This is a genomic window from Paenarthrobacter sp. YJN-5 (genome assembly GCF_015040095.1).
In the GTDB taxonomy this organism is placed as follows: domain Bacteria; phylum Actinomycetota; class Actinomycetes; order Actinomycetales; family Micrococcaceae; genus Arthrobacter; species Arthrobacter ureafaciens.
This window is the reverse complement of sequence record NZ_CP053544.1, coordinates 851,352-963,235: the sequence shown is the minus strand read 5'-3', so window position 1 is coordinate 963,235 and position 111,884 is coordinate 851,352. Positions and strand designations below refer to the sequence as shown.

Genomic DNA, 111,884 nt, shown 5'->3' with positions numbered 1-111,884 from the left:
CGGAGAAATCTACAACGACCCCGGCGCCGACCACTACACCCGCATCAACCCGACCAAAGCCAAGAACCGCGCCATAAAACAACTCAACAACCTCGGCTACGACGTCACCATCACCCCGGTCACCGCCGCCTAACCCACCACTACTTTCGTATTAGTTGGGGCTGGGGACGCGAAAGCGCCCCGGGCGAATCTTTACGATTCACCCGGGGCGCTGAGGGGTTGCGCTGAGGGATGCGGTGGAGCTAGGCCCCGATCGCGGACTTCATCTCATCCGAAGCCTTCTTGCCGGCTTCCTCGGTGGAGAGCCTGTTGAACAGGACCTCTGAGGTGTAGCGCTTGATGATCTCCTGAATGGCACCGGCGCCCTTCGGCGGAGCGGCGGGAGCTTCACCAAGCTCCGGCTGGATCTCGCTGATGAAGTCCACCACCTTGGTGTCCGCGGGAGCCAGCTTGGTCTTGATCGCCTCGCGGACATCCGAGTTCGGGTACACACCGCGGTCAGCCAGGAGGATCTCGCCGGCCTTGACGTTGTTGGTCAGGAAGTCGATGAACTTGGCGGCCTCTTCGGGGTGCTTGGTCCGCGATGAGGCAGACCAGAACTGTGAAGCCTTGTACCAGAGCCCAACATCCTCCGCCTTGCCGGTCTTGGACGGGAAGCGGAGGATCTCCAGCTCGCCGCCGGATGCCTTCTCCAAGGCAGGCAGCTGGTTGGACCACCAGAAGGCCATGCCGTTCTTGCCGGTTGCCAGTCCGCTCTGGTCCAGCGGTGCGGCTTCAGCTTCGATGATTTCCGACGCCGACGGTACAGCCTTCTTCTCGCTCAACTTCTTCAGGTTGTCCCAGTAGCCGGCGATGTCGGACGGCTCGAAGCCGAGCTTGCCGTCTTCGGTGTAGAGGGACTTGCCGTTTTGGCGCAGCCACACGCCGAGCGACGCTTCGTCAGTGCCGTAGGCTGCTGCACCGTAGGTGCCCTTGGGGGACTTCTCGGTAACCTCGGCGGCGATGCGCTCGAAGTCATCCCAGGTCCAGGTCTTGTCATCCGGGAGCTCCACGCCGGCGGCCTTGAAGACGGCCGGGTTGGCGAGGATGGTTGCGGCGTTGATGCCGGCGGCAATGCCGGTGAGGCCCTTGGGACCCTTGCCCGCATTCAGGGCCGCTTCATCGAGCTTGGAAGTATCGATCTGGTACTTGGAAAGGTCAAGCAACGCACCGCGGCTGGAGTATTCGGTGATGTACTTTTCGTCCATCTGGATGATGTCCGGGGCGTCGTTGGCCGCCACCTGGGTGGCGAGCTTGTCCCAGTAGCCGGACCAGTCGCCGTATTCGGCCTTGATGGTGATATTCGGGTTCTCCGCTTCGAAGGCCTTGATGGCTTCCTGGGTCAGCTGTGCGCGCTTGTCCCCTCCCCACCAGGAGAAGCGAAGCTCCACCTTGCCATCGGCACTCTTGGCCTCCGACCCTCCACCACAGGCGCTGAGGGCCAGGACGGCTGCCGCCGTGGCTGCGATAATGGCGGAGGCGCGAAGTTTGCGCCCGGACTTCCTGGCCTTGGGCTCCTGCGCAGGCGTCTCCGGCGATGCTGCGCGGGCGACTGCTCCACCCTTTGGAAATAACGGCACTGTAGTCTCCGATCCTCTTTGATCCACTGTGGTGAGAAAGCGTTTTCTCATTGAATTTATGATACAAGTCACAATCTTGTGTGACAAGTATTTCTCGCTGGCTGGATTGCATGGGAGGGGCCGGCACATACCGGCCCCTCCCCGCAGGCGGGGCGCCTGATGGTCTACTTGATGCCCGTGGTGGCGATGCCCTTGATCAGGAACCGCTGGCCGAACAGGAACACCAGGAAAACGGGAAGCAAGGACACGATGGACATCGCGAACAGCGATCCCCAGCTGGTGGCGGACTGCGAGTCCACGAACGCGCGGAGGGCAACAGGAACCGTGAACATGTCCGGATCCGTCAGGTAGATCAGCGCGCTGAAGAAGTCGTTCCACGTCCAGATGAACGTGAAGATGGTGGTGGTGGCCAGGGCCGGGACCATCAAGGGAAGGATGACGCGGAGGAAGATCCTCGGGTGACCGGCGCCGTCGATCCTGGCAGCCTCGTCAAGCTCCTTCGGAATACCGCGGATGAACTGGACCATCAGGAAGACGAAGAACGCGTCCGTTGCCAGCAGCTTGGGAACGATGAGCGGCCAGAACGTGTTCACCCATCCGATCTGGGAGAACAGGATGTACTGCGGAACGATCACCACATGGAACGGCAGCATGATGGTCAACAGCATGATGCCGAAGAACAGTTTCTTGCCCGTGAACTGAAGCCTTGCGAACGCGTACGCGGCCATGGAGCACGAAATCAGGTTGCCGATGATCGAGCCCAGCACCACGATCGCCGAGTTGACCATGTAGTGGCCGAACGGGTGAGTCAGCGCAGACCAACCGTCCGTGTAGTTGCTCATCTCCAGGTTCTGCAGCCAGAGGCCGGGCTCGCGGAAGATGAGGTCGTTGGGCCGCAGGGAGGAGACCACCATCCACAGCAGCGGGTAGATCATGATGCCACCCACCAGGATCAGGATGGCGTGCTTGATGAGTCCTTTGACGCGTGCGCTCCGGCTGAAGGCAAGGCCTCCGGGTGATTCACGGCGGCGCGGGGTCTTGCCGGGCTTGTCGGCGGAAGAACCGGATGCGGGAGGCAGGGTCTGAGTTTTAGTCATCGTAGAACACCCAATACTTTGAAGCGATGAAGTTGATGGCCGTGAAGGCACCGATGATGACCAGCAGGAACCAGGCCATCGCTGAGGCGTAGCCCATGTCGAACTGGCCAAAGCCCTTCTGGTACAGGTACAGCGTGAAGAACATGGTGGAGTCCGACGGACCGCCGTTGCCACCGGAGACGATGAACGCCTGCGTGAACGACTGGAAGGATCCGATGATCTGGAGCACGAGGTTGAAGAAGATGATCGGGCTCAGCATGGGAATGGTGATCCGCCAGAACTTCTGCATGGTGGTGGCACCGTCAACTTCGGCAGCCTCGTAGTACATGTTCGGAATCTGCCGAAGGCCGGCCAGGAAGATGATCATGGGGCTGCCGAAGGTCCACACGTGCAGCAGGATGATCGAGCCCAGGGCGGTGTTGGGGTCAGAGATCCAGCCCGGGCCTTCGATGCCGATCATGGCAAGGACCTGGTTGACCAGGCCGGTGGTGCCGAAGATCTGCTTCCACAGGATGGCAACGGCCACCGAGCCACCCAGGAGCGAGGGCAAGTAGAAGATGGAACGGTAGAACGGGAGACCACGCAACCCCTTGTCCAGGACCAGTGCAATCAGCAGCGCCACGGCCAGCTGCAGGGGAACACCCACCAGGACGTAAGTGAAGGTGACCCGCAGGGAGTTATGGAGCCGCGCATCGCCGAACATGCGGGCGAAGTTGTCCAGGCCAACCCAGGCCGGCGGCTGCAAGAGGTTGTAGTCCGTGAAGGACAGGTAGAGCGACATCAACATGGGGCCAACAGTGATGACCGCCAGGCCAAGCAACCAGGGCAGAAGGAAGATGTAGGCGGCCTTGTTGTCGCGGCCGTTCGCCCTCTTCTCTTCCTTTGTCATGGGACCCTTGCGTCGGGTCATCGATGAGAGTTCACCAATCGCGCTCATTGCGTCCTCCCTGCGAGACCCTGAACGCCCGACGGCGCCTCAGGGTGATGCTTTTCGGCCATGTGGTCTCCTTTGGTCATCGTGGCCTGCCACGGAATTCGTGCTGGGACTTGCTGCCTTCCGGGACCGCCGGAGAAAACCGGCGCTGCCCTCTGATTTTCCGGGATTTCGATCCCGGCGTTTAGCGGCTCCGTACCAAAGTAAACGTTTTCTTGACCCATGTACAGCCTTTTGCTAATTTTTGAGAAAGCGTTTTCTTAGTACGCCAATGCAAGGTTTTCCCCACGCTGAAGAAGCTCGGCGTGCGGTTTCGCACACCCTCCGCCCAGCGAAGCAGGACTCCCATTGTTTCCTATCAACCCAGTTCCCCAGGGCCGTCACCATGCCGGTGACTGAAACGGCGGAACGCCCCGGCGCAATCGCCGGGTACGAAGATTGGCCGGACTACGCCGCGCGCAACACCGGTCCGGGTACAGGCTTCGAGGGAAGTTCGCCGGCGGCCCGGCAGCTTGCCCTGACGTTGGGCGTCCCCGCCGTCAGCGGGAACCTCGATTACACGGTGCACCGGGAAGTGGAACACGACGGCGTGGTCACCTCGCTCCTTGGCTGGCAGACCGGTTTTGGACCCCGGACCGCCGCGTGGTTCGTGCGCCCCGCCGAAGCTTCGGGCCCCCTGCCCGGGGTCGTTGCCCTGCACTGCCACGGCGGCATCAAATCCCACGGCGCCGAACGGCTGGTGGCAATGCCCGACGGCGGAACCTCCTCCGCGCATCAGCCCGGTCCCGTGCCAGCGGGCTTGCGGACGACATTGTATGGGGGACGTCCGCTGGCAACCTGGCTCGCGCAGCAGGGCTTCGCGGTCCTGGCCCACGATGCCTTCATGTGGGGCAGCCGCGGCTTCACCCTTGACCCGCTCCCCCACCGCACGGCGCACGCCGTTGCCGGACAGGAGGCACTGTGGCGGGAGGCCGGCGTCGTACCTTCACCGGCGGAACGGTATAACGCGGCGGCCGCGGCGCACGAGGAAACGGTAGCCAAAGCCGCTGCCCTCGTAGGTACCACCGTGGCCGGGACCGTGGCCCACGACGACCTTTCCGCGCTCCATGTGCTGGCCGGGCTTCCCGGAGTGGATCCGGAGCGGCTGGGGTGCATCGGGTTCTCCGGCGGAGGCGGCCGGGCCTTGATCCTCGCCGGCCTCAGCCCGCTGGTGCGCAGCTACGTCGTCACATGCATGATGACAACCTTTGCCTCGCTCCTGCCCGCCTACCTGGACGCCCACTCCTGGCTGCTGCACTCCCCCGGGTTGGCGGAGCTCGGAGAGTGGCCGGACATCGCGCTCCGGTCCCGGGCCGAGTCCTTATTGGTGCAGTACGCGCTTCGGGACGGCCTTTTTCCCGAGCAAGGGATGCGGGACGCGCACTCGCACCTCTCCCACCATTTGCCCGGCAGGTACACCGGCACCTTGTGGGACGAACCCCATGTGTTTACCCCTGCCATGCAGGACGAGGCTGCAGCTTTCCTCGCGTCCGGGCTGCGTGCAAAACGACCCCATGCCACCCCACCTTCAACTGATCCCGCTAGGACGGCCCCATGACCCTGCCCGCAACCCTGCCAGAACCATCGCTGACTCCCGGCCGCCTCCCCCGCATCGCGCTGGTGGGCGTGCACGGCTTCGGCGAACGGCACCTCGACAACATCCTCCGCCTGAGCTCGGCAGGCAAACTGGAACTCGTGGCGGTGGCCGATCCCGTGCCGCCGGCCGATGGCCGGCTCCCCGCAGGAGTGGACGTCTTTGACTCGCTCGAGGCCCTCCTGGCCGCTTACGGCACTGACAGGACACCCGACGTCGTCATCATTTCCACCCCCATCCAAACCCACGCCCCCTTGGCCCTCAAAGCCCTGGCGGCCGGCGCGAATGTCTACCTCGAGAAGCCTCCCGTGGCGTCCATGGCGCATTACGAAGAAGTCCTGGCCGCAGCGCGTGCGGCGGGAAAGCTTGTGCAAGTGGGTTTCCAGAGCCTGGGTTCGCACGCAGTGCCGGCGATCCGGAACCTCGTGGAAACGGGCGCGATCGGTGAGGTCCGGGGCATCAGCGCCACGGGGGAATGGCTGCGCACCAAGGCCTACTTCAAGCGCTCCCGCTGGGCAGGAAAACGCCGCCTGGACGGAATGGACGTGGTGGATGGCGTTGCGACCAACGCACTCGCCCATGCGGTTGCGACGGGGCTGCGCCTCGCCGGAGCGGAGACCGTGACCGATGTCCGGTCCGTGGACACCGACCTCTACCGGGCAAACGACACCGAGAGCGACGACACCACGGTGGTCCGGGTGGCCACCGCCGGGACCGTGCTCACGTGCGCCCTGACCCTCTGCGCGCCCGTGCAGACTGCCCCCGCCGTCACGGTATACGGAACGCTGGGACAACTCACGTTCTCCTACACCGAGGACCGCGTGGAGATCACCACTCCGGAAGGAACACGGATCCAGGACTTCGCCCGGACGGACCTTTTGGAGAACCTCATCACAGCCCGCTCCGAGGAGGACCTGCTCAGTCCCCTCGCCAAGACCGGGGCCTACGTGGCGGTGCTGGAGGCCATCCGGACCGCCAAGGCGCCGCGGCTCATCGACCCGGCCCACATCACCTGGGTGGGTGAAGGCGATGACGCCCACGCTGTCGTCCACGACATCGGGTCCTGGATCCGGCGCGCCGCACTCGGGCAGGCAACCTTTGCCGAGCTCGGTGCCCCGTGGGCGTCCCCCGCAACCCGTCCTGCCGCAAGCATCGATAGGACCACGGTAGCCGTTTTCCAGGACGGCAGCAGCATCCGGCCCACGTCATCGCCGCGGCCTTACCTGCATCCCGTCAGCACCCTGGCGGGCACGGTGGTGACCGATCACGTCCCGGCGGACCACGTCTGGCATCTCGGCGCGGGAGTAGCCGTGCAGGACGTGAACGGCATCAACTTCTGGGGTGGCCGCACGTACACCCGTGACGCCGGCGCCTACGTCTGGCGCAAGGATCATGGCCGGATCGTCACCGAATCGGTTGACCACAGCGATGCCAGGCGGTTGGAACAGTTGGGGTGGATTGGCCCGGACGGCACACGTCTGATCGGCGAGCAGCGCGAGTGGCGCTGGTCCGCCGTCGGGCAGTCCATCTGGCAACTGACGCTGGACTTCACGCTTCAGACGGCCACGGACGGGACGGTGCTGCTGGGCAGTCCGGGTTCGAACGGCCGGCCGCAAGGCGGCTACGGTGGCTTCTTTTGGCGCCTGCCCAAGGTTTCGGACGCCACCATCTGGACTGCTGACGCGCGGGGTGAGGATGCCGTCCATGGCAGCGTTGCGCCGTGGCTGGCCTGGTCAGGAACGTTCGACGCCGGAAGTCCTGCAGGCGTGCATGGCACTGAATCCCTGGGCCACCCGGCAACGCTTGTGTTCCGGGCGTCCCCGCAGGCTCCCGACCCCTGGTTCGTCCGGCACTCAGGCTACCCGGGCGTGGGGCTCTCCCTTGCCTGGGAATCCCCCGTGGCCGTGGAACCCGGCAAGCCCATCCACCGCACCGTCTCGGTCCTGATTGCCGACGGCTTCCTGGCTTCACAAGGCATTGATCAACTCATCGCAACTCTGGGGGAAACGGCATGACCGCTCAAACGCAGACCACCCGCACCATTACCGCGTCCCGCACGGCACCCGGCAACGCCGCCGACCGTGCCATCAAACGCCGCCGCGTCCTGGACATCCTCGACGCCTCCGGCCGGGGCTCCCTGCTGCTGACAAGCAACACCGCCCTGACCTGGTACCTGGATGGCAGCCGGGTGCACATCAGCCTGGCCGGTGACCCCATCGCCGCCCTGCTGGTTGACCGGACCGGCGACCACTTGGTCACGTTCAATAATGAAGCCGGACGGATCGCCGCCGAGGAACTGCCCGCGGACGTGAGCCTGCATACCGTTCCTTGGCACGGACCGCTGCACGCCACAGCCGCCGGCCTGGCCCCGGACGGAAACCCGCTGTTGGAAGGGGACGTCACCGCGGAATTGCGGGCTGCCCGGCAGCAACTCCTCCCTGCGGAGGCAGCCCGCTACGCTGCCTTGTCTGCCGATGCCGCGGCAGCCATGACTGATGTCCTGGGCGAAGCGACCCCTGACACCACGGAGTTTGAACTCGTTTCCCGCCTCGCGGCCCGCGTGGTGGCCGCAGGTGCCGAGCCGTTGGTCCTGCTCTGCAACGGTGCCGGGCGAAGCGATTTCCGGCACCCCCTGGCCACCCATTCCCCCATCGGGCGGCGGGCGATGGCCGTGGTCTGCGCTCGACGTGACGGCTTGGTGGCCAACGTGACCCGGTGGGTGGCCTTCGACGCCGGGAGCCCTGCGGAGTTGGACGCAGAGGCCCGGATCGCCGCAGTCGAGGCAGATATCTTCCGCGCGACCGTCCCCGGGGCGCGGCTGAATGAGGTTTTCACGGAGATTCAGCAGGCCTACGAACGTCACGGCTTCGGACCCGAGCAGTGGACGCTGCACCACCAGGGCGGCCCCGCGGGCTACGCCGGCCGGGATCCACGGGTCACCTCCGCGGTGACGGACACCATCGTGCTGAACCAGCCCTTCACGTGGAACCCCTCGGGCCCCGGGGTGAAGATCGAGGACACGGTGCTGCTCACTGACAGCGGGTTGCAGATCCTCACCGTGGACGAGCGGTGGCCCACAACGGAAGTGGACGGCCGCCGTCGTCCGTTGACGTTGCGTCCGTAGGCACCCAACGCGACAACGCAAAAGTGGCGGGTCACCGGAAAGGTGACCCGCCACTTTTTGTGTTCCCCCGCCCAACTGGGTCGCATTTGTGCGCGTTTTGACGGCTCAAAACGTGTGTGGAGTCTCATGACTTAATAGACAGTTCTGTCTCATGACTTCGTAGACACTCTGTCTCATGACATCGTGGACACTTTGCTGGCGGGTTTGCTGCTGTTCATGAGTAAATCCCAGCCGGATATCAGGATTCGGCATGCTGTCGCGACGTGGCCCGAGGATTCGCCTAGGGGCGCGGTCTCGGCTTTTTGCAGGAAGCACAATGTCTCCCGGGCGTGGTTTTACCGGGTCCGGGCAGCGGCTTCGGAAGTGGGACCAGTGAAGGCGTTGGAGAAAAAGCCCCCGCTTCCGAAGTCCATGCCCACTGTCACGGCTCCGGTCATGATCGAACTGCTGCTCGGTACCCGTGCAGAACTTCAGGAGAGCGGGTTTGATTACGGCCCGCTCTCCGTTATCGCGAAGCTCGCAAGGCAGGGCTTCAAGCCGCCTTCGCGTGCCACCGTGGCCAGGATCTTTGTCAGGGCAGGTGTCGTGGTGCCCGAGCCCAGAAAGAAACCACGAAGCGCGTACAAAAGGTTCGTCTATCCCCAGCCGAACGCCTGTTGGCAGATCGACTCGACCGAATGGCAACTCGCCGGCGGACAGAAGGTAGCGATCTTCCAGCTCGTCGACGATCATTCACGTCTGGCACTGGCGTCCCTGGTCGCAGCCGGGGAAACCAGCGCCGCTGCGATCGCCGTTGTCACGCAAGCGATCGAACGCCACGGGACACCGCAACGATTCCTCTCCGACAACGGTGCGGCACTGAATCCCACACGCCGCGGTCGCACCGGTGCGCTTGTGGAGTTCCTCAAAGCCAAAGGCATCGAACCGATCACAGGCAAACCCTACAAACCGACCACCCAAGGCAAGAACGAACGGTTCCACCGGACCCTGCACCGCTACCTTCACCGGCAGCCACCGGCAACCTCTATGGCCGCCCTCCAGTCACAGGTGGACGCCTTCGATCTCTACTACAACAACGAACGCGAACACCAAGGCCTGCCCAACGCAATGACACCCCGTGAAGCCTGGAACGCCACCCCCAAGACGTCCCCGCCAGCGGCCCCTGAACCGATTGCGCCCCGTCCGGACAGGCGAAGCGCACAACGGACAGTGAACAGAAACGGCTCAGTGACGATCCTGGGCACCCATTTCAAAATGGGCAAGGAACATACCGGCACCACCGTGCACATCCTCTACGACGACACCACCATCATGTTCTTCGGAGCCCAAGGCACCGAGATCATCACACACCCCAGACCACCACAAGGAACCACCTACGTCGGCAACGGCAAACCCTCAGGCGTCGCAGCCGACCCCCGAGGCACACGCGCCAAACGAACCATCTACCCACAGCTCAAAAACCGGAACCCCAAACCATCGAACGAACTGTCCACGAAGCCATGAGACATCAAGTGTCTACGAAGTCATGAGACATGAAGTGTCTACAAGGTCCTGAGACATGACAACGGCTCAAAACGTGCTTAACTGCGACTCAGTTGGGTGCTTTAGCCAAGCTGGAGCACGCCGTCCACCCGGCGCGGGATACCCAGCGGGTTGGACCCGTGCAGGGCGGGGTGCAGGATGCTTTCGGGAGCGTCCTGGTAAGCAACAGGCCGCTGGAACCGGCGCACAGCCGTGGCTCCCACCGAGGTGAAAAGGGAGGTGGTGGCCGGGTAGGGGCCGCCGTGCTGCTGGGCCCAGTTCACCGCGACGCCGGTAGGCCACCCCGCGAACAGCACACGCCCGGCCAGTTCGCTCAGTTGCTCCACCAAAGCGGAGATGTCCTCGCCCGGCTGGGAGTGGATGGTGGCGGTCAGGCTGCCGGGTACCTTGGCGAGGGCCTGCGACAACTCATCCTGGTTGGCGTACTCGATGAGCAGCGTGGTGGGGCCGAAGCACTCCTCCAGCAGCTCCTCCGGCCGCTCCAGCACGTTCGCCGCGGTGGTCGCGAAAACCACGGGGGCGGCGCCGTCGGCAAGCGCATCCTGCTCAGCGGTTCCGCTGACCAGCGTGACGCCGGGCAACTCGGCGACGCCCCGCAGTCCATCCGGGAACGCTTCCGCGATGCGTTCGGTCAGCATCGCTGCTGCGGGCTTGTCCTTGCTGGCTTCAGCCAGGTGCGCGGCGAAGTCGGTGCCGGCGGGGATGAAGACGAGTCCCGGCTTGGTGCAGAACTGGCCGGCGCCCATGGTGAAGGAACTTCCAAGGCCGGCAGCGAGTTCCTCGCCCCGTTCGGCCACTGCCGCTTCCGTGATGACCACGGGGTTCAGGCTGCCCAGTTCCCCGTAGAACGGAATGGGGTCGGGGCGCGAAACAGCGAGGTCGAACAGTGCGCGGCCACCCGGAATGGAACCCGTGAAGCCGACGGCCTTGATGGCGGGATCCTGGACCAAGGCGGTGCCCGCTTCCCGTCCGCTGACCAGCGCGAAGATACCCTCCGGCGCGCCTGCTCCCGCGAGCGCCTCGCTGACGATTTCCGCGGTCCGCTCGGAGAGGCGAAGGTGCCCGGAGTGGGCCTTCACAATCACGGGGCAGCCGACGGCGAGCGCTGAGGCGGTGTCGCCGCCTGCCACGGAGAACGCGAACGGAAAGTTCGACGCCGAGAACACGGCTACGGGGCCAACCGGCCTGAGGATGCGGCGCAGGTCGGGCTTGGGCGGGGTGGCGCCCGGATCGGCATGGTCAATGACCGCTTCGAGGTACGAGCCCTCGGTGATCACCTTGGCGAACAACCGCAGCTGCCCGCTGGTCCGCGCCACTTCCCCCGCCAGGCGGACTGTGCCGAGGCTGGTTTCGGAATCGGCAATGGCCACGAGTTCGTTCACGTTCGCGTCCAGCGCGTCGGCGACGGCGGTCAACCAGGTGGCGCGTTCGGCGTCGGAAGCTGCTGCGGTCACTTTGAAGGCGGCTGCCGCTGCTTGCGTGACCGCCGTCAGGTCAAGAGTTGCTGTACTCAATGTGCATTCCTTTGCTTTCGGAGCTCTCGCTTGCGGGCGTCATGGAACCGAAATCGAAGCCGAGCCCGGGACGCCCCCCGGAACTGAGCCTGCTGTTGCGGATATGGATGGGCGATGATCCGGCCAGGATGCCCAATTGTGCGAACGAAGCATCCTCGACGTCTTCGACCTTGACCGCTTCTGCCATGGTCAGTGCCAGTTGGCCGGACAACTCGGGCAGAAGGTGCGGGGCAACCCTGATGCTGTTGGCCCGGGCAAGTTCGACGATCCTCCGGAACGGGGTAATGCCGCCCACGCGGACAATGTTCGGCTGGATGACGTCCACGGCTTCTGCCTCGATGAAATCCCTGAAGCGATAGATCGTGTGGACGTTCTCCCCCAAAGCAATGGGCACCGGCGAGTGCTTGCGCAGCCTCCGGTAGGCCCAAAGATCGTCTGCACGGATTGGTTCCTCCAGCCATTCCAGGCCGTAACCGGCCAGGGCATCCAAGGCCCTGAAGGTATGGGCCAGGTCCCACCGTTGGTTGGCGTCGATCATGAGCAGGCGGTCCGGGCCGATCACTTCCCTGACAGCAGCCACCCGTTCGGCGTCTTCCCGCAGCTCGGGCTTGCCGACCTTGATCTTGACTGCGTTGTGTCCGGCCGCCACCCACCGTTGGGCCTGCTCCACCAGCTGCTCCAGCGTGTAGTGCAGGTTCACCCCGGAGCCGTAAACCTCCACGGATTCCTGCCTCTGGCCAAGGAACCCGGTGATGGAGGTGCCGGATTGCCGTGCCAGGAGGTCCCACAAGGCGAGGTCCACGCCGGCCATCGCGATGGTGGTCAGCCCTCCCCCGCCGGCTTCGTGAAGCCGTTTCCACAACTGGTCCCACACGATTTCCGGGTTGGCTTCCACACCGGAAATAAAGGGAGCAATGTCGTGGTCCAGGAGGGCCTTTACAGCGTGGGGACCAATGGTAGGTGTCCAGGAGAAACCGTGGCCCGTGCCGCCGTCGTCCGTGGACAGTTCGGTGACAATCACGTGGTTCTCCGGCGCCTCGGTTCCCCAGCTGCGCAGCAGCGGAACGGTGATAAGCCGCGTGGAGAGCCCGGTGATCCTCGCAGTCATCAGCTGCCGGCCAGCTCGTGACCCTTGGCCAGGATCGCCTTTAGCTCCAGCAGCTGCTCTTCGGTGGGATCAACCAGCGGCGGGCGGACGGAACCAACGGGAAGCCCGGCGAGGCGGAGTCCGGCCTTGATGAGGGAGACACCAAAGCCGGGGGTCTGGTCGCGGAGCCGGACCAGGGGTGCGTAGAACCCCTCAAGCAACGCATTGCGGCGGTCTTCGTCGCCGGCGACGTAGGCGTCATAATAGGCCTTGGCAATCTCCGGAGCCATGGCAAACGCAGCCGAGGAGTACAGCGGGATTCCCAGTCCCCGGTAAGCCCCCTGGGTGAGTTCCGCGGTGAGGAGTCCGTTGAACAGTGCGAAGTCCTTGCGGCCGCTGGCGTTGATGGCAGACACGATTTCCTGGGCAAGCCCAACGTCGCCGATCCCGTCCTTGAAGCCCACAACCTTGGGGTTGGCGGTCAGGCGGGTCATGGCTGCCGCGGTGAACTTCGCCGCGCCGCGGTGGTAGACAATGACGGGAAGGCTGCTGGCAGCGGCAACGGCCTCAACGTACGCCACTACCCCGTCCGTCGGTCCGGAGACCAGGTACGGAGGCAACACGAGGAGTGCGTCGGCGCCGGCTTCCTCGGCCACCTTCGCAGCGGCGATGGCGTGGCCCAGCGGGCCTCCCGCACCGGCGACGACCGGAACCGCACCGGCGACGACCTCGACGGCGGCAGTCACCACAGTGCGGATCTCGTCGAGGGAAAGGGCATGGAATTCGCCCGTGCCGCATGCTGGGAACACACCGCCCGGACCGAACGGCAGCCGTGAACCGATATGTTCCTTCAAGAGCTCCACATCAACTGAGCCGTCTTCGGCGAAGGGTGTGACGGGGAAGAAAAGTACGCCGTCGAAATTCATGCTGTCTCCTTGCTGGTTGCGCCCGCAGGCACAAGCCCGCGGTTGTTCTCGTCCTTGAGTACTGCTGTGTCTGCGCCGTCAAAAGGCGGGGTGAGTTCGGTGCGCCAGCTCCGCTTCGGTTCCCAGCCCAACAACGTGCGGGCCTTCTCGATGGAGAACGCGGGACTGGTCCCCGTGAGGTGTTCCGTGAGCGGGCCGCTGCCGGGCAGGAACTGCGGCAGCAGCTCCGAAAGTGGCGCGGCAGCCAAGGCATCCTTGGCCCCCACAAAGAACGTCTGCCCGTTCGGAATGGAATCCATCTTCGCCAGGAGCACATCCAGGAAATCAGCAACATCCCTCGCGTCAACGTAGTTGAACAGCGCGGGAGCGGACAGCGACGGATCCGCCAACCGCTCGCGTACCGTGTGGCCCTGCTGAGTCAACGCGCCCTCCCACTCCTCAGGCGAAATGACGTAGCAGGGGCGGAACGCCGCGTAACGGATCTTGTCCCCCTGGGCGGCGGCAAACATCCGGATTGTTTGCTCGGCGATGAGCTTGGACAGCGCGTACGCGTTCCAGGGTGTTGCCGGCGTGTTTTCGTCCAGCGGGAACGACGGCGGCAGCCAGCCTTCCGGGCAGCCGTAGCCCAAGGCGGTGGGGCTGCTGGCCGTGACGATCCGGCGAACGCCAACTTCTGTTGCTGCGCTGATGACGGCGAACGCGAGCCGCGTGTTGGTGCTGAAGATGACGTCCTCAGGAGCGCTAAAGGGGACAGCGATGGCCGCGAGGTGGATGACAGCGTCCGGCGCCGTCTCGCGAATCAGCCGTTCGGCTTCCCCCGGCGCCAGAAGGTCGGCGGTGTACTGCACTGCGCCGGCGGGCAACTGCTCTGCGGGGATGGCGTCCCGGTCGACCGAAAAAACCTCATGTCCGGCGGCCGCGAGTCCGGCGACGACGCTGCGGCCAAGCCGGCCGGAACCGCCGGTGACGAAAATCCTGCTCATTGATTAGTCCTTGTTGTCAAAGAAGCTTTAGCCCTGGCCGCGGCTGAGGTCGGCCCCGAGGCCAAGCTCGCTGATGCGGACAGGAAGGTCGGTTTCGAGGGACTGGTTGCCGGCAATGCCAACCGAGACGGAGCGGAGCCCATCGATGTAGCCGGACGGTCGGCCCAAGGGGTCCACGCCGGGTCCGTTGAAAAGGTCGGAGAGGAGCAGGTTGTCGCCGCCGCCGTGGCCGCCCTCTCCATTGATGATCGGGACTTCATAGGCGGACTCCCAGTGGCGCTGGACCACCAGGCGCTCCCCATTGCGCCGGACCGCGTCTTCCTCCTCAACCGGGGTGGCGCTCGGGTCCACCACGGTCTTCTTGTCGGTGCTGAATTCGACGGCGGCGCGCTCCACCACTTCGAGCTCGGCGCGGCCCTCGGTTCCGTTGACGCTCACCCGGTAGCCCTCCCACGGGCTGTGGGCATTCAGGGAATAGCTCAGGGTCGGACCGCCCTGGTAGTCCACCACCAGCGCAAGGTTGTCCTCGATGGTGATGCCGTCGGTAAACACGTCCTGGTCACGGCGGTACCCATCGAACTTTTCATTGTCGTAATACAGCGCTTTCAGCCGTTCGTCGTCGCGGAGGTCCAAACGGAAGGGATCGCGTTCCAGGCCGTCCACGGTTCCGCGCTCCGGACGGGCACCGAGGCCGCGCTCACTGGCGTTCTTGTCCCCGTAGAAGCGAAGGCCGCCGGAGGCAAAGACGCGCTCGGGGACGTCGTCGATCCACCAGTTCACGAGGTCGAAGTGGTGGGAGGCCTTGTGGATGAGGAGGCCGCCGGAGTTCTTCTTGTACCGGTGCCAGCGGCGGAAGTAGTCGGCGCCGTGCACGGTGTCCAGCACCCAGCTGAAGTCGATGGACGTCACTTTGCCGATCACGCCGCTCTGGATGATTTCCTTGAGCGCTGAGTTGCGGGGCGAGTAACGGTAGTTGAACGTCACCACCACGTTGCGGCCGGTTTCGGCGACTGCGGTGGTAATGCGGCGGCAGCCTTCAACATCAATGGTGAGCGGCTTTTCAACCACGACGTCGGCACCGGCCTCGAGCGCTTCGACGATGTAGTCCGCATGCGTGTAGTCAGGCGTGGTGACGATGACGCGCTCGATGCCGTTGGCCTGGATGAACTCCGTGAGCCGGGCGGGCTCGAAGGATGCTACCGGAGCCGGCGCGCCGAGCTCCTGGATGAGGTCCTGGTAGAAGTCCACACGGCCCGGGTTGACGTCGGACAACGCCACGAGTTCTGCCACGTCGGAGTGCTGGCCGTAGATGGCCCTGATGTACATTTCGGAGCGGCCACCGGTGCCGATGAGGGCGATCCTGGTCCGGTGGGCGGAGGTGTTCGGGGATGCCGCAGCAGCGGCTTGTTGGGTCTCGGCGGTGTCGACGTTGACCATGGGGAAATGCCCCTTTCCAAAGGCAGGAATGAACCGCTTGACGGCCCGGCTTGATCTGGGAAGAATCATGAGAAAGCGTTTTCTCAGAGCGTTATAAGCTTTGTATCAAGACACTGGCGGTCGCGTCAACCATCGCTCCAAGGACGGAGCAGCACGCGGTCGGCCAACCGGAAGGGGCACCATGGCACGCAGGAATACCAACAGGCGCGTTGGCATTGCCGACGTCGCGGAAAAGGCAGGCGTCTCCCACGCCACCGTGTCGCGCGTCATGAACGGCAACGCAGCAGTGGACCCCGGAATCGCAGAGAGGGTCCGGGCTGCGGCAGCGGAATTGAAGTACCAGCCGAACCCCGTTGGCCGAAGCCTTGCACTGGGAAAGACCGACACCATCGGCATCGTGGTGCCCGACCTTGCCAACCCGACCTTCCAAGCCATCCTGCGCGGACTCAGCATCGCCGCAGCCCAGGACGGTTACAGGGTCCTGATCGCCGATTCATCCGAAGTAACCAGCGAGGAAGCCATCCTGGCCGGAGAAGCACGCCGGCGCTGCGACGGAGTGGTTCTTTGCGCGCCACGCATGGCGGATGCCGAACTCGAAGAGTTGGCTCCCACGCTCCACCCCCTGGTCCTCATCAACCGGACCACCATCACTACCAACACTCCCAGCCTGAGCGTCGACTACGGGGAAGGCATCCAGGAGCTGGCCAAACACCTGGTTTCACTGGGGCACAAGCGCCTGGCCTTCCTTTCCGGTCCCGAACACAGCGCATCGAACCGGCAGCGCCTGGTGGGCCTGGAGAAGTTCCGGAGGGAACACCCGGAAATCGAGCTGCAGATGCTCCACGGCGGTTCAAACTTCGATTCCGGACATGAGTCCACGGACGCCATCATCGCCAGCGGTGCTACCGGGATTCTGGCATTCAACGACCTCGTTGCCATGGGCTTGCTCAGCGGCCTGCACGAACGCGGCATCCGGGTCCCGGAAGACATCTCGGTCACCGGCTTCGACGACATCCCGTTCGCCAAGTACACCACTCCCCCGCTCACAACGGCCGCCGTGCCCATCAACGAACTCGGCAGCCTGGCTTGGCGGCGCATGCGCGAACAGATCCAGCAATCGGCCGAAGCCCTCAGCCAGCCGCAGGATGAGTTCGAGCCCCGGATTGAAATCCGCAAGAGCACCGCGGCACCTGCACTCACGCCCATTCCTGCCCCGCGGGTTGGCAGTTAATGGCAATCCCCGCCGGGTAAAACTGTCACTTCGGTGAGGGCGCCGAGCCCACACCTGCCTCCGCGTAGAAGCCCCTGATGTGCGCGGCCACCAGCTCCGCTGCCCGGCCGCCGTCGTTCGCGTTGACCGCCTCAAGGATGGCGCGATGCTCCGCCCGAAGCCGCGCCGAAGTGGCGTTCCAGTCGGGCAGGTTTCCTGTCAGTTCGCCGGCGTAGTTTTCTATGGCGCCGCGCAGGGACGCCATCATGGCACTGACGACGGCGTTGCCCGCCGCCTCAGCCAGGGCGACGTGGAACCGGGAGTCCAGGGCCAGGAAAGTGTCGACGTCGGGGGCGTTCTCCATTTGCTCGAGCAGCTCCGCGGCGTCGTCGAGTGCCGCTACCCCCGGCCGGGCCCGCTCCGCTGCCCAGGATTCCAGGAGCACCCTCGTTTCCACGATGTCCGGGACCGGCAGGTGCCTGGTGGCCACGTGCAGGCGAAGGGTGGACCCCAACGCCGACCCCGGTTCGGCGATCACAATGGTGCCTGCGTCCTTTCCGGAGCCCACGCCGGCGCGGACCACCCCCATGGCTTCCAGGATCCGCACGGCTTCGCGGACGGACGTGCGGGAGACCTGCAATTGCTCGGCCATGGCCCGCTCGCCGGGGAGCCGGCCGCCGAGTGCCAGTTCTCCGCTGGCGAGTTGATTCTCGATCCATTCCAAGACAAGTTGGTGCGTTCGCATAGTCGAATAGTAGTTGATGTGGTCTGACCACATGGCCTACAGTGTGGTTAGACCACACCACCACCAGGGAGAACCGAAGTGACAAACACCCTCGATCCCAAGCTCACGGCCGCCCCCGCCAATGCCGGCAGCGACCAGAACGTCAGCCGCGCACCCCAGCCGGCCCCCGCCGTCGTACAGCCTCCCGCGCTGAAGCGCCGCGTCCCCAAAGTGGCCGACCTCGCGCCGCTGATGCAGTTCAAGAAGCCCGAATTCAGCAAAGCCGCCCGCCTCAAGCGGGCCAGCACCATCTGGGAACTTCGCGACATTGCCAAGCGGCGGACACCCCAGGCGCCTTTCGATTACACGGACGGTGCGGCTGAAGAGGAAATCACGCTTCGCAGGGCACGCCAGGCGTTCCAGGACATCGAGTTCCGTCCCGGGATCCTGCGCAATGTGTCGAAGATCGACCTGCGCACAGACGTCCTGGGGCAGGAGTCGAAGCTTCCGTTCGGCATTGCCCCCACCGGGTTTACCCGCATGATGCAGTCCGAAGGCGAGTACGCCGGCTCGCAGGCAGCTGAAGCCGCCGGGATCCCGTACACGCTGTCCACCATGGGCACGGCATCGATCGAAGACGTTGCAGCGGCTGCACCGAACGGCCGGAACTGGTTCCAGCTGTACTTGTGGACGGACCGGGACCGCTCGCTCGAACTGATCGAGCGAGCCGCCAAGGCGGGCAATGACACCTTGATGGTCACGGTGGACACGGCCGTGGCCGGCGCCCGGCTCCGCGATGTCCGCAACGGCATGACCATCCCGCCGGCCCTGACCCTGAAGACGGTGCTGGACGCGTCCTACCGGCCGGCCTGGTGGTTCAACTTCCTCACCCACGAACCGCTGACCTTCGCCTCACTGTCCCGCTACACGGGCACGGTGGCCGACCTGATCAACTCGATGTTCGACCCCACACTGACCTACGAGGACCTCGACTGGCTCCGCGAAACGTGGAAGGGCAAGCTCGTGGTCAAGGGCATCCAGACAGTGGAGGACGCCCGGCGTGTTGTGGACCATGGCGCGGACGGGATCGTCCTGTCCAACCACGGTGGGCGCCAACTGGACCGGGCCCCGATTCCGTTCCACTTGCTGCCGGAGGTGACCTCTGCCCTGGAAGCGGACAACAGCGACGCCGCGGTCATCCTGGACACGGGCATCATGAGCGGAGCCGATATCGTGGCAGCACTTGCCCTCGGCGCGGACTTTGCTTTGATCGGCCGCGCCTACCTGTACGGACTCATGGCCGGGGGCCGCGAGGGCGTGGACCGCACCATCCAGATCCTGGAGAAGGACATGACCCGCACCATGGCCCTGCTGGGCGTCAGCAAGCTTTCGGAGCTGAACCCGGAGCACGTGCGGCTGCTCCAGCGCTAACCCAACCAGGTACGCTAACGGATCCAAGTAGCAGTAGAGCGCGTTCTGAGGGTTCAGAACGCGCTCTACTGCTACTCAGTTGGAATTAGATCAGGCCCTGGGCGAGCATCGCGTCGGCAACCTTGACGAAACCGCCGATGTTCGCGCCCACTACGTAGTTGCCGGGCGCGCCGTATTCCTCGGCCGTCTCGGCGCAGCGGTCGTGGATGCCCACCATGATCTCGGTGAGGCGTTGCTCGGTGTGCTCGAACGACCACGAATCACGGCTGGCGTTCTGCTGCATTTCTAGGGCCGAGGTGGCTACGCCACCGGCGTTGGCAGCCTTGCCCGGCCCGAACAGGATCCCGGCCTCCTGGAAGACGGACACGGCCTTCTGGGTGGAAGGCATGTTGGCACCTTCGGCCACGGCGAGCAGGCCATTGCTGACCAGCTTTGCAGCGGCGTTGCCGTCCAGCTCGTTCTGGGTGGCGCAGGGCAGGGCAACAGTACCGTTGACATCCCACACGCTGCCGCCGGCAACGTAGCTGGAGCCGGGGCGCCGGGCTGCGTACTCCGTGAGGCGTGCGCGCTCCACTTCCTTGATCTGGCGCAGGAGTTCGACGTCGATGCCGGAATCGTCCACGATGTAGCCGGCCGAATCGGAGCACGCCACCACAGTTGCGCCAAGCGCCTGGGCCTTGGCGATCGCGTGGATGGCAACATTGCCCGAACCCGAGACCACAACGCGCTGGCCGTCGAAGGAGGTTCCGCGGGTCTTCAGCATTTCCTGCGCGAAGATCACGGTGCCGTAGCCGGTGGCCTCCGGGCGGACCAGCGATCCGCCCCAGGAAATGCCCTTTCCGGTGAGCACACCGGACTCGTACCGGTTGGTGATCCGCTTGTACTGGCCAAAGAGGTAGCCGATTTCGCGGCCGCCCACGCCGATGTCTCCCGCGGGGACGTCGGTGTATTCACCGATGTGCCGGTACAGCTCGGTCATGAACGACTGGCAGAAGCGCATGATTTCCGCATCGCTGCGGCCACGGGGGTCAAAGTCGGATCCGCCCTTGCCGCCACCGATCGGCATGCCGGTCAGGGCGTTCTTGAAGATCTGCTCGAAGCCCAGGAACTTCACGATTCCCAGGTACACGGACGGGTGGAAACGGAGACCGCCCTTGTACGGGCCGAGTGCCGAGTTGAACTCCACCCGGAAGCCACGGTTGACGTGTACACGGCCGGCGTCGTCAGTCCACGGGACGCGGAAGATGATCTGGCGTTCAGGCTCGCAGAGGCGCTCCAGGACCGCACCCTCAAGGAACTCGGGGTGCCTGTCGTGGACCGGGCCGAGGCTTTCGAAAACCTCGTTCACGGCTTGGTGGAACTCCTTCTCACCTGGATTGCGAGCAAGTACGGTGTCCCGGACGGCTTCGAGCCTTGAATCCATTGCGTCTTCCAATCCCTTCAGTGCCACGGGCGGCGGCAAGACAGTAAGTCGCACTCATGGTTTCACCATCAAAGGTAGGATCTCCACCCGGATCGGATGTGACCGAGGAACGCGAGTTAACACAACCGTGGAAAATCCTTGAAATGTAAAGGATCAGAAGGTGAACAAAACCTCACAATGTGAGAAGGATCACGTTAGATTGCGGGCTAGCGCTTCCGCCCGAACTTAGGCAGGGTGGGCAGGTTCGCAAGCAGGTCGGCTGCCTTGGTGGCGGCCCGGCCCACCGTGCGGCCAATCTGCTGCGGCACAGTGTCATCGGTCTGAAGCTCCACCGAGACCGGAGCCTCGCCGGCCTGGACCGTGACGGCCGGACTCAACGCCTGGGGCGCCGCTGCCAGTTCGGCCGCCGCGGGAGTTTCGGCCACCTCGGCAGCCACTGCCGCTTTCTCCCCCGCAGAAGGTACGACGGCGACGGGAGCCGCGGGTCCGACGTCGAACGTTTCCAGCCAGCTGGCCACGCCGGCCAGGGGCTTGGGGTTCAGGGTGTAGTAACGCTTCTGGCCCTGCGCGCGCATGCTGACCAGGTCCGCTTCACGCAAGACTTTCAGGTGCTTGGAGATAGTGGGCTGGCTCGCAGCCAGTTCTTCCACCAGTTCGCCTACAGCCTTATCCCCAGAGCGGAGGGAAACCAGGATCTCGCGCCTGGTTGCCTCAGCTATGACGGCAAATACGTCGTCAGTCACCATGCCTCCCACCCTAGCGACATATACGTCAATTGGCATCCCTGTTTCCTGCGGCGTCACCGGCCCTCCCCGTTGACCGCGCAATGACCCGGTGCTACAACGTTTTCACGGTCCGTCCGGGCTCCCAGGCCCCGACCGCCAACTGCACGGGGTGCATTGCTATGGCTGACTTCTTCCGCCGGCATATCTTCAACATCATCGCTGCGGCGTTCCTGGCGCTGTTTGTCCTGGTGTGGACCACGGTGCTCATCCGGGTGGGCACGTGGGTTCCGACCGGCCAGGCCGAGGCACCCGAACTCAACGGAGCCCTGGTGACGGCCGCCGGAGTCCTGGCGACGTCGCTGAGTTCCCTCACCGCTTCGGCGTTGGGGTTCACCATCTCGGAGGTCAAAAGGGACAACGCCGGGGCGGACGGGAACGGGCCGCTGGTGAACCCCGCACAGGTGGCCACCCGGCTCTCCGGGCGGGTGATCTTCGCGATCATGACCTACATGACCATGGGCATGCTGGTTCTGGTGCTGTGGCTCTTCAAAGGCCAGGCTTCAACGGACCTCATCGGAGCTTTCGCCTTGTCATTGCTCGGCTGGCTGGTGGGGGCTGCAGGGGTGGTGTTCCAGACCGAAAAGTCGGACGCCTAGCAAACGCTCAGTCGAACCAGGGGTCCAGGCCGTACAGCGGAAAGATCTCCTTGCGAGTGGCGATGACGGTCCGGTCCACGGGATCTGCAGGGTCATAGCCCACTTCCCAGGAGCGCCACCAGATATCGACGTCGTCGCCCATGCTTTCCGGCGCGGCCACCCCGTACTTCTCGCTGACATAGGTGCGCCACGATGCGGGCACGGGCTTGGCCAGGGGAACGGGACGCTGCGTCACCATTCCGATCAAGTGGGTCCACGCGCGCGGAACAACGTTCACAACCTCGTACCCGCCTCCCCCGGTGGCTATCCACCGGTTGTCGCAGTACCTTGCCGCGAGGCTTCCGATCGCGCTTGCGGCCTCCCGCTGGGCGTCCACGCTGAGGTTGAGGTGCGTCAACGGATCCAGCCGGTGGGAGTCGCAACCGTGCTGGCTCACAATGACCTCGGGCTGGAAAGCGCCTACGATCTGCGGAACCACTGCGTAGAAGGCCCGAAGCCACGCGGCGTCGCCCGTGAACGCCGGAACGGCCACGTTCACTGCCGTGCCCGGGGCATTCGGGCCGCCGGTCTCATTGGCGAAACCTGTTCCGGGGAACATGGTGAGGCCCGACTCGTGCAAGGAAATGGTCATGACGCGCGGATCGTCCCAAAACAGGCTCTGGGTCCCGTCGCCGTGGTGGGCGTCGACGTCGATGCTCACCACCCGCTGCACGCCGTTGTCGAGCAGCCTCTGGATGGCCATCGCGACGTCGTTATAGATGCAGAAGCCGCTGGCACGTTCGCGGGCGGCATGGTGCATCCCGCCGCTGAAGTTGACGGCCCGCACGGCGGCCCCGGACAGAATCGCGTCCGCCGCCACCAGCGAACCTCCGGCCAGTCGCGCGCTGGCCTCGTGCATTCCGGCGAACGCCGGGTCGTCTTCGGTCCCGAGCCCGCGTTCTTCATCGGGAGTGAAGGGGTCATCGCTGACCTTCCGTACCGCTTCCACATAGGCGGCGCTATGGACCGAGCAAAGTTCGACGTCGGTGGCGATCCTGGGCGGTTCCATCGCCACATGCTTGTGGTCGAACAGGCCCAGCGTTTCAGCAAGTCTTGCTGTCAGCTCAAGCCGCTGCGGTGCCATCGGGTGGGTGGGCCCGAAGTTGTACGCGGTCATGGCAGAGTCCCACACCACCGTCGTTGGCAGTGCGGAGCGGGTGATGCTGGAAGCAGGCGTTCCAAGCGTGTCATTCATCCAGAACAGGCTACCTGAGGGCGTCCCGCCGCTTCGCCCGGTTACGGCGGGCGAATAGTGGTTTACTACTCAGGGAAAGTATGTTCACTTGAGGAAGAGCGCCATGTCTCAAAGCCAGTCGCGGTCAACTACCCCGGCCAACTGGCAACCCGGCCAGCCGGAACGCGAAGGCTTGTGGATTTTCACGCGTGCGCGCGACTTCATCGACAACATCGCCAACACCTCACCGGCCCGTCTGGCGCTGGTGGCCTTCTCCTTGGTCATCCTGCTTTTCACCGGGCTCCTGTCACTTCCGGCGTCTTCCGCCTCCGGGGAGCCCACACCACTCCACCAAGCCATGTTTACCGCCGTTTCCAGCGTCTGCGTTACCGGATTGACGGTTGTTTCCACTGCCACCCACTGGTCTTTCTTCGGGCAGCTCGTCATCCTGATCGGCATCTTCGTGGGCGGCCTCGGTACGCTCACTCTGGCGTCGCTGCTGGCCCTCATGGTGAGCAAACGGCTTGGTGTCCGTGGAAAACTCATCGCGCAGGAAGCCATGAACAACGCCGGCAGGCTCGGCGAAGTGGGTACCCTGCTCCGGATCGTGATCGTGACCTCGGTGGTCATCGAGGGTGCCTTGGCCCTGGCCCTGGTGCCACGGTTCATGCTGCTGGGTGAGCCGTTCTGGCAATCGGTGTGGCACGGTGTCTTCTACTCCATCTCAGCGTTCAACAACGCCGGTTTCACTCCGCACTCGGACGGAATTGTTCCCTACGAGACCGATCTGTGGATCCTCGTACCCCTGATGCTGGGGGTCTTCCTGGGCAGCCTCGGCTTTCCCGTGGTCATGGTGCTGCAGCAGAACGGCTTGAACTGGAAGAAATGGAACCTGCACACCAAGCTCACCATCCAGGTGTCCTTCATCCTGCTGGCCGCGGGAACAGTCCTCTGGGCATTGATGGAGTGGGACAACCTGCGGACCATCGGGCACATGAGCCTCGGGGACAAGATCATCCACTCACTCTTCGCCTCGGTGATGACCCGGTCCGGTGGATTCAACCTGGTGGACCAGAACCACATGGAATCCACCACCATGCTGCTCACGGATGCCCTGATGTTCGCCGGCGGCGGTTCGGCGTCCACCGCGGGCGGAATCAAGGTGACCACCATCGCCGTCATGTTCCTGGCAATCGTTGCCGAAGCGCGCGGTGACGCAGACGTCAAGGTCTACGGCCGAACCATCCCCCAAGGCACCATGCGGGTAGCCATCTCCGTCATCGTGGCGGGAGCAACGCTCGTCTCCGTGGCTGCTTTCCTGCTGTTGTCCATCAGCGGAGCTTCGCTGGACCGGGTGCTGTTTGAAACCATTTCCGCCTTTGCCACCGTTGGACTGAGCACCAACCTCAGTGCCGAACTGCCGCCGTCGGGCGTTTACGTCCTGACAGCACTGATGTTCGCTGGCCGCGTCGGCACCGTTACCCTCGCTGCGGGCCTGGCCCTGCGCCAGCGCAGCCAGCTGTTCCACTACCCGGAAGAGAGGCCAATCATTGGCTAGCATCCAAGGGGCGGCCAATCGCCCCGCCCACAACGCGCCTGTCCTGGTGATCGGACTCGGGCGTTTCGGTTCGGCAACCGCCGAGCAACTGGTGAAACAAGGCCGGGAGGTCCTCGCGATCGAACGTGACCGTGGCTTGGTTCAGAAGTGGGCACCGGTGCTGACCCACGTCGTGGAAGCCGATGCCACCAACATCGACGCCCTCCGCCAGCTCGGTGCGCAGGAATTCAGCTCCGCCGTGGTGGGCGTCGGCACGTCGATCGAATCCTCCGTGTTGATCACGGTGAACCTGGTGGACCTGGGAATCCAGCACTTGTGGGTCAAGGCCATCACGCCCTCGCACGGGAAGATCCTCAGCCGCATCGGCGCCAACCACGTCATCTACCCTGAGGCCGATGCCGGCGTCCGCGCAGCGCACCTCGTGTCCGGGCGCATGTTGGACTTCATTGAGTTCGACGACGACTACGCAATCGTCAAGATGTACCCGCCCAAGGAAACCGTGGGCTTCACGCTGGAGGAGTCCAAGGTCCGCTCAAAGTACGGCGTGACGATCGTTGGCGTGAAGACTCCGGGCGAGGACTTCACGTATGCCCGGCCGGAAACCAAAGTGTCCGGACACGACATGCTGATCGTATCCGGACACGTGGACTTGTTGGAGCGCTTCGCGGCGCGGCCTTAGCGGCCTTGGCGGTGCGGCGCGGGCTTAGCGGTGCGGCGCGGTCTTAGCGGTGCGGCGCGGTCAGCGCGGGCGGTCAGCCAAGCTCCTTGGTGATCTCAGCTGCCCTCGCTGCGGCAGCACGGGCGCCTTCGGCAATGATCTTGGGCAGCCCGCCGTCGTCGAACGCGGCAATGGCGCGCTCGGTGGTGCCGTTCGGGCTGGTGACTGCCTTGCGGAGTGCGCTCGGGTCCGCACCCGGTTCAGCGAGCATGAAGCCGGCCCCGGCTACCGTTTCGCGCGCAAGCATGACGGACAATTCCTCGTCCAGACCGAGCTCAACACCGGCGGCGGCCATGGCCTCGGCCAGGTAGAACGCATAGGCGGGACCTGAGCCGCTGATCGCGGACAGGGCGTCCACCTGCTCCTCAGGAATCTCCACGACCTTGCCGGCTCCTGCGAAGGCAGCCTTGGCTGACTCGAGCTGTTCAGGCGTGCAGTGCGTTCCGGGGGACACTGAGATGACGCCCCGGCCCAACTTGGAGGGAGTGTTCGGCATAGTGCGGATCACCGGCTGGCCGTCCGGGAGGGCCGCCTCAAGCTGGGCAATGGAAACCGCAGCAGCAACGCTGACCACCACCGTATCCTTCGCCAGCGCCGGGCTGATTTCCCGGGCGAGGTCCGTGATGCCCACAGGTTTGACGCCCAGGATAACCATGCTGGAACCCTTGGTGGCCAGTTTGTTGTTGTCCGGTTCCTCTTCGCCTGCAATAGCGGTAACCCGGTGGCGCTCGGCCAGCTCCTCCGCACGCTCGGCCCGCCGCACCGTGGCGACGATATCCGAAGGGGCGGTCCCGGCAGCAAGGATGCCGGTGAGAATTGCCTCGTTCATTGATCCACAGCCAAGGAATGCGATTCGGTTGCTCATTGGTCCATCATGGCAGTTCCCCTGCGGAGGGGTCGAACGGAGTCCGCACTGAGGGATTCACAGCAAGTTCCCAAGATTATTGCAGGCCCCACCCAAGGTTGGTCCGTAAGTTGGTTCTTACCTCATTGAGGGTGCGAGTGATGAGGCGGGCATGGGGATGTCCGCCAGCAGCACCGGTGGCCGGGACGGGTTTTCCCCCATTTCCCGAATCGGCCGCCGGTGCTTTCGCCTTTAAGCGGGTTATAGACCAAAACGCGGGGCAAAGGCTTTCGTTGTAAGCACGGCAAAGCCCGGGCCCGGGTTTTGTGTCCGGGTCCCGGGCCTTGCTGAAGCCGGTGCTAACCCTCCAGGCTGCGGACCGGGGCGGCGAGGTGCTGCCGTGCGAAGCGCAACGTCTCGGCGAGCATCTCCTCACGCTCCCCCGTGACCTTGGCCTTACGGGTGGAAATTTCGGCCACCACCGCGCCTGCGAACCCGTTGGAGGCAAGATGTTGGAGGACATCGGCGCACTGCTGGGTTCCTGTTCCCGGGACCAGGTGTTCGTCCTTGCCTGAGCCTGAACCATCCGTGAGATGGACGTGCCGCAGTTTGCTGCCCAAGGCCTTCACGGCCTCCAAACTGTTGGCCCCGGCAGTGGCCGCATGCGAGAAGTCCCACGTGACGGCGTCGTAATCCCCCTCCATCGGGTCCCAGTGCGGCAGGTAAGCCACCGCTTCACGTCCCCGGACGCGCCACGGGTACATGTTTTCAACGGCGATGTGCACTTGGTACATTGCCGAGATCTCACGGACGCCTTCAACGAAGTTTTCGGCGTAGTTGGACTGCCACCGGAAAGGCGGGTGCACCACCACGGTGTCGCAACCCACCTCCTTGGCCATCTGGCAGGAACGCTCAATCTTGTTCCAGGCGGTGCCCCAAACCTGTTGCGTCAACAACAGCGTGGGTGCGTGGATGGACACGATTTCCTGGTTGTAGCGGTGGCTTAGCTGGATGAGCGCACCGGGGTTTTGGCTCACGGCATTGTTGGTGACCATGACCTCCACGCCGTCATAACCGAGGTCCTGGGCCACGGCGAAGGCGTCGTGGACGCTGAGCGGGTAAACGGATGCGCTGGACAGCGCCACCGGAATCCGGCGATGGTTCTCTGAAGGTTCGACGTCGGTAGTCATCCTAGGAAGCCAACCCCCTTGCCGTCGTGGCCGGTGCCGTGTCGGAGACCGGTGCGCCGAGCTGTACCGGCAGGCCCTCTACCGGGTGCGCGGGACCGTCGGCATCTGCTTGCCCGGCTGTTTCCAAGTGCTTGTCTGTATCCGTGTGCTCTTCGCTTTCCTTGGCCTTCTTCTTCTTTTTGGACTTGTCTTTCTTGCGCTTGCCCACATGCGGGGCCGGCTCGAGGGCTTCCTCGAACACCAACTGGTCCAGCCGGCGGAGGATCAGGCCCTCCCGCAGCGCCCACGGACAGATCTCCATTTTGGGAAACTCGAAAAGCTCCAATGCAGCCTCGGCAACCAGTGCTCCGGCGAGCAGCTGGCGGGCCCGGGCATCGGAAACACCCGGGAGGTACAGGCGATCCGCCACGGTCATCGCGGAGATCCGCTGTGCCCAGAGGCCGAGGTCCGCCGCATGGAGCTCGCGTTTGACGTACGGGCCTGCGGCGCTCGGTGCGGCACCTGCAATACGTGCCAGGGACCGGAAAGTCTTGGACGTCCCCGCCACGAGGTTGGCCCGGCCGAGTTCCTGGAATTCGCGCACCACCGGTTTCAGGGTCGAGCGGATGTACCGGCGCAGTTCCTTGACGCTCTTGGCCGTAGGCGGGTCCTCATGCAGCCAGTCCCGGGTGAGCCGGCTCGCGCCCAAGGGGACGGACGTGGCGAACTCGGGAAGCTCGTCAGTGCCGTAGGCCATTTCGAACGAGCCGCCGCCTATGTCCAGGTCCAGGATGGGCCCGGCCCCCCAGCCGTACCAGCGGCGCACGGCGAAGAACGTCATGGACGCTTCTTCGCTCCCGGTGAGTTCCTGCAGCGTCACGGTGGTTTCGTGCTTGACCCTGGCCAGGACCTCGGCACCGTTGGTGGCCTCGCGTATGGCCGAGGTACAAAAGGCCAACAGATCCTCGGCCTTGTGGCGGGCAGCGAACTCCCACGCCTCAAGGACAAATTCGATCAGCTCGTGCTGGCCCTCATCACTGATGTTTCCGTCGCCGTCCAGGTATTGCACCAGCGACAACGGACGCTTATGGGAGGCGAAAGCCACCGGACGCGCGCCGGGATGGGCATCGACCAGCAGCAAGTGGACGGTGTTTGACCCGATGTCGAGAACGCCAAGACGCATTCTGCCATTATTCACCGAATCGAAGCCCGGGAAGCAACTCGCGGGCACGTTTCGTCCGACTCTGAGGCCCTTTTACTCTGCTGCCTCGCCGACTTCGTCCGCCCGCTTGAAATCACGGCGGATATTGGCGATGCCTTCGGGATCGATCTCGAAGCCGTGTTCACTTCCAGGGTTGATGACCAAGCCCAGTTCGTCGCCGATGTTCGCGAGGATGGCCGAGCCCATGGTGCCCAGCACGTTCGGGGCCGCCTCGAGGAAGCGGGCATCCACACGGCTCGGGTGGCTGAAGACAGCAAGGACCGGCTGGTTGTCCGCGTTGGACAGCACCAAGGGTTCCACGGAGGAATCCGGACCGTCCACGGCTTCGGAGCTGACCAGGTAGACCTCGTTGTTCAGGAAGGCGAGGATGACATCCACCGGATTCGCATCCGGCTGCTCGGCCAAAGCAAGCTTCGCCTCAAGATCATTCAATGGTTGGTTGTCCGGGGCGGCAGTCTGTTCAGTCATGGTTCTACTCGACCATGATGGCGGCCGGGACGCAAAGTGCGATCATCGCCATGCGTCCCGGCGCAGTGCTATTTCTTCGCCGCTGCCTTGCGGGCCGGTGCCTTGCGGGTGGTCCGTTTCACCGGGCCCTTGGCGCGCTTCTCGGCGAGCAGCTCGATGGCCCGTTCCCTGGTGAGCTCTTCCAAGGACGTGGAACGCGGAACCGTGATGTTGGTGAGGCCGTCAGTGATGTAGGGGCCGAAGCGGCCTTCCTTCACCACGATGTTCTTTTCCGACACGGGATCGGGACCGAACTCAGCCAGCGGCGGTACCGCTGCACGGGCGCCACGCTGCTTGGGCTGCGAATAGATCTCCAGCGCCTGCTCCAGGGTGATCGTGAAGATTTCCTCCTCCGAACCAATGGAGCGCGAGTCCGTCCCCTTCTTCAGGTAAGGCCCAAACCGGCCGTTCTGCACGGTGATGGGGTTGCCTTCCGCGTCCTCGCCGAGCACCCGTGGCAGGCTCATCAGCTGCAAAGCTTCATCCAGCGTGACGGTGTCCACGGACATGGACTTGAACAGCGAGCCGGTGCGGGGCTTGACCTTCACAGGCTTCTTGGGCGGCTTCGGCTTGCCGTTCTTGTAATACTCAACCGGCTGGTTGGCGAGCTGTTCTTCCGTCATTTCCGGGATGATCTCGGTGACGTAAGCGCCGTAGCGGCCGTTCTTGGCTACAACTGTGTGCCCGGTGTGCGGATCTGTTCCCAGGACCCGTTCCTCCGGTGCCGCCGTTTCCATGAGCTCGATGGCTTTGGCTGCCGTCAGCTCATCCGGGGCCAGTTCCTCGGGAACATTGGCCCGCGCGGACTCCACGACCTCCCCGGTTTTCTCATCGACCGTGGGGATGGTGCTCTCAAGGTACGGGCCGAACTTACCCACCCGCAGCGTGATGCCGTCTGCGATCGGCACTGAGTTGATCTCGCGGGCGTCGATCTCGCCGAGGTTGTTGACGATGCTCAACAGGCCGGGATCGGCATCTTCTCCGTAGTAGAAGTGCTTCAGCCACGCTGCGCCCACCGCTTGCCCGTTGGCGATCTTGTCCAGGTCGCCTTCCATGTCAGCGGTGAATTCGTAGTCCACATAGTCGGTGAAGTGCTGTTCCAGCAGGCGGATTACGGAGAAGGCGATCCAGCTGGGTACCAGCGCAGAACCCTGTTTCCGGACGTAGCCGCGGTCCTGGATGGTGGAAATGGTCGAAGCGTAGGTAGACGGGCGTCCAATGCCGCGCTTTTCCAGTTCAGCGGTCAGTGACGCTTCGGTGTACCTCGGCGGCGGAGATGTCTCGTGGCCGACCGCAACAATATCCGAGGCGGTAAGGGAATCGTCCTTGGCCACGTTCGGCAGGCGGCGGGCGTCGTCGGAGTCGTCATCGCCGCGGCCCTCGTCCTTGCCTTCCTCATAGGCGGCAAGGAAGCCGGGGAAGGTGATCACGGTACCGGAAGCAGAGAACTCGGCGTCCCGGCCGTCCGCGGCAACTGCGCCAAGGCGGATGGTTGCCGTGGAGCCCTTTGCATCTGCCATCTGGGAAGCCACGGTGCGCTTCCAAATGAGTTCGTACAGCCGGAACTCGTCTCCGCTGAGCTGCTTGGCCACCTGGGCCGGGGTGCGGAAGGAGTCACCGGCCGGGCGGATAGCCTCGTGCGCTTCCTGGGCGTTCGCGGCCTTGTTCGCGTAAATCCGCGGACTCTGCGGCACGAATTCGGGACCGTAGAGCTCAGCGGCCTGGCGACGCGCGGCCGTGACGGCCTCGTCGCTCAACGCCGACGAGTCCGTACGCATATAGGTGATGTAGCCGTTTTCATACAGGCGCTGCGCAACCTGCATGGTGCTCTTGGAGGAGAACCTGAGCTTACGGCCGGCCTCCTGCTGCAACGTGGAAGTGGTGAACGGAGCGGCGGGACGGCGGGTGTACGGCTTGGTGTCCACGGAGCGGACCTTGAAGTCCGCGTTCTCCAGGCCGGCAGCAAGGGAGGTGGCGAGTTCCTCGTTGAGGTGGACCACGTTCGAGGAGACCAGCTGGCCGTCGTCATTGAAATCGCGGCCGGTGGCAACCTTGGAGCCATCGACGGCAGCAAGCTTGGCCTTGAAGGAGCCCGAATCGGCGCCGAATTGGCCCGTCAGGTCCCAGTAGGAAGCGGCCTTGAACGCCATGCGCTCACGTTCGCGGTCAACCACCATCCGGGTCACCACGGACTGCACGCGTCCTGCCGAAAGGCCGCGGGCAACCTTGCGCCACAGCACCGGCGAAATTTCGTAGCCGTACAGCCTGTCCAGGATCCGTCGGGTTTCCTGCGCATCAACGAGGGCAGTGTCCACGTCGCGCAGGTTGTCCATCGCGCGGTGGATGGCTTCCTTGGTGATTTCACCGAAGGTCATGCGGTAGACCGGAACTTTGGGCTTCAGGACCTCAAGGAGGTGCCACGCGATGGCTTCGCCTTCGCGGTCCCCATCGGTTGCGAGGTAGAGCGCGTCGGCGTCTTTCAGTTGGGCCTTGAGTTCGGCGACCTTTTTCTTCTTGTCCGGGGAGACGACGTAGTACGGCTTGAAGTCGTGCTCAACGTCAACAGCGAACTTGCCCAGCGAGGTCTTCTTGAGTTCTGCAGGGAGGTCGGACGGCTGCGGAAGGTCACGGATGTGACCAATGGAAGCCTCGACGATGAAGCCTTCGCCAAGGTACTTGGCGATGGTCTTGCTCTTGGCCGGAGACTCCACGATCACGAGTTTCTTGCCGGTTTTTGCCTTGCTGGGCACGGTGCTCCTACAGAAAAAATGTGTATTTGGGCTGGTGCCCATATTGGCCTAGTTCACCATAGTTTGCAGAATCCTGCGTTTGGGCCGGTCAATCCGCCCTTCCAGGATGCCGGTTGGTGGCTGGCTCCTGAGTCCTAGTTCCCGGGCGCTGACCGATCGTCCGGAATCATCGACCATAACGTAGCAACACGTTCAGCATCTTGCGGAATCCGGGTGGGATCCTCGAGCTCGTACTCCCTGAGAACTTCACGGATCCTGTCCGAAAGTTCCTTCCGCTGCTGGTTGGTCAGATACAGCAGGTTGCTGGACAGGAGCACCGATGCCGGTTCCTCCGCAGTCTCACCGCGTTGCCGCCGTTCACCCCTGGCCTTGGCAAAAGCGGAAGCCCTCCGCCTGAACGCATCGAGTTCCAGATCGACAACCGCAATCTCCGGGCTGGCGACGCTGCCGCCGGAAATGGTGAAGTCCTTCCCTGCCGCCTTCCACCGACGTTCGCGGGCGTCGCCTGCGTTCTCGGCCGGAACAACGATCCCCCATTTCTGGAGTGCGCGGAGGTGGTAGCTCATGGCGCTGGGAGTCAGGCCCGTCCTGGCAGCAAGTTCCGTGGCCGTGTGGCTTACCTGCGTGGCATAGAGTTCCGAGATGACTTCCAACCTCGCCGCGTGCGCCAAGGCGCGGATGGCTTTGGGGTCGGTGATCTCAACTTTTTGCTCGTTGCGTCCACTGCCCGCCGGTTCGCCCGCCACCCCGGTCTCTTGATTCTTCGCAATCACTTCATCAGTGTAATCAGCGTCACGTCCAGGGTGATCAGCGCCACGTGGGGGCACTGATGGAGGGCGGGTGCCGGCACCGGGGAATGACCTCCGTGGATCTGCGTGCGTCATGGAGATGTGCCCGGCTCGTCCGGCACGAGGAATCCGTCCAGCACCAGATTGCCCACCTCATGGAAGAGCGTGGAGGTGAAGGCTTCGGCGTCGAATCCCTCTTCCCCGCCCAGGAGGGCTTCCAGTGCCGTGACGATCTGGTTGACGCTGAGGTCACCGTCGCAGGCAGAGACGAAGCCGGCTAGTTCGCTGCTCAGCAGGTTGGTCCTGCGGAGGCCTGCCCCCTGCCGCAACAGAATCACTCCGGGGTGCTCAGCGCCCGGCCGTTGATGCCTTTCCTCGGTGACGTCCTCGGCCACCAGCAGTTGGGCATCCTTCAACTGGTTGGCCGACAGCCAGTCCGCCCTTGCAATGGCCGCGCCCAGATGGGGGCCTATGGGTTGCTCGATGGGGTAGGTGATTTCCTCGAACCGGCTGATGATGCCCTGGCTTCCCGCCGGCCGACGCAACCAGATCATGCCGAAACCAATTCCCTCCACATTCCGGGAGGCGAAGTCCGCAAGGTAGGCAGCGTAGGCCTCCTTGTAGTGGTTCGGGTCCCGTGACTCGGATGCGTCCTGGAGCCAGGTCTCGGCGTACTGTTCGGGCCCCACCTGCTCGCGTTGGATGAACCAGACGTCCAGTCCGGAACCCTCGAGCCAGAACGCAGGCCGGTCCTTCCACTGCGCACCTGCGGTAATCTCCCAGTTGCCCAGCATTTGGGCGGTTCCGCCTGGCGCGAGGACGCTGCCGAGGGACTTCACCAAGGAAGAGACGATCTGGTCGCCCGGCAAACCACCATCCCTGTAGGTGAACTGGTCTGCTGCGGATTCTCCCTTGGTGCGGGGAGTGATGACGAAGGGCGGGTTGGAGACTACGAGGTCGAATTGTTCGCCTTCCACCGGTTCCAGGAGGGAACCGAGCCTCAGGCTGATGCGGGCTTCGAGGTTGTTTGGATCCACTTCCAAGGCTGCGGCGTTGAGGACGAGATTGAACCTCGTGAAGGCCAGGGCCCTTTCCGAAATGTCTGTTGCCGTGACGTGCTCACAATGGTGGAGCAGGTGGAAGGTCTGGATTCCGCAACCGGTACCCAGGTCCAGGGCACGCCTGGCATGCGGCCTGATGGTGGTCTGCACCAGCGTTGTGGAAGCCTGGCCGATCCCCAGGACATGGTCGTGCCGCAGCACGCCCGGCTGCTGGTGGGCCGCCAGGTCACTCGCCACCCACAGTTCCGCTCCGCCGCTGCCGTCCGGATTAGCGTCCCATCCATAAGGACGGACATCGACGGCGGCGGTAACAAACCCGTCCGCGATGGTGACAAGCCCGAGCTCGGCGAGCCCGTTGGCACCTGGACCAGGCAGGGCGGCATCAACGTCCTCAACAGCCTGCGGAACCGCAAGAAGCCATAGCCGCACCAGGACTGTCAGCCCCCGAAGCCCGGCCTGGTCCGAACCCGACGTCCGTTCCGTGGCCAAAAGGGCCGGAATGATCTGGTCCCTGCCCAGCGCCGCATAGGCTGATGGCCCCAGAAGGTCCGCAACGCCGTCGAGCGTGTAATTCACTGACTTGAACGCGTCTGCAAGGGCAGCCAGGAGCGCCGGTTGGTCACTGCGGGGAGCATCGGGGGTATTGCCTGAGGAAAACACTGATGTGGATGGGTTCACGTTGCCAGTCTATGGTCGGGGTTGCCCTGCCGGTTCACCGTGGATGCGCTATGTGGAAAGTCTCCTGCGGGGAAACCGGTAGCGTGGAACCATGCTCAATTTCTCCTCCACAGTCCGCCGTGCCGGCATGGTTCTCACTGCCGCCGGCTTCCTGCTGGCAGCCACCGCATGCCAGCAGCCGGTGGACATCTCCCGCGCCGATGTGTCCGCCTGGAAGAAGGACGCACTGCCCGCCGCGTCCGGCATTGTGTTGGAGGACTCGGGAAAGATCCTGGACCGGGACCCGATCGTGAAGGATGCTCAGAACGTTGCTGCCGGCCAGTACACCCTCACCATGGCCTGTGACGGCGGAGGGAAAGCTTTCTTCGCGGTATCTACGGGCGGACAGCAGATCGCCGACGCCGGCGCTGCCTGCAACGGCAGCCGTGAAACCGTGAAGATCAAGATCCCGGCCACAGGGGCGGTCATCATCTCCACGAGCAGCGTTGACGCGCCATTGATCTACGCCTACCAACTGGCGCCCGCGACGAGCTGAACTCCGCCTCCATCGAACCAACAACAGGCTCTATGGAGAGCCGGCGCGCAAGCGTAAAGTCAGAACATGGGCGGCAAGGCGGCTGGCTCCGTGGGCCCGCAACGGTTGGCGGGTTCCGCCGTCGTGCTTCTGCTTGGAGTGGTCACGGCGCTGACGGGGTGCGAGTACACCTATGAGGAACCTGGCCGGGCCGAAGCTGATTCCACGACCTCCGCGGGCCGGAACGTAGTGCTTCCTCCGGATCCGGCCTTGGAATCGACAGTGACCGGTGAAGCCCTGAAAGAGTGGGCGCAAGCGGCACTGCCCGAATCCCAGGGACGGTCTTTCTACTCAAGCAGCGGCTACCTGGAGCCGGGAGAATCACGGACGGAACAAACGGTTCAACTGCCCGGCGGCACGTACGCGGTGACCTTGGCCTGCCGCGGCACCCGCAGGGTCTCGTTCAAAGTGGCGCTTGGCGAATCGGATTTGGTGGATCTGACCCTTGGGTGCGCAAATGCCCGCGTGACCGTCGTGCAACTCGAGGCTGATGCGGTCCTGGACATCACTGTGGGAACGAGGTCCGATGCCAACTTCGCGTACCGGGTCAGCCGGCTTTAGCGGGTCAGCCGCCTTGGGCGGGTAGCCGCCTTGGGCGGGTAGCCGCCTTTGGGTTCGGCGCCCGACGGCGGTCAGGCGGCTTCGCAGCCGTCCGGACACCTCAAGGTTGCCGGATCCGAAGCGCAATCCGCGCAGTAAAGCGTCAACGTACGGCAGCTTGGGTTGGAGCAGTTCTCGAACTTGTTGGTGGGCGCCGAGCACCGGACACACGAGCCGATGGTCTTGGCGTCGTCGCTGAACTCCACATGCATGCGCTTGTCGAAGACGTACAGCGAGCCCTCCCAAAGACCGTTGTCCTTGAAGGTCTCTCCATACCGGACGATTCCGCCGTCCAACTGGTAGACCTCCTTGAATCCCCGGTTGACCATCAGGCTGGAGAGAACTTCGCAACGAATCCCGCCGGTGCAGTACGTAACCACAGGCTTATCTTTGAGGGCGTCGTACTTCCCCGAGTCCAGTTCCTTGATGAAGTCGTGCGTCGTCGCGACGTCCGGGACCACCGCATCCTTGAACTTGCCGATCTGAGCCTCGAACGCGTTGCGGCCGTCAAAGAAAACAACGTCCTCGCCGTCGGCCTTCTTGCTGTCCAGCAGGGCGTGCAGCTCCTCGGGCTGCAGGTGCTTGCCGCCACCCACAACGCCGTTCTCGTCCACTTTCAACTCGCCCGGTGCGCCGAAGGAGACAATCTCATCGCGGACCTTGACGCTGAGCCGCGGAAAGTCGTCAGCGCCGCCGTCGGACCATTTGAAGTCGATATCGTGGAAACCCTTGTACTCACGCGTGGTTTTGACGTACTGCTTCATGTTGTTGAGCTCGCCGCCGACGGTTGCGTTGATGCCGTCCTTGGAGATCAGGATGCGGCCGGTAAGGCCCAGTTTCTCGCAGAGGGCGCGCTGCCATAAGCGCACTGCATCCGGGTCGGCGATCGGAGTAAAGCCGTAGAAAAGTACAATTCGGTTCAGAACAGGCTTGTGAAGGAACGTGCAAGTACAGGTCTTGTCTTTCAGGGTCTTTCCGATCTAACTCGTTTTGGATGTTCCACTACATGCAACATGTTTTGGTCTTTTGTCCGCTTGTTTTCGGCCCGTGGTCGTTGTGTCCCGTTTCAGTCCCGTAGACACGTATTCCGTGAGGGCTCCCCTGATTATCTCGCTCAGGTTCTCACCCTGCTCAGCGGCCTTGGCTTGGGCTGCATCCCACAGTGCGTCATCGATGCGCACCGTGCGTACTTTGGTTCCTTTGCTCATAGACCTAGTATTCACTTCCAGTGCGGTCCTCTTTGCATCCATGGCAAGTGCAGTCTGGGTGCACTTTGATGCGACAAGGTTTGCACAGGCGCGGGTTGTTGTCCGGGGTGCGTGGGTGAAACTTGAATGTCATCAGCACCAAGTGGACCGGCTCCTCTGTAGCGTGACAGGACGCGCATTGCAGCGTGTAGAACTTCTTGCCGTCAGCCGACTCCCGAACCGCAACGATGCCGGGAGCCATTCCCGGCATCGTAGGGAGCGGGGCGGTAGCGCGCCCCTCTTCCCAGAGGGGCGCTTGTTCGAACGGACTCACTTCTTTACTTCTTCGATGAAGCCGCCGACGTTCATGACGCGCACCGGGTTTCCGCGCTTGCGGAGCGGCGTGCCACCAGGAAACGAAATCGGCTGCGAGATGCCTTCTTCGACGCAGTAGGCGGTTCCCTTTGCGGAGATGAGCATCGTCATCCCGGACCAGTCCTCAACGGTGTAGTCGGCGCCGGCGATAGTAACTACCTGAAGTTCCTGAACCTTACTCACTTGCCTTGCCCTTTCGTTGTTCCGATGAGACAAAGCTACAGGGTGTATATACATCCTGTCAATACACCCACTAAGCCGATTCCTGCTGAAACAGTTCCAGCACGGACCCGGAGTCGATGGGCAGGCGTGAGGGTTCGATGTAGTGGCGGCGGGTCATCGTGTCGGACTTGTGCCCGAGCTGCTGCGCGGCCTGCGCGGAACCAGCCTGCCCGTCGATCAGGGTAGCTACCGTCTTGCGCAGGGTCTTGGGGGTCATCCATGAGAACTCAGTGCCAGCGAACGCTTTCTGGAACGCTGTGGCGATGTTCCTGGGTGACCGATACCCACCACCGCGCTCGGCGGGAAACACCATGACCGCGTCCGGGTGCTCGGCGCGGCGCTTCCGCAGCATCTCCACCACAAACCCAGGCAAGCGGAGGTCGCGCACGTCCCGTTCCTTGGTGGGGGTCCTCAGCAGGCCCTCACCGGGGACCATGACGATCTGCTTGTGGATCTTCACCCACGGCAGTTCATCGTCCAAGTGCACGTCCTCCCACGCAAGACCGGGGGCCTCGGCGGGCCGGCAACCGGTCCCGATGAGGAAGTCAATGATGTCAAGGGTGGTACGTGACCTGTTCTGCCCTCCCAGACGCCGCACGTCGCCGCCTGCCCGCTCCAAACGCTGCTCAAGGGTGAATGGCGCGAAAACCTCCGACGCGAGCTCACGCATCCGCACGAGCTCGTCCAAGTTGAGCGCCCGGATGGGTTTCTGCTCAAGCTTCGGCGGCTTGGTGAACGCGACCGGGTTTGATGGGACTGCGTCCCACCGGGCGGCCGCGGCGAACATCCCGGACAGGACAGACCGGACCATGAGCGCCGTACCCGGCCCGTTCGACACGGTCACGCCCGAAATGAACTTCGAGATGCGCTGCGGGGACGCTTCCCGTAACCGGAGTTTCCCGAGTTTGGGTTTGATGTGGTTCTCCATGGAGCGCCGGTTGTTGTGGATCGTGTTCGGCGCGAGGTCTTCGGCTTGCTTCTCGGCAAGATATCTGTCGGCGAGTTCCGCAACGGTTGACTCTGATGTGATGTCGTCTTCACCGCCTCGGCGGGCGCGTTCCTTGAACTTTTCCCGGAGTGCGGCGGCTGCTGCGCTTTTGGATGTGCCTACCGCTTTCACGCGGCGCGTCTCGCCGTCCGTGTCGCGGTATCGGGCCATGGCGACGTGTTTGGTTCCGTCGCGGCTGTAGCCGATGGTGCCGTATTCGCCGATGCCTAGTTGTGGTCGTGGCATTAAAACCCCCTCTTATACACCCATTGTCTCATGGCTGTCAAGCGATGCGTGATAAACCATCACGGACAGGGTCACGGTAATCGATGCCGATACAGCTCCGCCCGCACACATTCAGGATGGCTTGCTCCATCGGCGTCAACGCCAGCCACCTCGCATAGATCAGCCCATTGTCAACATTCAGAAACCGGGCCATCTCATCCACCGACCCGCACTGCAAAAACGCGTCCAACAGGTCACGGAAACTGATGAAATACAACGCCGTCATCCGCTCAACGACAATCTCCCTGGATACCCGTTTCGGCATGGCGTCTTCCCCGTGCCTTAGTGTCCGGTGGAACGCTTCGTGAACGATCGTCACGTGCCTTTTGCGCCGCGGTTTCCGCGGGTCCACCCTGATCAATCCATCTTCGTGGTCGTAGTACCCCAGTGCCCCATCACTGAGTTCTTCGTACACAACTCCGCGCACTCGACACGCCCCTAATGCCTCTAACCGCCACCCCCCAGCAGGGCCGCTAGGGAAAATGGAACGATTAATATGCCGGTTTTACAAACCCTCGCGGCGTGTCGAGTTACGTTACTCGTCCGAGTCGTCTAGTGAGCTATCACTTGGTATTTCTGTCCGTGCCGCAAGGTACTGTGGCGCCTTGCGACGCGTGCCCAAAGCGGTAACGGTCCCATGGTTTTGCTTATCAGCAGACTTACTTTCCGGCTTGCCTTCATGGAGAGTCGCATCGATCTTGATGACGCTCGCGTCGGCGACCTCGGCCTTGTCACGGTAGAACAACATCCGGCGCGTCATCTCCGACAGCAGTTCCTCATCCGAGAGTTCCGAGGCGCGCTTCGCGGCCTTGTCCTCGTCCCCCTGGAACACGTCCTGCTCGGTCACGAACCCGTCCGTGAGGATCCTGTGCACGGCCCCCGGTTTCCAGCCGAGGGCTTGTTCAAGGATCGGGTGCGCGGCTTTCTGCGGGGCGTTCCTGCCGGCTGCCCAGTTGTAGAACGACCGGCGTGAGCTCGGCGGGAGATGGTTCTGTGCGAACTCTTCCGCTCCGATGCCTTTACGGGATAGGCCCATGCTGATCCACAAGGCGAGGCCTTGCAGGTTCTTGTCTTCACTCATGCGCTAACTGTCCTTCTTGTACTACCTGCCCGCCAAGGGTTGCAGGTACTTGTCTTTGGGTCGCTCATGTACGTGGGTACTGGGTGGCCCCGCTCATTGGGCTACTTGGTATCGCTCTCTCATGGTGTCGCAGGTTTTCTTGCAACACCAAAAGTTTTTTTGCGATGGGGTTGCACTGTTTTGGTGCAACAAGACCTTGTGACGTGAAAGAAAAAACCGCGTCTGACCTGCGGAAACACTGTTTCTGCATTTTGTTGCACTGCTTCTGTTGACTTTGTTGCATCTTCTTGCATACTCTTGTTTCACGCCCTCCAAATGAGCAGGAGAGGCCAAATGAGCAACCAAGTTAGGAGCACCAATTGAGCAAGAAGACCGCGCCTGTTGCAAAGGTCACCGACATCGACAACGTCCGCATCGGCCTCATCGTCGCCGGTGCCCGCAACCGCCGTTACATGACGGTGGACGACCTCTCCACTTACATCGGCTGCGACCACTCGACCTTGACCGGGTATGAGACGGGGCGCCGGCCTATCCCGGCGAGCCGGATCCCGCGCCTTGCTGAGGCCCTGGACCTTGAGCCGCGCATCCTCGACCGCAACGCCGCATAAGGAACCAGCCATGAAGAAGATCAGCTTCTCCGCACTCACCTCGGACCTTCACAAAGACCCGAGCATCCTCGGGACGATGGAGCTTGAAGCAGCGGCCCGTACGAACTTCGGGAAAGTCACCATCACCGAGCACGGCGCAGTCACCACAGTCACGGCGGTGGCGGCATGAGCAGCACGTTTGAGAAGTGGCAGCGAGCCAAGCAGCGCCGTGACAGCCTCTCTTACCAAATCGCCAAAGCTGTCGCAGCAGGCAGCACCCCACGGCAAACCGACATCGACCGGTTCAAAGAAGCCGAAACCGAAATGCACGAACTCGAAACAAGGTTCTCGGAGGACACATGAAAACCGGCAAATCCTACGACTGGACCGAACCGCGGGACTGGTTCTACTACACCGACCGCGAACACCACGAAGACCAACAACAAACCCGTCACGAAGACGACGCAGACGCAACGAGGAAAGGCGAATCATGAGCAAGCGACTCCGCTTCGAGGACATCTCCGTAAAGCCCCGCATCTACATCGACGGCGACTCATTCCGCGTCGAATACTACGGACCCATCACCAAAGGACACTGCGGCGCCGGGTTCAAGACCCTGGCTGACGCTATCGAGCACGGTAATAAGGTCGCTCGTCGGAACCCGGTTAAGGTCAAGGCCATCAACGATGAGCGTGCGCGGGCCCGCAACCGGCGCATCGCGACCCGCCAAGCTGAGCGTCTCGGATTGCCGGTGGCGGCATGAGCCCGGAACTTGTCCTCATCTACCTTTGCGCGTCCATCGGATTCACCGCCTGCGCATTCGCCCTCGTCTTCCTATTCGCCTACGCCCTTGCCATCTGGGACACCCACAAGGAACGGAACACACAACCATGACTTTCCCGCTTATCCCGTCGAACAACTCCTACCAGCCACAAGCAGTGTTCGAACCCGCACGCCAAGCCATCCTCAACCACGTCCCCCCAGTACCGAACGCGCACCTCGCACGCCGCAGGGTAAAGCGCTTGGCCGGCGACCTCGAAGCCATGATCTTCGGAACCGTCCAATGAGCCCGCAGCGGATCCAGCGGAAGCGCACCAAAGGGTGGCGGATGCCAGAGAACACCGTTTACGTCGGGCGCGGATCCAAATGGGGCAACCCCTTCGCGGTCGGTAGTGACTTCATCATCAGCGAACGTTTCGGATACGGCACAGCGCAGCTATTGACCCTTTCGAGCCTGCACCCCGATGATGCCGTGACGCTATACGGGCTCTGGATCGCTAACCACCACCGCGCAGACGGCCCGCACCCGCACAGAGGGATGGCCCGCGATGAGCTCGCTGGGAAGAACCTGGCGTGCTGGTGCCCGCTCGACCAACCCTGCCACGCTGACGTGCTGCTGGAACTGGCGAACCGATGACCCGCCTCCCGGACCCGCTTGACCCGGACGAAGCATGGGCCACCCCGGACACCTTCGCCCAATGCGGAAACCCGCACTGTGGCTGCCAGCCCACCACGGACCCACTCCCCCGCGAGGACATCGAATGACCACCCAAGAGCAGTACGAGCGCGAGCAGCGCGCCCAAGCCATCCAAGCCACCATCCACTCCCTCAACCTCGAAAGGCACACCCAATGAGCCTCAAATTCAGCCACGAAGGACACCGCTACACCCTCGACGGCAAACGCCCCACCTCAGTGACCACCATCCTCGGCGGCGCCATCCCCAAACCCGCACTCCCCTACTGGGCCGCAAACCAAGCCGCACAATACGCCGTAGACAACCCCGGCGCACCCTACGACACCATCCGCAAAGCCCCATGGGACCTACGCGACAAAGCAGCCGAACGCGGCACCGCCGTCCACGCACTCGCCGAAGCACTCCACAACGGCGAAGAAGTCACCTTCGACCACGAGCTCGCCGGATACATCGACGGGTACCTCGACTTCCTCGACCGCTTCGGCGTCGAACCAGTACTCTCCGAATGCAACGTCGGCATCCGAAACATCTACCCCGGCAAGAACGTCGCCGGCAGGTTCGACCTCCTGGCCCGCATCCCGAAGCTCCACGGGGACAAGGTTGTGATGATCGACCTCAAGACCGCTAAGGGCGTGTACGGGGAGACGAAGTTGCAGACCGCGGCGTACTCGAAGGCTGACTTCTACACGACGGACGCTGACCCGGACACCGAACTTGAGCTACCCCACATTGAGGCGACATATGTGGCGCACGTGACCCCCACGGACCGCGAAGGGGAGAACGCCCGCTACGGTGACGCGCCCCTCGGCACCAACCTCTACCTACTCGCGCCGAACCCCGAAGCGATCGACCGGCACTATGCGATGTTCCGCGCCGCCGCCTACACCTACTACACCACCCGTGAGCGTGACCTGATCCCCGAACCAATGACCGCACCCCTCAGCGCAGCCGCCTAACCAAAGGAACCCACAATGAGCACAGTAGCAATCCGTCAGCAGGGCACCGCCCTTACCATCCAGGATGGACAGACCGAGTTCTCCCCCGGTCAGGTCGCAACCCTCCGCCAGCTCGGCGTGGAAGCAGCAGGCCGGGAAGACCTCGCCATTTTCTTCCACCAGGCAGTACGTACCGGCCTTGACCCGTTCGCCCGGCAGATATACATGATCGGGCGCAACCAGAAGAACCAGCGCACGCAGCAGTGGGAAACGAAGTACACCATTCAGACAGGCATTGACGGCTACCGTCTCATCGCACGCCGTGCCGCTGATCGTGCCCACGAAACGCTCGGGTATGAGGACACCTTGTGGTGCGGCGAAGACGGGCAGTGGCGTGACGTGTGGCTCCCGACCACTCCGCCCGCCGCAGCAAAAGCCACTGTGGTCCGGGCAGGACAGAAGTTCACCGCAACCGCCCTATGGTCCGAATATGTTCAGACCAAGAAGGACGGCGGAGTGTCAACTATGTGGGCCAAGATGTCGTCCACGATGCTTGCCAAGTGCGCCGAGGCGTTGGCTCTCCGCAAGGCCTTCCCACAAGACCTGTCAGGCATCTACACCGCGGAGGAAATGGCGCAAGCTGACAACCAGCACCCCGCCCCGGCGCCAGCGCCCGAACCAGCCCCGGAACCCAAACCGAAGCAAACGCGGTCCCGCCGACCGGTCACGCCCATCGAACCACCGGCTGACCTGCCTGCACCCGCCGACGACGAACCCGCCGAAATCGTGGACGAACCCGGCGTCGAACTCATCACCGAACCCCAATCGAAGATGATGTTCGCCCTGCTCCACCAGAACGGATTCACCGACGATGGCACGTCCGCGCAAAAGGAATACCTCGAATCCATCATCGGCAGGCAACTCGTGTCCCGCCGCGACATCACCAAAGCGGAGGCCACCAGGATCATCGACCTCCTGAATGACGCCGCGCCCGATGCCGCGTAACCGTTGTGCCTGCGGGAAAGTCCAATCCTCAACTCTTGAGGAATCCCGCCTCGTCCACGCCCGAGTCTGGGCCGCGCGAGGCGGGGAACCAGTCCGCTACTACCAATGCCAACACGGCTCATGGCACTGGACTCGTAGGCCACTCCGAACCAAGAAAGCCGTATGACAAAGACAATCACCATCTACACCACCCCGGCAAACCTCGAAAAATACGCAACCACCATCACCCAGGAAGCAGCCTAATGAGCATCCCCACCATCACCGACATCGCCGGAATCATCAACGCCCCCGAGCTTCGCTACACGCAGTCAGGCAAGGCAGTCCTGTCCATGCGGCTCGCGTTCAATGACTCCAAATATGACGACCAGCAACGCAAATGGGTCACCACGAAGAGTTTCTACGTTGACGCCCAAGCATGGGAGCAGACCGCCGAACGCCTCGCCGAAATCCTGACCCAAGGCGAACAGGTGTACGTCGTCGGGCGCCTCGAAACGCAGCAGTGGGAGAAGGACGGCGAGAAGAAGTCCAAGCCTGTCCTGAACCTCCAGACGGTACGCAAGCTGGCGAAGGCCGAGCCCCAGCAGGTACAGCAGCCCCGCTCCCAGCAGGCCCCACAGGACGATCCCTGGGCCGCTCCCGCAGCCAGCACAAGCGGCTGGGGCAACGAACCGTCCTTCTAATCCACCTGCGGGCGCCGGCCACACGTCGGCGCCCGCACCAACCCCGGGAGAGCAAGCCATGAGCAAAAAACCCACCCCCACCCAAATAGCCAAAGCACGCTACGACGAAGCCCGTCACATCCTCGAAGCATGGACCCACCGCCTCGCCGTCGCACAAGCCAACGTCTACAACACCAACAAACACGGCGGCGACATCCTCGCAGCACGACGCAACCTCAACGCCGTCGAAATCCACCGCGAAGACGCCAAAGCAGACGAAGCCATCGCACGCCAACAATGGGTCACCACAGCCAACAAAGAAATCCGGGCCGCAGCATGAAACCCGCGCACCTCATCGAAGAAATCGAATGGCAATTCGCCCAAGGCCAATCAAGCCACACCGCCATGACAGTCGCCGGCTACAAACACGAACAAACACTCGCCCGCTGGCTACGACGCCACAACAGACCAGACCTAGCCATCAGATTCGAGGAAAACAATTGAACCCCAACACCAACTGCCACTGCCCCAGGACACAGCACTACCACGGCACACGCAACAACTACCTCACCCACGCATGCCGCTGCACCCCATGCACCAAAGCAGCCACCCGTGACCGAGACCGACACCGCCGCCTCGAAGCATACGGGCGCCCACGCCCCCACAAAGTAGACGCAGCAGCGGCCCGCAAACACATCCGAAACCTACTCAAACAAGGCATGACAAAAGCCGAAATCGCTCACCACTCAGCCAACGCACACCAAACCATCTCGCGCATCCTCGACGGCCAGAAAACAATCATCAACCGCACCTCCGAATCCATCCTCAGAGTCACATTCGAAGACCGAACCAAACCCGAAGGAAAAACCAACGCAACCGGGACCATCCGACGCGTCCAAGCCCTCGCCGCAATCGGCTACCCACTCGAAGAACAAGCCAAACTTGCCGGCATCCACCCGGACAAGCCAAGACACGCACTCAAGCAAAAGTACATTCGCGCTGAAACGGCCCAAGCAATAGCTGATGTCTTCACCCGGCTCCAAATGACCCCAAACCCGTTACCGTCACGCGCGGCAACCCGCGCCCGGATCGTAGCCCAAACCAACGGATGGCTCCCACCACTCGCCTGGGACGAAGACCTGATAGACGACCCGCAGCACCACGGATACGCAAAGGACATCGCAGCATGAAACGTGACACCCGAAGCGCTTACCGGGCACGTGCCGCGGCGACCGAGCGGAGCATTGACCAAGGCCTAGCCGAGGCGAAAGCGGCACAGGAAGCCGAAACGGCGCGGCAGGCAGAAGAATACGCACAACGGACCAAGCCTGTTCCGTTCACCCCCGAAGAACTCAAAGTGGCACGAGCCGTCCGCACCCACTACGGATGGCACCGCGTAATCCGCGTGAACTCAGCAACAGTTACGGTCAGTGGCGACTTTGGAGACTACCGGGTGCCCTCGAAAACCATCCTTGAGGTAAGGGTATGACCTACGCCTCGGATGCCGAGCGCCGGCAGCAGCGCAAACAAGCGGACACAGCACGCAAACAAACCATGCGCCAACAACGCGAACAACAAGCACAAAGGAGGCGGAGTGGCTGACGACCGGTACTTCATCAAAGTCCACGACGGATTCCCCGAACACCCCAAAACAATCGGCCTCTCAGACAAAGCCTTCCGCGCAGTAGTCGAGTTCTGGTGCTACTCACACCGCCAGGAAACAGACGGGAAAATCCCCCTCGCCCTGTTCAACCGGCTACCCCCAAAGGTCCGCAAAGAACTGCTGGTCGATTACGCGATCATGCACGAAACCCACGTCGAAATGCACGACTACCTGGAGCATCAGCAGTCCGCGCAGGAGATAGCGGAGCTCCGTAAGAAGCGCTCCGAGGCTGGCAGGTTGGGTGGCAAAACCAAAGCAAACCGTCTAGCAAGTGCTAAAGCAAATGCTAAGCAAACCGGTAGCAAACCTGTAGCAGACATAGACATAGACAAAGACTTAGCTACTAACGTAGCTAAATCAAAAGACGCGCGAGCGCGTCCGCGACCGGATGAGTTCTTGGATTGGTACCTCGAATATCCCCGCAAAACGGGCAGGGCAGCAGCCGAGAGAGCCTACGCGAAAGCCAGGGAGCTGGTCAGCGCCGAGACGCTGCTAGCCGGGGTCAGGGCTTACGCCTCAGATCCGAACCGGGTGCCTGAGTTCACAAAGCACCCGGCAACGTGGCTGAACGGCGGTTGCTGGGACGACGACCCGCTCCCAGCCCGCGGCGGCTCGCAACCGGACCATGGGCAGCGAGCTCTCGCCAAGGGCATCGAACTGCTCCACGGCTGGGAAGCCCAGCAACACCCGCACGAACCGATCCTCGAATTGGAGGCCTAGTGGAAACCCCTGACGTGATCAAAATGCTCACCTGGATCAACTCCTTCGATGGCCGGGTGCAGCTCAACGAACCGAACGTGACGACATGGGCTCACGCTCTGGCGCGGACCGAGGCGCAGCATGCGAAGACCGCGATCCTTGAGCACCGCAGGTTGTACGCGACCGCGCCAGCACCCTCCGAAATCGCCACACGGGCACGACAGTTGAAGTCCTCCGAGGCGGCAGCGCAACGGGCACTCACCGCAGCACCAGCGAAGCCCAACGACGAACTCCCGCTCCGCCAACGCGACCCACAACGCTGGGCTCAACTCCTGGAAGCCGGAAAACAACAACGTGAAACAACCCTGAAAGAACGTGCATCATGAAAAACACTTGGAAAGCGCTTGCTAACGCTGTTACAGAACAGGGGGCGTCCATCCTTCCGCGGCGTGCGCGTGAGGCCGGGAGAATCGAGCCTGTGGCTTGTGAGGGGGTTGTTTGTGGTTAGGTCACGGTCTAGTGCGAAGGCTGCGGGCAGTCGGCATGAGCGTTCGGTTGCGGATTATTTGCGGGCGCATGTGTCGAGGTTTATCGATCGGCAGCCCAAATACGGCGCCAACGATCGCGGCGACATCGGGAATGTGGAGACGTTCAACGACGAGCCTGTTGCCGTCCAATGCAAGGACTATGGCGGCAGATTCCTCGTTGGCACTTGGCTGACTGAGGTGGAGATTCAACGCCTGAATCTGCCTAACGCGATAGCTGGTGTTGTGGTGGCGAAGCGTCGTGGGACGACTGATCCTGGCCGGCAGGTTGTGTTTATGACGGTGGATGATTTGGTGGCTTTGCTGTCGGGGAAACGTCCGGGTAAAAGTTCGTAAGTTGTTGCACTTTCTTGCGGGTTTTGGTGTAAACTAGGACACATCAGGCGGGTTATGAGCGGCCCGCCCCGGAGCATGGAAGCCGGCGAACATCATGAGCCTCGTCATCAAGATCAAGCCAAGCAGGAACCGCAAGCCAGTAGCGCCGCGAACCTGCTGCCCAACCCACACCGATTCTTGCCGGTTCGGTCGTGAACACCGCTGGTCAATGGGCTGGATCGGTGGCCCCAAGTCAGGACTTGGCATTGGCGAGGAAGGTTGGCACGACTCCATGATCTGTGCAACCTGCAAAGGCATCTGCGTGGCCGAACTCGAAGAAGGGCAGCGAGCATGATGACCAACCAGAACCGAGACACACAAATGAGCGCAGCACCACGCCCTAAGGGTTTGGACATAGGCGACGCCGCGATGTTCAGGCTTGACCCTGCGATGGCGCCAGCTGAACAAGAGCACGGCTGGACGCTTGCCCAGGCTGAGGAACAGATCAACCACCTCACCGGCACCAAAGCCGAGATGCTCCAAGCCATCGCATACCTCGCCTGCCAAGTCCACGGGTACAAGAAAGCCTCCAACCTCGACGCAACACTAGCCATCGCGCAAGTAGAAAACATCGTCAAGAACTACCGGGCCCGCAAATGACCACCCATCCTGAGCATCACAGTCTCCCGCACCTGCTCGAACCCATCCAGGAACGCTTGAACGCGGCAACAGCGGGTCCGTGGGATTGGGATCATTCCAACTTTCGTAGAGTCCTCGAAGGGAAGGGCGGCGAACAGGTTCTCACTTGCGCGGCGCTGCTCTACCCGGAGCGGCGGAACCAAGAGTTCATCGCGAACGCCCCCACGGACACCGCCCGCCTACTCGCCGCCGTGAAAGCCGTGCTTGCGGAGTGCGACCACATGGACGAAATTGTTTCGCTCCGGTCCGCTGTTGAGGCAGCGCTCAGGGGCGAAGCATGAGCGACTGCACGTGCACCGTCACCGACCCAAGCACCTGGACCACGTACGGAAGCTCAGTAGAACCCGGCTCGATGATGGAGCCGAACCCATACTGCACCGAGCATTTCCCGGAAGCAAACACCTGCGTCGAATGCAAGGTGCTTGGTGACCATACGTGGTGGTGCAAGATCGCCCCAGAGTTTCGTCCCGAGGATGGAACCCGCGCTTACTACTGGAGGGACTGATGTGTGACGCATCCCGTCAGCTCGCGAAAGCCCGCTACGCACTCGACCAAATGCGCGGCACCGGCCTATACAACATCCCCGAACTACTCCACCACCTCAACCCCCAACACTGCGAACACGAACAAGACAAGGACAACCGATGACCCAGGAACGCATCGAAGCAGCGGCAAGGGCTATGTCGCCTCGTGTTTGGGGTCCGCAAGTGTGGACGTTCGCGGCGCACGGAGAAAGCCCAACAGCGGCAAGGGCAAGAGTGCAGCGCGAATCACTTGAGCAAGCACAGACAGGACTTGCCGCTGCTGATGCGGTCATGTTCTCCGAAGCGGTACTGGAGCAGGCAGAGACGGCAGTAAGCACAATGCGGGCCAGCGGGTACGTCCTCTCACGCGACCTCGTTGCCGCCGTGGTTGCTGCTCTCAAGGGTGACGCGTGACGGTCACGGCACAGCAGCTTGAGCGGGCGCTCACAACCCTGGATCAGGTGGTGGCTGCGGTGAACGTGGGCCGGGGCAGTTTCACGGCAAGCTACGGTCACCGCACCTCGTCTGGTTCGCATGAGCACGCGCCGCTACCCGTGGACGTTGACCTCATCGACAAGAAAGCAGCCGCGCACCGCCTGCTCATGGATCGGGCACTCAGGATCGCCATGGAAACCGGCGAAGGGCTGACAGGCCGGGACGTGCACTCCCTCACCAACTACCTGTTCGCCCGCGCCGCCTGGATCGTCGGGCAACTATGGGCAGACGACTTCCACAAAGCCCTACTCACCCACACGGAAGGGCTCGACGGGGCACGCACACGCCGTGAGCCCAAAGTCTTCGCCGGCAGATGCGCCGAATGCGAAACCGACCTCTACGCCATCAAAGGCCAACCAGAAGCACGCTGCCAAACATGCGGGGAAACGTACGAGGTTTTGGCGTGGCGTGACTTCGCTAAGGGCGTGTTCGGGCAGCATGTGGGCACACCCGCCGACCTCTCACGCAAACTCAGTGCGCCTGAGTACGGGATTGAGGTAACCGCCGACCGGATCCGCAAATGGGCCACCGCCAGGAACGGCAACCCGCCCAAACTCGAACGCGCCAACCCCGCCACCAACGAAACCGGCGACCCAATCCCACCCGCCTACCGCCTCAACGACGTACTCGACCTCTACCACAACGCACGCCGCACACCACTCGAAGGAAGAACAGCATGAGCACCCCGAAGCAGTACCGCAAAAAGCCCGTAGTCATCGAAGCTATGGAAGTCACCGAGGACAGCCGACCAGACGTTACCTCGTGGATCTTCGACGGCGGCGGTGATGTAGAAGTCTTGTCGCCTTACATCATGCGCCAAGGAGGCATCGAGACAACCCACGCATTCCAGGTCAAGACGCTTGAAGGCTTCATGTGGGCTCAATACGGCGATTACATCATCAGGGGCGTGAACGGCGAGTTCTACCCCTGCAAACCGGACATCTTCGCCAAGACCTACGAGGACGCTGCATGACCGTCCCTGACGAAGCGGCTGCTGGTGGTGTCGCGCGGCCCTTTGAGCCACGCGACTCGGTACGCATCCAAGTAAGCGGAGGGACCGTCCCTGACGAAGCGGTAGAAGCGGCTGCTTGGGTTGTGCTGACCGGAACTAAGAACGAGTTTGAGGCGGCGACCATCGCTCGCGCCGCCCTCACCGCCGCTGCCCCGTTCATCGCCGCGCAAGCATGGGACGAGGGCTTCGCAGCAGGCAAGTCACGGGCCATGCGACACATGAGCGACGAACCCGGACTGTCGCTAAACGTCCCCAACCCCTACCGGAGCGGACAGTGAGCGCCTCAGTGCTGGCCTGCTCTACGCCCGTTCCCGGCCCTTTCTATTGGGACTGGAAATGCCTTCGGTGCGGTCATGCCGTTGCGCAGCACAAATCCTGGTGGCAGAAGATCAAACCCAGACCTTACCGATCCCCTAATACTTCGACGGCGCAGCAATAGCGCAAAGGGAACCCATGAACAACGAAACGAACCGTCTCGCCCAACTGATCGCGACCGCCGCCGATAAAGAACTCGGCACACGACCAGACGGGCAGCCGCGACGCCAGGACAAAGCCGCAGCCCTCGCGATAGAAGCCGAATACCTGTTCATCCGCCGCTCCGAACTGCCCACAGCCGAGATAGTTGACCGTGACGGCGTCCCACACGTAGACGTAGGCTCAGACGCCGGCACATGGTCATGCAAAACCGCAAGCGCCGACTACGCCCGCAAAACAGGCCTCGAATACCTCGCAGCCGCCGAGGCCATCGCACAGTGGAAGGTCGAGCAAAAGCGCGAGGAACGCCGCGACATGCTCGCCTTCGAACTAATCGCAGGCTCATTCAACGACGCAGGACACCCCTTGCAAGTAGCCATCGACCGCATCATCGAACTCGAAGGAAAAGCAGCATGAGGGAAGTCCAATGCGGGTTCCTCACCTACCACCCAAGGCACGCAGAGATACCCAACATTGTCCGGTATAAAGGCCAGTGGATGCCCGAAGCCCTCGCAACCGGCATGGTAGACAAAAGATTCACAGACGCTGAACTCATGGCGGAATACCACAAGCTCAACGCCCGCAGGTATCAGCGCCAGTACAACGAGCTTTCCTCCGGTGATGAATACCCGGAAGCTAGCTGGGATGAGCACTTCGACATCCAAAACACCGTCTACCGATTCGCTCTCGCACCACACTTTGACGAAGTTCCCGCAACTTAGTGCAAGAAGTGTTGACAAGTTGCACGATTCCGTCCTATTCTAATTTTATCCTGAAATATTCAGATCCAAATGAAGCTCCCAGCCAGCCGGCTCGGGAGCTTCACTTTTGAGCACGTAAAAGCTCCCGCAATGCCTGCCAGCATCCGGGAGCGTGACCGACTGTTTAGGAGTCGATATGAAGCACCCTACACTACTCACCCGCTGCACGGCCACCATCTCAAATGGCGAGTTCTGCGACGCAATCTCCATGGTTGACGCGCCATTCCCCATCTGCTTCAAGCACGCATATAGCGTTTTCAAGCTCCTGGATGGGACGCTGAACAACGTTCACGCGGTGCTCAAGCCCAAGCCGCCAGCACCCACAGCCAAAGACGAACGGGACGCGCGACGCAAAGAAGCGTACGCAGCCCAACGGCAGGTCTACTACATCCGAATCGGCGAGTACATCAAGATCGGATTCACCCAAAACATGCAAGAACGTATGCTCGGCTTACGCGTTGACCTCGTTGATGTCCTCGCCACCGAACCGGGCGGCAGGGACGTTGAACGCGAACGTCACAAGCAGTTCGCTCACCTCCGGGTTGGCAACCGCGAGAACTTCGAAAAGGATCCCGACTTGCTTACGCATATCGCGAAGGTTCGCCGGGAGCATGGTAAGCCGCGCATCACGGGTTACATCACCGGTGAGTAGCGCCAGATGAATCGGGGCTTCGCGATGGCGGCGGAAATGCACAAACCCACGTTGAACGCCCTCCACAGGTGCGATGCTTGTGGCAGTCGCGCGTACGTGCACGTCATCATCGAAACCGGATTGAATGACGCCGGCTACCCTGACAGCGGCGAGCTCCTGTTCTGCGCACACCACAGTCGTGAGCACATGCCCGTCATCAAGCTTCGCTGCAACGTCCTCCACCTCCTGGACGAAACACGATTCCTGAATGACCACATCCAACCGCCCGAAGCCACCGAGCTAACCAACCTCAAGAAATGAGCAACCCATGGCCGCTGTAGTAAAGAGCATCCTCGCGAAGGTCCTCATTCAAGTTGGCGCGGACGAACCCAAAGAGATTGGGACTATCGAAATCCCCATCACCCTCGGCATCAACGATTCAAAGCCTTCGCAAGGGTTCGGCGCTTATCCGCCTGGAACCCGCTAAAAGCCCCTGTGGTGTGGTGAACGCCTTCCCTCAGCCGCTCATCTGAGACGTGGCGCATGCCCAGCGCTGCCACACCACAGGACCAAACCACCGGAAACCCCGCAACCGGGACCGGACAACTAAATAGCCCCGCATGAACATGAGCGTGCGGGGTCCATCGGGGCATTCGTCTAATGGCAAGACAGCGGCTTCCAAACCCGCCAATTGGGGTTCGATCCCTCAATGCCCTGCTCAACCCCTGCTCGCTTCGGCGGCAGGGCACAGCGCCCATTGTGGCGCTCGTTAGTCCCTGTAGCGCCTACACGGTACAGCGCGGGGCGGTGAGTCATCATCGAAGCCACGGACGCGTGGTAAATGGCACGCATCGTCTTGGTGTAGTGGTAGCCCATCGGTCTCCAAAACCGAAAGCGCGGGTTCGATTCCCGCAGACTTTGCCAAAACGTCCCGCCCAAGTGAGCCGTCACATAAGAACACGGACCCAAGCGCGGCGAACCACCGGAAACCGTCTCAGGCAAACCGGAAGCAAAACCAGAGACAACACTTACCCATGAGCAAGGGAGCCCACCATGACCGCCTGCAAGTACGCCACAGCAGCAGGCGCCAACCTCCCCGAATGGGACAACCTCACATCCCGCGAAGCCGCCAAGCTCGCCGGGGTTGGTAAGTCCAGCGTCAACAACCACCGCAACGGTGACTGCTCATGCGGCACACAGCCCAAGGCTGAGGCCGGCGAATCCGAAACGCACAACGCAGACGGGTCTGCGAACTATGTACGCTTTTCCCTACGTCCGTGGGGATTTGAGGACTACCGCGAGTTCATCCGCTCCACTGGGCAAGACCCTGACAAGGTGACGTTCTCCTGGGGCTGGACATCCAACGCTACTGGGAACGGTTTCTGGAACAAGCTGAACAACGTACGGCCCAAGCCCGTTGACGCAGCCGCGGAGGACATCAACCTGCCGGCCCTCTACGCAGCAGCCAAGCAGGCCACCCCGCAGCCATCACAGAATGGTAGCGATCGCGCCACAATTGTGGTGTGGGCTGACCCGCAGATCGGCAAGACCGGATCCCGAGGCGGAACCGTTGAGCTCATCGAACGTTCCACCCTGATCCGGAAGAAGCTCTACCGGCTACTTGAGGAACGCACCCCCTCGCAGATCCTCATCGCCGACGCTGGCGACGGTATCGAAGGGTTCGAGTCCGGGGGTAACCCCATGTTCACCAACGACCTGTCACTGTCCGGTCAACTCGACACATACGGGACAGAGCTGTTCGAGTTCATCAACCTCGCCCACCAGTTCGCACCCGTCACCGTCGCAGGCATACCAAGCAACCATGCTGCATGGCGGTGCGGGAAACAAAACCTCGGCAAACCATCCGACGACCTCGGCCTATTCATGCACAAGCAAGTCGGCAAGGTCACCGCCGCCGCTGGCATGGACGTGTCATGGGTCCGCCCAGCCGAGTACGACGAGAGTGTGGCTGTGGACTTCCACGGCACCCGTATCGGCCTCGTACACGGTAACCAGTTCGGACCCGGTCAAGCTGTGGCTTGGTGGCAGAAACAAGCATTCGGCGCGCAAGCAGCCGCTACCGCTGACGTTCTTGTCCACGGTCACTACCACTCATTCAGCGCCTCCGTAGCAGGCCGTAACCCCGTGAACGGGCGTCAACGGTACTGCCTCGGCGCCCCCACCCTGGACAACGGTTCTGACTGGTTCCGGCAGGTTGACGGACGCGACAGTGATCCTGGGTTGATGGTGTTCGACGTGACCCCGGACGGGTTCGACCTGTCCTCGTTGACGATCCTCACAGCATGAGGCGGCGGTGGTTGGTGTTGTACCGGCCTCGCCGCTGGCTCCGCACATGGAGGTAACCGCATGGCGATCCTGCTCACCCTCCACGCCGAGGTAACCGCACAAGGGGTTTGGTGCCCCACCTGCGCGTCACCCAGCGCCACCACGTTCAAGGTCTACACCCTCTGCGAGCTCGGCGTTTTCCCGCCCACCACCCGCACACGGTGTCACAGATGCAAGAGGGCGTCATGATCACTGGTCAGGTTGGGTTGGTCCGCAAATCACGGCACCCCATCTCCCGCATCATCGAATGGGTGACCCGCTGCGACACCTCGCACGTCATCATTGCCACATCCGAGGTCCAATGCATCAGCGCTGAACCCGGTGGGACGAGGCGCCGGCTCATCAGCGACTACCCGCATGTGACATGGTCACGGTACGTGCTGACTGACCGGCAAGCCCATTTGATCGCCGGTATCGCCGAATACAGCATCGGTGTCCGGTACGACTACCTCGCCTGCGCAGCCCACGCCATCGCGGCCATTACCCGCACAGACACGCCCCCACGCATCCAGCAATGGCTTGCGAACCGGGGACCAACAACCTGCTCCGCCCTAGCCCAAACAGCCATCACCGCCGCAGGCCTCCAAGCCCCCAAGCCGTGGCTACCCACACCCAAAGACTGGGCACTGTTCTACGAAACCAAAGGGTGGAACCACACCACATAACCACCGCCGAGCGCATCCAGGAGGTGCCAGTTGGCGACCCGACGACCACCGGCACTATCCGAGACGGACAAGGCCTACATCAAAGAAGCCTACGAACGCGGCGACTCCCACCGCGACATCGCAGCCCACCTGAACAAAGCTAAGTCCACTGTCGGGCAATGGATGACCCGGAACGGCATGAGGTACGACTCCACGGACCAGAAAGCCGCGATCGAAAAGAACGTCCTCACCGCGCAGGAACGCATCAGCGCTCTGCGGCTGGACGTGATCGGTATCGCCGAGCACGACGCCGCCGAGATACGCAAAGTGCAACGCGGCGAACAGAAATGGAAGACCGTGCTGCGGGCTATGGCGGGCGCGGAGGAAGTCCGGGAACTCGACTTCATCCCACCCAACGATAAACGCTCCAACGCCTCATCCCTGGCCTCCCACGCTGGCACGATCGCCCGTCTCGCGCCCAAGGAAGACGGCAACCAGACCGCCGAGGTTGATTCGGTCATGGACAAGCTCATCAACGGACTCGCGCAAGCGTTCAACCCGACCAGCGACGGGCAGCCAGAGTGACCGCGCCCCTGTCCCAAAAGCAAATCAACTCCATCGTCCGCGCCACCCAAATCAGCGACGACGTACCACCCGTCAAGATCAGCCTATGGGTCGGTGCCGTCTCCGCTGGCAAGACCATCGCCTCACTGTTCGCGTTCCTCATCGCGATCAAAAAAACCGAGGGCACCGGCCTTATCGTCATCATCGGCAAAACCCTGCAAACCATTGAGCGGAACATCCTCGAACCACTCATGGACGCACGCCTGTACGGGCTCGCTGCCGGCGCGATCCAACACACCAAAGGTTCCGGTGTCGCGATCATCCTCGGGAAGACCGTGCACCTCGTTGGGGCGAACGACGCCCGCTCTGAGGAAAAGATCCGCGGCTCCACGATCGAACTCGCATACGTTGATGAAGCGACGCTGTTGCCGCGGGGTAAGGACAACACCACGGGGTTTTGGGAGATGCTTGTCTCCCGTCTCCGCACACCCAACCCGCCCCGCCTGCTCGCAACCACTAACCCAGGCTCCACACGTCACTGGCTCCGTACAGAGTGGATCCTGCAAGCCCGCCAGAAGAACATGCAAGTCTTCCACTTCACCATGGATGACAACCCATCGTTGACGGCGGACTACATGCGCGACATGAAGGCGTCTTACTCGGGCGTGTTCTACGACCGCATGATCAAGGGTGAGTGGACGAACGCTGAGGGCGCGATCTATGACATGTGGTCAGCTGATTCGCACATTGTGAAGTACGCCGACCTACCCAGGATGCAGCGCATTCTCGGGCTCGGGATCGACTACGGCACCACGAACGCCACCAGCGCGATCCTGCTCGGCCTCGGCGAGGACTACCGGCTCTACGCAATAGATGAGTGGCGGCACGACTCCAAAGCCGATCAGATCAACTTGACCAACGCCGCGATCGTTGAGGGCATCACCAAATGGCTCGACGGGCTCACGCTCCCTGACGGCACTAGGCCCATGCCGGAATGGTTGATCCATGACCCGTCCGCCGCGTCGCTGCGGGTGGAGATGGCGTCGCAGGGCATCGTGAACATGTTCCCCGCGAACAACGAAGTGCTGTACGGCATCCAAACCGTCGCGTCAGTCCTTGACAGCGGCAGGTTGCGGGTGTCGGACAAGTGCACGGGCCTCATCGGTGAAATGTCCGAATACGCCTGGGACGCTAAGGCAACCGAGCAAGGCGAAGACAAGCCCATGAAGGTAAACGACCATAGTGTCGATGCCCTTAGGTACGCCGTCGTTTCCACGGAAACGAACTGGCGCCCCTACATGAACCACCCGGCGGGTTAGTGCCCGTCAAGCCACGGTTTACGGTCAGGGCAGAGCGTCTCAACGGCTGCGGTGACAATCGACTTCGCCTCGTCCTCACGGAACCCCGCATCAGCCCACTGCTGGGCCGTTGCGGCTGCTGTGTCCTTCGACGCGCACACGTCACGACCGACCTGCACCAGTGAACCATAGTCACCGCCATCAGGCGTGCGCACGGACCCCTTGACGCGGTCAACAAACCCCGCCTCGCCCGTACCAGCGGAACACCCGGCCACGAGCAACAACACCGTGACCACCCCCACAAGTTTCCTCATCCCCCAATCGTACCAAGGAGGGCCACCTAATGGCTTTGCCCGTCAACGGCGCCGAGTGGCCCCCACGGAACGTCGCACACATCCACGAAGACTACGCAATCTGGTCCGCGTGGTACGCGAACGACGTCAACATGCTCCGCACCGCCTACTCCGCGAACGGAACCCCCGGCCCAGCCGGTGTACGCCGCGGCCTGCTCAACCGGGTCGCGGACTGGTTCTGGACCCCCAAGGGCAGTGACGGGGAAGCCGGCGTCACGAAACTGCATGTGCCCCTGGCCTCCGACCTGTGCCAAGTGTCCGCTGACCTGCTCTACTCCGAGCCGCCCACGTTCACCGTGGAGGACAGCAAGGGCAAGAACAAAGCCGTGCAGGACCGTCTTGACCTGATCACCGGGGCGGGGTTCGACCAGACCCTGATCGCCTCCGCTGAGGTCGCCGCCGCGCTGGGCGGTTCGTACCTCCGCGCAACATGGGATGACAGCCTCTACAATCACGTGTTCCTGACGAAGGTTGACGCTGACGGCGCTTTACCGGTGTTCCGGTACGGGCGTCTGGTTGAGGTCACGTTCTGGCGGGTGGTGGACGTTGAGGGCACGGTGTTCACCCGCCACCTCGAACACCACAGCATGAACAGTTTCGGTATCGGCGTCATCGAGCAAGCCCTCTACCAGGGCTCCGCCACGGACATCGGCAACCGCATCCCGTTGACCGAGTCCGCCGCGACGAAGCACCTCGCTGACGTGGTTGACGCCAACTCGGTCATCAGCACCCAAACCCCCGGCCTCGCCGTCGAATACGTCCCCAACATGACCCCCACCCGGAAATGGCGCACCGACCCACACGGCGCCTACCTCGGACGCAGCGACCTTGACGGCATCGAATCATTCCTCGACGCCCTGGACCGCGTGTACTCGTCGTTGATGCGGGAACTTGAGCTCGGCAAAGCCCGCCTCGTCGTCCCGTCCTACATGATGAACGACCTCGGCCCAGGTAAGGGCGCCGCGTTCGATAACGACCGGGCGATCATCTCAGAAGTCCTCGCGTCCCCCGGCGCCGCGGCTGATTCGAAGCTCGCGATCGAGAAGGTCCAGTTCGACATCCGCGTGACCGAGCACCTGGAAATGGCTGCGGCACTGCTCGCGGTCATCATCCGAACAGCCGGTTACAGCTCGCAGACGTTCGGCGAAAAAGACACCAGCGGTGGGGATAAGACAGCGACTGAGGTGACCGCGAAGGAACGCCGCTCGTACCTGACCCGTGACCGGAAGATCCGCGCCGCAACCCCGGCGCTGGAACGCATCCTGTTCAAAGCCCTCGCCATGGACGCGGCCTTGTTCGGCACGAACCTTGTGCCGGCGCCGGTGACGGTCGCGTTCGCTGATGCGGTACAGACCCCGCTTGAAGCGTTGGCGGCGACTGTGAACCTGCTCAAGCAGGCTGAGTCCGCGTCGATCGAAACCCGGTTGCTGATCCTGCACCCGGACTGGGATGAGACGCAGATATCGGCCGAGGCCGCGAAGATCCAGCAAGAGAAGTCGGTCTTCCCCGACCCGGCGACGTTCGGAACGGTGGTAAACGATGGCGCAACCCCAACCGGAACCGGTGGACAGCCTACCGGTAACGATCGAGGTAGCAACAGCGGCGCTGGTCAGTAAGTACGCTGAAGCGGAGCAGGAACTCATCGCCGGATCAGCGGCGATCATCGCCCAACACCTAGGCGATGACTCACCACAGGCGCAACGGTCCCTGTACGCCGCGTTGCAGGCCCTCGCGCGGTCCATTGCTACCCGGCTCGGGTTAGAGGTTGGTGCACTGTCCCAGGGTGTCGCTGTCGAAGCGGCACGCCGGGGCAGCACCGCCGCCCTCCGCGAAGTGCGTGAAGCCCTCACGGACCACCCCGCTTTACGGGAACGCTACACCCGCGCCACTGGCACGCAGGTAACCCCGCACGGGCTCAACGCCGCGCAGCACATCGCCCGCGACCTAACGGACAGGCTCACCGCCGCTAACCAGCGCATCACCCGGTTCAGTACCGACGCGTACCAAGCAGCCACCGCGAAAGCATCTATCGGCATGGTTGTCGGCGGCACCCCTCAGCAAGCGCAACGCGAAGCATGGCGGGAGCTCACTGACGGGGGCGTTACCGGGTTCCGCGATTCAGCGGGCCGTGACTGGACCCTCTCCACCTACGTCGAGATGGCAACCCGCGCCGCAGCCATCCGCGCGTACAACGAATCCCACCAAGACCGCATGACCTCCCTTGGCATCCAATACTGGACCATCGCACCGACCGGGTTCCCCTGCAAGCTCTGCCTCCCATGGGAGGGCAGGATCCTTTCCCGCAAGGGCGCCGGCAGGTACACCGAGGACGACGCGACCGGCAAGGGACGTGTCGCGTTCCAGGTCGCCGGGACAGTGGCGGAAGCCCGCGCAGCCGGGTTGCAACACCCGAACTGCAAACACACCCTCATCGCATACTTCCCCGGCGTCACAAAGCTTGTGACCCGAACCCCGGAGGAAATCGCTGAGGCTACGGAACGGTTCAAGGAAACCCAGAAACTCCGCCATCTTGAACGGCTTGTCCGTGCAGCGCGCACCGCAGAGCAAGCGGCTTTGACTGACACGGACAGGGCAGCGGCGAGGCGCCGCGCACGCGAGATACAGGCACGTATCCGCGAGTTCACTGCCGAGACTGGCCTGTTGCGCCGTCCCGCACGTGAACGAGTACCCGATACCCGCAGTACCAACTAACGACAGCCCAGGAGGCTCCCGTAATGAGCGACACCCCCGTTACTCCCGCAGCAACACCCGAGCCCGTGACACCCGCCGCAGCAGCCCCGGCGCCCGAAGGCGTAGAGGTTGATCTTAAGCCCGGCGAGCACGTCATCACCGCCAAGGATGCGAAGACCTACGACGAAGCGTTCGTGGAAAGCCTCCGCACCGAAAAGCAGCAGGCCGAAGCCGCAGCCGACGCGAAAATCAAAGCAGCGCTCAAGGCCTTGGGCATCAGCGACGAAGTTGAGGACCCCCTCAAAGCAGCGCAGGACGCCGCCGCGACCAACGCAGCCGAACGCGACACCGCACGCGCCGCAGCCCGTGACACGTCCGCCGAACTCATCGTCTGGCGCAGCGCCGCCGAACTCGGCGTAGACCCCGCAGCCGTCACAGACTCCCGCGCGTTCGAACGCGCCATCAAAGACCTCGACCCCGCCGACCCGAAATTCGGGGAAGCGGTCAAGGAAGCGGCAACGAACGCCGCCAAGAACAACCCCAAGCTCAAGGCAGCCGCACCGGCTCCCGGCGCTGGTGGGGCCGATTTTGCCGGTGGAACCGGGGAAACAGTCGGCATTGACGCGAGGATCGCCGCCGCCGAAAAAGCAGGCGACCACGCACTGGCAATCAAGCTGAAACGCCAAAAGGCATACACCAACTAAGCCCCTAAGAAGGAGCCCGCATGTCCGGCATCACCGGTATCGGTACCACATTCAACCTCCCCAACTACCACGGCGAACTGTTCGCCCTGACCCCCGACGAGACCCCGTTCCTGTCCGCCATTGGTGGGCTGACCGGTGGCGGTCAGACCTCGTCCGTTGAGTTCGAGTGGCAGACGTACGACCTGCGCGACCCGAACCAGCAGACCCGCGTCCGCGTTGAAGGTGCCACCGCACCCGGCGCTGAGGGCCGCGTCCGCTCGAACGTCCGCAACGTCGCGCAGATCCACCAGGAAAAGGTGTCTGTTTCGTACACGAAGCAGGCCACTTCCGGTCAGGTCACCACCCCGAGCGCCGCGCCGTACCGTGGCGTTGACGGGTCCAATCCGATCAGCAACGAACTGGACTGGCAGGTTCAGCAGGCCATCAAGTCCATCGCCTTGGACGTGAACTGGTCGTTCATCAACGGCAAGTACGCCAACCCGACCACGAACGCTACCCCGCGTCAGACGCGCGGCATTCTTGAGGCGATCGTGACGAACAAGACGGACAAGTCCGGCGTCTCCTACACGGGTGCCACGTCCGCCACGGACACCATCACCGTGACCCACGCACTGTCCAACGGCGACAAGGTCGTGTTCGACAACACCGACGTTGCCACGGGCATCGTCGCGGGCCGCGTGTACTACGTCGTGAACGTCTCCACCACGGTTTCGTTCAAGGTCGCACTGACCGCTGGCGGCGCCCCGATCACCCTCGGCACGGCCTCCAACATCGCCCTGCACCGCCCGTCCACCGCGGCGCTTGCTGTCGATGATGTCAACACCTTCATCCAGGGCATCTACGACAACGGCGGCCTCAACGGCATGCCCGTCCTGCTCGTGAACTCGTCCCAGAAGCTCGCCATCACGAAGGCCTACGCTTCCGCTTACGGTCAGGCTCACGGCCTGATCAACGCCGGCGAGCGTATCGCTGGTGTCGCGGTTGACCGCATCGTTACCGACTTCGGTGACTTCGGCCTGATGCTGGAGCGCAACATGCCGCAGGACTCCATCGCGGCTGTGACCATGGGTCAGCTCCGCCCGGTGTTCCTGAACACCCCCGGCAAGGGCGTGTTCTTCGAGGAAGCCCTCGCCAAGACCGGCGCATCCGACGATGTGCAGATCTACGGCGAAATCGGCCTCGAATACGGTTCCGAGCGCTCTCACGGCCTGCTCAAGGGCCTCAAGGTCTAGCACCCACTTGGAGGGGGCAGTAACTCATGGTTGCTGCCCCTCTGCCCCGTTGGAAGGCGGCATACATGGTTCTGGTTTATGCAGACGCGACCGCCCTCACGGCTTGGACTGGCGGGCCTCCCCCGGCGAACGCTACCCAGTTGCTCCGCTCCGCGTCGATGCTGATCACGTCCGCTACGGTCGCGGCAGTGTATGGCGTGGACGATGCCGGGTTGCCGTCCGACGCTGCGGTGTTGGAGGCGTTCAGGGATGCCACGTGCGCGCAGGTCGCGTACTGGGTGGCTGCCGGGGTTGACCCGGTCGCGGGTGGCATCAGCACCACGGCGCCGGTTCGGGCTAAGAAGCTTGGCTCTGGCAGCTTCGAGTATGACACGGCGGTATCCGGCTCGGTAAACGCTTTCCAAGCTAAGCGCGCCGCCGCCATCACCCTCTGCGCCGAAGCGTTCATGATCCTCCACCAAGCAGGCATCACCCCCTCAGGAGTCCAACGTGGGTGACCTTGACGACTTCTACGTGCACACCCTCACCGTCCAAACCCTCACGGGCACGGGCGCGATGGGTGCCGTGTTCGCCGCCCCCGTGACGGTGCCTGGGTGGTTGGAAGACAAACGCCGCATCGTCAGGGACAAGAACGGGCAAGAGGTCGTCTCATCCTCCATGTTCGCCTGCGATAACGCGCACCTGCCAAAGTTCACCCCCGACACGAAGGTGACCATTGACGGGCGCACGGCGTTCGTGATCGGTGTCGCTAACTACACCTCAGGGGCGTTGGACCTCCCGGACCACCTCGAAATCGACCTGACCTAAAAGGGGGACGCGCGTGTCGATTGACTGGTCATTCCACCTGGACTTGGGCAAGGTCGCTGAGGCGGCTGCAACAGCCGCCCCGCTCGGCGCCGCGAAAGGCATGGAACACGTCCGAGGCGTCGCCGCCCCACTAACCCCCGAAGAAACCGGGCGCCTCGTCGGATCCGCAACAGTCACCGTGAACGGCGACGAAGCGACCATCACCTATGACGGACCCTACGCGCGCCGGCAGCACGAAGAACTCACGTGGCGGCACGAAAAGGGCCAAGCGAAATACCTCGAACAGCCCATGCACACGGAGAAACCCGTGGTGCTTGAGATTGTCGCTAACGAAGTGAGGAAAGCCCTGTGACGTTCAGTACGGACTTCCTCACCGGCATCGCCCAACAGTTGCACGTCGCAGGCATAGGCACCTACCGACCTGACACGCCCTACCTTGTGGGGGAAACCGGGATCGTGTTCAAGGACATGCCCACCACCCCTGACCGGGTGATCGTCCTCAACACCTACTCCCCCGGCGCTGACGACAACCCGCACGTGCCCGTGTCCCTCATCGCCCTACAGGTACGCATCCGCGGGAACCCCGGCCAGCCCCTCGACCCAGACGGGATCCGCGACCAGGTTTACAACCTGCTCCACGGGCAGGAACACCGCACCTACGGCACCTGCCACGCAAACCAAATCCTGCACCAATCAACCATCCCGAACGGCAAAGACGACTCCAAACGGTGGGAAGTGTCAATCAACTTCTACGCCGACGTTGACCTGCCACCCACCACGAACCGACCAGCCCCATAGGAGCACCAATTGTCCAACGACCTCGCCCGGAAATACCGGGTAGACGTATCCACTGACGGCATCACATGGGTGCAGATCAACGGCGTCAACGACTTCAACCCCAACGTCGCGAACAACGACCAGGACGCATCCGCGTATGACACGGACGGCTGGTCAGTTTCCGAGACGACCATGAAGTCTTGGACCGCCTCGGTCAAGGCCCTTGTGCGTCGCACCGCCGGTGTCCTCGACGCCGGCCTCGCCCTGTGCAAGGCGACACAGCTTGTGTTCGGTGACGCTCAGCGCCTCTACGTGCGCTGGTACCTGCGTGACACGGGCAAGGAAGCTGTGCAGGGCCGCGCGATTGTGTCCTACAACCGTTCGAAGACCGGTGTAGCTGACCTTGATGAGGTCACTGTCGAGTTCAAGGGCGACGGTGCACTCGCGAACGTAGCCGATGTCACGGTCACCACGCCTGTCCCGCAGCTTGTCTCCGCAACCCCGTCCGGCGCCGCTCAGGGTGCCCTCGTGACGATCACCGGTGCGTACTTCACCAGTGTGACCGGCGCGACTGGTGTGAAGTTCGGCGCGACCAACGCGACCAACTACAGCATCGTGTCCGACGCGGTCATTGTCGCGACCGTCCCCGCTGGTACTGCCGGCGCGGCGAACATCACCGTCACCAACGCAACGGGCACCTCCGCAGCCCTCGCGTACACGCGAGGCGCCTAGCAGCCCCGCCCCTTTGATCGCGGCCCCACCTGTGCATACCAACCGGGTGGGGCCGCACCCATGAGCACCCCCAAAAAACTTTTATGAGCAGGAGCACCCCTTGTCTTTCCGCGACTTCGCCGACATCGTTGGCCCCATCGTCCTCCCCATCAAGGGCAAACGGTACACAGTCCCGACCCTGACCATTGAGCAGGGCATCCACCTTCACAAGGTCATGAACCCCGACACGGACGAGTCCATGACCGACCCGGAGTTCTACGCTTTCCTGCTCGGCGATGCGTTCGATGAGATGACCGCCGACGCCGTCAGCCCCGAAGTCATCGCCCGCGCCGCGTTCGTCGCCCTCGCAGACTGGCAGTCTGGTCGCCCTGCCGCGGAACTGATCTGGGAGCAGGGCATTGACCCAAAAGCCCTACAGGCAGCGGTGGAAGTCGCGGAGGCTTTGACCTCGAAAGCTACGGCAGAGGCAGCAAAGACCCCCTCACCGGAGCGTACGAATACTACGAAATCCCGGAGGAAGTAAACACCAACGCCCCCACGTGGGACGCGATCCTCGATAAGTGGGATCTGGTCGATTACTCCTTCAACCGGTACCTCGGCATTGACCTTCATGAGGTCATGCGGTCCCGGTCTTGGGCGTGGTTCGTGCGGCGACTGTCAGGGCTGCTTACCGATGACTCGACGCTGATTTGTCGGGTTTACAACCAACCACCCCAGGAAGGGGCGCCCGGTGTCTGAGTCCACGAATGTCGGCACGATCGTCGCGAATCTCAAGATTGATTCGTCTGATTGGAACCGGGAGCTCGCGCAGGCTGAGACGCGCGCCCATTCTCTGGGTAGGGCTAATCCGAAGATCCGTGTTGAGACGGCTGGCACGAAGCAGGCTGTTGCGGAGCTCGCCGCCGTGGAGGTGGCTGAGAAGAAGGTTTCGGCGTCTTCCGCTGCGCTTGCCCGTATGCGTGAGCAGGGCCGTACGGTTGCGATCGCGCAGGCGTTGGCTGACAAAGAGTCCATCAAACCGAAGATGGACTTCACCGAGTGGACGAAACGCTCTACCGAGGCCACAAAGCAAGACACCGCAGCTAAAGAAAAAACGTCCGAGTCGAACCGTAAAGTAGATTCGACCGCGAAGCAGGCTGGCGGGTCCATCCACCTCCTGTACTCGGCACTTGCGATGCTCGCACCCGCAGCCGTCCCCATCGCCGGGGTAGCCGCTGCCGGCGCCGCAGCTCTTGGCGCGCTCGGCGTAGCTGGTGTCCTCGCCGTTGTTGGCGTCAACGAGGAAATGAAAAAGGGCGGTCCGATTGGTGACCGCTACGCCGCTGGTGTTGAGCAGATCAAGGACCAGTTCAGGGGCCTCGCCGCGACATCGGCTGAGGGGACCCTTGAGGGGTTCAACCGGTCAGCTAACACCCTGAACGCTTATATGCCGTCCCTGAACCGGCAGATGGGCGACTTCTCCCGCGTCACGGGTAACGTCGCAGCGAACGGCCTGTCAGGCATGCTTGGGATGTTCACCACTTTGGATCCTGTTATGCGGGGTTTCGCCGGGTACCTTGGGGAGTTGTCGTCACGGTTCGCTACGATCGGTTCCAGCAACGGGCTGCGGTCCTTCGGGGACTACGCCCTGGCGGTCATGCCCCAGGTCATGGCAACCATCGAATCTCTCGTCAAGGGTGTCAGTAACTTGCTTGCCGCTCTCGCGCCACTGGGCAGTGTTGCTTTGACTTCACTCAAGGTCATCGGTGACATCCTTGATGGGATCCCTACTGAGGTTCTTACCCTGTTGGTTTCCGGCGCGCTTGGTGCTTATGCCGCGTTCGCTACGTGGTCCGCGCTCATCCCCATCATCCAGTCTTTCGGGCTCATGCTGAACATGTCCCTCGGCCCTATCGGGCTTGTGGTGGCTGGTGTTGGCGCCCTGATTGGTGTGATGGTTGGGTCTGCTGCTTCCACGAAGGACGCGACGGCGGCGACCATGGGTTACACCGCGGCCCTGCAACGTGACAACGGCATCATCGCTGAGAACGTCCGTTCCCACACAGCGGAGCAGATCGCTAAGTCGCAGGCCGCTGACGCGGCTAAGAAGCTCGGCATCAACCTTGAAACCCTGACCCAGGCGGCGCTTGGTAACAAGGACGCGCAAGGCGAACTAACCCGCGTCTTGGATGACTATGACGCCAAAGCGAAGGACGTGAACAGCACCCAGTTGGAAATGGGTGGTATCAACGTCGATCAGATGCGCATCAACAAGGATGTGCAGGCGTCGGTGAAGTCTGTTCGGGATGAAATCGGCAACCAGAACAGCGCCTTGAATCAGGCTGTCGAGTATGAGAAGCGGTTCAACGAAGCGAAGGGCCAGACCGGGACCACGTTGGACGCGCAGGCTGGGAAGCTGACGATGATGGCGGGCATGCTCGGCACCAACGTAGCGGCTTTGGCTGGCGCTGAGGAAGCCGAACGGAAGACCGCTGACCAGTTGGCGGCGACCACGTTGCAGATGCAGTTGCAGAACGACGCTGGCGGGTTGCTGAAAATGCAGCTTGATTTGCTGGCTGGTAAGTCGTTGTCGTTTGAGCAGGCACAGAACTCGTTTGAACGTCAGCTCATCTCGACCACGCAAACCATCAAGTCGAACGGTACCGCCCTTGAGGGCAACAGTGAGGCTGCGGTCACGAACCGCGGGAACCTGCTACAGCTTGTGTCGTCCGCGCAGCTTTCCGCTGAGGCGTTCGGAACCATGACCGGAAGGTCAGAGGACGCCCGACAGAAGCTCATCACGCAGCGGCAGGCGATCATCGATAACGCTGTGGCGAACGGGCAGAACCGTGACGCGGTTATCCGCTACATCGACTCCATCATGAAGATTCCGGCCAGCGTGCCGCCAACGAAGGTGTCAGTCGATGAGGCGTCTGCCGCTGCGGCTGAGGCCCGGTTGCAGCAACTCACCCGCGCCCGCACGATCAGCATCCAAACGCAGATCACTGGCGGCGGCGGGGAATCAGCGGCCGACACGGCGTTCCGTCCTGGAACATTCGCTCCCGTACTGCCCCACACTGGCGGTTTGGTCAGTTACCTCGCTAACGGCGGTTTCGCTGGGTTCAAACCCGTTGGGACTGACACGGTCCCGGCGATGCTGACCCCCGGTGAGATTGTCATCAAGAAATCCTCGGTGGACTCTATCGGCGCCGGGAAGCTCCTGCACGCCAACGAAACCGGGAGGCTGCCTGAGGGCGGCAACACATTCAACATCTACGACACCTCGGGGAACCCGGTGTCAACGGCTTACACCACCGCCCGTGTGCTGGCCGCGCGTGCTGTCTAAGGAGGACGGGTGCCTTACCCAAGCCCGATAACGTACCCGTCCCGGCTCCTGTACCCAGGGACCACCGAACAAGAGTTCAGCCTTTCCCCGATCGCTATCGGTGACTTGCTGCTCAACGCGATCGATGACAACGGCTCCCGCTGGATCGTGAAACGGTTTGACGGGTGGGGTAGTCCCGCGTCAACTGCGCAGTTCACGCAGCGGGCGCGGGGCCACGGCGCCACCGCCTCGGAAGCGTTCTACGAGGGCCGGGTCTTGTCCATCGAGGGGTACATCTTCACAGAGTCCCCTGAACTGCTGTCCGCGGCCCTTGACCTGTTGAACGCGTCAGTGACGTTGGAACAGTTCACGATGGTCGTATCCGAGACAGGATACATCCGGCACGTACTGGCGCAACGTCAGGGCGAAATCATCCCAAAGCGTTTGAACAACCGGCAAGCATGGTTCAGTTTCCAGGTGTTCGCTAAGGACCCACGAAAGTTTGGGGACCTGATCACGGTATCAACCCCGCTGCCGTCATCCTCTGGCGGGCGCACGTACCCGGCGACTTACCCGATCACCTACACGGGTGTGTCCGAGACGGGCGTCGTCAGGCTCACCAACACCGGCAACACCCAAGCGCCTGTGTGGCTCCGCGTTGACGGGCCAATCCCCGCAGGCGGGTGGACCGTCACCCATGTCGGGAAGAGGCAAGCCCTCACGTTCGCCACCTCCCTCGCACTGACTTCGGGTGAGTTCGTGACTGTGGACATGGACCGCCGTGAAGTCCTCGCCCAAGGGCAGGCAGCCCGCGCCGGCTACGTGACTTCCCGAGGCTGGTTCTCCCTTGACCCCGGCGACAACGACATTGCTTTCAGCGCCGCCGCGTACAGCGCTACCGCCCAACTGACGGTCACTACGAAGCCCTCTTGGAGCTAACCCATGACTATTACTTGCCAACCTATGGACGCCAGTGGTGGCGCTCCAACATACTCCGCGTCAAACGAGCGCCAAGCCAACGCACCCTTGTACGGGGGCGGCTCAGGCATCCCACTCAAAGCTGTACAGGGTTTCCGCGTCGGCACGGGAAACGTGCTCACGGCAACGTCTACGACATGGACCCTCACTCCCTGCTCCGCGGTCATCTCCCCCGCAGCAGCAACCGCGCAGGGTTCGTACCGGTGGGCTTCGGACGCCAACGTAACAGGGTCCGTGACCGCTGCTGACGCGACGTATGCCCGTAAGGACATCGTTTACATCCAGGTCAACGACTCATCCAGCGGCGACGGTTCTGGTGCCCGCACAGCCGAGGTCTTGTACCTCGCAGGCACACCTTCCGCGTCGCCTGTTGCGCCCGCTTTGCCGGCGCGGTCGTTCCTTGTGGGCACGATCACGGTTCCTGCCACTGGCGGGGGCTCACCTTCTGTGGTGCTGAACCCGGCAAGGTTTGTTACCGCAGGCGGTATTCAGCCTGTGGCTGCACAAGCTGACCGGGATGCGCTCACTGAGTACGAGGGGCTGCGCGTTGATCAGTTAGACACTGACCGCCAATACCGCTATAACGGGTCCCGCTGGGTCGGTGGGCGGGCGCTCCTGACGCTCGACGCGCTCTACCTGCCCCTTGGGGCCGGTTACGCCGCCCCGCAGGTTACGCAGAACGCGGACGGTGACGTGATCTTCGAGGGTGCCTGGCAGCGCGCTTCAGGTACGTTGACGATGCTCGCAAACACCCAGTACACGCTTGGGACCGTGCCTTCCGGTTACCGACCCATGACGAACAAGATGATCATCGTCCCAACCTCAACGGCTATGGGCGGGTGGGGGCGTTTGTATGTGAACCCTGCTGGTGCTGTGACGTTCGAGACGCCTACCGCGTTCTCAGGTGTCGCCGCCGCGAGCACGTTCATCATCTGCGACGGAACGACGTGGCCCACGACATGATCCCTCAATGGATAACTGACCTGATCCCCGTCGCCCCGTGGCTGGTCGCGATTCTCCTTGTGGGTCTCTTCCTGTGGAAGGTTGGGCCGTTCCTGCGGAAGTGGGGGCGGTTCATTGACCGCATCATCGGCGTCCCTGAGGACAAGAAGTCCGGGCAGAAAGAGATTCCCGGCTTGTTCGAGCGCATGGACCGGCAGGACGAGCTCCTGGAAACCATCCGGCATGAGCTGTTCCCGAATAGTGGGAAGTCTTTGCGGGACGCCGTTGACAAGCAGCATAAGCAGCTTGAGGACCACCTTGCGCAGTGCCCGCCGCAACCCACCACCACTATCAACGTCAACCCTCCCGGAGCATAGCCATGGGTTACCTTTTCCCCTTTCCCCGTGCCGTCAAACGGTCGCAGGACTTCGGCGCTAATCCTGGCTGGGGGCCTAACCCGCCCGGTGGTCACAATGGCGACGACTGGGCCGTGCCTGTTGGTACGCCTGTGCGTGCCGCTGGTGACGGCGAGGTTGTGTTTGCTGGTCAGTTCGATGACACGTACGCGGATAACTTCGGCTGGAACCTCATGTATGGCGGCCTCATGGTCGTCCTCAATATGAACGGCGCGACGGCCCCGTACTTCGAGTATGGGCACAACTCGGAACTCCGCGTGAAGACTGGTCAGCGCGTGAAGCGCGGTCAGATCATCGCCCTGTCAGGTAACACGGACGGCGGCACAAACGTGAGCACCGGCCCGCACTGCCACGTCGGTTGCCTGCCGTTCAACTTCAACCTCAACACCAACACTTACGGGCGCGTCAACCCGCGCCTGTTCATGACCGACTACTGGGAAGACGAAGCCAACGGTTCCGCCTCTCTTGGTCCTGCCGGCGACATCAAAGAAACCACCACTGATCCACAGGAGACCGAAGTGTCTGACGCAGTTGACCGCATCATCGCGGAAATCCGAAACATCGCGGCCCCCGGAGAGTCGGGAAAGCGCAACGCTGGTCCGCTCTACGATCTGGTCCAGAACGTTGAAACAATCAACGCCGCGCTACTTCCCGGCGAGGCTGGTGTCCGTCATGCGGGCGCTGTCTACGCCGCGTTGGCTGCGCTGGATCCAGCGCAGATCGCTGCGGCTGTTACTGCCGCTGTGCCGGCTGAGACCGCCAAGCAGGTTGCTGCGTTGCTGGGAGGCAAGTAGATGTTGAGCGCACAGTTCTGGCTTGCCGCTGGCGAACGCGCCGTCAAGACCTTCGCTCAAGTGCTGCTGGGTTTCATGACCACCGGCGCTATCGGCATCACCAATCTGCCGTGGAACGAGATGCTTTCGGTCGCTGCAACGGCAGCGCTGGCGTCGGTCCTAACCTCTATTGTTTCGGGAGCTCGTGACGGTAACCCGTCTGCGACGAACGCCGAGACTACGCCCGCCTACGAGGGCAAGCACGAAGCTGAATAACTGAATCGGGAGGGTCCGCGTGACTTTGTCTTGGGTTGCCGTGAACGTCAACAACGGCCAAATGATCGCGGACCTCCCCGAACTCCAACTGCGGGGCATGTTCGGGTGCACGATGATGCGCTACGAAACACAAACCGCGTCCCTCCCGGCACTGTCAGCCCCACCGAACTGGCGGCAAGCGACACGCCCCGGCGCCGTGTGGATCGTCTGCCTCGATGACGACGGCTCAACCCCGCTCTGGGGGGGCATGGTCATAGACCGGCGCACCAACCATGCAGGGCAGGTTGAGCTCTCCCTAGCAACCCCCGAGGCGTACTTTGACCGGCGATACGTGGGAAACCGAACCTATACCGGCACGGCACAAAACCTGATCGCGAAAGACCTCATCGAGTCCTACGTTGCAACAGCCGCCATGGCTGGCATCGCTCTCCGCGTGCAGGTAGTGGGCAGCAACGGCACCGCACGGGACCGCTCTTACAAAGCAGTCGAGGACAAGACCGTGTACTCGGTCCTTGGCGACCTCGCCGGCGTTATTGGCGGTCCGGAATGGACTGTTGGGTGGGAGAACGTCAACAACCTCATTACCCCCGTCTTCTATGTGGGTAACCGTATTGGAAGGTCCGCGCCGACCGGGTTGAAACCCGCGGCACAGTTTTACCTTCCCGGTTCCGTCACTTCGGCGGAGTTGGGCGAGTCGTACACTTCCCAGTTGGGCGCTAACCGTGTCATCGCGGTTTCGTCCGGTGTTGATGACGCCCGCCCGCAGTCGTCCCAGAAAGCGAACACTACTGACATGCGGCCCGCGTTCGAATACAGGTGGTCGCCGTCAACGTCGATCACGGACACAGCCACCCTTGACGCTCACGCTGACCGCGCTCTTGCTGCGATGAAAGACGGCGGGCTTGGGCTGGAAATCACGGCGAACCGGGCGGAGGCTCCCCGCCTCGGTAAGGACTGGTTCGTTGGGGATGACATCGGGTTCGACCTCACCGGTCCCGCATGGCCTGACGGTATTTACGGTACGGGCCGCTGCGTTGGTTGGCGCATGGACGCCAACACCATCCAACCACTCATTGACGTAACCGCTATCGGGGGTATCTGATGCCACAGCCTGGACAGCTAGGCGCCCAGTTCGCTGGGGATGACTGGATCGCCCGGAAGCTGGCCGACTTTGAACGGCTACTGCGTGAGTACGGGCCGGCGAACATCCTCGCCACGGCTGGCATCAACGTCATCCCTGACGGGGTGCTGGTGAACGGTTTGATGCAGTTCAAACGCCCGGACGGGACCGTTGGTGTGAGCGTTGACCCGAACACGGGCACGTTCGTCGCGTATGACGCCGCGGGCTCGACGCCTGTCGCCCGGTTTGGGTCGCTGATTGAGACGGCGCCGACCGAGTACGGGGTTGAGGTTCTGGTTGGTTCGACATGGGTTCGGTTGGGTAACCAGACCACCACGTGGGGTTCAATCTCAGGCACCCCCGTAACGTTCCCCCCATCAAGCCATACGCATGTTGGCGCGGACATCACGTCCGGGACTGTGCCGCAGGCTGACGGTTCACAATACGGGTGGACGAACAACGTCGCCGGCACCGAGTTCTACGCCGTGTGGGTTGGTAACGACGGCGGGTTCCACTTCGGCAGGAACGTCTCGTCTGAACGGTACAAAGAGAACATTGTCACCCACCCGGTGGACCCGGCAAGCGTCCTGGCGTTGCGGCCTGTCCGGTACGACCGCAAGGCAACGTACCGGTTCCCGGAAGACGCGGACGGCAACCGGATCATCGGCCCGGAACAGAAGATCGAGGGCGCGAAAAACGAGTATGGCCTCATCGCTGAGGAAGTCGCCCTAACCCTTCCCGAAATCGTCACCTACTACGGCGGCGTCGTGGACGGCGTCCGGTACGACCTTCTAGGCGTGGCTCTCCTGCCCGTAGTGAAAGCACAGCAAGCACAGATCGACAAACTTACCGCCGCCGCGCGGGCTCACGGATGGGACGTTTGATGGCTCGACGGAACTGGACTAACGGCGTCATCGGGAACACCCCGTTGAGTGCTGAGCGGTTGAACTCGGTGGAGGATGATTTGGAGGCCGCCTTGTTGCAGCTCGCGCGTGACCCTGACGCACTGTTCAGCGGGTCGGTGGTTCGTAACGCTGATGGCGCGGCTACTTCGGCGCAGGTGGTGTGGCCTGACGGTGTTGCCGGCGTGTACTCGGGTGTTGCTTCGGTGACGTGGCCGGGTGCGGTCAACTCGTACACCATCACCCGTGTTGGCACGCCTACCCTTACGTTCACGCAACCCATGGTGACCCGTGACAGCACGACCGGAGCCATAACAAACCGCCCCGCTATCACCGTTACGGAAGGCTAACCATATGGGAATCCTCGACTTCAACCGCGTCCCTGACAAGGCCCTCCCCGCACGGCTGCAAGACGCGGCACTTAATGCCACGTATGTCGGCAAAGGTGATGTCACCTTTAACGTGAAAGACCATGGCGCATTGATGAATGGGACGGATGATCAGCCGGCCATTCAAGCCCTGATCAACGCTATCAACAGCGACCCATCGATCAAGACTGCCACTATCTACATCCCGGCTGGTGAATGCGCTGTTGGTGCTCCGATTGACCTCCCAAACACAACGTCGCCCACGACCTTCATGGCAAAACCGATCCGTATCATTGGGGCAGGCCGAAGCCTGACAAAGCTCAAAGCGATCGGTTCCCCCGCCAGCTTTGATGCGGTAATTCGTCACCTGCCGCCAACGCCCCTCGTGACAGGAGGGGCGCCGCATGAAATCGCGCACATGACAATCGATAGCAACAAGGTTGCGAAACGAAACATCGACCTCATCAACGCGCACGCAGTTCGGGTTCACAGTCTTTACGGGCTGAACCCGGCGCTTGGGGCCTACTCCAATATTCGGATCACCGGGCAGGGCACCGATTACCTCTCATGGGAAAACGTCATCGGCCCTATGGTCAGGCTTGAAGGCGGAGGCGGGACGGACGCGGCGCAGTGGTCGGACCATAATCTTGAGGTGCTCTCAACTGACAACCACATCTTGTCCAGCGTGATCCTTGTTCGCGCCAAGGTCGCCAATGGCGTGGACCAAGGGGGTAACAACTTCTGGACTGGCGTGCACGCCTTCTACGGAGCTACCCATTTCTGGCAGAAAGGCAGTTTCGGTTCCTTCTGGGATCATTGTGAAGCAGACGGCCCGGAAGTGCACGGTTTCCGCCTAGAAGGCAACAACAACAAGCTGATTGGGAACCATATCTTCCACCCAAACTCCGCAGTTCCAGCGGGGTTTGTTGCGGGCATCTATCTTCAATACCCAATCCTAAATAGCGTCATCATGGGAAACACCATCCCCGACGCTCCCGCCGCTAAGAAGATAGTGTCTGCTACCCGTGTTGATGCGACCACCACCGTAACGGGCAACCCTGGCTCCCTTATTGACACCGGGACGAACCCGCAGGGAACAAATTTCTCAGTCCAGTACGGGGATGCCCTGACCACAATTAACGGTAGCGCCCGTGGAGCAGGAGCTGTTGATCTTCAATTCGGGCGCAATACTGTGAGCCAAGTAGCGTCAGGGGCTCAGTCGTTCGTCCAGGGCTACGGAAACACGGCATCAGCCGTCAACTCTGTAGCCATGGGCAGCCTCAACACCTCGAACGCTTTTGTGTCCGAAGCGACTGGCGCTCGCGCGCACACCAGGGGCACAAACGCAAAGCGCGTCCGGGCAGCCGGCCGCTTTGCTGTGGATGGTGACCAGCAAAAGGGTGAACACATTGTCTCAGCGCTGACAACAAGCACCGCTAAGACGCAGCTAACAATCGCCAATGGCGGTGTGGCTTCGGCAAACGTCGTCGCCTTACCTTCTTCCACCTCCACATACTTGGCAACTATCAAGCTCGTGGGAATCAAGAAGACCGGCAGTAATGGAGAGGCGGCGTACTGGACAATCACAGCTTTGTTCAGGCGCCTTGCTTCTGGCGCGAGTTCGATTGTCAAGCTTGGCTCCCCCACATGGACAGCGGGACAAGGAGACGCCTTGGCCCTCACCGCTGTCCCGGATCTGACCGCCGAAACACTCTACGGACACATCGGCGTGCACGTTACCCCGCCCGACAGTGACGAATGGCACTGGGTAGCGACCATAGACACGGTAGAAGTGGCCTAGCCGCACTTGGGGTGCCCGCCTTACTTAGCGGGCGGCACCCCAAGCAGCGGGTAGGAAAGGCGGGTCCGTGCGATCAGCAATCCTGCAACCCATGGCAGTAGCAGGGCCGCGGCAGTGATAGCGGGAAGTGGGAGCGAGCCTGACTCGGGGCGGAGGACCCAGAGCACAAGAGGATGCAGAATGATCACTGCGAGTGTCGGGCGTGTCACAGTTTCCAATGCACGCGCAACCTTGGAGGTGGGCTCCGGCACTGAAATGGCAGCAAGCAGCAAAGCCGTGCAGATCAGCAGGGCGACAAGGACGGCGAGCGGCGGGAACTGCCCTGACTTCATGTCCACCGGCACGAAATCAGGCAGCGCTAAAAGGATCACGGCGGCAATCGCCACGCACCCCGCAGCTAGCCCGGCTGCGGTCTTGCTATTGATGCCCCTGCTCAGGGTGCGGACAAACCGCCCAGCCTCGATGAAGACGAGCGCCCCCAAGGCGCTGAGGACTGAGAACGGCGCGAGGGCAAGTTCTGCGCCGAAGAGAACATTCACAAGCAGGCCGACGCCAACTACGGCCAACCGGACGCCCGTGCGCAGCTCGGTGAGAAAGCGGTAAAGCACAGTCGCCACGAATAGCGCTGTGAAGAACCAGAAGGTTGTAAAAGGCCGCTCGGCGTAAGACCCGCCGAAGATGACCCCAGTAAGCGCACCGCCAAGGGAATCCGGTTCACGGATCGCCCTGGCAGGCAAACTGATAACCGCGAGGATCAGAAGCCACCAGGCATAAGGCACTAGGAGTCGCTTAGTCCTAGTGCAAGCTTCCGCGTTGAGGTCCCTGCTCGCGGACCAGAAGTAGCCCGATAGCATGAAGAAGATAGGCAGGCGCCAACTCTGGATCAGCTTGTCCGTGAATTCGTTGTGCGTGTAGACGTGTCCAATAACTATTGCCACCAAAGCAATGATGCGCACTACGTCGATGTTTGCTATGTGTCGCTTCTTCGCTGCGCGCACGCGCAAGGCACTTCCCCCAAGAGTCATGCCCCAATCATAGGGGCATGTGCGGATAAATCCGGTTACCTTCCCCTGCGCAAAAGCCCCCACCTCGTGATGAGGTGGGGGCTTTTCGTCGTACTGGCGCTGGCTTCAAATAGTCCCGTAAGCGTCCCGTAACCGGTTTTGCAAGCCCACCACTCCCGCACCGTTACTGAGATGTGAGGTTAATGAACACATTCCGGTTCAAAGCCACCGTTAAAGGTTACTTGGTGTATTAGAATCCCGCGTCGAAGTCACAATTTCATAAGCACCCGCTACCGGGCAGAACCGGCTCTGTTGCTTCCCGGAGCGCTGGCATACTCTCTCTACATGAGTCCAGACGCCTTGGTTGAAGACATCGCACACCTCTTGGAAGTCTGGGTGGCCGGGTGGACCGGCTGCCGGGGCTACGAATCACGGCAAGAGGGCCGTTTTCCTGCCGCGCTGCGCGCCGACAAGACAGGTGACTGGGAGTACTTTGCCCATGACCCTTCCGACGAGGAATTCGCTGCACTGGCTGCGAAAACCGCAGAAGCAGAGACCCGGATCCTGACGATCCTGACCAACGACGTCCAACGGTACAAGTACCTTGCCGAACAACACGGACTCAACGTCAACTCCGCTTCCCAGACCATGATGATCGTGGACATGGAGACCCAGGATGCCGAAGATCCCTGGCTTCCCGACGATGATCTTGAACTGGCCACCAGCGAGTCCAATGGCGTGCACTACGCCGTGGTCCACTCCGGTGAGCAGGTGGCCGCGAGCGGCCGGGTCTACGTGGTGAACGGCACAGCGGTGTTCGACAAGATCGTCACGGAGCCCGCCTTCCAGCGGCGCGGTTTGGGAACTTTCATCATGAAGGCGCTGGCCGCACAGGCTTTCTCGCACGACGTCGAGAACGGGCTGTTGCTGGCTTCGTTGGACGGGCAGAAGCTCTACTCCCACCTCGGTTGGGACGTGGTGTGCCACGTCCTCATGATGTCCGTGGGAAGCGCTGGAGGACCGGACCTTTCCGCGGAATGACAGAATGGGTTGGTGGCCGCACCATCCCTGATCTCCTTGCTGAGCCGGACAACCGATCCGGAGCAGCTCCGCCACGTCCACACCATCCCGGCGCGCAAAGCCGTCAACGAGCCGTGGCCCGAATGGGTGCATCCGGACATCGTTGCCGCCTACCAAGGCCTGGGAATCCTGGAACCGTACCGGCACCAGGTGCAGGCAGCGGGTCTGGCCCACTCCGGCCAACACGTGGTCATCGCCACGGGCACCGCTTCCGGGAAGTCCCTCGCCTACCAGCTGCCCGCTTTGGATGCGATCCACAGGTCTGAGCTCCGGGTCCTGTCCGAACCCGGCAAACTCCACGACGACGGCGCCGTGGCTTTGTATCTGTCCCCCACCAAGGCTTTGGCCGCCGATCAGCTCGCTGCCGTGCGCTCGTTGCGTTTGCCGACGGTCCGCGCAGAAACCTACGACGGCGACACGGACCGGTCGTCCCGGCGCTGGATCCGTGATCATGCCAACCTGATCCTCGCCAACCCCGACATGCTGCACTTCGGCATCCTGCCCAACCACGAGTGGTGGGCCAAGTTCTTCCGTAGGCTGCGCTACGTCATTGTGGACGAGGCCCACAGCTACCGCGGGGTGTTCGGTTCCCACGTCGCCAACTTGATGAGGCGGTTGCGGAGGGTCTGCGCTTATTACGGCGCAGGTACGTCCTTTCCCGAGCCCGTCTTCATCGCCGCATCCGCCACGGCGTCGGACCCCGGCGTGTCCTTCGGCAGGCTCATCGGAGCCCCCGCCCGGGAAATTTCGGAGGACTGCTCTCCGCACGGTTCCACAACGGTAGCCTTTTGGGAGCCGGCCCTGACCGAACTCAAGGGCGAGAACGGCGCCAAACAGCGGCGGACGGCAGTGGCCGAAACCGCAGATATCCTGGCCAACCTTGTTTCGTCCCGCGTCCGTACCATCGCCTTCATCAAGTCCCGCCGCGGCGCTGAGTCCATCGCCTCGATCACCAAGCGGCTGTTGGACGAGGTGGACCCGAGCCTGCCTGCACGGGTGGCGGCCTACCGTTCGGGCTATTTGCCGGAGGAACGCCGGGCCCTGGAGCAAGCGCTGCGGTCGGGTCAATTGCTGGGCGTCTCCAGTACCTCGGCACTGGAACTGGGAATCGACATCTCCGGCCTCGACGCCGTGCTCGTTGCAGGATGGCCGGGCACCAGGGCATCGCTTTTCCAACAGATCGGGCGCGCGGGACGCGCCGGGCAGGACGCCTTGGCTGCGTTCGTGGCCAGCGACGATCCCTTGGATACCTACCTCGTGAACCACCCCCAGGCCATCTTCGACGTATCGGTGGAGGCCACGGTCTTTGATCCCGGAAATCCGTACGTCCTCGGCCCCCATCTGTGTGCCGCGGCCGCGGAATTGCCCATTGGACCGGCCGAACTTGATCTGTTCGGGCCCAGCGCTGAGGGACTCCTCGACCGGCTGGTCATGCAGGGCTACCTCAGGAAGCGCCCTGCCGGTTGGTTCTGGACACATTCGGAAAGCGCCGCCGGAATGGTCAATCTCCGGGCCGACGGTGGCGGCCCCGTGAGCATCGTGGATGCCGAAACCGGCTCCCTCCTGGGCACCATGGATTCGCCACAGACGCACTACCAGGCCCACACCGGCGCGATCTATGTCCATCAAGGCGATAGCTACCTCGTGGAGGAACTCAACGAGGGCGATCATTGCGTCATGGTCCGGCGGGTGAACCCCGATTTCTACACGACGGCAAGGGACGTCACCCAGATCGAGGTGCTGGATACGAACCGGTCCGTCCAGTGGGGCGATGTCACCGCACACTTCGGGGACGTCAAAGTGACCACGCAAGTGGTGTCCTTCCAACGCAAGGCCTTGATCTCCAATGAGATCCTCGGTGAAGAACCGTTGGACCTCGGAGCCAGGGAACTCTTCACCAAGGCCGTGTGGTTTGTGGTCGAAAACCGGTCCCTGAACAATGCCGGCCTGGTTGAAGCCCAGTTCCCGGGAGCCTTGCACGCCGCGGAACATGCTGCGATCGGGCTGCTGCCATTGGTCGCGTCCAGTGATCGATGGGACATTGGAGGCGTCTCCACGGCCCTGCATGCTGACACCGGACTGCCCACCATCTTCGTCTACGACGGGCACCCCGGAGGAGCCGGCTTTGCGGAGCGCGGCTTCGAGAAGGCCAAAACCTGGCTCAGCGCCACACGGGATGCCATTGCCGCCTGCGAGTGCGACGCCGGCTGCCCTTCCTGCGTGCAGTCCCCCAAATGCGGGAACAAGAACAACCCGCTGGACAAGGCAGCCGCCATCACACTTCTGGATGTGCTGCTGGAGCAAGCCGTCTGATCCGGTGCTCCCGTGCCCGTCCTACCCGCGCCGCAGTCCTACCCGTGCCAGAGCCGCAGCCCCGCAGACGCTAGGGCGGCGGTCCGGCCCGCGCCCGTCCTACCCGTGCCAGAGCCGCAGCCCCCGCAGGCGCTAGGGCGGCGGTCCGGCCCGCGCCCGTCCAGTGGCTGGACCAAACAGGAACGGTTGCAGCAGCTCCGTACTGACCTCGACGATCCCTTCCCCCAATGTCCCGCAACGAGTAGTACGGGCACCGTGCTCCGCCGCGACAGCCGATGCGACGGAACACGGTTCTCCGCTGGTCAGCCCGCGAGCGGCATCGGCGGCCGCGAGAGCCGACAGGTCCGCAGCTGTTGCCGCCCGTGAAGCCATGACGCCGGCCTGGGCCAACAGCAGCAGTCCCGCCAGCAGCGCGCCGAGGACTGCGACGAGGCCAAGGGACAAGATTGTTCCGGATCCGCGCTCAGCGAGGAACGCTTCATTCTCTGAACCCGTACCTGCCGTTCGCGTCATTCCGGACGTACTTTTCACTTTCCCGGTACCTCTTGGCGAGCTATGGCCGTAGCACTCAGATCCCACGGAATCAGTGGGCCGACCGCTCCCCCTGCCCGGGCGGTGGCGGTAACGGAAAACCAATCTCCGTCGCTTCCCACGTGCACGCTTGCTTCCTCTCCACCGATGCGCTGGACGATCCCTTGTACCTCCCCCTCGGTTTCTCCGCGTGCCAGGGCTCGAGCGCCTGCACGCGCAGCTTCCTCCAGACGCAGCTGGGTGATACCTGCTGCACCCGCGGCCAACAGAAAGGCCAACAGCAGGATCACCGCGGGCAAGGTCACCGCCAACTCGGCCGTCACGGCTCCGGATTCCCTGCCGTCCACGTCATCCCTGCCGGCCAACCGGGCCCGGAGGTATTGCCTCATGGCAAAGAGAGCGCGGTTCGAATCAGGTTGAGCAGGAACCCACGAACTTCATCGCTGCGCAGGAGCACCACCAGCAGCCCGGCGAGTCCAACGGCAGCGAGGGTAGCGATGGCGTATTCGGCCGTAGCCATTCCCGCTTCACCGTCCATGACCCGCCTGAGCATCCTGCTGACCGGGGAACGTCCGGACGGTGACGTTCCGGCCGATGACGTTCCGATCCGTGAAGTTCCGGCCGGTGGCGCCACCTGCAGGGAAGGCACGCTTTCCGGGATGTGCTGCACTCGCGGGATGTGCGGCGCTTGCGAGGCGAGGGACGGGCTGGCGCCGGTGGCCTGTGCCAACGGCCGACGAGCTTCCCCGGCTGCCTGCGGCAGGGGCTGCCGACGTGCCTCCCCCGCTGCCTGCGAATTCCTGGCACCTCGTCTGGCCGCAAAGGCCCCAAAGACAAAACGGCCCTGACGCCGATGCGTTCGACGAGCTGGCGAAGAGCTGGTGATGATGGTCAAGACATTCCTCTCGTAGATCCGGAAGATTCCGGTAAGACGACTCTTCCGGTCCGCGGATTACCTTTGAAGGTCCCCGTTCGTCCAAGTGGAAAACCCGCTGCCTGTACCTTCTGTGGAGGAGCAGTGTGAGCCTCAACCCGGGGGAAGCATGGCGATGAGGACGGGCACCACCCCGAGGCAAATGAAGGCCGGCAGCGAGCACAGGCCAAGGGGAATAACGAGTTTGACTCCCAGGGCGGCCGCGCGTTTTTCTGCAGCACGGAACTGTTCACGGCGTTCCCGGGCGGCCTGGGCATACAGGATCGATGCCGAGGGCGCACCGGTAAGTGCTGCGAAAGCCAACGCATCACGTATACGGGCCACTTCGGGAGGTTGGCGGCCAGGTGTACTCCACGCTGTTTCCCAGTCCGTTCCCAAGAACAACGCTGCCACTACAGGCCTCAGGGAGTCGCGAACAGGAGTGATGGCACTCCGTGCAATGAGTTCCAAGGCCCGCCCGATTCCTGCCCCGGAGTCCATCATCGAAGCCATCAGCTCGAGCATCATCGCGGGATCGCGCAAACCGTCCGCTGCGCTCTCGTGAAGCGGCGCGGCATGACCCACGGAAATTTCAGAGTTCCTGGTGTGCGGCGTTGCCGGATGCCCGGCGCCGGTGAGACTCAGTCGTCTGCGGAACTCCGCACGCGGCCGTCTGCGTTTTCCGAAGCCCACCATGACTGCAAGAAGCAAGGCCGCAAGCACCAACAGGGACATACCGGACATCAATCAGCCCCCGCCGCCGCCGCAACCAGTCGCGCCGACCACAGGCGGCCTGCCATGGTCAGCACCAGCCCCAAGACGAACGTCGCTGTGCCCATGACGTTACCCAGCAGGATCCCCACGGGATCCACTCCCAAGGCCATCCCGAGCAACAGCCCAAAGACGGGGAGCCACGACAGGAGCCGGACGGTTGCCTTGGGTCCCGCCAAGGCAGTCTGCCGGGCAGCCTCGGCGTCCTCTTCCGCTTCCAGCTGGGCAGCAAAGCGCGCCAATAGCCCGGCGAGCGGACACCCGCTGATCTCCGCGATGTCGAGGCACGCGGCCAACTCAACCCAAACCCGCCGTTCCTTGCTACCGCGCACGGGATACACCCGGGCACACGCGCTCCTTATTGCTTGGGCCGGGGAACTGCCCACTGCTGCTACTGCACGGGCCGCGGCCAGTATCTCCAAAGAATTTCCGGAGACTACGGATACAGCGCCTTGCCTTCCATCGCGGGAGGATCGGCGCCCAGGTACTCCCGGTCCACCGGGCACCGACGTATGCACGCGCCACAGCTCGTCCCACATCTGCAGGGGCGCCCGTCCGCCACGGAGAAGGGCAGCGAGCTGCTGCACCAGGACCACCATGGACACTGACGGGGTTCGTTCGGCAGCGGCGCCCCTAAAACGGCCGGACAGTCGTGCACGCTGCGCCCGCCCGGTTGCTGGCACGCCCGTCGCGGGTGGTGTTCCATCGCCAAGGTCAAGACGGCGTCGTATCCGCCGTGTGGCTGCATAAGCTCCCCGGAAGTGGAGAAACACAGCAACAGTGGCGAATACGACGAACGCGGTACTCATGCATCAGCGCCGATGGCCAAGCGTGCTGCCAGCAGCGGCCAGCCCGGGCCGCGTGCCAGGCCGCTGTCCGTCATCGTCAGGGCCGGCACCACGGTCTGGCTGACACCAGCGTCGCTGACGATGCCAAGAGATGAGACTCTTCGGCCCGTCTGCGAGCGCTCCACGTGGATCACCAGATCCAAGGCACTGGCGACCTGCAACCGCACGGCCTCCGCGCTCAACCCTGCGAGCGCGCCCAATGCGATCAACCGTGCAGGGACCGCCTGGGCCGTATTGGCATGGATGGTCCCGCCCCCGCCCGTGTGCCCGGTGTTCAGCGCGGTCAGGAGCTCACGGACCTCCGCTCCCCTGCATTCGCCCACGATCAACCGGTCCGGCCGCATTCTGAGAGCCTGCCGCACCAATTCACCAAGATCCAGCGCGCCTCCCCCTTCGAGGTTTCCATGCCTGGACTCAAGGGTCACCACGTGGGGGTGGACGGGGTTGAGTTCGGCTGCGTCTTCGATCAGGACAAGCCGTTCGGAGGGATCGCTGAGGCCCAGCAAGCTGGACAGAAGGGTGGTCTTCCCCGAGCCTGTGGAGCCGCTGACGAGGAAGCTGAGGCGGTGCCTGATGATCGCCCTGAGAACGTCCTCTATCTCTTCGCAAAACATTCCTCCTGCCCGCAATTCGGTGAGGGTGAATGTTTCTTCCCGCCGAATACGGATAGAGAGCAGGGTGCCTGCGGTGGAGATGGGCGGGAGCACTGCATGCACCCGGTAGCCACCGCTGAGGCGAACGTCCACGCAGGGTGAGCCGTCGTCCAAGCGACGCCCGCCAGCGGCCACCAATCGTGAGGCAAGTGACCGTACTTGGGCTTCTGTGTCGAACCTGACGGTCGAGCGCTCCAAACCGCCGCCCCTGTCCAACCAGACGGAGTCCGGCGCGTTGACGAAGATGTCGGTGACCGCTGGATCGCGGACCAAGGGCTGCAGCGGACCCAGGCCATTGAGTTCGGCGTTGATCGTCTCGGCCGCTTCCAAAGCCCCTGCTGTGCCAAGGAGCTTGCCGCTGGCTTGGACAGCTGCTGCCACGGTGGAAGGGGTGACGGGGCCGCGTCCTGCCAGCACCGACTCCCGAACTGTCTCGAGAAGGACCGCGTCAAGACGTCGCTGTTCCCGTCCGCGGTTGTCCCTTCGGTTCACCGGTCGCCACCGTTCAATCCAAGTGCCGCCTCGGCAAACCGCCTGACAGGCCGGCGCCGTCCAAGTTCCAGGAGGCGTCCCTGCTCCGTCCCGGCCCCTACTCCACGGAGGTCCGGTACCACTCCTGCCAGCGGAATTCCCAGGGCATCGGCCACAAGGTGAGGGTCTGTTGGGTCCGATCCAGCGGCGCGGACAAGCAGCCCTGTGTCGGTAGGTGGCACCTCGTTGAGGACCCTCGCGGTTGCGACGGCGGATTTCAGGTGCGTTGTGGTGAGCAGCAGTATCCGGTCGCAGTCCCAGGCGAACGCCTGCAATCCTTCCTGGTTCCGGGCAATGTCAATGACAGTCAGTTCGAATGCCCGGCGGGCCGCATCGAGAACGGCAGATGCGGAGGCCGGATCCGTGCTTTCGAACGGCTCGCGCGTACCGGGCCAGGACAAAAACGCGAAGCCTCCAGCCGTGGGCAGGGAGTCCCTGAACTGGCCGGGATCGATGCTGCCCCTTGTCGCGGCGAAGTCCGGCCACCTCAGTCCCGGCAGGGACTGGTCACTGACAGCCAGTTCCACCCCGCCTCCCCACGGGTCACCGTCCACCAAGAGGGTAGCAACGCCATGGTTGGCCGCGGCATGGGCCAACCAGATGGCTGCAGTCGTGGCGCCGGATCCTCCCCTCCCACCGACCACCCCTACCATGGTTCCGCCGGGCTCCGGGGCGCTGGCCAGGCTCAGGTGCTCGGCAAGCCATGCCGCGGCCTCCGGCAGCGCCGCAACACGCTCTGCTCCCAGAACCGCTGCCAGCCTCCACAATTCTTCGGCTTCGGCGGACCGGCCCAACAGGACTGCCGGGGCTCGCCTGCGTGGCGGCGTCTCCCTGACGTCACTGCCCACGATCAGGACATCGGCCGTGTCCCATCCCGAAAGCGCCTCTTCCACCCGTTCGACTGTGCGCAGCCTCCCGCCGGATGCCGCCACGATGCGCACGGCTTCATCCTGCAGGTATGGGTCGGCTGAAACGAGCAGGATGTCAGCGGCTGCAGGCGGTATCCAGGGGTCCCCTGAGGCTTCACTGTGTGGTGGTCGTGGCCGTTGTTGTCTTCTGCCCATGGAAGCCAGCCTCGCTTGTGTCCGGGCCGGGAGGTAGGGCTCAACCGGGCGTATGTGGACAAGCCCGGGACTCCGAGGCTGTGGAGGAACAGTCACCCGGGCTTTACGGGCTCTGCCCCGTACAACGCGTCCCGCGCCGCAAGGCAGAATGGACTCCATGTATTTGTTGCTCGCCGCCCACCAGGACGGCGCAGCTATTCAGAGGATTTCCCCTTCCGGAAAGCCCACATCCGATGCGCGCCCCGTCACCAAAGGTGAGCTGCCCGTCGTCGTACGTGAACTGGAACTGCAGCGGCCCCGCTGGGTGTGGAGCCGCGCCCAGGATTGGTACCCCGAACTGCTGGCCCGGGGTGTTGAACTGGAGCGCTGCCATGACTTGGCGCTGTGCGGATCAATCCTCGCCAACTCCGCCCTGACCGCCCACACGGAGTACGCAAAGAACGCCGAGAAGCTCGTCCAGGATGACGACACAACCCCTGCCAGGGCCCTGCAACCGCCGCCCCCGCCAAGTACGCAAGGGGCCCTCTTCGAGGACATCAAACCCGTTGTGGCGGGCGTGGTTGAGTTGCGGAACGAGTTCGCCGCCCAGCAGGCCGCCCTAGCCGACGTCGATGATGCTGATCTATCCAAGCGGCTGCAGCTGCTCCTCGCCGCAGAATCGGCAGGCGCGATCATCGCCGTCGAAATGCAGCACGCCGGCGTTCCATGGCGCGAGGAACTGCATGAGCAGATCCTTACCGAAGCCCTTGGCCCGCGGCCTCCGCTGGGCCACCGGCCACCCGCGCTTGAGGCGCTGGGCAACGAGTTACGGCACATGCTCAATTCGCCCGCGTTGAACCCGGATTCGCCCCAGGACCTCATGCGGGCCCTGCACCGCAACGGCATCGAGGTCAAAAGCACCCGCAAGTGGGAACTCCAGCAGTCCGGCCACCCCGCCATCCAACCGCTGCTGGCGTACAAGCAACTGTCCCGCCTCCACACCGCCAACGGCTGGACCTGGCTGGATACCTGGGTTCGCGACGGACGCTTCCATCCCGAGTACGTAGTTGGCGGCGTCGTCTCCGGCCGTTGGGCGTCGCGGGGCGGCGGGGCCCTGCAAATTCCCAGGAACATCCGTGCGGCCGTCCATGCAGAACCCGGACACAAGCTCATTGTCGCCGACGCGTCCCAGCTGGAACCACGCGTTCTGGTGGCCTTGGCGCAGGACACGAAGATGGCGGAGGCCGCGCGGGACAAGGACCTGTATGCGGGCATCGCCGCGCAGGGGTTCGGCGGCGACCGCCAAAAAGCCAAGGTGGCGCTTCTGGGCGCAATATACGGAGCCACCACGGGTGAATCCGGCCGTTTGATGCCCCAGCTTGCCCGCACGTATCCGCGTGCTGTCGGCTTCGTTGAACAGGCGGCGCGCGAAGGCGAGGCGGGGCGTACGGTGACCACCCGGCTGGGTCGCAGCAGTCCCGCGCCTTCCCTCGGTTGGTTGCGCAGCCAGCAGTCCACCACCGCCGAGGAACAGCGGCGGGCAGACACCATCGCACGCTCGCGTGGACGCTTCACCCGAAACTTCGTGGTGCAAGGTTCCGCGGCTGAGTGGGCTGCGTGCTGGCTGGCGGAACTACGACGCCGGTTGCGAACCTTCAGGGCAGAAGGACGCCCTTCGGGTGAACTCGTCTTTTTCCTGCACGACGAAGTGATGGTCCATGCCGCGGACGATGCGGTGGAGGCGTGCGTGGAGGCTATCCGGGAAGCAGCCGATGCCGCCAAGGAACTCATGTTCGGCCGGATTCCCGTGGAGTTCCCGGTGAGCATCGCCGTCGTCGACTCCTACGACAAAGCGAAGTAGCCCCGGCCTTGTGGCCCGCCGCATCACGGATGGAAACTGGCTGCATGGCTTCGGAAGTCCGCGAATCCCTGGACGCCTACCTCGCCTTTCAGATCGCCGAGGTGCAGCGTTCCGTGCCCCTCATTCCGGCGGCCGACCAGGAAGCTGTCCACAGCGCCCGCCTCGCCTTGCGGCGGCTGCGGTCCGGGATTTCCTGCTTTGGCCTCTTCCTGCCCCCTGCCCCGCCGGAGGCGCGCCACGGAATCAGGTGGCTTGCGACGTCCTTGGGTGAAGCGCGGGACCTGTTTGTCCTGGCCCAGCGCGTGAAGCTGTGGTTGGACGCCCCGGTGCCGTGGCGGTCGGCAGAGGTCCTCCACACCGCCGTCGAGGGTCTGGTGGAGCGGAGCAACAGCATCGCCCGTCAGGTTGCCGGCGATCTACGTGCCAGCATGGCGATAACGGATTTTGCCGGCCTCCCGTCTCACGGAACAGGGTCGAATGGTCCCACCGACGGGCAAGCCATCGCCTGCCTGCACCGTCAGTGGGAGGTGATGCAGCAGCGAATCGCCGAGGCAGAGAAATCCCGCTCCGGCCCCGCACGAAATGAACTTCTCCACGACGCCCGGAAGGACGTCAAAAGACTCCGTTATGCCCTGGAGGCCGTTGCCGGGGCGCTCGGTCCCGGTTCCCTACTCATCCTTCAGCCGGCAGTTGCCCTCCAGCGGGTGCTCGGAGAACACCACGACGCCGTTGCGAGTCTGGCGTGGATGGACACCCTCGCCGTGGACCGGGAAATTGACGCATCGGACCTGGACCAGCTTCGCCACATGGAAGCACGGCGCTTGGAAGAAGCCGAGAGGGAGTACAGCCGGACCCTGCTGGAAACACCTGTTCCCGCACCGGGAGCCGTGCTTTCATCTGAAGGCGCAGTACCCGCCGTTCGGCTCCAGGACCAGTCATAAGACGCTTTGTGATGGACCATGACCACCCCAATGACGGGTACCCGGAAGTAACTTTAATTCCTCGCCGCTTCTGGATACGGTCTCTTGTGTGGCCTGCAACACAAGGCCACTCAACGTATGCAAAGACGCATTTTGACAAGGGGGATCAGCGATGGCTGGCAGATTCGTAATTGTGCGGGACAACGACGGCACGTACCGCTTCCGCCTTACGGCAGCGGACGGAACCGTGGTGGCGGAATCGCCCGCGTACAAGCACCTCAAGGGCGTCGTGGAAGGCATCCACGCGGTACGCGAAAACGCAGCAACGGGACTGATCGTGGACCGTTCAAGCACTGCCCGGGAGGCAGCCTGACATAGCCGTGGGACTGCCCGGGGCAGGGTTGGCAAGCGTCAGAGATCGACGTCGTAAAGCTTGCCTTCGTCCCAAGGCACGGTCCAGCCGAGCTCATCAAACAGCCCGCTGAGGACCATGCCCGTGAACCCCCAGACCAGGACGCCGTTCACCGTGAAACCAGGACTGGTGAAGGTGCGTCCCATGCGGCTGATGGTGGCCGTCACCCGGTTGGCGGGATCCAGCAAGTCCCGGACAGGAACGCGGAACACCTGCGCGGATTCGGCGTAATCCACTACACCCACCGGTGACGGGGAGTCCCACCAGGCCACAACGGGAGTGACCCGGAAGTTGCTGCGCGTGATGCCCAACTCCGGGATCACTCCCAGAACACGTACTCCCGCGACGTCCAGTCCGGTCTCCTCAACGGCTTCCCGGAGGGCGGCAGCAACCACCGATTCATCCTCGGGGTCCACACTGCCACCCGGGAAAGCCACTTGGCCTGGATGGTCGTCCAAGGTATGTGCCCGTTCCAAAAGGAGGACATCGAGGTCTGCCGGTGCAATGGGACGATCCGATTCGGCCGGGACATCGTCCAGCTTTCCAAAGAGCATCAACACCGCCGCAGGCCTGTTCGTCTCGGCGCTGACCGGCAGCTTGGCCCACTGCCCGGCGTGGCTTTGCCCGCCACCCTCGAAACGGGCAACCAGCGCTGATAAATCCTCAAACGCCGTCAACGGGCCTCCTCTGGGACTCCATCCGGATCTCGGCGGCCCGGTGCGTTTCTGCCAGCAACTGCTCCAGCAATGCTTCGTTACCGGGCGCCAACTCGTATTTAAGCAGCTTCGCGGCTTTGACCGGATCTGTTTCGCCGTCACCGTAGCTAGGGCACAAGCTCGCCACCGGGCACGCCCCGCAAGCCGGTTTCTTCGCGTGGCAGATCCTCCGGCCGTGGAACACCACGCGGTGGGACAACATGGTCCAATCGCGCGGCTCGAACAACTCTGCAACGTCGAACTCGACCTTGACCGGATCCTCCGACGCGGTCCACCCGAACCGCCTTGCCAGGCGGCCGAAGTGGGTATCCACCGTGATACCGGGGACTCCGAAGGCATTGCCCAGGACCACGTTGGCAGTCTTCCGGCCAACGCCGGGCAGGGTTACCAGGTCCTCCAGGCGACCGGGGACCTGCCCGTCGAACTCGTCCACCAGCCGGTTGCATAGGGCGAGGACGTTCCGGGCCTTGGCGCGGAAGAACCCCGTGGGTTGCAGGATGGTCTCAAGTTCGACGGGGTCTGCTTCCGCCATGGAACGGGCGTCCGGGTAGCGGGCAAACAGGATCTTGGTGACCTGATTGACCAGGACATCGGTGGTTTGGGCAGAAAGGACCGTGGCCACCACAAGCTCAAAGGGGTTGCGGAAGTCCAGCTCGGCATGTGCGTACGGATACTTCTCCGCGAGCACCCTGTTGATCTTGCGTGCGCGGCGCTTGAGCGCGAGCGGGGAACCAGCGTCAGTGATGGCCACGGCGTCCTGCTAACCGCGTTCGATGTTGCTGAGCTCCCTGAGGACCCCAAGCTTGCCGTCGGTGTCCTGCACCAGGAACTCATGGCCGCGGTCCTCGAGAGCCAACACCCAACCACCGGGTTGAATGACGAACGCAGGAGCGCCGGTCCTCTGGTCATAGGCCGTTCGCGGCTGGGCTACGGCGAACCAGAAAGCCTCGTAGTGCGGCGCGTCCTGGGACTCGTCGGGTCGGCTCGCGGGATCCACAGTTGCGCCGATGGAGTCGCTGACGGTCCTGGTGTCGGACGAAACGATCGGCGTCGCCATGGTCGCGGCCCATGGACGTTCATTGGATTGCTGCTGGGCGGCCGGCTGACCGACCTGTTCGGCCGCAGCCTGTCGGGATGCTGCCTGCTGCGCAGCTGCTTCCTGGGTGGTTCCCGGCTGGGCGTCCGCAGGCTGGGCGGTTCCCGGCTGGGCGGTTCCCGGCTGCGTGGCCGCAGGCTGGCCGGCTGCAGGCTGTGCGGTTCCCGGCTGGGCGGCCGCAGGCTGATCGCCGCCTTGGGCTGCAGCGGCGGGAGTACCGGCCGCGGTTCCGAGGGCTGCGGAGGAATTGCCGGGCTCCCGGGAGGCAGGTTCCTGCGCACCCTGCTGCGGGCCCCGCGCGGACTGGTCTGCGGTCCTCGGCGCGGCTTGCGTCGCCGGCGCAGAGTGGGTCACAGGCGTGTGGGCGGAAGGCTGCTGGCTCCCGGTCTGCTGCGCAAAAGGGGTCTGCTGCGCACCAGGGGTCTGCTGCGGAACAGGGGCCTGCGCACCCGAAGCCGAGGCCGAACCGGTGAATCCGGGGACTGCCGGGCCAACACCGGACTTGCCGTCCTTGGGCACCTTCGGTGCCTTGGGCGCAGCCGGTTTGCGGGTGGGAACAGCGGCTTGCCGGGCCACGACGTGCGCTGGTGTTTCGGCACGGCCCTTGAAGTCGACCGATAGGAAGGGAAGGTGCGGCCCAAGGACCGTGGCGGCAAGCAGGCCCACGGAGCCCACGAGGCCCAGCAAGACGCTGCCGTTAAAGGAGTCCGCGATCGTCAGGAAAAACAGGGGCAAGGCGAAGGCAGCGGTGACTGAGGCGAACTGGTCAATGGACAGGGAGCCGATGCGGATGTTGGTGCCGGGCTGGAGGCGACGTGCCACAAAAAGTGCGGCAACCACCAGCGGAAGGATGACCCCCAACAAGAGGAAGAACAGGTTGCCCAGGTTCCACAGATTGTAGCGACCGCCAAACATGGGAAGCAGCGACGCAATGAACATCAACAGGACGGAACCAAAGACCGTCAAGTCCCTGACCGTGAACGGACCGGCGACGGCTTCAAACTTGCCGGCTGCCCCGGACGTGGTGGCCGTGCTGTCAGGTGTGGCCGTTCCAGCGTTGGTGTCCGTTCCCGAGGATTGCGAGTCGTGCGGGCCTGGTCTCAGCTGGTTCATCTAATCTCCTTCGTGCGGCGTCGTCCTGGGCAGTCCGGACCGGCTGTTCCGCGGCATTCCGCAGCCCAACCTGACACGCCTCTGGCGTCCCCAAGACTTATTCAGCCTATGCCACCCCACAGACACTGACCTAGCCAAAAACGGTCCTCCGGCTTCGCCCTCAGCAAACTCAAAGGCTACTTACGGATGGACGCAGGAATGCGTGGCCCGCAACCGGCGAAACGGGTGCCGCCGTCGTCGTCATGAAAGCGGTTCCCAGCCACCCAACGCGCCATTCGGCGCCAAATCCTTACCGCTCACTGACGCATTTGTGATGAGGCACACGTAGGACCTCTCGAAAGGGATAGTGTTGATGGCGGACAGCGCTGCAGCCCCCGCCCAGGGCCAGTACGACGCCGGAACACGGCTTGTGCGGGACCCCGCGGACGGCGGTTGCGGCTTAGATCGCGATGAATGATGAGGTTCACATGTCCCAGGACACCACCGGATCAACGGCAACCGCAGCACCTTCGGCCGCCGGGGGCCAGGCCCGCCAGGATGCCCTTGAAAACCTGCTTCAGGAGAACCGTAAGTTTGCGCCGTCGGCGGAGTTCGCGGCGAATGCGGTGGTAACGGCTGATGAGTACGCAAAAGCTGATGCGGACCGGCCTGCGTTCTGGGCGAATCAGGCGCGTGAGCTTCTGACGTGGAGCAAGGACTTCGATCAGGCGCTGGATTGGTCCAACCCGCCGTTTGCAAAGTGGTTCGTTGGCGGGGAGGTCAATGCCGCTTACAACGCACTGGACCGGCACGTGGAGAATGGCCTCGGTGACCGGGTAGCGATCTACTTCGAGGGCGAACCGGGCGATACCCGCACGTACACGTACGCGGAACTCACCGAAGAGGTGAAGAAGGCCGCGAACGCTTTCGAGTCCTTGGGTGTTGCCAAGGGCGACCGGGTGGCCGTGTACCTGCCGATGATTCCCGAGGCCGTCATCACCATGCTTGCCTGCGCCCGGATCGGCGCGGTCCACTCCGTGGTGTTCGGAGGGTTCTCCGCTGATGCTTTGCGGTCCAGGATCGAGGACGCCGAGGCCAAGCTCGTGGTCACCGCCGACGGCACATACCGCCGCGGCAAGCCCTCCCCGCTCAAGCCGGCCGTGGACGAGGCTCTTTCCAAGGACGGACACACGGTGAACAACGTGGTTGTGGTCAAGCGCAACGGCGAGGACGTCAACTGGGTGGACGGCCGGGACCTCTGGTGGTCCGAAACGGTTGAAAAGGCACCCAGCGAGCACACCGCCGTCGGGCATGATTCCGAGCACCCGCTGTTCATCCTTTACACCTCCGGCACCACCGGCAAGCCCAAGGGCATCCTGCACACCACGGGCGGCTACCTGACCCAGACCGCCTACACGCACAGGGCTGTGTTCGATCTGCACCCGGAAACGGACGTGTACTGGTGCACCGCCGACGTCGGCTGGGTCACCGGGCATTCGTACGTCACCTACGCCCCGCTCATCAACGGCGCCACCCAGGTCATGTACGAAGGCACCCCGGACTCCCCGCACCAGGGCCGCTGGTGGGAAATCGCCGAAAAGTACAAGGTTTCCATCCTCTACACCGCCCCCACGGCCATCCGTACGTTCATGAAGTGGGGACGCGAGATCCCTGCCAAGTACGATCTCTCCGCCATCCGGGTCCTGGGCTCCGTGGGCGAACCCATCAACCCCGAAGCCTGGATGTGGTACCGCGAGGTCATCGGCGGCAACGGCGGCAAGAAAGCCAATCCAGCCCCGATCGTGGACACCTGGTGGCAAACCGAAACCGGTGCCCAGATGATCGCCCCACTTCCCGGGGTCACCTCCACCAAACCCGGCTCCGCCCAGGTTCCCCTGCCCGGCATCGCCGTGGACGTCGTGGACGAAAACGGCGCCTCGGTGGCCAACGGCGAGGGCGGCTACCTCGTGGTCCGCGAACCGTGGCCCTCCATGCTCCGCGGCATCTGGGGCGACCCGGAACGGTTCAAGGACACCTACTGGTCCCGGTTCGAAGCCATGTACTTCGCAGGGGACGGCGCCAAGAAGGACGAAGACGGCGACGTCTGGCTGCTGGGCCGCGTGGATGACGTCATGAACGTCTCCGGCCACCGACTCTCCACCACCGAAATCGAATCGGCCCTGGTCTCCCACCCCGCTGTTGCTGAAGCAGCCGTGGTCGGAGCCGCGGACGACACCACCGGACAGGCCGTCGTCGCGTTCGTCATCCTCCGCGGTGACGCCACCAACAAGGGCGACGAAACCGTCCTGGAACTGCGCAACCACGTGGGCAAGGAAATCGGTCCCATCGCCAAGCCCAAGCAACTGCTCATCGTGCCGGAACTGCCCAAGACCCGCTCCGGCAAGATCGTCCGCCGCCTCCTCAAGGACATCGCAGAAGGCCGCGACACCGGAGACGCCACCACCCTGGCCGACCCCTCGATCATGAAGCAGATCGCCGAGTCGCTGCGCAAGTAACGTCCCTTCCCTCCCGGGACCCACGGCGCCGCCCACCACACCAGGTGAGCGGCGCCGTCGTCGTTCTGTGCAGTCAGCCAACGGAATCCCGCCCTAGACTGTAGCCAGACGACTCCCTCCCTCGAGGCCCCCCAAGAAAGGCCCTGATGCTTCAGGCAGCACGCCACTCCGCCATCCTCGAAGCCGTGCAACGCGAACGCGTGGTGCGTGTCTCGGATCTGGCCCAGTTGTTGGGCGTTTCCCCCATGACGGTCCGTCGGGACATTGAGGCCCTGGAAGAAACCGGGCGTGTTGAGCGCATCCATGGCGGCGCCAAGCTTCCCGGAGATGCGGGCACCCACGAACCCGGGTTTGAACTGAAGTCCACCCGGCTGATGTCCGAGAAGCATGCCATTGCCGTTGAGGCGGCTGCGCTGGTGCAGGAAGGCATGGCCGTCGGGCTCAGCGCCGGGACAACCACGTGGGCGCTGGCCCAGGAGCTCGTCCACGGCCCGCGCATCACGGTGGTGACCAACTCTGTCCGGATCGCGGACCTGTTCCACCACGGCGCGTCGTCCGGTCCGGGACGGTTCGGCTCCACAGTGATTCTGATCGGCGGCGAGCGCACGCCGTCGGATGCCCTGGTAGGTCCGATCGCAACGTCGTCGCTGAAGCAGCTGCATTTGGACGCGCTGTTCCTCGGCGTGCACGGCATGGATGCGCAGGCCGGCTTCACCACGCCCAACCTGCTTGAAGCCGAAACCAACCGGGCCTTCATGGCATCGGCCCGCAGCACCGTGGTCCTGGCCGACCACAGCAAATGGGGTGTTGTAGGCATCGCTTCCATAGCTGCCCTTGAGGAGGCGGACGAACTTATCACCGACTCCCTGCTCGGTGACGATGCCCGCAAGGTGCTGGCCGAGAATGTGGCCAAGCTCCGGATCGCCGGCGCACCCAACTAATACGAAAGTAGGGGTGGGTTAGGCTGCGGTGACCGGGGTGATCGTGACGTCGTAGCCGAGGTTGTTGAGTTGTTTGATGGCTTTGTTTTTCGCTCGGGTTGGGCTGATCCGGTTGTAGTGATCGGCGCCGGGGTCGTTGTAGATTTCGCCGTTCCGGGGCATGTGCCAGGCTGCGTTCAGGATCGAATGTTCGACAGCGACAAGGGCTTTGTTGCGTCCGGCGCGGGCTGTGATGCGCCGGTATTTCGCGGCGAGGTAGGTGTTCTTTGATCGTGTGACGGACATGGCCGCGGTGCCGAGGGCTGCTTTGAGGTACTTGTTGCCGGGCAGGATGTGCGCTGATTTGATGTGGCCTGCGGATTCGTTCGCTCCGGGACACACACCTGCCCAGGATGCGAGCCGGGCAGGTGTGTCAAACACGGTCATGTTCGCGCCGGTTTCGGCGATGATCACTTCGGCGACTCGTTGGGAGACTCCGGGGATGGTGGCCAGGGCTTCCCTGGCGTCACGAAAGGGTTTCATCGCCTCCTCAATGTGTTGGGTGAGGGCCTCGATGGTACGGGTGTGGGCATCGATCTGGTCCAGATGCAGTCTGGCCATGAACGCGTGGTGGGGCCGGAACCGGCCGGTGAGCGCGTCAACCAGTGCCGGGATTTTCGAGCGCAGTGTTCCGCGGGCCATGCCGGCAAGGACTTCGGGGTTACGTTCGCCACGGATCAGGGCTTCGAGCATGTCTCGTGAGGAGACCCCGGTCAGATCCGAGACGACCGAGGAGAGTTTGATCCCGGAGCCTTCGAGGAACTTTTCCAACCTTTGGATTTCCCGGACCCGGTCCCGGGCAGCGATGGCCCTGGCCCGGGTAAGGTCCCTAAGGTCACGGATGGGCTCGGGAGGCACGAACGAGGCACGCAGCAGCCCGTAAGCGCCCATCCGGGCCAGCCAGGCGGCGTCCTTGACATCGGTTTTGTGGCCCGGGAGGTTCTTGGCGGATTTCGCGTTGACCAGCATCACCGGGACGGTCTCCTCGAGCAGGTAGTAGAACGGTTTCCAGTAATCGCTGGTCGCCTCCATCACCACCATGTCCACACGGGCTTGCTCGAGGTACTCTCGCAGTTCCAGGACCTGCCCGGTGGTCGCAGCCCACGTCGTGACCTTGGATGTGTAGGTCCCGGGCCGTGCACCCGGAACCCGCACGCACAGCTTCGCGTCGCGCTTGGAAATATCCAGGCCAGCGGCACGCTCGTGAACGACATCCAGATCCTTATCAATCTCCATGATGCTTCCTCCCAACCTCTCGTACGGCTGTTTCGCATCTACCGTGGGGAGGACTGGAAAATAATCAGGAATCTAACACCCGTGCTCGAAGCAACAATCCATGGCTCCCATGGAAATCCTCCACGCCACGCTAGGTCACGGACTCCGGGTACCAAGTTGGGTCGGCGTTCACCGCGGCAGACACTCCCATGATCATCCCCTCACCACTGAGTTGCCAGAGCCCACGGCGAGCAGGACACACACTTTCCCCACTCCATGGGGCGCCGACGGCGCGGAACCGCTAAGTCGCATTTGTGCGCGTTCTGAGCCTTCAAAACGCGCGCAGCTGCGACCCAGATGGGTCTCATACCGCGGGTGGAGGCCCGCCGTCGGAGTTCAGCCGGCGGACTGATGCCCCGGAACCCCGGGCTTGGGGATGCTGGAATCATGAACGCCATCCTCCACGCCCAGCAACTCACCAAGCACTACCCCGGAGGCGTAGCCCTTGACCACGTTGACTTCACCGCGCAGGCGGGCGAGTCGATCGCGATCATCGGGCCGTCCGGTTCGGGGAAGACCACCCTTCTGCACTGCCTCGCCGGAATTTTGAGGCCCGACGCCGGTTCGGTCACCTTGGGCCGGCAGGCGGGCGCGCTCGATTTGCGCACCTTGTCCGACGCTGAGTTGTCCAAGCTCCGCCGCGAGGAGTTCGGATTCGTCTTCCAGCAGGGCATGCTGCTGCCGGAATTGACCGCCTTGGAAAACGTCGCTCTCCCGCTCATGCTGACTGGCACGGACCGGCGCACATCCGAGTCGCGTGCCGCCGAGTGGCTGGCCGCCTTGGGATTGGCGGGCAAGGAGAAGCGTCGCCTCGGCGAATTGTCCGGCGGCCAAGTGCAGCGGGTGGCGATCGCGCGGGCACAGGTGACAGGAGCCCGGGTGATTTTCGCGGATGAACCCACTGGAGCCTTGGACTCTGCGACATCCAGCGAGGTACTCGACGTGCTGCTTCGCTCCGTGGCCGCCAACGGGCGCACGTTGTTGGTGGTGACGCACGATCCCAATGTCGCTGAACGCTGCGGGCGTGTAGTGGAGCTGCGGGACGGTCGGATCATTGCGGACAGTGCGGGACTGGGCAGGACTGCAGCTTCCGGCAACTACAACTTCAAGGGTGCCTTCAATGTCTAGCCTCAGCATGGCCCTCCGGCTGACGCCGTACATTGCGCGCAGCAAGGGCAATATCCGTGATTCAGGCCTTCGCGAGACCGGACTGCCGGTCCTTGCGTTTGGAACCGTCACTGCGCTGCTGCTTACCGTTGCGGCGGGCTCGCAGGTTTTCTGGACTTGGACGGACGGTCTCGCAGGCACTTACCAAGCGTTGGCCGTCGTCGCAATGGTCCTCCTTGTTATCCCGCTGCTGACCCTGGGCGGGTCGGCTGCGCGCCTTGCCGCCCGCCGTCGGGATGACCGGCTGGCGTCCCTGCGGCTGCTTGGAGCGAACAGCGCCACCGTGGTCTGGATGACGGTCATCGAGTCCACCGTCCTGGCCGCCGTAGGGGCCTTGGCCGGGGCGTCGCTGTACGCCGTTGTGGCACCGTTCCTCGGGTTGATCCAGTTCAGGGGACAGGCAATCGGCACTCACGCATGGTTGCCGGTCCCGTCGATTCTGGCTTGCGTCCTTGCCGTCTGCCTCATTGCCGCGGTCAGCGCGGCGCTCGGGCTGCGGAAAGTGGTGGTGACTCCGTTGGGCGTACGGACACGGCAAACGACCTACGGCGCCCACTGGGTTCGCGGACTCGTGGCGGTTCTGGTGGTGATTGCCGGAGTGGTGGCCATGGGCATGCTCAGCAGTTTTGACGCGTTCATCGTGATCCTCGGTGTGATGGCCGGATGTTTCGGCATGGCGTTGCTGGCCCTCAATCTGATGGGGCCCTGGGTTCTGAAGTTGCAGGCGATGTCACAGCTGAAGCGCGCCAGACAGCCCGAACAGCTTCTCGCCGCACGGACCGTGCTGGATAACCCCAAGGAATCGTGGCGCCAAGTAGGCGGCGTCGCCATGACGAGCTTCGTAGGCGTGTTTGTGGGGGTCGGGATGGCCGTGGCGGACTCCATGGGCAGTGGGGCCGCGGACGAAACCACACTCTTGGTCCGGGATATCAACACCGGCGTCATGATCACCTTGCTGGGTAGCTTTCTGATGGTTGCCTGCTCGGCCGGGGTCAACCAGGCGTCCTCGGTGTTGGACAGGGCGTCCACTTTGGTTGCCCTGGACCGCGTGGGCATGCCCCGCAAGCTCATGGTGAGTGCGCGGGTCAGGGCCGTGATGTCACCGCTGCTCCTGGTGGCGGGTATCTCGGCGGCAGCCGCTGGTGCGCTGGTGCTGCCGTTGGCTGGCCCGGCATTGCTGACCCAGCCCGTGGTTCTTCTGACCATCGGTGCGGTGTTTGCCACAGGTTTCGTCTTGGTGCGGCTGGCTGTTGCTGCCGGGACAGCGCAGATTAACCGGGTGCTGTCCCGCCCGGCGCGCTACGCCAGCGTGGATTCCTAGCCGACCTCCCCTACCGACGCTCTATCACTTCCCGCAGCGTTCAGGCCGACGCTCTCTCACTTCCTTGAGAGGAGTGATAGAGGGAAGCCCTCAACGGGTGATGATGTGACAGAGGATCGCCGGGAAGGGGGTGGGACGTGAGAGAGGAAGCTAGGGGCAACCGCAGGACTGCCGGATGATCAGCTCGGTGGGCAGGATGTGGTGCTGGAGCTCCTCCCCACGGTTCGCGCCCACGAGTGACCGGACCGCGGCCTCGGCCATTGCCTCGATGGGTTGCGAAACGGTGGTCAGCGCCGGCCAGCTGTACTCGGCGTCGAGGGAACCGTCGAAGGAGACCAGCGCGATGTCCGCGGGAACCCGCACACCGGCTTCGTGGAATGCGCGCAGTATGCCGATGGCCTGCATGTCACTGCTGGCAAAGATCGCCGTTGGCCGGTTGGCCATGGCCAGGAACCGCTTGCCCACCTCGTAGCCGCCGGGCCTGCTGAATTCCCCGTGTATCAGTGGTCCGTCGGGCAGCCCTGCCGCACGCAACGCGGCCAGCCAACCGGCCTCACGCCCGTCCAATTGATTGCCGGTATTGGTGCCGATCGCCAGGCCGATGCTGGTGTGGCCGTGGCCGATCAAATGCTCCACGGCAGCACGCGCACCGGCTTCCAAATCCACTCCCACGCTACTGAAACCGGGAGGCGAACCAAGGTTGTTCAGCAGCACAGACGGAATGTCGGTGGCCTCCAGGTCCGTCAGGTCCGGGTCGAAAACACAGCTTGCCAGGAAAACCCCATCCACCTGCCTCGCCGCCAAGGTGTGGATGTTTTTGCGTTCACGGGTCAGGCTGCCGTTCGAGTTGGCGAGCACCATGCCGTAGCCCAGCGCGGCGGCAGCTTCTTCCACGGCATGCGCCAGATGGGTAAAAAACGGGTTCGTGTTGTCCGGAACCACCACGCCGATAGTCTCGCTCGACCCCAGCTTCAACGCCCGCGCAGCCGCGTTGGGGCGGTATCCGAGGATTCGGATGGCGTCCCGCACCTTGGCTTCGGTTGCCGGCGCCACGTTCTTGGGCCCGCCGTTCACAACGTAACTCACGACGGCGGTACTCACCCCGGCGTACCGGGCCACGTCCTTGCGGGTCACAGGGCCGCGCGGGGTTTGTACAGCAGAAGTGGTCATGGGGTAAATGCTAGCTACATCGCAGGAGCGTCGCCGAAGTCCCTGATGCGAAGGCGCTCACCTCCGCGCAACGCGGACTGGTGCGCCACGATGCCGGGGAGGGTGTACCGCGCAGCAACCCAGGCATTGACGGGTGGCAGCTGGTTCTTGTTGACGGCAGTGACGAAGTCGTCCACGAGAAACTGGTGGCTGCCCTCGTGGCCGTTGGGGGCACCGAGGAACTCCTGCGGAAGCCGGGCGGGCTCGTGGACGGGCGCTAGGCCGGAGATGAAAGCGTCCCGAAGTTCAGGGGCTACGCCCGCCAGGGACGGATCGTCAGGTGACATGGTGGGTTTCGTTTCAACCTGGTCCGAGACATCGGTGACGCCCTGTTTGTCCTGCCACAGTGTGGTGGTCGCGAGCTGTTCGAAGCTTGCCTCGGTGCCGAAATAGCGGAACCGTGACTCCCGGATGTGGGAGGGGTACCCCACCCGGCGCATCTCATTGGTGCGAATCGCACCGCCGTCGTTCATTTCGAACAGGGCCGTTGCGTTGGAGAAGTCGTTGGCGAACATGCTGACGTCCTTGTCGAAGACCCCGTCGTTCCGGTGGTCCTTGACTCCGATGCAACTGACGCTGACAGCATAGCCGGGGACAGCACCCAGAACCCCGCCTATTGCGTGGGTGGGATACAACATGGGCGGGTAGCTGGCGGTCTCCTTCCAACGGTCGCCGCCGCTGTACTGGTAGGCCTCGTAGAAACCAAGGTCCATGTCATGGACGTAGTCCCCCTCGGTGTAGAAAATGCGGCCGAACTTTCCGGCTTCCTGCTGTTTCCTGGCGAAGACCGTGGCGGGGTTGTAGTAACTCGTTTCACCCATCATGTAGACGAGTTTGGTTTCCCGGACGGCGGTGATGATGCGCTCGATTTCTTCCTCGGAAACGGCCATCGGCACGGCGGAGTAGACGTGCTTTCCGGCGCGCAGCGCCCGTTCAACCAACGGGCCATGCGTCCATCGCTGGGTAAAGATAGCGACCGCATCGACGTCGGATGCCAGCAGTTCGTCGAAGGAGGCCATGGTGCCGTCCAAGCTCCACTGCTCCCGGGCGGCCAGCGCCCGCTCGGGGAGTTCATCCACCGCGTAGACCGCGCTGACACCGGGGTGGAGCTTGAACAAGTGCGCGAATTGGCCGCCGAACTGGCCGACGCCCAAGACACCAATCGAAAACGACATTTTGTCCTCCTGAGCTGCATTGCTTGGGATTGAGGCGCCCGTAGAAGGGCGTGATGCTAGTCTTCCACCACTATCTACACGAGTCAACTAAGGAGACTTATCACATCAAAAAACCAGACAAGATCTTGCTTAACAAGTTTCTACTCGTGTAGATTCAGCATCGTTGTTACCCGCATCACAGTCAGGAAGTGTCGACGATGACCACACTCACCAAGCCTCCGGCCAGCGCAGCCAAGCGCTCCGGACGCAAGCAGGGGCCCGGGAACGCACCCGTCAAACGCAGCATTACCAGCCGGCTCGGCGACCTTAGGATCGCAATCTTCTTCATCCTTCCGGCGATGGTTGGCTTCGTGGCCTTCTTCCTGGTCCCCACCATCCGCGGCATCTACCTCAGCTTCACGGAATACAGCATCCTGGGTGAGCCGACGTGGATCGGGACTAAGAACTACTCGGCCCTCTTCCAGGACGAACTGTTCTGGAACGCCATGGGAGTCACCCTCCAGTACGTGGCGCTCAACATCGGATTCCAGACCGTCATCGCGCTGGGGCTCGCGCTGCTGATGCACCGGGTAGCGAAATCCACTTTCATCCGTGGCGCCCTGCTGCTGCCGTTCCTGGTAGCCAACGTCATCGTGGCACTTGTGTGGTTCTGGATGCTGGACTACCAACTGGGCATCGTCAATGAAGTCATGAGCTGGATCGGACTCCCCCGGGTGGCCTTCTTCGGCAGCGAGCAGTGGGCCATCCCCACCATCGCGTTCGTCAACGTGTGGCGGCACATGGGCTACACGGCACTGTTGATCTTTGCCGGCCTACAGGCCATTCCCAACCACCTGTACGAGGTCGCAAACCTCGACGGCGCCTCACCCGCCCGGACGTTCTGGAGCATCACCATGCCGCTGCTCCGGCCCGTGCTGGTTCTGGTCCTGGTGGTCACGGTCATCGGATCGTTCCAGGTCTTCGACACCGTGGCCGTCACCACCAACGGCGGCCCCGTCAACGCCTCCCGCGTGATCCAGATGTACATCTACCAAAAGGCCTTCGGCGAGTCGGACTTCGGCTACGCCTCCGCACTGTCCGTCATCCTGTTCATCATTCTCGCCCTGGTGGCCTTCATCCAGATGAAGTTCCTCAAAGGCAACGAATCGGACCTGGACTAAGGAACCGCAATGACTAGCTCAACCCTGCCTGAAACCCGCACACCGTCCCGGAAGAAGCCCCTGAATTGGCGCCGCATCGGCGCGTGGGTGCTGGTCGCCGTCGCCGTCGCCGTGACCGTTGCCCCTTTCTACTGGATGCTGCGTACGGCACTTTCCAGCAACGGCGCCCTTGCCTCCAACTCGGGCAACCTCCTCCCCGCCGAGTTCAGCTGGGGCGCCTTCAAACGGGTCCTTGGCCTGCAAACCACCGAGGAAGCAATCGCCGAAGGCGGCTCCGGTGCCGCCATCAACTTCTGGCTTTACCTGAGGAACTCGATCGTCTTTGCCACGGTCACCACGGTGGCGCAGGTGTTCTTCAGCGCGATGGCCGCCTACGCCTTCGCCCGGCTTCGCTGGCCCGGAAGGAACAAGGTCTTCGGCCTGTTCCTCACCACCATGATGGTCCCGCCCATCTTCACCGCCTTGCCCAACTTCCTCATGATCAAGAACCTCGGGCTGCTCAACACCATGGCCGGCATGACCCTCCCGTTCCTGTTCATGACGCCGTTTGCGATCTTCTTCCTCCGCCAGTTCTTCCTGGGCATGTCCCGCGAGGTTGAGGAAGCGGCCATGCTCGACGGCGCCAAGCACCTGAGGATCTTCTTCCAGATTGTGCTTCCCAACGCCGCAGCCCCCATCGCCACCCTGGCGCTGCTCACCTTCATCGGTCAGTGGAACGAATATTTCTGGCCTCTCCTGGTTGGCCAGGACGAAAGCGTCCGGGTACTCACTGTCGGCCTGAGCGTCTTCAAATCACAATCCCCGCAAGGCGCCCTGGATTGGTCCGGGCTCATGGCCGGAACCCTCGTGGCCGCGCTGCCGATCTTCATCCTGTTCATCGCCTTCGGCAAGAAGGTTGTGAACTCCATCGGATTCTCCGGAATCAAATAAACCGCAAGAACACTCCTGAAAGGCCTGTCATGAAGAAACCCCTTGGCGTCGCAGCTGCAGCCGCCGCCCTTGCCCTGACGATGTCCGCCTGCGGTGGCTCCGATTCCGGCTCCGCGGCAAACGGCGAAATCAACTACTGGCTTTGGGATGCCAACCAGCTTCCCGCCTACCAACAGTGCGCCGATGACTTCACCAAAGCCAACCCGGATATCAAGGTCAAGATCACCCAGCGCGGGTGGGACGACTACTGGACCACGTTGACCAACGGCTTTGTAGCCGGAACGGCACCGGACGTCTTTACCAACCACCTTTCCAAATACCCGGAATTCGCGGCCAAGAAGCAGTTGCTGCCCTTGGACGAAGCGGTGGAAAAGGACGGCATCAAACTGGACGCCTACACCGCCGGGCTTCCGGAACTGTGGGTTGGCCAGGACGGCAAGCGTTACGGCCTTCCCAAAGACTGGGACACGGTGGGCCTGTTCTACAACAAGGCAATGACCGACGCCGCAGGCATCTCCGCCGAACAGATGGCCAACCTTGACTGGAACCCCAAGGACGGCGGCAGCTACGAGAAAGTCATTGCCAAGCTGACGGTGGACAAGAACGGCAAGCGCGGCGACGAGCCCGGCTTCGACAAGAACAATGTGGCCACGTACGGCTTGGGACTCACCGGCAGCGGCGCAGGCCAAGGCCAGACTGAATGGAGCTTCCTCACCGCCACCACCGGATGGACTGCTACGGACAAGAACCCTTGGGGAAGCAAGTTCAACTACGACGACCCCCGATTCCAGGAGACCATCACCTGGTGGGCCGGGCTGACGGAAAAGGGTTACATGCCCAAGCTGGAAACCACCGTGGGTGCGAGCATGCCGGACAGCTTCGGCGCCGGAAAGGCCGCCATCAACTCCAACGGCGACTGGCTGATCGGGCAGTACAAGACCTACAAGGGCATTGAGACCGCCATTGCTCCTACGCCCAAGGGCCCCAACGGCCAGCGCGCTTCCATGTTCAACGGCTTGGCGGATTCCGTCTGGGCCGGCACCAAGAACCCGGCAGCAAGCGTCAAGTGGGCTGAATACCTCGGCTCAGCAGCCTGCCAGGACGTCGTCGCGAGCAAGGCCGTGGTGTTCCCGGCAATCAGCAGCTCCGCCGAGATCGCCGCCAAGGCCTTCGCCGACAAGGGCATCGACGTGTCCGCTTTCACCACTCACGTCAAGGACGGCACCACCTTCCTCTTCCCGATTGCAGACAAGGCAGCAAAGGTTGACGGCATCATGAAGCCCGCCATGGACGCCGTGCTTTCGGGCAAGAAGCCCGCTTCATCGCTCACGGAAGCCAACAACCAGGTCAACGATCTCTTCAAGTAAAGCCCCTTTCGCGGGGCCCGTTATGCGCGCTTTGACTCCCAGGACGGCGCGCACAACGGGCTCCGCACCCCTTATCTGAAAGCGACAAACACGCATGCACCCGCTCCACCTCCGTTCCGCCGGCACCAGCCTGGTCATCAGCACGCACCGCGGAGAGGCCGAGATTACCCATTGGGGAGCCGACCTCGGCGACTCACTCCCCGACCTTTCCATCCTCAACGAGCCCGTTCCGCCATCCGCGGCTGACGCGAACGTACCGGCCGGGCTGCTCCCCCAGGCTTCGTCCTCGTGGCAGGGCCGCCCGGGCCTCAGGGGACACCGCGTCATAGACGGCGTACCAGGCTTTGATTTTTCGGTGCGCCTCCGCGTGGTGAGTGCGACGACGGACGGCAGTACCGCCGTCGTTCTTCAGTCAGATCCCGACGCCGGGATCACCGTCACCAGCAACCTCACCCTCCATCCGGGCGGGCTGCTGGAACTGCGGCACGAACTGCGGAACGACGGAACGACGCCGTTCCAGGTGGACGAACTGGCAACCGTTCTCCCGGTGGCGCCGGACGCCGTCGAACTTTTGGACCTGACCGGACGCTGGTGCCGGGAGCGCCACCCGCAGCGCCGTCCCCTCCAGCAGGGAACGTGGGTCAGAACGGGACGGCATGGGCGCACCGGGCATGATTCGTCCCTGCTGTTCGCCGCCGGGACGGCAGGCTTCGGCAACCGGCACGGCAAGGTTTGGGCCACGCATCTCGCGTGGAGCGGCAACCACGAACAATTTGCGGACAGCGCGGCCGACGGGCGCACAATGATCGGCGGCTCCGAGTTGCTGGGCGCCGCCGAAGTGGTGCTGCAACCCGGCGAAAGCTACGCGTCCCCGGCCCTGTTCGCCGCCTACTCGGACCGTGGCCTCGACGGCATCACGGAAGCCTTCTACAGCTGGTTCCGGGCCCGGCCCCACCACGTATCGGGACCGCGTCCGGTGGTCTTGAACACGTGGGAAGCGGTCTACTTTGACCACAACCTGGACACCCTGCTCGAACTGGCGGAGTCAGCCGCTGATTTGGGCGTGGAACGCTTTGTGCTGGACGACGGCTGGTTCCGTGGCCGCCGTGATGACCATGCCGGGCTGGGCGACTGGTTCGTGGATGAAACCGTGTGGCCCAATGGGCTGACACCGCTCATCCAGGCGGTGACGTCCCGCGGCATGGAGTTCGGGCTGTGGGTGGAACCGGAGATGGTCAACCTTGATTCGGACGTCGCGCGCGCCCATCCCGAGTGGATTGTTGGCCCCTCGGTTGCGTCCTACAAGGAGGGCGGCCGGCTCCCGCTCGAGTGGAGGCACCAGCACGTCATGGACCTCGTCAACCCGGAGGCCTGGCAGTACGTCTACGATCGGATCGACGCCCTGCTGCGGGAGAACGACATCAGCTACCTCAAATGGGACCAAAACCGTGACCTGCTGGAACACGGACATGCCGGGCGCGCTTCGGTCCATGAGCAGACCCTCGCCGCATACCGCCTCTTCGACGCCTTGCGTGCTGCGCACCCGGAGGTGGAGATTGAAAGCTGCTCCTCCGGCGGCGCCCGCGTGGACTTGGGGATCCTGGAGCGGACAGACCGGATCTGGGCGTCGGACTGCAACGATGCCCTGGAGCGCCAAACCATCCAGCGCTGGACAGGCATGGTGGTCCCCCCGGAGCTGGTCGGCAGCCACATCGGTCCCACGACGTCGCACACCACCGCCCGGACTCACGATCTTTCCTTCCGCGCGATCACCGCATTCTTCGGCCATTTCGGCATGGAGTGGGACGTCCGCTCGGTCACGGGAGCCCAGCGCGAGGAACTCAAGCGGTTCATCGCGTTGTACAAGGCGCACCGGGACCTCATCCACAGTGGACGAATGGTGCGCGCCGACTCCCACGATGAGTCCCTCATGGTGCACGGCGTGGTCGCGTCGGAGTACGACGGCGGTGTCCCGGCCGGTGCCGCTGCGGCGCTGTTTGCGGTGGTCAAGACGCGGACGTCGTTCGCCGAACAGGTGGGCCGCGTTTCACTCCCGGGGCTCGATGCGGACCGTGGCTACCGTGTGGAGCTGCTGTTCCCCACGCCGGAAGACCCCGATTACAGCCACACGGTCATCGAAGCCCAGCCGGTGCAGTGGCTCGCCTCCGGCACGGAAGCTTCCGGGCGGTTCCTCGGGGAAGTAGGGCTGCCGATGCCCGTCCTGCACCCTGAGCACGCGGTGCTCCTCCGGATCACCGCCCTGTGATCCTCTATCACATCCCAACGCGTTGGGCGCGACGCTCTATCACATCCCAACGCGTCGGGCCCGACGCTCTATCACATCCCAACGCGTTGGGCGCGACGCTCTATCACATCCCGACGCGTTAGGCCCGACGCTCTATCACATTCCAACCGTCAGAGCGTGTCGGCCAGATAGTCGACGGCCAACTTGTACCCGAGCACACCGGCACCAACAATGATCGCGTTGCAGACACCGGACAGGTATGAGTGGTGGCGGAATTCCTCCCGCTGGTGGACGTTGGTGATGTGCACCTCGACGGCGGGGAGCTGGACAGCTGCCAGGGCGTCGCGAAGCGCCACGGACGTGTGAGTGAACGCCCCCGCATTGATCACGATGCCAACCGCCGTTCCGCGGGCGGCGTGGATTGCGTCCAGGAGATCGCCTTCATGGTTCGACTGGACGCAATCCACCGTGAACCCGTGCGATTCGGCAGCGGACAAGGCCAGTCGTTCAACGTCCGCCAGTGTGGAGGTCCCGTATTTCTCGGGCTCACGCGTACCCAAAAGGTTCAAGTTGGGGCCGTTGACAACAAGAATGGTGCCGCGTCCGGATTCAGAGGCGGGAGTGGCTTCAGTCATGACTCTCAATCTATAGGGGTGATAGAGCGTCTGGGAATCAGGGCCATTAGGTGAACGAGCGTTGGCAAAAAACGCTCATTATGTGAGAGAGCATCGCGAATGTGGGGAGCATCGCGAATGTGGGGGAAGGTCAGGCAGCGGTTATTACTTGCGCGTGCACTGGCCTGACTCCACCGGGGCGCTCAATCCGGGAGCCTGCGCCGCTACCGGTTGGACATCCTGCATGGTCAGCGCGAAACCGAGGGCAGCATTGGTTGTTGTTTTGGCAAAGATGAGGCCAGCCACCTGCCCCTGCGTCGTGAGCAAAGGCCCGCCCGAGTTGCCCGGCTGGACGTCGCCCGCCAGCTTATAGACCAGCTCAGGTGAGGGGTTGCTGCCGTAAATGTCCGGAACCAGGATCGTCGAGATCCCTTCCACAGTGGCGGGTTTGGACTGGAACGGCCCGCCGTGCGGGTAACCGGCGAACGCTGCGGGACTGCCGTCAGGCAGGTCCCCGCTCAACGGCAGCGGCGAAGCGGCGAGTCCGTCCACAGCCAACACGGCAATGTCCCGCTGGGGGTCGAAGTAGACCACCCGTCCCGGCAGCGCACCGCCGTCGGGCACTTCCACCACCGGTTGCGACACGCCGGCAACGACGTGCGCGTTGGTGACCACGCGCTCCGGTGACACCACGAAGCCGGAACCCGTCTGGTTCTGGCCGCATTGGAAGGCTGTGCCGGCGATCTTCAGCACGGATTGTGCAGCTTGGTTGAGGGCAGGGGTATCGGTGGACTCGTTGGGGATTTTGACCGGTGTGGTGGAGCCGAAGCCCTCGATCAGTTTGGGAATGCCATCGCCGATCACCGTGGACCGCAGTTGCGCCATGGTGGCTTTGACGGGCGTTGGCGTCAGTGAATCGATGTACCGGATCACCCTGGATTGCGCCAGCTGCTGTGAGACGAAGGGCACACCGAGGGAACTGATGCTGAAGGCCAACATGGACATCACCAGCGCGGCGACCACCAGGCTTACCGCACCGCCCACCAGGCGGTCCACAGCGTGCAGCGGCTTAAGCCGCACCACGTGACGGACCCGTCGCCCGATCATGGTTCCGAGTCCATGGCCCAAAGCAATAAGTACGACGGCGGCAGCCACTGTGGCGGTAAGCCTCCACGCGCTGTCACTCACCCAGCCGCTGACCAGCGGGACCGCGATGAAGGCCGCGATTGCACCAACAATGAAACCCGCGATGCCGCCGAGGGTCACCAGGAAGCCATTGCGAAGGCCGTAGATCAGGTAGGACAAGAGCATGAAAATCAATGCAAAGTCCAAAATGGTCAAGCCAAACACCAAGTGCTCCTCATAGCCGGGTAGCGCCAATTCTAGAGGGGGACCCTGACAGTAAACCGTTAGCCCGGTCACGGAGCGGGCTCGGTCCGGGTTCAGTTGTGGCCTGAAACATGGCGATCGGCCAACGGAATCCGCGTGATTTCAGCGTTTCACGTGCCAAGTACGTCACAGAACGCTAAAAATTCTGAAACAATGGCTGAAGCGCCACGACCGAAACTTTATTCTCAGGAGACTTCATGGACATCGAGGTATTGCGCCGCGCACCCCTCTTCGCCACCCTTGACGACGATGCATTCCGCTTGCTGACAGACGAACTCACCGAGGTGGATCTTTCCCGCGGGGCGTCGGTGTTCCGTGAAGGAGACCAGGGTGACCAGCTCTACTTCATTGTGTCCGGCAAGGTAAAGCTCGGCCGCACTTCCCCCGACGGCCGTGAGTCGCTGCTGGCCATCCTCGGCCCCGGTGAACTCTTCGGCGAGATGGCCCTGTTCGATCCGAGCCCCCGCACCGCTACGGCAACCGCCGTCTCGGAGACCCGCCTCGCCGGCCTGAAGAACGAGAGCCTCAACGCACTGCTCCGCACCCGCCCTGAGGTGTCGGCCCAGTTGCTGCAGGCCTTGGCCCGCCGCCTGCGCCGCACCAACGATTCCCTCTCTGACCTCGTCTTCTCCGACGTCCCCGGCCGCGTAGCGAAGGCCCTCCTGGACCTCGCCGACCGCTTCGGCCGCCCTGCGACCGACGGCGTGCTGGTCGCCCACGAACTGACGCAGGAAGAACTGGCCCAGCTGGTCGGCGCATCCCGCGAAACTGTCAACAAGGCCCTGGCTGAATTCGTCCAGCGCGGTTGGCTGCGGTTGGAAGCACGCGCCGTCGTTATTCTCGACATGCAGCGTCTGCGTCAGCGCTCCCGCTAAACCCCCTTCGCAAGAGGCCGCTCCGGTGATCACCGGGGCGGCCTTTTTCGTGAGTGATAGAGGAACGCCTCAAAACGGGCGGGAAGTGATAGAGGAACGCCCGAAAACCGGCGGGAAGTGATAGAGGGTCAGCGTTCGCGCTGGGGTTCGCCCGGGACTGTCCTTGCGGCTTCGACCTCGAGCATGAGCTGGCCGCCCTCGTCCACGAGCCTGGGCTGGTAGACGTGCGCCTTCCGCTTGTAGCTCAGGTAAGCGATGCAGCCGTTGGCGTGGGCCATTTTCTCGAGCATGATCTCAGACCCGGGAACCAGCAGCTCGCCGAGCTTGTGGCCGACGGTGTTTTCCTGTGCCACTTCATCACCCAGAGCGGAGGTGTCCCTGAGGGCAATAGCCTCGGCAGCGTTGACCCATCGGCCCCATACGCCCTTGCTGCCCAGGATGCCCGGCTGCTGGTTGACGGGAACAGTTGCCGCGAAATAGCGCGTGTTGAAGCGTGAGTGCGCGAAGTCGGGGCTGAGCCAATTGACCAGGGGCTTCAGGAGGTCGGTACGCACGGACAGACCGCGCTTGGCCAGGACCTCTGTGAAGGACTTCTCCTGGGCGGCAACGGCCTCGCGGGCCTTCATCCATTCCACGGTGGAGTTCGACTCCACTGTGGAGGCAGCGTCAGGGCCGGCCAAGAGGACGCCGGTCTCCTCGAAGAGCTCCCGGATGGCGCCCACCACGTGACGGCGGGCGAGTCCGACGTCGTCCGTTCCCATCTGCTCGGCCCAGTGCTGGGGCGACGGGCCCAACCAACCGACGGGTTCGTCGTCGGAGGGTTCAAGCGAACCGCCGGGGAACGCGAGAACGCCCAACGGCGAGGAGCCGGGCCTGTAACCAAGCCACGTCTCCAAGCCGGTGGGCGAATCACGCAGGAGGACAACGGATGATGCGTAGCGGGCGGCCCTGGGGGTCCGCTCGCCAAGGTGAAGCCAGTTCTCTGCCGCTCCTTCGAGTTCAGGAGGCAGGACAAACAGGCGACGGGCAAGCTGCGGCACTTGGGTGAACCGGTTCCTTAGCTGAATTCAGCGATGAGCTCGACCTCGACCGGCGAGTCAAGCGGCAATACGGCAACGCCGACGGCGGAACGGGCGTGGATGCCGGCGTCGCCGAATACCTGGCCCAGGAGTTCGGAAGCGCCGTTGATGACACCGGGCTGGCCGGTGAACGTGGGATCGGATGAGACGAAGCCAACAACTTTGACGATCCGGGTGACGCGGTCGAGGTCGCCGATGACGCTCTTCACTGCTGCGAGGGCATTAATCGCGCATACGGCGGCGTAGCGCTTGGCGTCCTCGGGATCGACGGTGGGCTCATCGGACGTACCGAGTTCGCCTGTGGAGACCTTGCCCGTAGCTTCGAGTTTGCCGTTAATAAAGGGCAGCTGGCCGGAGGTGTGGACGTAGCTGCCGGACACGACGGCCGGAACGTAGGCAGCAACCGGAGCGGCGACCTCGGGAAGGGTCAGTCCGAGCTCCGCGAGGCGCTGTTCGACGGCGGACGTCGGAGCGCCCGATTCCGCGGCAGAGGTGGCTTCTGCGGGGGTAGTCATTGTTACTGCTTCTCCCTTTTAAGGTATGCGACAAGTCCTTTGCCATCGGGGCCACCGACGACCTGTACAAGCTCCCAGCCGTCCTCGCCCCATTGGTCCAGGATCTGCTTCGTGGCATGGATTATGAGCGGAATCGTGGCGTACTCCCATTTGGTCATGACAGAAAGCCTAGCCCTTGCCGGTAAAGTGGAAAACATGGTGACTCGCAAGAACCCCATATTCGACACTGCCACCACCCTCGGAAAGATTCTAGGTTTCCTTGGCGTGAGTGCAATTTGTGGCGTCTTGGTCGCGGGCCTCTTGGTCCCGGCCGCCGCCGTCTCCGGCAGTGCCGCCAGTGGTTCCATCCAGTTCTTTGACACGCTTCCGGCGGAGCTCCAAGTGGACCCGCCGAGCCAGAACACCACGATTCTGGCCAAGGACGGATCGCCCATTGCGTCGATCTACGCGGAGAACCGGACGAAGGTCCCCCTCGACCAGATGAGCCCCTTCATCAAGGACGCTGTCATCGCGATCGAGGACAGCCGTTTTTATGAGCACGGCGGCATCGACACCACGGGCATCATGCGCGCGCTGGTGAGCACGGCCCGCGGTAACAAGCAGGGTGCGTCCACCATCACCCAGCAGTACGTCAACAACGTCATCAACGAGTCACTGGTGGCTTCCGGCAAGGAAGAAGACGTCAAGCTCAACGGCCTCAACAAGGGCGTTGGGGACAAGCTGCGTGAAATGAAGCTCGCGATCGCCTTGGAGAAGAAGTTCTCCAAGGCGCAGATCCTTGAGGGATACCTCAACATCGTCTTCTTCAACCGTGACGCTTACGGCATCGAAGCCGCTTCCAAGTTCTTCTTCAGCACCACCGCGAAGGACCTGACGCTGCCGCAGGCAGCC

At 63.0% G+C, this 111,884-nt stretch carries 125 protein-coding genes and 1 tRNA gene (2 of these 126 cut by a window edge); 82 read left to right on the top strand and 44 right to left on the bottom strand.

Annotated features, from left to right (window positions below; genetic code table 11):
• A protein-coding gene (locus HMI59_RS04625; protein WP_166185223.1) for an IS110 family transposase crosses the window boundary here: on the top strand, nt 1-133 show its end. The gene continues 1,106 nt to the left of window position 1, outside the view; the window shows 133 of its 1,239 coding nt (coding positions 1,107-1,239); its start codon lies beyond the left edge, outside the window; it ends in the stop codon at nt 131-133.
• A gap of 109 nt (nt 134-242) precedes the next feature.
• On the opposite strand, the gene HMI59_RS04620 is transcribed toward HMI59_RS04625, so the two are convergent.
• The 3 genes from HMI59_RS04620 to HMI59_RS04610 all read right to left on the bottom strand — a co-directional run bounded on the left by HMI59_RS04620 (nt 243) and on the right by HMI59_RS04610 (nt 3,653).
• Nucleotides 243-1,619 carry an ABC transporter substrate-binding protein gene (locus HMI59_RS04620; RefSeq protein WP_166187367.1) on the bottom strand — a complete coding sequence of 459 codons (1,377 nt, stop codon included), beginning with the start codon at nt 1,617-1,619 and terminating at the stop codon, nt 243-245.
• 164 nt (nt 1,620-1,783) lie between these two features.
• Nucleotides 1,784-2,716 (bottom strand): carbohydrate ABC transporter permease, encoded by a 933-nt coding sequence (locus HMI59_RS04615; RefSeq protein WP_021474329.1) that lies wholly within the window; start codon nt 2,714-2,716, stop codon nt 1,784-1,786.
• Nucleotides 2,709-3,653, bottom strand: a complete 945-nt coding sequence (locus tag HMI59_RS04610) for a carbohydrate ABC transporter permease (RefSeq protein WP_193592966.1) — start codon at nt 3,651-3,653, stop codon at nt 2,709-2,711. Before HMI59_RS04610 ends, HMI59_RS04615 begins: the two co-directional genes overlap by 8 nt.
• Nucleotides 3,654-4,035: 382 nt before the next feature.
• Between HMI59_RS04610 and HMI59_RS04605 the strand changes: the two genes are divergently transcribed.
• The 4 genes from HMI59_RS04605 to HMI59_RS04590 all read left to right on the top strand — a co-directional run bounded on the left by HMI59_RS04605 (nt 4,036) and on the right by HMI59_RS04590 (nt 9,910).
• On the top strand, nt 4,036-5,247 hold the full coding sequence (locus tag HMI59_RS04605; RefSeq protein WP_193592965.1) for an acetylxylan esterase: 1,212 nt from the start codon (nt 4,036-4,038) through the stop codon (nt 5,245-5,247).
• A complete protein-coding gene (locus tag HMI59_RS04600) occupies nt 5,244-7,298 on the top strand; it encodes a DUF6807 family protein (RefSeq protein ID WP_193592964.1) in 2,055 nt (684 codons plus the stop codon). The genes HMI59_RS04605 and HMI59_RS04600 overlap by 4 nt, the downstream gene beginning before the upstream one ends.
• Nucleotides 7,295-8,407: a Xaa-Pro peptidase family protein gene (locus HMI59_RS04595; RefSeq protein WP_021474324.1), complete on the top strand. Its 1,113-nt coding sequence runs from the start codon at nt 7,295-7,297 to the stop codon at nt 8,405-8,407. The genes HMI59_RS04600 and HMI59_RS04595 overlap by 4 nt, the downstream gene beginning before the upstream one ends.
• Before the next feature lie 411 nt (nt 8,408-8,818).
• Nucleotides 8,819-9,910, top strand: a complete 1,092-nt coding sequence (locus HMI59_RS04590) for a DDE-type integrase/transposase/recombinase (protein ID WP_227471417.1) — start codon at nt 8,819-8,821, stop codon at nt 9,908-9,910.
• 101 nt (nt 9,911-10,011) lie between these two features.
• On the opposite strand, the gene HMI59_RS04585 is transcribed toward HMI59_RS04590, so the two are convergent.
• The 5 genes from HMI59_RS04585 to HMI59_RS04565 are packed head-to-tail and all read right to left on the bottom strand — an operon-like array spanning nt 10,012 to nt 15,896.
• A complete protein-coding gene (locus HMI59_RS04585; protein ID WP_021473837.1) occupies nt 10,012-11,463 on the bottom strand; it encodes an aldehyde dehydrogenase (NADP(+)) in 1,452 nt (483 codons plus the stop codon).
• Complete coding sequence (locus HMI59_RS04580; RefSeq protein WP_021473836.1) at nt 11,444-12,571, bottom strand: mandelate racemase/muconate lactonizing enzyme family protein; 1,128 nt, start codon at nt 12,569-12,571, stop codon at nt 11,444-11,446. Before HMI59_RS04580 ends, HMI59_RS04585 begins: the two co-directional genes overlap by 20 nt.
• Entirely contained in the window at nt 12,571-13,476 is a 906-nt protein-coding gene (locus HMI59_RS04575; protein ID WP_021473835.1) for a 5-dehydro-4-deoxyglucarate dehydratase, read from the bottom strand. Before HMI59_RS04575 ends, HMI59_RS04580 begins: the two co-directional genes overlap by 1 nt.
• Complete coding sequence (locus tag HMI59_RS04570; RefSeq protein ID WP_069695908.1) at nt 13,473-14,459, bottom strand: NAD(P)-dependent oxidoreductase; 987 nt, start codon at nt 14,457-14,459, stop codon at nt 13,473-13,475. Before HMI59_RS04570 ends, HMI59_RS04575 begins: the two co-directional genes overlap by 4 nt.
• 27 nt (nt 14,460-14,486) lie before the next feature.
• Entirely contained in the window at nt 14,487-15,896 is a 1,410-nt protein-coding gene (locus HMI59_RS04565; protein WP_193592963.1) for a Gfo/Idh/MocA family protein, read from the bottom strand.
• A gap of 181 nt (nt 15,897-16,077) precedes the next feature.
• Here HMI59_RS04565 and HMI59_RS04560 point away from each other — a divergent pair, with 181 nt between their 5' ends.
• Complete coding sequence (locus HMI59_RS04560; RefSeq protein ID WP_193592962.1) at nt 16,078-17,127, top strand: LacI family DNA-binding transcriptional regulator; 1,050 nt, start codon at nt 16,078-16,080, stop codon at nt 17,125-17,127.
• 25 nt (nt 17,128-17,152) lie between these two features.
• Here the strand turns inward: HMI59_RS04560 and HMI59_RS04555 are convergent, their stop codons facing one another.
• Entirely contained in the window at nt 17,153-17,851 is a 699-nt protein-coding gene (locus HMI59_RS04555) for a FadR/GntR family transcriptional regulator (protein WP_069695910.1), read from the bottom strand.
• 78 nt (nt 17,852-17,929) lie between these two features.
• Between HMI59_RS04555 and HMI59_RS04550 the strand changes: the two genes are divergently transcribed.
• A complete protein-coding gene (locus HMI59_RS04550) occupies nt 17,930-19,261 on the top strand; it encodes an alpha-hydroxy acid oxidase (protein ID WP_305082396.1) in 1,332 nt (443 codons plus the stop codon).
• 85 nt (nt 19,262-19,346) lie between these two features.
• On the opposite strand, the gene gdhA is transcribed toward HMI59_RS04550, so the two are convergent.
• Both gdhA and HMI59_RS04540 read right to left on the bottom strand, forming a co-directional pair.
• Nucleotides 19,347-20,684 carry an NADP-specific glutamate dehydrogenase gene (gene gdhA, locus HMI59_RS04545; protein ID WP_021473829.1) on the bottom strand — a complete coding sequence of 446 codons (1,338 nt, stop codon included), beginning with the start codon at nt 20,682-20,684 and terminating at the stop codon, nt 19,347-19,349.
• Between the two features lie 206 nt (nt 20,685-20,890).
• The gene (locus HMI59_RS04540) at nt 20,891-21,430 is read right to left on the bottom strand and encodes a helix-turn-helix transcriptional regulator (RefSeq protein WP_166186408.1); all 540 of its coding nucleotides are present in this window, start codon (nt 21,428-21,430) and stop codon (nt 20,891-20,893) included.
• Between the two features lie 158 nt (nt 21,431-21,588).
• Between HMI59_RS04540 and HMI59_RS04535 the strand changes: the two genes are divergently transcribed.
• A complete protein-coding gene (locus tag HMI59_RS04535; RefSeq protein WP_062099328.1) occupies nt 21,589-22,065 on the top strand; it encodes a hypothetical protein in 477 nt (158 codons plus the stop codon).
• 7 nt (nt 22,066-22,072) lie between these two features.
• Here the strand turns inward: HMI59_RS04535 and HMI59_RS04530 are convergent, their stop codons facing one another.
• The gene (locus tag HMI59_RS04530) at nt 22,073-23,299 is read right to left on the bottom strand and encodes an acetoin utilization protein AcuC (RefSeq protein WP_071416109.1); all 1,227 of its coding nucleotides are present in this window, start codon (nt 23,297-23,299) and stop codon (nt 22,073-22,075) included.
• Between the two features lie 103 nt (nt 23,300-23,402).
• On the opposite strand from HMI59_RS04530, the gene HMI59_RS04525 reads away from it, so the two are divergent.
• Nucleotides 23,403-24,836, top strand: a complete 1,434-nt coding sequence (locus HMI59_RS04525; RefSeq protein ID WP_021473825.1) for a TrkH family potassium uptake protein — start codon at nt 23,403-23,405, stop codon at nt 24,834-24,836.
• Nucleotides 24,829-25,515 carry a TrkA family potassium uptake protein gene (locus HMI59_RS04520; protein WP_021473824.1) on the top strand — a complete coding sequence of 229 codons (687 nt, stop codon included), beginning with the start codon at nt 24,829-24,831 and terminating at the stop codon, nt 25,513-25,515. The genes HMI59_RS04525 and HMI59_RS04520 overlap by 8 nt, the downstream gene beginning before the upstream one ends.
• Before the next feature lie 73 nt (nt 25,516-25,588).
• Here HMI59_RS04520 and proC read toward each other — a convergent pair whose 3' ends face one another.
• The 7 genes from proC to HMI59_RS04485 all read right to left on the bottom strand — a co-directional run bounded on the left by proC (nt 25,589) and on the right by HMI59_RS04485 (nt 34,573).
• The gene (proC, locus tag HMI59_RS04515) at nt 25,589-26,419 is read right to left on the bottom strand and encodes a pyrroline-5-carboxylate reductase (RefSeq protein ID WP_179012876.1); all 831 of its coding nucleotides are present in this window, start codon (nt 26,417-26,419) and stop codon (nt 25,589-25,591) included.
• A 338-nt stretch (nt 26,420-26,757) separates the two neighbouring features.
• Complete coding sequence (locus HMI59_RS04510) at nt 26,758-27,588, bottom strand: sugar phosphate isomerase/epimerase (RefSeq protein WP_166186411.1); 831 nt, start codon at nt 27,586-27,588, stop codon at nt 26,758-26,760.
• 1 nt (nt 27,589) lies between these two features.
• Nucleotides 27,590-28,750, bottom strand: a complete 1,161-nt coding sequence (locus tag HMI59_RS04505) for a Ppx/GppA phosphatase family protein (RefSeq protein ID WP_227471534.1) — start codon at nt 28,748-28,750, stop codon at nt 27,590-27,592.
• Nucleotides 28,751-28,822: 72 nt separating this feature from the next.
• Entirely contained in the window at nt 28,823-29,257 is a 435-nt protein-coding gene (locus HMI59_RS04500) for an SseB family protein (protein ID WP_021473820.1), read from the bottom strand.
• Nucleotides 29,258-29,325: 68 nt separating this feature from the next.
• Nucleotides 29,326-32,046, bottom strand: coding sequence for a type I DNA topoisomerase (gene topA / locus HMI59_RS04495; protein ID WP_193592961.1), 2,721 nt, complete (start codon nt 32,044-32,046; stop codon nt 29,326-29,328).
• A 134-nt stretch (nt 32,047-32,180) separates the two neighbouring features.
• Nucleotides 32,181-32,819 (bottom strand): helix-turn-helix transcriptional regulator, encoded by a 639-nt coding sequence (locus HMI59_RS04490; RefSeq protein WP_021473818.1) that lies wholly within the window; start codon nt 32,817-32,819, stop codon nt 32,181-32,183.
• A 107-nt stretch (nt 32,820-32,926) separates the two neighbouring features.
• Entirely contained in the window at nt 32,927-34,573 is a 1,647-nt protein-coding gene (locus tag HMI59_RS04485) for a methyltransferase (protein WP_193592960.1), read from the bottom strand.
• A gap of 91 nt (nt 34,574-34,664) precedes the next feature.
• Between HMI59_RS04485 and HMI59_RS04480 the strand changes: the two genes are divergently transcribed.
• Nucleotides 34,665-35,108, top strand: coding sequence for a hypothetical protein (locus tag HMI59_RS04480; RefSeq protein ID WP_166186414.1), 444 nt, complete (start codon nt 34,665-34,667; stop codon nt 35,106-35,108).
• Between the two features lie 66 nt (nt 35,109-35,174).
• Nucleotides 35,175-35,708, top strand: a complete 534-nt coding sequence (locus HMI59_RS04475; protein ID WP_193592959.1) for a DUF6023 family protein — start codon at nt 35,175-35,177, stop codon at nt 35,706-35,708.
• A 71-nt stretch (nt 35,709-35,779) separates the two neighbouring features.
• Here HMI59_RS04475 and HMI59_RS04470 read toward each other — a convergent pair whose 3' ends face one another.
• The 5 genes from HMI59_RS04470 to HMI59_RS04450 all read right to left on the bottom strand — a co-directional run bounded on the left by HMI59_RS04470 (nt 35,780) and on the right by HMI59_RS04450 (nt 39,885).
• Nucleotides 35,780-36,670, bottom strand: coding sequence for a rhodanese-related sulfurtransferase (locus HMI59_RS04470; protein WP_193593670.1), 891 nt, complete (start codon nt 36,668-36,670; stop codon nt 35,780-35,782).
• 594 nt (nt 36,671-37,264) lie between these two features.
• A complete protein-coding gene (locus HMI59_RS04465) occupies nt 37,265-37,492 on the bottom strand; it encodes a hypothetical protein (protein WP_193592958.1) in 228 nt (75 codons plus the stop codon).
• Nucleotides 37,493-37,562: 70 nt separating this feature from the next.
• Nucleotides 37,563-38,765, bottom strand: a complete 1,203-nt coding sequence (locus tag HMI59_RS04460; RefSeq protein ID WP_193592957.1) for a site-specific integrase — start codon at nt 38,763-38,765, stop codon at nt 37,563-37,565.
• 37 nt (nt 38,766-38,802) lie between these two features.
• Nucleotides 38,803-39,123, bottom strand: a complete 321-nt coding sequence (locus tag HMI59_RS04455) for a hypothetical protein (RefSeq protein WP_193592956.1) — start codon at nt 39,121-39,123, stop codon at nt 38,803-38,805.
• Between the two features lie 216 nt (nt 39,124-39,339).
• Nucleotides 39,340-39,885, bottom strand: coding sequence for a hypothetical protein (locus HMI59_RS04450; protein ID WP_193592955.1), 546 nt, complete (start codon nt 39,883-39,885; stop codon nt 39,340-39,342).
• Between the two features lie 359 nt (nt 39,886-40,244).
• Between HMI59_RS04450 and HMI59_RS04445 the strand changes: the two genes are divergently transcribed.
• From HMI59_RS04445 to HMI59_RS04290, 35 genes are all read left to right on the top strand, one after another.
• A complete protein-coding gene (locus HMI59_RS04445) occupies nt 40,245-40,493 on the top strand; it encodes a helix-turn-helix domain-containing protein (protein ID WP_193592954.1) in 249 nt (82 codons plus the stop codon).
• Nucleotides 40,494-40,503: 10 nt separating this feature from the next.
• Entirely contained in the window at nt 40,504-40,662 is a 159-nt protein-coding gene (locus tag HMI59_RS04440; protein WP_193592953.1) for a hypothetical protein, read from the top strand.
• Nucleotides 40,659-40,835, top strand: a complete 177-nt coding sequence (locus tag HMI59_RS04435) for a hypothetical protein (RefSeq protein WP_193592952.1) — start codon at nt 40,659-40,661, stop codon at nt 40,833-40,835. Before HMI59_RS04440 ends, HMI59_RS04435 begins: the two co-directional genes overlap by 4 nt.
• Nucleotides 40,832-40,966 (top strand): hypothetical protein, encoded by a 135-nt coding sequence (locus HMI59_RS25940; protein WP_255527650.1) that lies wholly within the window; start codon nt 40,832-40,834, stop codon nt 40,964-40,966. The genes HMI59_RS04435 and HMI59_RS25940 overlap by 4 nt, the downstream gene beginning before the upstream one ends.
• Nucleotides 40,963-41,235 carry a hypothetical protein gene (locus tag HMI59_RS04430; protein WP_193592951.1) on the top strand — a complete coding sequence of 91 codons (273 nt, stop codon included), beginning with the start codon at nt 40,963-40,965 and terminating at the stop codon, nt 41,233-41,235. Before HMI59_RS25940 ends, HMI59_RS04430 begins: the two co-directional genes overlap by 4 nt.
• A complete protein-coding gene (locus tag HMI59_RS25935; protein ID WP_255527649.1) occupies nt 41,232-41,366 on the top strand; it encodes a hypothetical protein in 135 nt (44 codons plus the stop codon). Before HMI59_RS04430 ends, HMI59_RS25935 begins: the two co-directional genes overlap by 4 nt.
• Nucleotides 41,363-41,539, top strand: coding sequence for a hypothetical protein (locus HMI59_RS04425; RefSeq protein WP_193592950.1), 177 nt, complete (start codon nt 41,363-41,365; stop codon nt 41,537-41,539). Before HMI59_RS25935 ends, HMI59_RS04425 begins: the two co-directional genes overlap by 4 nt.
• A gap of 41 nt (nt 41,540-41,580) precedes the next feature.
• The gene (locus HMI59_RS04420; RefSeq protein WP_370583565.1) at nt 41,581-41,889 is read left to right on the top strand and encodes a DUF4326 domain-containing protein; all 309 of its coding nucleotides are present in this window, start codon (nt 41,581-41,583) and stop codon (nt 41,887-41,889) included.
• Nucleotides 41,886-42,017 (top strand): hypothetical protein, encoded by a 132-nt coding sequence (locus HMI59_RS25930; RefSeq protein ID WP_255527648.1) that lies wholly within the window; start codon nt 41,886-41,888, stop codon nt 42,015-42,017. The genes HMI59_RS04420 and HMI59_RS25930 overlap by 4 nt, the downstream gene beginning before the upstream one ends.
• 85 nt (nt 42,018-42,102) lie before the next feature.
• Entirely contained in the window at nt 42,103-42,903 is an 801-nt protein-coding gene (locus HMI59_RS04415) for a hypothetical protein (RefSeq protein ID WP_193592948.1), read from the top strand.
• A gap of 15 nt (nt 42,904-42,918) precedes the next feature.
• Entirely contained in the window at nt 42,919-43,887 is a 969-nt protein-coding gene (locus tag HMI59_RS04410; RefSeq protein WP_193592947.1) for a RecT family recombinase, read from the top strand.
• 242 nt (nt 43,888-44,129) lie between these two features.
• A complete protein-coding gene (locus HMI59_RS04405; RefSeq protein WP_193592946.1) occupies nt 44,130-44,567 on the top strand; it encodes a single-stranded DNA-binding protein in 438 nt (145 codons plus the stop codon).
• Between the two features lie 58 nt (nt 44,568-44,625).
• Nucleotides 44,626-44,886 carry a hypothetical protein gene (locus tag HMI59_RS04400; RefSeq protein WP_193592945.1) on the top strand — a complete coding sequence of 87 codons (261 nt, stop codon included), beginning with the start codon at nt 44,626-44,628 and terminating at the stop codon, nt 44,884-44,886.
• Between the two features lie 379 nt (nt 44,887-45,265).
• Nucleotides 45,266-45,736, top strand: a complete 471-nt coding sequence (locus tag HMI59_RS04395) for a hypothetical protein (RefSeq protein WP_193592944.1) — start codon at nt 45,266-45,268, stop codon at nt 45,734-45,736.
• The gene (locus HMI59_RS04390; RefSeq protein WP_193592943.1) at nt 45,733-46,035 is read left to right on the top strand and encodes a hypothetical protein; all 303 of its coding nucleotides are present in this window, start codon (nt 45,733-45,735) and stop codon (nt 46,033-46,035) included. Before HMI59_RS04395 ends, HMI59_RS04390 begins: the two co-directional genes overlap by 4 nt.
• A gap of 105 nt (nt 46,036-46,140) precedes the next feature.
• Entirely contained in the window at nt 46,141-46,929 is a 789-nt protein-coding gene (locus HMI59_RS04385; protein ID WP_193592942.1) for a hypothetical protein, read from the top strand.
• Nucleotides 46,929-47,294, top strand: coding sequence for a hypothetical protein (locus HMI59_RS04380; protein WP_193592941.1), 366 nt, complete (start codon nt 46,929-46,931; stop codon nt 47,292-47,294). The genes HMI59_RS04385 and HMI59_RS04380 overlap by 1 nt, the downstream gene beginning before the upstream one ends.
• 589 nt (nt 47,295-47,883) lie before the next feature.
• Nucleotides 47,884-48,123 carry a hypothetical protein gene (locus tag HMI59_RS04375; protein WP_193592940.1) on the top strand — a complete coding sequence of 80 codons (240 nt, stop codon included), beginning with the start codon at nt 47,884-47,886 and terminating at the stop codon, nt 48,121-48,123.
• A 26-nt stretch (nt 48,124-48,149) separates the two neighbouring features.
• Nucleotides 48,150-48,428 (top strand): hypothetical protein, encoded by a 279-nt coding sequence (locus HMI59_RS04370; RefSeq protein ID WP_193592939.1) that lies wholly within the window; start codon nt 48,150-48,152, stop codon nt 48,426-48,428.
• Nucleotides 48,425-48,748, top strand: coding sequence for a hypothetical protein (locus tag HMI59_RS04365; protein ID WP_193592938.1), 324 nt, complete (start codon nt 48,425-48,427; stop codon nt 48,746-48,748). Before HMI59_RS04370 ends, HMI59_RS04365 begins: the two co-directional genes overlap by 4 nt.
• A gap of 223 nt (nt 48,749-48,971) precedes the next feature.
• Nucleotides 48,972-49,115, top strand: a complete 144-nt coding sequence (locus HMI59_RS04360) for a hypothetical protein (protein WP_193592937.1) — start codon at nt 48,972-48,974, stop codon at nt 49,113-49,115.
• Nucleotides 49,112-49,405: a hypothetical protein gene (locus tag HMI59_RS04355; RefSeq protein ID WP_193592936.1), complete on the top strand. Its 294-nt coding sequence runs from the start codon at nt 49,112-49,114 to the stop codon at nt 49,403-49,405. Before HMI59_RS04360 ends, HMI59_RS04355 begins: the two co-directional genes overlap by 4 nt.
• On the top strand, nt 49,402-50,166 hold the full coding sequence (locus HMI59_RS04350) for a hypothetical protein (protein WP_193592935.1): 765 nt from the start codon (nt 49,402-49,404) through the stop codon (nt 50,164-50,166). Before HMI59_RS04355 ends, HMI59_RS04350 begins: the two co-directional genes overlap by 4 nt.
• Nucleotides 50,163-50,459: a hypothetical protein gene (locus HMI59_RS04345; RefSeq protein ID WP_193592934.1), complete on the top strand. Its 297-nt coding sequence runs from the start codon at nt 50,163-50,165 to the stop codon at nt 50,457-50,459. The genes HMI59_RS04350 and HMI59_RS04345 overlap by 4 nt, the downstream gene beginning before the upstream one ends.
• On the top strand, nt 50,456-50,776 hold the full coding sequence (locus tag HMI59_RS04340; protein WP_193592933.1) for a hypothetical protein: 321 nt from the start codon (nt 50,456-50,458) through the stop codon (nt 50,774-50,776). The genes HMI59_RS04345 and HMI59_RS04340 overlap by 4 nt, the downstream gene beginning before the upstream one ends.
• Before the next feature lie 175 nt (nt 50,777-50,951).
• Nucleotides 50,952-51,389 (top strand): hypothetical protein, encoded by a 438-nt coding sequence (locus tag HMI59_RS04335; RefSeq protein ID WP_193592932.1) that lies wholly within the window; start codon nt 50,952-50,954, stop codon nt 51,387-51,389.
• Nucleotides 51,386-51,694, top strand: a complete 309-nt coding sequence (locus HMI59_RS04330) for a hypothetical protein (RefSeq protein WP_193592931.1) — start codon at nt 51,386-51,388, stop codon at nt 51,692-51,694. Before HMI59_RS04335 ends, HMI59_RS04330 begins: the two co-directional genes overlap by 4 nt.
• A 175-nt stretch (nt 51,695-51,869) precedes the next feature.
• A complete protein-coding gene (locus HMI59_RS04325) occupies nt 51,870-52,385 on the top strand; it encodes a GIY-YIG nuclease family protein (RefSeq protein ID WP_193592930.1) in 516 nt (171 codons plus the stop codon).
• A 36-nt stretch (nt 52,386-52,421) separates the two neighbouring features.
• Nucleotides 52,422-52,685 carry a hypothetical protein gene (locus HMI59_RS04320; RefSeq protein ID WP_193593856.1) on the top strand — a complete coding sequence of 88 codons (264 nt, stop codon included), beginning with the start codon at nt 52,422-52,424 and terminating at the stop codon, nt 52,683-52,685.
• Nucleotides 52,686-52,692: 7 nt separating this feature from the next.
• The gene (locus HMI59_RS04315) at nt 52,693-52,851 is read left to right on the top strand and encodes a hypothetical protein (protein WP_021470880.1); all 159 of its coding nucleotides are present in this window, start codon (nt 52,693-52,695) and stop codon (nt 52,849-52,851) included.
• A gap of 159 nt (nt 52,852-53,010) precedes the next feature.
• Nucleotides 53,011-53,081 (top strand) — tRNA-Trp (locus HMI59_RS04310).
• A gap of 336 nt (nt 53,082-53,417) precedes the next feature.
• The gene (locus tag HMI59_RS04305) at nt 53,418-54,671 is read left to right on the top strand and encodes a hypothetical protein (protein ID WP_193592929.1); all 1,254 of its coding nucleotides are present in this window, start codon (nt 53,418-53,420) and stop codon (nt 54,669-54,671) included.
• 224 nt (nt 54,672-54,895) lie between these two features.
• Entirely contained in the window at nt 54,896-55,375 is a 480-nt protein-coding gene (locus HMI59_RS04300; RefSeq protein WP_193592928.1) for a hypothetical protein, read from the top strand.
• Nucleotides 55,376-55,405: 30 nt separating this feature from the next.
• On the top strand, nt 55,406-55,939 hold the full coding sequence (locus tag HMI59_RS04295; RefSeq protein ID WP_193592927.1) for a helix-turn-helix domain-containing protein: 534 nt from the start codon (nt 55,406-55,408) through the stop codon (nt 55,937-55,939).
• Entirely contained in the window at nt 55,936-57,237 is a 1,302-nt protein-coding gene (locus HMI59_RS04290) for a PBSX family phage terminase large subunit (RefSeq protein ID WP_193592926.1), read from the top strand. The genes HMI59_RS04295 and HMI59_RS04290 overlap by 4 nt, the downstream gene beginning before the upstream one ends.
• On the opposite strand, the gene HMI59_RS04285 is transcribed toward HMI59_RS04290, so the two are convergent.
• Nucleotides 57,234-57,530 (bottom strand): DUF732 domain-containing protein, encoded by a 297-nt coding sequence (locus tag HMI59_RS04285; RefSeq protein WP_193592925.1) that lies wholly within the window; start codon nt 57,528-57,530, stop codon nt 57,234-57,236. The genes HMI59_RS04290 and HMI59_RS04285 overlap by 4 nt on opposite strands.
• Nucleotides 57,531-57,559: 29 nt before the next feature.
• Between HMI59_RS04285 and HMI59_RS04280 the strand changes: the two genes are divergently transcribed.
• From HMI59_RS04280 to HMI59_RS04185, 20 genes are all read left to right on the top strand, one after another.
• Entirely contained in the window at nt 57,560-59,185 is a 1,626-nt protein-coding gene (locus HMI59_RS04280; protein WP_193592924.1) for a phage portal protein, read from the top strand.
• Entirely contained in the window at nt 59,109-60,281 is a 1,173-nt protein-coding gene (locus tag HMI59_RS04275) for a phage minor capsid protein (RefSeq protein WP_193592923.1), read from the top strand. Before HMI59_RS04280 ends, HMI59_RS04275 begins: the two co-directional genes overlap by 77 nt.
• 23 nt (nt 60,282-60,304) lie before the next feature.
• Entirely contained in the window at nt 60,305-60,964 is a 660-nt protein-coding gene (locus HMI59_RS04270) for a hypothetical protein (RefSeq protein WP_193592922.1), read from the top strand.
• A 20-nt stretch (nt 60,965-60,984) separates the two neighbouring features.
• A complete protein-coding gene (locus HMI59_RS04265; protein WP_193592921.1) occupies nt 60,985-62,196 on the top strand; it encodes a DUF5309 family protein in 1,212 nt (403 codons plus the stop codon).
• Between the two features lie 65 nt (nt 62,197-62,261).
• Nucleotides 62,262-62,693, top strand: coding sequence for a hypothetical protein (locus HMI59_RS04260; RefSeq protein WP_193592920.1), 432 nt, complete (start codon nt 62,262-62,264; stop codon nt 62,691-62,693).
• Nucleotides 62,686-63,003 carry a hypothetical protein gene (locus tag HMI59_RS04255; protein ID WP_193592919.1) on the top strand — a complete coding sequence of 106 codons (318 nt, stop codon included), beginning with the start codon at nt 62,686-62,688 and terminating at the stop codon, nt 63,001-63,003. The genes HMI59_RS04260 and HMI59_RS04255 overlap by 8 nt, the downstream gene beginning before the upstream one ends.
• 13 nt (nt 63,004-63,016) lie before the next feature.
• Nucleotides 63,017-63,355, top strand: a complete 339-nt coding sequence (locus HMI59_RS04250) for a minor capsid protein (RefSeq protein WP_227471533.1) — start codon at nt 63,017-63,019, stop codon at nt 63,353-63,355.
• Nucleotides 63,352-63,801 carry a minor capsid protein gene (locus tag HMI59_RS04245; protein WP_193592918.1) on the top strand — a complete coding sequence of 150 codons (450 nt, stop codon included), beginning with the start codon at nt 63,352-63,354 and terminating at the stop codon, nt 63,799-63,801. The genes HMI59_RS04250 and HMI59_RS04245 overlap by 4 nt, the downstream gene beginning before the upstream one ends.
• Before the next feature lie 9 nt (nt 63,802-63,810).
• Nucleotides 63,811-64,512, top strand: coding sequence for a phage tail tube protein (locus HMI59_RS04240; protein ID WP_193592917.1), 702 nt, complete (start codon nt 63,811-63,813; stop codon nt 64,510-64,512).
• A 100-nt stretch (nt 64,513-64,612) separates the two neighbouring features.
• Nucleotides 64,613-65,035, top strand: a complete 423-nt coding sequence (locus HMI59_RS04235) for a hypothetical protein (protein ID WP_193592916.1) — start codon at nt 64,613-64,615, stop codon at nt 65,033-65,035.
• A gap of 207 nt (nt 65,036-65,242) precedes the next feature.
• A complete protein-coding gene (locus tag HMI59_RS04230; RefSeq protein ID WP_193592915.1) occupies nt 65,243-67,837 on the top strand; it encodes a hypothetical protein in 2,595 nt (864 codons plus the stop codon).
• 9 nt (nt 67,838-67,846) lie between these two features.
• Nucleotides 67,847-68,755, top strand: coding sequence for a phage tail domain-containing protein (locus HMI59_RS04225; protein ID WP_193592914.1), 909 nt, complete (start codon nt 67,847-67,849; stop codon nt 68,753-68,755).
• 3 nt (nt 68,756-68,758) lie between these two features.
• On the top strand, nt 68,759-69,757 hold the full coding sequence (locus HMI59_RS04220; RefSeq protein WP_193592913.1) for a hypothetical protein: 999 nt from the start codon (nt 68,759-68,761) through the stop codon (nt 69,755-69,757).
• A complete protein-coding gene (locus tag HMI59_RS04215; protein ID WP_193592912.1) occupies nt 69,742-70,113 on the top strand; it encodes a hypothetical protein in 372 nt (123 codons plus the stop codon). Before HMI59_RS04220 ends, HMI59_RS04215 begins: the two co-directional genes overlap by 16 nt.
• 2 nt (nt 70,114-70,115) lie before the next feature.
• Nucleotides 70,116-70,946: a M23 family metallopeptidase gene (locus tag HMI59_RS04210; protein ID WP_227471532.1), complete on the top strand. Its 831-nt coding sequence runs from the start codon at nt 70,116-70,118 to the stop codon at nt 70,944-70,946.
• Entirely contained in the window at nt 70,947-71,201 is a 255-nt protein-coding gene (locus HMI59_RS04205; RefSeq protein WP_193592910.1) for a holin, read from the top strand.
• A gap of 19 nt (nt 71,202-71,220) precedes the next feature.
• Nucleotides 71,221-72,303, top strand: coding sequence for a hypothetical protein (locus HMI59_RS04200; protein WP_193592909.1), 1,083 nt, complete (start codon nt 71,221-71,223; stop codon nt 72,301-72,303).
• Nucleotides 72,303-73,205: a tail fiber domain-containing protein gene (locus tag HMI59_RS04195; protein ID WP_193592908.1), complete on the top strand. Its 903-nt coding sequence runs from the start codon at nt 72,303-72,305 to the stop codon at nt 73,203-73,205. The genes HMI59_RS04200 and HMI59_RS04195 overlap by 1 nt, the downstream gene beginning before the upstream one ends.
• The gene (locus HMI59_RS04190) at nt 73,205-73,573 is read left to right on the top strand and encodes a hypothetical protein (protein ID WP_193592907.1); all 369 of its coding nucleotides are present in this window, start codon (nt 73,205-73,207) and stop codon (nt 73,571-73,573) included. Before HMI59_RS04195 ends, HMI59_RS04190 begins: the two co-directional genes overlap by 1 nt.
• A gap of 4 nt (nt 73,574-73,577) precedes the next feature.
• The gene (locus HMI59_RS04185; RefSeq protein WP_193592906.1) at nt 73,578-75,392 is read left to right on the top strand and encodes a hypothetical protein; all 1,815 of its coding nucleotides are present in this window, start codon (nt 73,578-73,580) and stop codon (nt 75,390-75,392) included.
• Between the two features lie 20 nt (nt 75,393-75,412).
• Here the strand turns inward: HMI59_RS04185 and HMI59_RS04180 are convergent, their stop codons facing one another.
• Nucleotides 75,413-76,417, bottom strand: coding sequence for an acyltransferase (locus HMI59_RS04180; protein WP_193592905.1), 1,005 nt, complete (start codon nt 76,415-76,417; stop codon nt 75,413-75,415).
• Between the two features lie 324 nt (nt 76,418-76,741).
• Here HMI59_RS04180 and HMI59_RS04175 point away from each other — a divergent pair, with 324 nt between their 5' ends.
• Both HMI59_RS04175 and HMI59_RS04170 read left to right on the top strand, forming a co-directional pair.
• Nucleotides 76,742-77,437 carry a GNAT family N-acetyltransferase gene (locus tag HMI59_RS04175; RefSeq protein WP_166186416.1) on the top strand — a complete coding sequence of 232 codons (696 nt, stop codon included), beginning with the start codon at nt 76,742-76,744 and terminating at the stop codon, nt 77,435-77,437.
• Between the two features lie 12 nt (nt 77,438-77,449).
• Nucleotides 77,450-79,789, top strand: coding sequence for a DEAD/DEAH box helicase (locus HMI59_RS04170; RefSeq protein ID WP_193592904.1), 2,340 nt, complete (start codon nt 77,450-77,452; stop codon nt 79,787-79,789).
• 132 nt (nt 79,790-79,921) lie between these two features.
• Here HMI59_RS04170 and HMI59_RS04165 read toward each other — a convergent pair whose 3' ends face one another.
• The 7 genes from HMI59_RS04165 to ssd form a co-directional block, all read right to left on the bottom strand.
• Entirely contained in the window at nt 79,922-80,302 is a 381-nt protein-coding gene (locus HMI59_RS04165; protein ID WP_193592903.1) for an Rv3654c family TadE-like protein, read from the bottom strand.
• A gap of 14 nt (nt 80,303-80,316) precedes the next feature.
• Nucleotides 80,317-80,709 carry a TadE family type IV pilus minor pilin gene (locus HMI59_RS04160; RefSeq protein ID WP_193592902.1) on the bottom strand — a complete coding sequence of 131 codons (393 nt, stop codon included), beginning with the start codon at nt 80,707-80,709 and terminating at the stop codon, nt 80,317-80,319.
• On the bottom strand, nt 80,706-80,990 hold the full coding sequence (locus HMI59_RS04155; RefSeq protein ID WP_370583582.1) for a DUF4244 domain-containing protein: 285 nt from the start codon (nt 80,988-80,990) through the stop codon (nt 80,706-80,708). Before HMI59_RS04155 ends, HMI59_RS04160 begins: the two co-directional genes overlap by 4 nt.
• 357 nt (nt 80,991-81,347) lie before the next feature.
• Entirely contained in the window at nt 81,348-81,977 is a 630-nt protein-coding gene (locus HMI59_RS04150) for a type II secretion system F family protein (RefSeq protein ID WP_227471531.1), read from the bottom strand.
• Nucleotides 81,977-82,813: a hypothetical protein gene (locus HMI59_RS04145; RefSeq protein WP_193592901.1), complete on the bottom strand. Its 837-nt coding sequence runs from the start codon at nt 82,811-82,813 to the stop codon at nt 81,977-81,979. Before HMI59_RS04145 ends, HMI59_RS04150 begins: the two co-directional genes overlap by 1 nt.
• Entirely contained in the window at nt 82,810-83,997 is a 1,188-nt protein-coding gene (locus HMI59_RS04140) for a TadA family conjugal transfer-associated ATPase (RefSeq protein ID WP_193592900.1), read from the bottom strand. The genes HMI59_RS04145 and HMI59_RS04140 overlap by 4 nt, the downstream gene beginning before the upstream one ends.
• Entirely contained in the window at nt 83,994-85,100 is a 1,107-nt protein-coding gene (gene ssd, locus HMI59_RS04135) for a septum site-determining protein Ssd (RefSeq protein WP_193592899.1), read from the bottom strand. Before ssd ends, HMI59_RS04140 begins: the two co-directional genes overlap by 4 nt.
• 157 nt (nt 85,101-85,257) lie before the next feature.
• Here ssd and HMI59_RS04130 point away from each other — a divergent pair, with 157 nt between their 5' ends.
• The 3 genes from HMI59_RS04130 (at nt 85,258) to HMI59_RS04120 (ending at nt 88,233) form a co-directional block, all read left to right on the top strand.
• The gene (locus HMI59_RS04130; protein WP_193592898.1) at nt 85,258-86,940 is read left to right on the top strand and encodes a bifunctional 3'-5' exonuclease/DNA polymerase; all 1,683 of its coding nucleotides are present in this window, start codon (nt 85,258-85,260) and stop codon (nt 86,938-86,940) included.
• A gap of 44 nt (nt 86,941-86,984) precedes the next feature.
• Nucleotides 86,985-87,881 (top strand): CHAD domain-containing protein, encoded by an 897-nt coding sequence (locus HMI59_RS04125; RefSeq protein ID WP_193592897.1) that lies wholly within the window; start codon nt 86,985-86,987, stop codon nt 87,879-87,881.
• Between the two features lie 151 nt (nt 87,882-88,032).
• Entirely contained in the window at nt 88,033-88,233 is a 201-nt protein-coding gene (locus tag HMI59_RS04120; RefSeq protein ID WP_021473802.1) for a DUF1508 domain-containing protein, read from the top strand.
• Between the two features lie 38 nt (nt 88,234-88,271).
• Here HMI59_RS04120 and HMI59_RS04115 read toward each other — a convergent pair whose 3' ends face one another.
• The 3 genes from HMI59_RS04115 to HMI59_RS04105 are packed head-to-tail and all read right to left on the bottom strand — an operon-like array spanning nt 88,272 to nt 91,197.
• Entirely contained in the window at nt 88,272-88,949 is a 678-nt protein-coding gene (locus HMI59_RS04115; RefSeq protein ID WP_062097869.1) for a CoA pyrophosphatase, read from the bottom strand.
• Nucleotides 88,936-89,739 (bottom strand): endonuclease III, encoded by an 804-nt coding sequence (gene nth / locus HMI59_RS04110; RefSeq protein ID WP_021473800.1) that lies wholly within the window; start codon nt 89,737-89,739, stop codon nt 88,936-88,938. Before nth ends, HMI59_RS04115 begins: the two co-directional genes overlap by 14 nt.
• A gap of 9 nt (nt 89,740-89,748) precedes the next feature.
• Complete coding sequence (locus tag HMI59_RS04105) at nt 89,749-91,197, bottom strand: hypothetical protein (RefSeq protein ID WP_193592896.1); 1,449 nt, start codon at nt 91,195-91,197, stop codon at nt 89,749-89,751.
• A gap of 467 nt (nt 91,198-91,664) precedes the next feature.
• Here HMI59_RS04105 and acs point away from each other — a divergent pair, with 467 nt between their 5' ends.
• Together acs and HMI59_RS04095 are read left to right on the top strand one after the other, a co-directional pair.
• Nucleotides 91,665-93,692, top strand: a complete 2,028-nt coding sequence (gene acs, locus HMI59_RS04100) for an acetate--CoA ligase (protein WP_193592895.1) — start codon at nt 91,665-91,667, stop codon at nt 93,690-93,692.
• 146 nt (nt 93,693-93,838) lie between these two features.
• Complete coding sequence (locus HMI59_RS04095; protein WP_062097882.1) at nt 93,839-94,633, top strand: DeoR/GlpR family DNA-binding transcription regulator; 795 nt, start codon at nt 93,839-93,841, stop codon at nt 94,631-94,633.
• A gap of 18 nt (nt 94,634-94,651) precedes the next feature.
• Here the strand turns inward: HMI59_RS04095 and HMI59_RS04090 are convergent, their stop codons facing one another.
• Nucleotides 94,652-95,890, bottom strand: coding sequence for an IS110 family transposase (locus HMI59_RS04090; RefSeq protein WP_193593666.1), 1,239 nt, complete (start codon nt 95,888-95,890; stop codon nt 94,652-94,654).
• 444 nt (nt 95,891-96,334) lie between these two features.
• Between HMI59_RS04090 and HMI59_RS04085 the strand changes: the two genes are divergently transcribed.
• Together HMI59_RS04085 and HMI59_RS04080 are read left to right on the top strand one after the other, a co-directional pair.
• A complete protein-coding gene (locus tag HMI59_RS04085) occupies nt 96,335-97,075 on the top strand; it encodes an ABC transporter ATP-binding protein (protein WP_193592894.1) in 741 nt (246 codons plus the stop codon).
• Nucleotides 97,068-98,435 (top strand): FtsX-like permease family protein, encoded by a 1,368-nt coding sequence (locus HMI59_RS04080; RefSeq protein WP_227471530.1) that lies wholly within the window; start codon nt 97,068-97,070, stop codon nt 98,433-98,435. The genes HMI59_RS04085 and HMI59_RS04080 overlap by 8 nt, the downstream gene beginning before the upstream one ends.
• 150 nt (nt 98,436-98,585) lie before the next feature.
• On the opposite strand, the gene HMI59_RS04075 is transcribed toward HMI59_RS04080, so the two are convergent.
• Together HMI59_RS04075 and HMI59_RS04070 are read right to left on the bottom strand one after the other, a co-directional pair.
• Nucleotides 98,586-99,605: a LacI family DNA-binding transcriptional regulator gene (locus HMI59_RS04075; RefSeq protein WP_193592893.1), complete on the bottom strand. Its 1,020-nt coding sequence runs from the start codon at nt 99,603-99,605 to the stop codon at nt 98,586-98,588.
• A 14-nt stretch (nt 99,606-99,619) separates the two neighbouring features.
• Nucleotides 99,620-100,819: a Gfo/Idh/MocA family protein gene (locus HMI59_RS04070; RefSeq protein WP_193592892.1), complete on the bottom strand. Its 1,200-nt coding sequence runs from the start codon at nt 100,817-100,819 to the stop codon at nt 99,620-99,622.
• Between the two features lie 197 nt (nt 100,820-101,016).
• Here HMI59_RS04070 and HMI59_RS04065 point away from each other — a divergent pair, with 197 nt between their 5' ends.
• From HMI59_RS04065 to HMI59_RS04050, 4 genes are all read left to right on the top strand, one after another.
• On the top strand, nt 101,017-101,979 hold the full coding sequence (locus HMI59_RS04065) for a carbohydrate ABC transporter permease (protein WP_193592891.1): 963 nt from the start codon (nt 101,017-101,019) through the stop codon (nt 101,977-101,979).
• 9 nt (nt 101,980-101,988) lie between these two features.
• Nucleotides 101,989-102,909, top strand: coding sequence for a carbohydrate ABC transporter permease (locus HMI59_RS04060; RefSeq protein WP_166186432.1), 921 nt, complete (start codon nt 101,989-101,991; stop codon nt 102,907-102,909).
• 29 nt (nt 102,910-102,938) lie between these two features.
• Nucleotides 102,939-104,276 carry a sugar ABC transporter substrate-binding protein gene (locus HMI59_RS04055; protein WP_193592890.1) on the top strand — a complete coding sequence of 446 codons (1,338 nt, stop codon included), beginning with the start codon at nt 102,939-102,941 and terminating at the stop codon, nt 104,274-104,276.
• Nucleotides 104,277-104,370: 94 nt separating this feature from the next.
• A complete protein-coding gene (locus HMI59_RS04050) occupies nt 104,371-106,542 on the top strand; it encodes an alpha-galactosidase (protein WP_193592889.1) in 2,172 nt (723 codons plus the stop codon).
• Nucleotides 106,543-106,691: 149 nt separating this feature from the next.
• On the opposite strand, the gene aroQ is transcribed toward HMI59_RS04050, so the two are convergent.
• Together aroQ and HMI59_RS04040 are read right to left on the bottom strand one after the other, a co-directional pair.
• Nucleotides 106,692-107,156, bottom strand: coding sequence for a type II 3-dehydroquinate dehydratase (gene aroQ, locus HMI59_RS04045; protein ID WP_193592888.1), 465 nt, complete (start codon nt 107,154-107,156; stop codon nt 106,692-106,694).
• A 144-nt stretch (nt 107,157-107,300) separates the two neighbouring features.
• Nucleotides 107,301-108,485 (bottom strand): MarP family serine protease, encoded by a 1,185-nt coding sequence (locus HMI59_RS04040; protein WP_166186436.1) that lies wholly within the window; start codon nt 108,483-108,485, stop codon nt 107,301-107,303.
• Nucleotides 108,486-108,721: 236 nt separating this feature from the next.
• On the opposite strand from HMI59_RS04040, the gene HMI59_RS04035 reads away from it, so the two are divergent.
• Nucleotides 108,722-109,399 carry a Crp/Fnr family transcriptional regulator gene (locus tag HMI59_RS04035; RefSeq protein ID WP_011775987.1) on the top strand — a complete coding sequence of 226 codons (678 nt, stop codon included), beginning with the start codon at nt 108,722-108,724 and terminating at the stop codon, nt 109,397-109,399.
• 128 nt (nt 109,400-109,527) lie between these two features.
• Here the strand turns inward: HMI59_RS04035 and HMI59_RS04030 are convergent, their stop codons facing one another.
• From HMI59_RS04030 to HMI59_RS04020, 3 genes are read right to left on the bottom strand one after another with little or no spacing between them, the layout of a single operon-like run.
• Nucleotides 109,528-110,439, bottom strand: a complete 912-nt coding sequence (locus HMI59_RS04030) for an NUDIX hydrolase (RefSeq protein ID WP_193592887.1) — start codon at nt 110,437-110,439, stop codon at nt 109,528-109,530.
• Between the two features lie 17 nt (nt 110,440-110,456).
• Complete coding sequence (locus HMI59_RS04025) at nt 110,457-110,993, bottom strand: RidA family protein (RefSeq protein WP_193592886.1); 537 nt, start codon at nt 110,991-110,993, stop codon at nt 110,457-110,459.
• Nucleotides 110,994-110,995: 2 nt separating this feature from the next.
• Entirely contained in the window at nt 110,996-111,151 is a 156-nt protein-coding gene (locus HMI59_RS04020; protein ID WP_011775990.1) for a DUF4177 domain-containing protein, read from the bottom strand.
• Nucleotides 111,152-111,188: 37 nt separating this feature from the next.
• Here HMI59_RS04020 and HMI59_RS04015 point away from each other — a divergent pair, with 37 nt between their 5' ends.
• On the top strand, nt 111,189-111,884 hold the start of the coding sequence (locus HMI59_RS04015; protein WP_193592885.1) for a transglycosylase domain-containing protein. 1,617 nt of this gene lie beyond the right edge of the window; the window shows 696 of its 2,313 coding nt (coding positions 1-696); it begins with the start codon at nt 111,189-111,191; its stop codon lies off the right edge, out of view.

Excerpts from the sequence above, each read along its gene's own strand:
- HMI59_RS04265 (WP_193592921.1), top strand. The coding sequence starts at position 60,985 with ATGTCCGGCATCACCGGTATCGGTACCACATTCAACCTCCCCAACTAC.
- HMI59_RS04125 (WP_193592897.1), top strand. The coding sequence starts at position 86,985 with ATGGCTTCGGAAGTCCGCGAATCCCTGGACGCCTACCTCGCCTTTCAG.
- HMI59_RS04610 (WP_193592966.1), bottom strand. The coding sequence starts at position 3,653 with ATGAGCGCGATTGGTGAACTCTCATCGATGACCCGACGCAAGGGTCCC.
- HMI59_RS04160 (WP_193592902.1), bottom strand. The coding sequence starts at position 80,709 with ATGAGGCAATACCTCCGGGCCCGGTTGGCCGGCAGGGATGACGTGGAC.
- HMI59_RS04305 (WP_193592929.1), top strand. The coding sequence starts at position 53,418 with ATGACCGCCTGCAAGTACGCCACAGCAGCAGGCGCCAACCTCCCCGAA.
- HMI59_RS04055 (WP_193592890.1), top strand. The coding sequence starts at position 102,939 with ATGAAGAAACCCCTTGGCGTCGCAGCTGCAGCCGCCGCCCTTGCCCTG.
- HMI59_RS04555 (WP_069695910.1), bottom strand. The coding sequence starts at position 17,851 with ATGCGAACGCACCAACTTGTCTTGGAATGGATCGAGAATCAACTCGCC.
- HMI59_RS04535 (WP_062099328.1), top strand. The coding sequence starts at position 21,589 with ATGGCTGACTTCTTCCGCCGGCATATCTTCAACATCATCGCTGCGGCG.
- HMI59_RS04370 (WP_193592939.1), top strand. The coding sequence starts at position 48,150 with ATGAGCGCAGCACCACGCCCTAAGGGTTTGGACATAGGCGACGCCGCG.
- HMI59_RS04400 (WP_193592945.1), top strand. The coding sequence starts at position 44,626 with ATGAGCAAAAAACCCACCCCCACCCAAATAGCCAAAGCACGCTACGAC.
- HMI59_RS04475 (WP_193592959.1), top strand. The coding sequence starts at position 35,175 with ATGGGCGGCAAGGCGGCTGGCTCCGTGGGCCCGCAACGGTTGGCGGGT.
- proC (WP_179012876.1), bottom strand. The coding sequence starts at position 26,419 with ATGAGCAACCGAATCGCATTCCTTGGCTGTGGATCAATGAACGAGGCA.
- ssd (WP_193592899.1), bottom strand. The coding sequence starts at position 85,100 with ATGGGCAGAAGACAACAACGGCCACGACCACCACACAGTGAAGCCTCA.
- HMI59_RS04500 (WP_021473820.1), bottom strand. The coding sequence starts at position 29,257 with ATGACTGAACAGACTGCCGCCCCGGACAACCAACCATTGAATGATCTT.
- HMI59_RS04355 (WP_193592936.1), top strand. The coding sequence starts at position 49,112 with ATGACCCAGGAACGCATCGAAGCAGCGGCAAGGGCTATGTCGCCTCGT.
- HMI59_RS04060 (WP_166186432.1), top strand. The coding sequence starts at position 101,989 with ATGACTAGCTCAACCCTGCCTGAAACCCGCACACCGTCCCGGAAGAAG.
- HMI59_RS04280 (WP_193592924.1), top strand. The coding sequence starts at position 57,560 with ATGGCTTTGCCCGTCAACGGCGCCGAGTGGCCCCCACGGAACGTCGCA.
- HMI59_RS04220 (WP_193592913.1), top strand. The coding sequence starts at position 68,759 with ATGACTATTACTTGCCAACCTATGGACGCCAGTGGTGGCGCTCCAACA.
- HMI59_RS04580 (WP_021473836.1), bottom strand. The coding sequence starts at position 12,571 with ATGACTGCGAGGATCACCGGGCTCTCCACGCGGCTTATCACCGTTCCG.
- HMI59_RS04180 (WP_193592905.1), bottom strand. The coding sequence starts at position 76,417 with ATGACTCTTGGGGGAAGTGCCTTGCGCGTGCGCGCAGCGAAGAAGCGA.
- HMI59_RS04395 (WP_193592944.1), top strand. The coding sequence starts at position 45,266 with ATGACAAAAGCCGAAATCGCTCACCACTCAGCCAACGCACACCAAACC.
- HMI59_RS04375 (WP_193592940.1), top strand. The coding sequence starts at position 47,884 with ATGAGCCTCGTCATCAAGATCAAGCCAAGCAGGAACCGCAAGCCAGTA.
- HMI59_RS04025 (WP_193592886.1), bottom strand. The coding sequence starts at position 110,993 with ATGACTACCCCCGCAGAAGCCACCTCTGCCGCGGAATCGGGCGCTCCG.
- HMI59_RS04080 (WP_227471530.1), top strand. The coding sequence starts at position 97,068 with ATGTCTAGCCTCAGCATGGCCCTCCGGCTGACGCCGTACATTGCGCGC.
- HMI59_RS04095 (WP_062097882.1), top strand. The coding sequence starts at position 93,839 with ATGCTTCAGGCAGCACGCCACTCCGCCATCCTCGAAGCCGTGCAACGC.
- HMI59_RS04415 (WP_193592948.1), top strand. The coding sequence starts at position 42,103 with ATGAGCCTCAAATTCAGCCACGAAGGACACCGCTACACCCTCGACGGC.
- HMI59_RS04435 (WP_193592952.1), top strand. The coding sequence starts at position 40,659 with ATGAGCAGCACGTTTGAGAAGTGGCAGCGAGCCAAGCAGCGCCGTGAC.
- HMI59_RS04425 (WP_193592950.1), top strand. The coding sequence starts at position 41,363 with ATGACTTTCCCGCTTATCCCGTCGAACAACTCCTACCAGCCACAAGCA.
- HMI59_RS04330 (WP_193592931.1), top strand. The coding sequence starts at position 51,386 with ATGAGGGAAGTCCAATGCGGGTTCCTCACCTACCACCCAAGGCACGCA.
- HMI59_RS04590 (WP_227471417.1), top strand. The coding sequence starts at position 8,819 with ATGCCCACTGTCACGGCTCCGGTCATGATCGAACTGCTGCTCGGTACC.
- HMI59_RS04300 (WP_193592928.1), top strand. The coding sequence starts at position 54,896 with ATGATCACTGGTCAGGTTGGGTTGGTCCGCAAATCACGGCACCCCATC.
- HMI59_RS04440 (WP_193592953.1), top strand. The coding sequence starts at position 40,504 with ATGAAGAAGATCAGCTTCTCCGCACTCACCTCGGACCTTCACAAAGAC.
- aroQ (WP_193592888.1), bottom strand. The coding sequence starts at position 107,156 with ATGACTGAAGCCACTCCCGCCTCTGAATCCGGACGCGGCACCATTCTT.
- HMI59_RS04205 (WP_193592910.1), top strand. The coding sequence starts at position 70,947 with ATGTTGAGCGCACAGTTCTGGCTTGCCGCTGGCGAACGCGCCGTCAAG.
- HMI59_RS04525 (WP_021473825.1), top strand. The coding sequence starts at position 23,403 with ATGTCTCAAAGCCAGTCGCGGTCAACTACCCCGGCCAACTGGCAACCC.
- HMI59_RS04570 (WP_069695908.1), bottom strand. The coding sequence starts at position 14,459 with ATGAGCAGGATTTTCGTCACCGGCGGTTCCGGCCGGCTTGGCCGCAGC.
- gdhA (WP_021473829.1), bottom strand. The coding sequence starts at position 20,684 with ATGGATTCAAGGCTCGAAGCCGTCCGGGACACCGTACTTGCTCGCAAT.
- HMI59_RS04105 (WP_193592896.1), bottom strand. The coding sequence starts at position 91,197 with ATGAACCAGCTGAGACCAGGCCCGCACGACTCGCAATCCTCGGGAACG.
- HMI59_RS04270 (WP_193592922.1), top strand. The coding sequence starts at position 60,305 with ATGAGCGACACCCCCGTTACTCCCGCAGCAACACCCGAGCCCGTGACA.
- acs (WP_193592895.1), top strand. The coding sequence starts at position 91,665 with ATGTCCCAGGACACCACCGGATCAACGGCAACCGCAGCACCTTCGGCC.
- HMI59_RS04420 (WP_370583565.1), top strand. The coding sequence starts at position 41,581 with ATGCCAGAGAACACCGTTTACGTCGGGCGCGGATCCAAATGGGGCAAC.
- HMI59_RS04460 (WP_193592957.1), bottom strand. The coding sequence starts at position 38,765 with ATGCCACGACCACAACTAGGCATCGGCGAATACGGCACCATCGGCTAC.
- HMI59_RS04335 (WP_193592932.1), top strand. The coding sequence starts at position 50,952 with ATGAACAACGAAACGAACCGTCTCGCCCAACTGATCGCGACCGCCGCC.
- HMI59_RS04195 (WP_193592908.1), top strand. The coding sequence starts at position 72,303 with ATGCCACAGCCTGGACAGCTAGGCGCCCAGTTCGCTGGGGATGACTGG.
- HMI59_RS04035 (WP_011775987.1), top strand. The coding sequence starts at position 108,722 with ATGGACATCGAGGTATTGCGCCGCGCACCCCTCTTCGCCACCCTTGAC.
- HMI59_RS04065 (WP_193592891.1), top strand. The coding sequence starts at position 101,017 with ATGACCACACTCACCAAGCCTCCGGCCAGCGCAGCCAAGCGCTCCGGA.
- HMI59_RS04340 (WP_193592933.1), top strand. The coding sequence starts at position 50,456 with ATGACCGTCCCTGACGAAGCGGCTGCTGGTGGTGTCGCGCGGCCCTTT.
- HMI59_RS04410 (WP_193592947.1), top strand. The coding sequence starts at position 42,919 with ATGAGCACAGTAGCAATCCGTCAGCAGGGCACCGCCCTTACCATCCAG.
- HMI59_RS04185 (WP_193592906.1), top strand. The coding sequence starts at position 73,578 with ATGGGAATCCTCGACTTCAACCGCGTCCCTGACAAGGCCCTCCCCGCA.
- HMI59_RS04085 (WP_193592894.1), top strand. The coding sequence starts at position 96,335 with ATGAACGCCATCCTCCACGCCCAGCAACTCACCAAGCACTACCCCGGA.
- HMI59_RS04480 (WP_166186414.1), top strand. The coding sequence starts at position 34,665 with ATGCTCAATTTCTCCTCCACAGTCCGCCGTGCCGGCATGGTTCTCACT.
- HMI59_RS25935 (WP_255527649.1), top strand. The coding sequence starts at position 41,232 with ATGAGCCCGGAACTTGTCCTCATCTACCTTTGCGCGTCCATCGGATTC.
- HMI59_RS04190 (WP_193592907.1), top strand. The coding sequence starts at position 73,205 with ATGGCTCGACGGAACTGGACTAACGGCGTCATCGGGAACACCCCGTTG.
- HMI59_RS04405 (WP_193592946.1), top strand. The coding sequence starts at position 44,130 with ATGAGCATCCCCACCATCACCGACATCGCCGGAATCATCAACGCCCCC.
- HMI59_RS04020 (WP_011775990.1), bottom strand. The coding sequence starts at position 111,151 with ATGACCAAATGGGAGTACGCCACGATTCCGCTCATAATCCATGCCACG.
- HMI59_RS04050 (WP_193592889.1), top strand. The coding sequence starts at position 104,371 with ATGCACCCGCTCCACCTCCGTTCCGCCGGCACCAGCCTGGTCATCAGC.
- HMI59_RS04565 (WP_193592963.1), bottom strand. The coding sequence starts at position 15,896 with ATGGTCAACGTCGACACCGCCGAGACCCAACAAGCCGCTGCTGCGGCA.
- HMI59_RS04530 (WP_071416109.1), bottom strand. The coding sequence starts at position 23,299 with ATGAATGACACGCTTGGAACGCCTGCTTCCAGCATCACCCGCTCCGCA.
- HMI59_RS04505 (WP_227471534.1), bottom strand. The coding sequence starts at position 28,750 with ATGCGTCTTGGCGTTCTCGACATCGGGTCAAACACCGTCCACTTGCTG.
- HMI59_RS04175 (WP_166186416.1), top strand. The coding sequence starts at position 76,742 with ATGAGTCCAGACGCCTTGGTTGAAGACATCGCACACCTCTTGGAAGTC.
- HMI59_RS04345 (WP_193592934.1), top strand. The coding sequence starts at position 50,163 with ATGAGCACCCCGAAGCAGTACCGCAAAAAGCCCGTAGTCATCGAAGCT.
- HMI59_RS04275 (WP_193592923.1), top strand. The coding sequence starts at position 59,109 with ATGGCGCAACCCCAACCGGAACCGGTGGACAGCCTACCGGTAACGATC.
- HMI59_RS04600 (WP_193592964.1), top strand. The coding sequence starts at position 5,244 with ATGACCCTGCCCGCAACCCTGCCAGAACCATCGCTGACTCCCGGCCGC.
- HMI59_RS04260 (WP_193592920.1), top strand. The coding sequence starts at position 62,262 with ATGGTTCTGGTTTATGCAGACGCGACCGCCCTCACGGCTTGGACTGGC.
- HMI59_RS04540 (WP_166186408.1), bottom strand. The coding sequence starts at position 21,430 with ATGGTGACTGACGACGTATTTGCCGTCATAGCTGAGGCAACCAGGCGC.
- HMI59_RS25940 (WP_255527650.1), top strand. The coding sequence starts at position 40,832 with ATGAAAACCGGCAAATCCTACGACTGGACCGAACCGCGGGACTGGTTC.
- HMI59_RS04320 (WP_193593856.1), top strand. The coding sequence starts at position 52,422 with ATGCACAAACCCACGTTGAACGCCCTCCACAGGTGCGATGCTTGTGGC.
- HMI59_RS04145 (WP_193592901.1), bottom strand. The coding sequence starts at position 82,813 with ATGAGTACCGCGTTCGTCGTATTCGCCACTGTTGCTGTGTTTCTCCAC.
- HMI59_RS04120 (WP_021473802.1), top strand. The coding sequence starts at position 88,033 with ATGGCTGGCAGATTCGTAATTGTGCGGGACAACGACGGCACGTACCGC.
- HMI59_RS04165 (WP_193592903.1), bottom strand. The coding sequence starts at position 80,302 with ATGACGCGAACGGCAGGTACGGGTTCAGAGAATGAAGCGTTCCTCGCT.
- HMI59_RS04325 (WP_193592930.1), top strand. The coding sequence starts at position 51,870 with ATGAAGCACCCTACACTACTCACCCGCTGCACGGCCACCATCTCAAAT.
- HMI59_RS04560 (WP_193592962.1), top strand. The coding sequence starts at position 16,078 with ATGGCACGCAGGAATACCAACAGGCGCGTTGGCATTGCCGACGTCGCG.
- HMI59_RS04285 (WP_193592925.1), bottom strand. The coding sequence starts at position 57,530 with ATGAGGAAACTTGTGGGGGTGGTCACGGTGTTGTTGCTCGTGGCCGGG.
- HMI59_RS04070 (WP_193592892.1), bottom strand. The coding sequence starts at position 100,819 with ATGTCGTTTTCGATTGGTGTCTTGGGCGTCGGCCAGTTCGGCGGCCAA.
- HMI59_RS04510 (WP_166186411.1), bottom strand. The coding sequence starts at position 27,588 with ATGACTACCGACGTCGAACCTTCAGAGAACCATCGCCGGATTCCGGTG.
- HMI59_RS04210 (WP_227471532.1), top strand. The coding sequence starts at position 70,116 with ATGGGTTACCTTTTCCCCTTTCCCCGTGCCGTCAAACGGTCGCAGGAC.
- HMI59_RS04360 (WP_193592937.1), top strand. The coding sequence starts at position 48,972 with ATGTGTGACGCATCCCGTCAGCTCGCGAAAGCCCGCTACGCACTCGAC.
- HMI59_RS04615 (WP_021474329.1), bottom strand. The coding sequence starts at position 2,716 with ATGACTAAAACTCAGACCCTGCCTCCCGCATCCGGTTCTTCCGCCGAC.
- HMI59_RS04315 (WP_021470880.1), top strand. The coding sequence starts at position 52,693 with ATGGCCGCTGTAGTAAAGAGCATCCTCGCGAAGGTCCTCATTCAAGTT.
- HMI59_RS04130 (WP_193592898.1), top strand. The coding sequence starts at position 85,258 with ATGTATTTGTTGCTCGCCGCCCACCAGGACGGCGCAGCTATTCAGAGG.
- HMI59_RS04430 (WP_193592951.1), top strand. The coding sequence starts at position 40,963 with ATGAGCAAGCGACTCCGCTTCGAGGACATCTCCGTAAAGCCCCGCATC.
- HMI59_RS04605 (WP_193592965.1), top strand. The coding sequence starts at position 4,036 with ATGCCGGTGACTGAAACGGCGGAACGCCCCGGCGCAATCGCCGGGTAC.
- HMI59_RS25930 (WP_255527648.1), top strand. The coding sequence starts at position 41,886 with ATGACCCGCCTCCCGGACCCGCTTGACCCGGACGAAGCATGGGCCACC.
- HMI59_RS04595 (WP_021474324.1), top strand. The coding sequence starts at position 7,295 with ATGACCGCTCAAACGCAGACCACCCGCACCATTACCGCGTCCCGCACG.
- HMI59_RS04575 (WP_021473835.1), bottom strand. The coding sequence starts at position 13,476 with ATGAATTTCGACGGCGTACTTTTCTTCCCCGTCACACCCTTCGCCGAA.
- HMI59_RS04075 (WP_193592893.1), bottom strand. The coding sequence starts at position 99,605 with ATGACCACTTCTGCTGTACAAACCCCGCGCGGCCCTGTGACCCGCAAG.
- HMI59_RS04390 (WP_193592943.1), top strand. The coding sequence starts at position 45,733 with ATGAAACGTGACACCCGAAGCGCTTACCGGGCACGTGCCGCGGCGACC.
- HMI59_RS04150 (WP_227471531.1), bottom strand. The coding sequence starts at position 81,977 with ATGTCCGGTATGTCCCTGTTGGTGCTTGCGGCCTTGCTTCTTGCAGTC.
- HMI59_RS04365 (WP_193592938.1), top strand. The coding sequence starts at position 48,425 with ATGACCACCCATCCTGAGCATCACAGTCTCCCGCACCTGCTCGAACCC.
- HMI59_RS04450 (WP_193592955.1), bottom strand. The coding sequence starts at position 39,885 with ATGAGTGAAGACAAGAACCTGCAAGGCCTCGCCTTGTGGATCAGCATG.